General features: G+C 73.6%; 83 protein-coding genes, 3 pseudogenes and 1 riboswitch. Of the genes and pseudogenes, 53 read left to right on the top strand and 33 right to left on the bottom strand.

Annotated elements, in window-relative coordinates:
* From ADL22_RS05485 to ADL22_RS05465, 6 genes and pseudogenes are all read right to left on the bottom strand, one after another.
* Positions 1 to 625: TerD family protein (locus ADL22_RS05485; RefSeq protein ID WP_420711539.1), on the bottom strand; the 625-nt coding region annotated here is incomplete at its 3' end.
* Positions 626 to 847: 222 nt separating this feature from the next.
* Complete coding sequence (locus ADL22_RS05480; RefSeq protein ID WP_066974261.1) at positions 848 to 1,534, bottom strand: hypothetical protein; 687 nt, start codon at positions 1,532 to 1,534, stop codon at positions 848 to 850.
* Between the two features lie 114 nt (positions 1,535 to 1,648).
* Positions 1,649 to 2,227, bottom strand: a complete 579-nt coding sequence (locus ADL22_RS05475) for a TerD family protein (RefSeq protein ID WP_066974260.1) — start codon at positions 2,225 to 2,227, stop codon at positions 1,649 to 1,651.
* 239 nt (positions 2,228 to 2,466) lie between these two features.
* Positions 2,467 to 2,839, bottom strand: a pseudogene (locus tag ADL22_RS33545) (ArsR/SmtB family transcription factor).
* 136 nt (positions 2,840 to 2,975) lie between these two features.
* The gene (locus ADL22_RS05470) at positions 2,976 to 4,625 is read right to left on the bottom strand and encodes an LCP family protein (protein ID WP_079063859.1); all 1,650 of its coding nucleotides are present in this window, start codon (positions 4,623 to 4,625) and stop codon (positions 2,976 to 2,978) included.
* A complete protein-coding gene (locus tag ADL22_RS05465; protein ID WP_066974259.1) occupies positions 4,618 to 5,178 on the bottom strand; it encodes a DUF6542 domain-containing protein in 561 nt (186 codons plus the stop codon). Before ADL22_RS05465 ends, ADL22_RS05470 begins: the two co-directional genes overlap by 8 nt.
* A 300-nt stretch (positions 5,179 to 5,478) precedes the next feature.
* On the opposite strand from ADL22_RS05465, the gene ADL22_RS05460 reads away from it, so the two are divergent.
* The 4 genes from ADL22_RS05460 to recX all read left to right on the top strand — a co-directional run bounded on the left by ADL22_RS05460 (position 5,479) and on the right by recX (position 8,975).
* Positions 5,479 to 5,673 carry a DUF3046 domain-containing protein gene (locus tag ADL22_RS05460; protein WP_066974258.1) on the top strand — a complete coding sequence of 65 codons (195 nt, stop codon included), beginning with the start codon at positions 5,479 to 5,481 and terminating at the stop codon, positions 5,671 to 5,673.
* Positions 5,674 to 5,808: 135 nt separating this feature from the next.
* Complete coding sequence (locus ADL22_RS05455; RefSeq protein WP_066974257.1) at positions 5,809 to 6,993, top strand: AI-2E family transporter; 1,185 nt, start codon at positions 5,809 to 5,811, stop codon at positions 6,991 to 6,993.
* 184 nt (positions 6,994 to 7,177) lie between these two features.
* The gene (gene recA / locus ADL22_RS05450) at positions 7,178 to 8,299 is read left to right on the top strand and encodes a recombinase RecA (protein WP_066974256.1); all 1,122 of its coding nucleotides are present in this window, start codon (positions 7,178 to 7,180) and stop codon (positions 8,297 to 8,299) included.
* Positions 8,300 to 8,306: 7 nt separating this feature from the next.
* Positions 8,307 to 8,975 carry a recombination regulator RecX gene (gene recX, locus ADL22_RS05445; RefSeq protein ID WP_066974255.1) on the top strand — a complete coding sequence of 223 codons (669 nt, stop codon included), beginning with the start codon at positions 8,307 to 8,309 and terminating at the stop codon, positions 8,973 to 8,975.
* A 223-nt stretch (positions 8,976 to 9,198) separates the two neighbouring features.
* On the opposite strand, the gene ADL22_RS05440 is transcribed toward recX, so the two are convergent.
* From ADL22_RS05440 to ADL22_RS05410, 8 genes are all read right to left on the bottom strand, one after another.
* The gene (locus ADL22_RS05440) at positions 9,199 to 9,576 is read right to left on the bottom strand and encodes a rhodanese-like domain-containing protein (protein ID WP_066974254.1); all 378 of its coding nucleotides are present in this window, start codon (positions 9,574 to 9,576) and stop codon (positions 9,199 to 9,201) included.
* Positions 9,573 to 10,115 carry a cysteine dioxygenase gene (locus ADL22_RS05435; RefSeq protein WP_066974253.1) on the bottom strand — a complete coding sequence of 181 codons (543 nt, stop codon included), beginning with the start codon at positions 10,113 to 10,115 and terminating at the stop codon, positions 9,573 to 9,575. Before ADL22_RS05435 ends, ADL22_RS05440 begins: the two co-directional genes overlap by 4 nt.
* Positions 10,116 to 10,211: 96 nt before the next feature.
* The gene (locus tag ADL22_RS36795; protein ID WP_324615508.1) at positions 10,212 to 10,298 is read right to left on the bottom strand and encodes a putative leader peptide; all 87 of its coding nucleotides are present in this window, start codon (positions 10,296 to 10,298) and stop codon (positions 10,212 to 10,214) included.
* A complete protein-coding gene (locus ADL22_RS05430) occupies positions 10,291 to 12,225 on the bottom strand; it encodes an FAD-dependent monooxygenase (protein WP_079063858.1) in 1,935 nt (644 codons plus the stop codon). The genes ADL22_RS36795 and ADL22_RS05430 overlap by 8 nt, the downstream gene beginning before the upstream one ends.
* Before the next feature lie 273 nt (positions 12,226 to 12,498).
* Positions 12,499 to 13,434 carry an amino acid ABC transporter permease gene (locus ADL22_RS05425; protein WP_066974252.1) on the bottom strand — a complete coding sequence of 312 codons (936 nt, stop codon included), beginning with the start codon at positions 13,432 to 13,434 and terminating at the stop codon, positions 12,499 to 12,501.
* 91 nt (positions 13,435 to 13,525) lie between these two features.
* Entirely contained in the window at positions 13,526 to 14,173 is a 648-nt protein-coding gene (locus tag ADL22_RS05420; protein ID WP_066974251.1) for an amino acid ABC transporter permease, read from the bottom strand.
* Between the two features lie 130 nt (positions 14,174 to 14,303).
* Positions 14,304 to 15,215 (bottom strand): glutamate ABC transporter substrate-binding protein, encoded by a 912-nt coding sequence (locus ADL22_RS05415; protein ID WP_066974250.1) that lies wholly within the window; start codon positions 15,213 to 15,215, stop codon positions 14,304 to 14,306.
* A gap of 55 nt (positions 15,216 to 15,270) precedes the next feature.
* Positions 15,271 to 16,056 (bottom strand): amino acid ABC transporter ATP-binding protein, encoded by a 786-nt coding sequence (locus ADL22_RS05410; protein WP_066974249.1) that lies wholly within the window; start codon positions 16,054 to 16,056, stop codon positions 15,271 to 15,273.
* Positions 16,057 to 16,340: 284 nt separating this feature from the next.
* Between ADL22_RS05410 and ADL22_RS05405 the strand changes: the two genes are divergently transcribed.
* Both ADL22_RS05405 and ADL22_RS05400 read left to right on the top strand, forming a co-directional pair.
* Positions 16,341 to 17,114, top strand: coding sequence for a response regulator transcription factor (locus ADL22_RS05405; RefSeq protein ID WP_066974248.1), 774 nt, complete (start codon positions 16,341 to 16,343; stop codon positions 17,112 to 17,114).
* Between the two features lie 15 nt (positions 17,115 to 17,129).
* Entirely contained in the window at positions 17,130 to 18,545 is a 1,416-nt protein-coding gene (locus ADL22_RS05400; protein WP_066974247.1) for a sensor histidine kinase, read from the top strand.
* Positions 18,546 to 18,741: 196 nt separating this feature from the next.
* Here the strand turns inward: ADL22_RS05400 and ADL22_RS05395 are convergent, their stop codons facing one another.
* Positions 18,742 to 19,734, bottom strand: a complete 993-nt coding sequence (locus ADL22_RS05395; protein WP_066974246.1) for a TAXI family TRAP transporter solute-binding subunit — start codon at positions 19,732 to 19,734, stop codon at positions 18,742 to 18,744.
* Positions 19,735 to 19,850: 116 nt separating this feature from the next.
* On the opposite strand from ADL22_RS05395, the gene miaB reads away from it, so the two are divergent.
* Both miaB and ADL22_RS05385 read left to right on the top strand, forming a co-directional pair.
* On the top strand, positions 19,851 to 21,374 hold the full coding sequence (gene miaB / locus ADL22_RS05390; protein ID WP_420711538.1) for a tRNA (N6-isopentenyl adenosine(37)-C2)-methylthiotransferase MiaB: 1,524 nt from the start codon (positions 19,851 to 19,853) through the stop codon (positions 21,372 to 21,374).
* A 62-nt stretch (positions 21,375 to 21,436) separates the two neighbouring features.
* Positions 21,437 to 22,165, top strand: coding sequence for a class III extradiol dioxygenase subunit B-like domain-containing protein (locus tag ADL22_RS05385; RefSeq protein WP_066974245.1), 729 nt, complete (start codon positions 21,437 to 21,439; stop codon positions 22,163 to 22,165).
* A gap of 157 nt (positions 22,166 to 22,322) precedes the next feature.
* Here the strand turns inward: ADL22_RS05385 and ADL22_RS05380 are convergent, their stop codons facing one another.
* Complete coding sequence (locus ADL22_RS05380; RefSeq protein WP_107116230.1) at positions 22,323 to 22,688, bottom strand: hypothetical protein; 366 nt, start codon at positions 22,686 to 22,688, stop codon at positions 22,323 to 22,325.
* 181 nt (positions 22,689 to 22,869) lie between these two features.
* Between ADL22_RS05380 and miaA the strand changes: the two genes are divergently transcribed.
* From miaA to hflX, 6 genes are all read left to right on the top strand, one after another.
* Positions 22,870 to 23,808, top strand: a complete 939-nt coding sequence (gene miaA / locus ADL22_RS05375; RefSeq protein WP_066974244.1) for a tRNA (adenosine(37)-N6)-dimethylallyltransferase MiaA — start codon at positions 22,870 to 22,872, stop codon at positions 23,806 to 23,808.
* 109 nt (positions 23,809 to 23,917) lie between these two features.
* A complete protein-coding gene (locus ADL22_RS05370; RefSeq protein WP_066974243.1) occupies positions 23,918 to 24,478 on the top strand; it encodes a hypothetical protein in 561 nt (186 codons plus the stop codon).
* Positions 24,479 to 24,552: 74 nt separating this feature from the next.
* Positions 24,553 to 25,431, top strand: a complete 879-nt coding sequence (dapF, locus tag ADL22_RS05365; protein WP_066974242.1) for a diaminopimelate epimerase — start codon at positions 24,553 to 24,555, stop codon at positions 25,429 to 25,431.
* A gap of 209 nt (positions 25,432 to 25,640) precedes the next feature.
* Positions 25,641 to 27,791 carry a RelA/SpoT family protein gene (locus ADL22_RS05360; RefSeq protein WP_066974241.1) on the top strand — a complete coding sequence of 717 codons (2,151 nt, stop codon included), beginning with the start codon at positions 25,641 to 25,643 and terminating at the stop codon, positions 27,789 to 27,791.
* A gap of 128 nt (positions 27,792 to 27,919) precedes the next feature.
* Positions 27,920 to 29,569, top strand: coding sequence for a M1 family metallopeptidase (locus ADL22_RS05355; protein ID WP_066974240.1), 1,650 nt, complete (start codon positions 27,920 to 27,922; stop codon positions 29,567 to 29,569).
* Positions 29,570 to 29,789: 220 nt separating this feature from the next.
* Complete coding sequence (hflX, locus tag ADL22_RS05350; protein WP_066974239.1) at positions 29,790 to 31,277, top strand: GTPase HflX; 1,488 nt, start codon at positions 29,790 to 29,792, stop codon at positions 31,275 to 31,277.
* Positions 31,278 to 31,388: 111 nt separating this feature from the next.
* Here the strand turns inward: hflX and ADL22_RS05345 are convergent, their stop codons facing one another.
* Positions 31,389 to 32,576 (bottom strand): trypsin-like serine peptidase, encoded by a 1,188-nt coding sequence (locus tag ADL22_RS05345; RefSeq protein WP_066974238.1) that lies wholly within the window; start codon positions 32,574 to 32,576, stop codon positions 31,389 to 31,391.
* A gap of 281 nt (positions 32,577 to 32,857) precedes the next feature.
* Between ADL22_RS05345 and ADL22_RS05340 the strand changes: the two genes are divergently transcribed.
* The 5 genes from ADL22_RS05340 to ADL22_RS05320 all read left to right on the top strand — a co-directional run bounded on the left by ADL22_RS05340 (position 32,858) and on the right by ADL22_RS05320 (position 40,954).
* Entirely contained in the window at positions 32,858 to 34,252 is a 1,395-nt protein-coding gene (locus ADL22_RS05340) for a diaminobutyrate--2-oxoglutarate transaminase family protein (RefSeq protein WP_066974237.1), read from the top strand.
* Positions 34,249 to 36,294, top strand: coding sequence for an IucA/IucC family protein (locus tag ADL22_RS05335; RefSeq protein ID WP_066974236.1), 2,046 nt, complete (start codon positions 34,249 to 34,251; stop codon positions 36,292 to 36,294). The genes ADL22_RS05340 and ADL22_RS05335 overlap by 4 nt, the downstream gene beginning before the upstream one ends.
* Positions 36,295 to 36,351: 57 nt before the next feature.
* Positions 36,352 to 37,032 (top strand): GNAT family N-acetyltransferase, encoded by a 681-nt coding sequence (locus ADL22_RS05330; protein WP_066974235.1) that lies wholly within the window; start codon positions 36,352 to 36,354, stop codon positions 37,030 to 37,032.
* Between the two features lie 105 nt (positions 37,033 to 37,137).
* Positions 37,138 to 38,916, top strand: a complete 1,779-nt coding sequence (locus ADL22_RS05325; RefSeq protein WP_066974234.1) for an IucA/IucC family protein — start codon at positions 37,138 to 37,140, stop codon at positions 38,914 to 38,916.
* 43 nt (positions 38,917 to 38,959) lie between these two features.
* Positions 38,960 to 40,954 carry an ATP-dependent DNA helicase gene (locus ADL22_RS05320; protein WP_066974233.1) on the top strand — a complete coding sequence of 665 codons (1,995 nt, stop codon included), beginning with the start codon at positions 38,960 to 38,962 and terminating at the stop codon, positions 40,952 to 40,954.
* A 93-nt stretch (positions 40,955 to 41,047) separates the two neighbouring features.
* Here the strand turns inward: ADL22_RS05320 and lexA are convergent, their stop codons facing one another.
* Positions 41,048 to 41,845, bottom strand: a complete 798-nt coding sequence (gene lexA / locus ADL22_RS05315; RefSeq protein ID WP_066974232.1) for a transcriptional repressor LexA — start codon at positions 41,843 to 41,845, stop codon at positions 41,048 to 41,050.
* Positions 41,846 to 42,451: 606 nt separating this feature from the next.
* On the opposite strand from lexA, the gene nrdR reads away from it, so the two are divergent.
* Together nrdR and ADL22_RS05305 are read left to right on the top strand one after the other, a co-directional pair.
* Positions 42,452 to 42,979: a transcriptional regulator NrdR gene (gene nrdR / locus ADL22_RS05310; protein ID WP_066974231.1), complete on the top strand. Its 528-nt coding sequence runs from the start codon at positions 42,452 to 42,454 to the stop codon at positions 42,977 to 42,979.
* Positions 42,980 to 43,107: 128 nt separating this feature from the next.
* Positions 43,108 to 45,990, top strand: coding sequence for a vitamin B12-dependent ribonucleotide reductase (locus tag ADL22_RS05305; protein ID WP_066974230.1), 2,883 nt, complete (start codon positions 43,108 to 43,110; stop codon positions 45,988 to 45,990).
* A gap of 172 nt (positions 45,991 to 46,162) precedes the next feature.
* Here ADL22_RS05305 and ADL22_RS05300 read toward each other — a convergent pair whose 3' ends face one another.
* Positions 46,163 to 47,080: an alpha/beta fold hydrolase gene (locus tag ADL22_RS05300; RefSeq protein ID WP_079063856.1), complete on the bottom strand. Its 918-nt coding sequence runs from the start codon at positions 47,078 to 47,080 to the stop codon at positions 46,163 to 46,165.
* Positions 47,081 to 47,559: 479 nt separating this feature from the next.
* Between ADL22_RS05300 and ADL22_RS05295 the strand changes: the two genes are divergently transcribed.
* The 4 genes from ADL22_RS05295 (at position 47,560) to ADL22_RS05280 (ending at position 52,599) form a co-directional block, all read left to right on the top strand.
* Complete coding sequence (locus ADL22_RS05295) at positions 47,560 to 48,255, top strand: hypothetical protein (RefSeq protein WP_234430546.1); 696 nt, start codon at positions 47,560 to 47,562, stop codon at positions 48,253 to 48,255.
* A gap of 303 nt (positions 48,256 to 48,558) precedes the next feature.
* A complete protein-coding gene (locus ADL22_RS05290) occupies positions 48,559 to 49,350 on the top strand; it encodes an IPT/TIG domain-containing protein (protein WP_079063855.1) in 792 nt (263 codons plus the stop codon).
* Between the two features lie 148 nt (positions 49,351 to 49,498).
* Entirely contained in the window at positions 49,499 to 50,764 is a 1,266-nt protein-coding gene (locus ADL22_RS05285) for an IPT/TIG domain-containing protein (RefSeq protein WP_066974227.1), read from the top strand.
* Between the two features lie 203 nt (positions 50,765 to 50,967).
* Positions 50,968 to 52,599: an IPT/TIG domain-containing protein gene (locus ADL22_RS05280; RefSeq protein ID WP_079063854.1), complete on the top strand. Its 1,632-nt coding sequence runs from the start codon at positions 50,968 to 50,970 to the stop codon at positions 52,597 to 52,599.
* A 31-nt stretch (positions 52,600 to 52,630) separates the two neighbouring features.
* On the opposite strand, the pseudogene ADL22_RS35955 reads toward ADL22_RS05280, so the two are convergent.
* Both ADL22_RS35955 and ADL22_RS05275 read right to left on the bottom strand, forming a co-directional pair.
* Positions 52,631 to 53,020, bottom strand: a pseudogene (locus ADL22_RS35955) (IS5/IS1182 family transposase); the annotation flags it as partial.
* Between the two features lie 3 nt (positions 53,021 to 53,023).
* Positions 53,024 to 54,310, bottom strand: coding sequence for an MFS transporter (locus tag ADL22_RS05275; protein WP_066974226.1), 1,287 nt, complete (start codon positions 54,308 to 54,310; stop codon positions 53,024 to 53,026).
* Between the two features lie 146 nt (positions 54,311 to 54,456).
* Between ADL22_RS05275 and ADL22_RS05270 the strand changes: the two genes are divergently transcribed.
* Positions 54,457 to 55,020: a CGNR zinc finger domain-containing protein gene (locus ADL22_RS05270; RefSeq protein WP_066974225.1), complete on the top strand. Its 564-nt coding sequence runs from the start codon at positions 54,457 to 54,459 to the stop codon at positions 55,018 to 55,020.
* Positions 55,021 to 55,093: 73 nt separating this feature from the next.
* Here the strand turns inward: ADL22_RS05270 and ADL22_RS05265 are convergent, their stop codons facing one another.
* Together ADL22_RS05265 and ADL22_RS05260 are read right to left on the bottom strand one after the other, a co-directional pair.
* The gene (locus ADL22_RS05265; protein ID WP_066974224.1) at positions 55,094 to 55,615 is read right to left on the bottom strand and encodes a TerD family protein; all 522 of its coding nucleotides are present in this window, start codon (positions 55,613 to 55,615) and stop codon (positions 55,094 to 55,096) included.
* A 415-nt stretch (positions 55,616 to 56,030) separates the two neighbouring features.
* Positions 56,031 to 56,618 (bottom strand): TetR/AcrR family transcriptional regulator, encoded by a 588-nt coding sequence (locus tag ADL22_RS05260; protein WP_066974223.1) that lies wholly within the window; start codon positions 56,616 to 56,618, stop codon positions 56,031 to 56,033.
* A gap of 198 nt (positions 56,619 to 56,816) precedes the next feature.
* Between ADL22_RS05260 and ADL22_RS05255 the strand changes: the two genes are divergently transcribed.
* Together ADL22_RS05255 and ADL22_RS05250 are read left to right on the top strand one after the other, a co-directional pair.
* Positions 56,817 to 58,229 (top strand): amidase, encoded by a 1,413-nt coding sequence (locus tag ADL22_RS05255; RefSeq protein ID WP_066974222.1) that lies wholly within the window; start codon positions 56,817 to 56,819, stop codon positions 58,227 to 58,229.
* A gap of 70 nt (positions 58,230 to 58,299) precedes the next feature.
* A complete protein-coding gene (locus ADL22_RS05250; protein ID WP_066974221.1) occupies positions 58,300 to 58,905 on the top strand; it encodes a YdbC family protein in 606 nt (201 codons plus the stop codon).
* Between the two features lie 30 nt (positions 58,906 to 58,935).
* Here the strand turns inward: ADL22_RS05250 and ADL22_RS05245 are convergent, their stop codons facing one another.
* Complete coding sequence (locus ADL22_RS05245; RefSeq protein ID WP_066974220.1) at positions 58,936 to 59,640, bottom strand: TetR-like C-terminal domain-containing protein; 705 nt, start codon at positions 59,638 to 59,640, stop codon at positions 58,936 to 58,938.
* Between the two features lie 121 nt (positions 59,641 to 59,761).
* Between ADL22_RS05245 and ADL22_RS05240 the strand changes: the two genes are divergently transcribed.
* From ADL22_RS05240 to ADL22_RS05220, 5 genes are all read left to right on the top strand, one after another.
* Complete coding sequence (locus ADL22_RS05240; RefSeq protein ID WP_066974219.1) at positions 59,762 to 61,381, top strand: ABC-F family ATP-binding cassette domain-containing protein; 1,620 nt, start codon at positions 59,762 to 59,764, stop codon at positions 61,379 to 61,381.
* A gap of 95 nt (positions 61,382 to 61,476) precedes the next feature.
* On the top strand, positions 61,477 to 62,136 hold the full coding sequence (locus ADL22_RS05235; protein ID WP_066974218.1) for a histidine phosphatase family protein: 660 nt from the start codon (positions 61,477 to 61,479) through the stop codon (positions 62,134 to 62,136).
* 11 nt (positions 62,137 to 62,147) lie between these two features.
* A complete protein-coding gene (locus tag ADL22_RS05230; protein ID WP_066974217.1) occupies positions 62,148 to 63,053 on the top strand; it encodes an ADP-ribosylglycohydrolase family protein in 906 nt (301 codons plus the stop codon).
* Between the two features lie 258 nt (positions 63,054 to 63,311).
* A complete protein-coding gene (locus ADL22_RS05225) occupies positions 63,312 to 64,013 on the top strand; it encodes a ribonuclease HII (protein ID WP_066974216.1) in 702 nt (233 codons plus the stop codon).
* Positions 64,014 to 64,079: 66 nt separating this feature from the next.
* Positions 64,080 to 64,730, top strand: coding sequence for a hypothetical protein (locus ADL22_RS05220; RefSeq protein WP_066974215.1), 651 nt, complete (start codon positions 64,080 to 64,082; stop codon positions 64,728 to 64,730).
* 675 nt (positions 64,731 to 65,405) lie between these two features.
* Here ADL22_RS05220 and ADL22_RS35950 read toward each other — a convergent pair.
* Positions 65,406 to 65,984, bottom strand: a pseudogene (locus ADL22_RS35950) (hypothetical protein); the annotation flags it as partial.
* Between the two features lie 441 nt (positions 65,985 to 66,425).
* Here ADL22_RS35950 and ADL22_RS05210 point away from each other — a divergent pair.
* The 3 genes from ADL22_RS05210 (at position 66,426) to ADL22_RS05200 (ending at position 70,340) form a co-directional block, all read left to right on the top strand.
* Positions 66,426 to 68,585 carry a RecQ family ATP-dependent DNA helicase gene (locus ADL22_RS05210; RefSeq protein ID WP_066974213.1) on the top strand — a complete coding sequence of 720 codons (2,160 nt, stop codon included), beginning with the start codon at positions 66,426 to 66,428 and terminating at the stop codon, positions 68,583 to 68,585.
* A gap of 236 nt (positions 68,586 to 68,821) precedes the next feature.
* Positions 68,822 to 69,457: a ScbR family autoregulator-binding transcription factor gene (locus ADL22_RS05205; protein ID WP_066974212.1), complete on the top strand. Its 636-nt coding sequence runs from the start codon at positions 68,822 to 68,824 to the stop codon at positions 69,455 to 69,457.
* Positions 69,458 to 69,581: 124 nt separating this feature from the next.
* A complete protein-coding gene (locus tag ADL22_RS05200) occupies positions 69,582 to 70,340 on the top strand; it encodes a glucose 1-dehydrogenase (protein ID WP_079063853.1) in 759 nt (252 codons plus the stop codon).
* A gap of 31 nt (positions 70,341 to 70,371) precedes the next feature.
* Here the strand turns inward: ADL22_RS05200 and ADL22_RS05195 are convergent, their stop codons facing one another.
* A complete protein-coding gene (locus tag ADL22_RS05195) occupies positions 70,372 to 71,589 on the bottom strand; it encodes a transposase (protein ID WP_159048580.1) in 1,218 nt (405 codons plus the stop codon).
* Between the two features lie 504 nt (positions 71,590 to 72,093).
* Here ADL22_RS05195 and ADL22_RS05190 point away from each other — a divergent pair.
* A complete protein-coding gene (locus ADL22_RS05190) occupies positions 72,094 to 74,517 on the top strand; it encodes an AfsR/SARP family transcriptional regulator (RefSeq protein WP_159048579.1) in 2,424 nt (807 codons plus the stop codon).
* 66 nt (positions 74,518 to 74,583) lie between these two features.
* Here the strand turns inward: ADL22_RS05190 and ADL22_RS05185 are convergent, their stop codons facing one another.
* From ADL22_RS05185 to ADL22_RS05175, 3 genes are all read right to left on the bottom strand, one after another.
* Complete coding sequence (locus tag ADL22_RS05185; RefSeq protein WP_066974210.1) at positions 74,584 to 75,351, bottom strand: SDR family oxidoreductase; 768 nt, start codon at positions 75,349 to 75,351, stop codon at positions 74,584 to 74,586.
* Positions 75,352 to 75,472: 121 nt separating this feature from the next.
* The gene (locus ADL22_RS05180) at positions 75,473 to 77,137 is read right to left on the bottom strand and encodes an MFS transporter (RefSeq protein ID WP_066974209.1); all 1,665 of its coding nucleotides are present in this window, start codon (positions 77,135 to 77,137) and stop codon (positions 75,473 to 75,475) included.
* A gap of 430 nt (positions 77,138 to 77,567) precedes the next feature.
* A complete protein-coding gene (locus ADL22_RS05175) occupies positions 77,568 to 78,401 on the bottom strand; it encodes an NAD(P)H-binding protein (protein ID WP_066974208.1) in 834 nt (277 codons plus the stop codon).
* A 530-nt stretch (positions 78,402 to 78,931) separates the two neighbouring features.
* Between ADL22_RS05175 and ADL22_RS05170 the strand changes: the two genes are divergently transcribed.
* The 6 genes from ADL22_RS05170 (at position 78,932) to ADL22_RS05145 (ending at position 88,244) form a co-directional block, all read left to right on the top strand.
* Complete coding sequence (locus ADL22_RS05170) at positions 78,932 to 80,815, top strand: DUF4192 domain-containing protein (protein ID WP_324615507.1); 1,884 nt, start codon at positions 78,932 to 78,934, stop codon at positions 80,813 to 80,815.
* A gap of 222 nt (positions 80,816 to 81,037) precedes the next feature.
* On the top strand, positions 81,038 to 83,026 hold the full coding sequence (locus ADL22_RS05165) for a glycogen debranching N-terminal domain-containing protein (RefSeq protein WP_066974263.1): 1,989 nt from the start codon (positions 81,038 to 81,040) through the stop codon (positions 83,024 to 83,026).
* A 47-nt stretch (positions 83,027 to 83,073) separates the two neighbouring features.
* Positions 83,074 to 83,841, top strand: a complete 768-nt coding sequence (locus ADL22_RS05160; protein WP_066974207.1) for an NUDIX hydrolase — start codon at positions 83,074 to 83,076, stop codon at positions 83,839 to 83,841.
* Positions 83,842 to 84,360: 519 nt separating this feature from the next.
* Positions 84,361 to 85,344, top strand: a complete 984-nt coding sequence (locus tag ADL22_RS05155) for a FadR/GntR family transcriptional regulator (RefSeq protein WP_079063850.1) — start codon at positions 84,361 to 84,363, stop codon at positions 85,342 to 85,344.
* Positions 85,345 to 85,738: 394 nt separating this feature from the next.
* A complete protein-coding gene (locus ADL22_RS05150) occupies positions 85,739 to 87,298 on the top strand; it encodes an RNA polymerase sigma factor (protein WP_079063849.1) in 1,560 nt (519 codons plus the stop codon).
* Positions 87,299 to 87,434: 136 nt separating this feature from the next.
* Positions 87,435 to 88,244 carry a serine protease gene (locus ADL22_RS05145; protein ID WP_066974204.1) on the top strand — a complete coding sequence of 270 codons (810 nt, stop codon included), beginning with the start codon at positions 87,435 to 87,437 and terminating at the stop codon, positions 88,242 to 88,244.
* A gap of 136 nt (positions 88,245 to 88,380) precedes the next feature.
* Here ADL22_RS05145 and ADL22_RS05140 read toward each other — a convergent pair whose 3' ends face one another.
* Positions 88,381 to 88,611, bottom strand: coding sequence for a DUF7455 domain-containing protein (locus ADL22_RS05140; RefSeq protein WP_039632042.1), 231 nt, complete (start codon positions 88,609 to 88,611; stop codon positions 88,381 to 88,383).
* Between the two features lie 445 nt (positions 88,612 to 89,056).
* Here ADL22_RS05140 and ADL22_RS05135 point away from each other — a divergent pair, with 445 nt between their 5' ends.
* The 4 genes from ADL22_RS05135 to ADL22_RS05120 all read left to right on the top strand — a co-directional run bounded on the left by ADL22_RS05135 (position 89,057) and on the right by ADL22_RS05120 (position 93,707).
* Complete coding sequence (locus ADL22_RS05135; protein ID WP_066974203.1) at positions 89,057 to 91,177, top strand: DNA gyrase/topoisomerase IV subunit B; 2,121 nt, start codon at positions 89,057 to 89,059, stop codon at positions 91,175 to 91,177.
* 160 nt (positions 91,178 to 91,337) lie between these two features.
* Positions 91,338 to 91,826 carry a DUF1453 domain-containing protein gene (locus tag ADL22_RS05130; RefSeq protein ID WP_066974202.1) on the top strand — a complete coding sequence of 163 codons (489 nt, stop codon included), beginning with the start codon at positions 91,338 to 91,340 and terminating at the stop codon, positions 91,824 to 91,826.
* A 31-nt stretch (positions 91,827 to 91,857) separates the two neighbouring features.
* Entirely contained in the window at positions 91,858 to 93,021 is a 1,164-nt protein-coding gene (locus ADL22_RS05125) for a sensor histidine kinase (protein WP_066974201.1), read from the top strand.
* Positions 93,018 to 93,707 (top strand): response regulator transcription factor, encoded by a 690-nt coding sequence (locus ADL22_RS05120; RefSeq protein WP_066974200.1) that lies wholly within the window; start codon positions 93,018 to 93,020, stop codon positions 93,705 to 93,707. Before ADL22_RS05125 ends, ADL22_RS05120 begins: the two co-directional genes overlap by 4 nt.
* A gap of 516 nt (positions 93,708 to 94,223) precedes the next feature.
* Here ADL22_RS05120 and ADL22_RS05115 read toward each other — a convergent pair.
* Positions 94,224 to 95,240, bottom strand: a complete 1,017-nt coding sequence (locus ADL22_RS05115; RefSeq protein WP_066974199.1) for a sucrase ferredoxin — start codon at positions 95,238 to 95,240, stop codon at positions 94,224 to 94,226.
* 431 nt (positions 95,241 to 95,671) lie between these two features.
* Here ADL22_RS05115 and ADL22_RS05110 point away from each other — a divergent pair, with 431 nt between their 5' ends.
* Entirely contained in the window at positions 95,672 to 96,787 is a 1,116-nt protein-coding gene (locus ADL22_RS05110) for a CobW family GTP-binding protein (RefSeq protein WP_066974198.1), read from the top strand.
* A 181-nt stretch (positions 96,788 to 96,968) separates the two neighbouring features.
* Here ADL22_RS05110 and ADL22_RS05105 read toward each other — a convergent pair whose 3' ends face one another.
* Positions 96,969 to 99,413, bottom strand: coding sequence for a DNA gyrase/topoisomerase IV subunit A (locus ADL22_RS05105; protein WP_066974197.1), 2,445 nt, complete (start codon positions 99,411 to 99,413; stop codon positions 96,969 to 96,971).
* Between the two features lie 314 nt (positions 99,414 to 99,727).
* Between ADL22_RS05105 and ADL22_RS05100 the strand changes: the two genes are divergently transcribed.
* From ADL22_RS05100 to ADL22_RS05085, 4 genes are all read left to right on the top strand, one after another.
* Positions 99,728 to 101,068, top strand: a complete 1,341-nt coding sequence (locus tag ADL22_RS05100; RefSeq protein ID WP_066974196.1) for a M16 family metallopeptidase — start codon at positions 99,728 to 99,730, stop codon at positions 101,066 to 101,068.
* Positions 101,069 to 101,106: 38 nt separating this feature from the next.
* Entirely contained in the window at positions 101,107 to 102,489 is a 1,383-nt protein-coding gene (locus tag ADL22_RS05095; RefSeq protein ID WP_066974262.1) for a M16 family metallopeptidase, read from the top strand.
* Positions 102,490 to 102,732: 243 nt separating this feature from the next.
* Positions 102,733 to 102,887: riboswitch (cyclic di-AMP (ydaO/yuaA leader) on the top strand.
* 12 nt (positions 102,888 to 102,899) lie between these two features.
* A complete protein-coding gene (locus ADL22_RS05090; protein WP_066974195.1) occupies positions 102,900 to 103,682 on the top strand; it encodes a M23 family metallopeptidase in 783 nt (260 codons plus the stop codon).
* A gap of 293 nt (positions 103,683 to 103,975) precedes the next feature.
* Positions 103,976 to 104,662: a GntR family transcriptional regulator gene (locus ADL22_RS05085; protein ID WP_066974194.1), complete on the top strand. Its 687-nt coding sequence runs from the start codon at positions 103,976 to 103,978 to the stop codon at positions 104,660 to 104,662.
* Positions 104,663 to 105,007: 345 nt separating this feature from the next.
* Here the strand turns inward: ADL22_RS05085 and ADL22_RS05080 are convergent, their stop codons facing one another.
* Complete coding sequence (locus ADL22_RS05080; RefSeq protein ID WP_066974193.1) at positions 105,008 to 105,289, bottom strand: HPr family phosphocarrier protein; 282 nt, start codon at positions 105,287 to 105,289, stop codon at positions 105,008 to 105,010.
* 202 nt (positions 105,290 to 105,491) lie between these two features.
* Between ADL22_RS05080 and ADL22_RS05075 the strand changes: the two genes are divergently transcribed.
* On the top strand, positions 105,492 to 107,530 hold a 2,039-nt coding region (locus ADL22_RS05075), incomplete at its 3' end, for a GNAT family N-acetyltransferase (protein WP_066974192.1).

The raw sequence follows: 107,530 nt of genomic DNA, 5'->3' as shown, positions 1-107,530 counted from the left end.
CTGCGGGGGCGGGCGGGGCGGGCGGCACCGGGGCGGCCGCGGGGGCCGGCTCCGGGCGCAGCACGTCGACGCCGTAGTCCTGCGCGATACCGGCGAGCCCGGAGGCGTAACCCTGGCCGATCGCGCGGAACTTCCAGTCCGTGCCGTGGCGGTACAGCTCGCCGAAGACCATCGCGGTCTCGGTGGCGGCCTGGCCGGAGAGGTCGTAACGGGCCAGCTCGGCACCGCTCGCCTGGTCCACGACGCGGATGTAGGCGCTGCGGAGCTGGCCGAAGTCGTGGCCGCGCTGCTCGGCCTCGTAGAGCGAGACCGGGAAGACGATCTTGGCGACCTCCGGCGGGACCGCCGCCAGATCGACCTCGATCTGCTCGTTGTCCTCACCGGTGGGGCGGCTGCCGGAGTGCCGTACCGCGCCATCGGGGCTGGTGAGGTTGTTGAAGAACACGAAGTGCTGGTCGGAGAGGACCTTGCCGGACTCCCCGCACAGCAGCGCGCTGGCGTCGAGGTCGTGGGCGGTCCCGGCGACGGCTCCCACCTGCCAGCCCAGCCCCACCCTGACGGCGGTCAGACCCGGCGCCTGTTTGCTGAGCGACACATTGCCGCCCTTGGTCAGGGCCACGCCCATGACGTCCTCCCAATCGTTCCCGGCTTGCGGCGTCCGTCGGCTACAACGCCGAGGAAAACGGCAAGGTTCCCCGCCTTGCGCAATGCTTGAAGTATGCGGCTGAACCGCCGTCAGGAGCGCGCGAAACGGCGCGCGGAGCGGCGCTCGCGCCCCCCGGACGGCCTGGTTACCGCCCGACGGTCCGGTCACGGCCTGCCGCCCGATTGCCGTGCGACGGCCCGGTTACGGCGCCACGGCCCGGCCCGCCCGGGGCCAGTTGCCGTGCAGGGTGTCCAGGTAGGAGCGGGCCTGGCTCCCCGGGGTGGCGCCCCGGGCGAAAGCGAGCATATTGCCCGCGCCGGTGTTGTAGCCGAGCGCCAGCAGGTCGTCCCGGCCGTACCGCCCCGGCCACCGGGCGGGCAGTTGGCGGTCCAGGTCGTGGAGGTACCAGGCGGCCGCCTCGACCGCCAGATCCCGGTCGTCGGGCAGCTCCTCCCACTTACGGCCGGCGAAGTCCCGGCCGCGCTTGACCTCGTCGAAGGCGGCCCGGTGCATGTTGGCGATCCCGAAGGCGGCGTCGGGCTTGTAGCGCTGCCAGGCGCGCTCCAGCGCCGGATCGTGCGGTTTGTACGCCTCGTTGTAGAGGATCGCCATCAGGAGCTGGGGGTGGACGCCGGCCGCCGCCGCGTAACGGCGCACCGCGGGCGCGCAGTCGGCCGGATCGTACGTGCCGTCACCGGGCCCCGCGGTGCCGCTACCGGGCTGTGCGGACGGGCCGGCGCCCGGTGGGACGGCCGAGGGCGGCGCGGCCCCCGGGCCGGCCCCCTGGCCCGTAGGAGCGGGGCCGTGGCCCGTATGCGCCACGGCCCACAGGGCCAGCGCGGCGCCCGGCAGCACCAGCCACCGCCACCGCACCCGGGATTCCGCCATCACGCGCTCCTTCGGGCGTGCGCCGCGGGCCCGGCCGGGGAGCGCCCCGCCCCGGCCCGCCGGCCGCCACGCCGCCGTTCCGTCAACTCAGCCGACTCAGCCGACTCAGCCGACTCAGCCGACGTTGACCCCGAAATCCTGCGCGATCCCGCGCAGCCCCGAGGCGTAACCCTGGCCGATGGCGCGGAACTTCCACTCCGCGCCGTGCCGGTAGACCTCGCCGAAGACCATCGCGGTCTCCGTGGAGGCGTCCTCGGTGAGGTCGTACCGGGCGATCTCCCGGCCGTCGGCCTGGTTGACCACCCGGATGAAGGCGTCGCGTACCTGGCCGAAGCTCTGGCCGCGCTCCTCGGCCTCGTAGATGGAGACCGGGAAGACGATCTTGGCGACCTCGGGCGGGACCGCGGCCAGATCGACCTGGATCTGCTCGTCGTCGCCGTGGCTGCCGCCGGTGAGGTTGTCGCCGGAGTGCACCACCGAACCGTCCGGGCTGGTGAGGTTGTTGAAGAACACGAAGTGCTGGTCGGAGAGGACCTTCCCGGACTGCGCGCACAACAGGGCGGAGGCGTCCAGGTCGTAGTCGGCGCCGGTGGTGGTGCGGACGGCCCAGCCCAGGCCGATGGTCACCGCGGTGAGGCCCGGGGCCTCCTTGCTGAGCGAGACGTTGCCGCCCTTGGCCAGGGACACACCCATGAAAAACCCTCCAGCAGTCCGTGAATCCTGTCTGTGCCGTCGTCCTTGACAACGCGCGGGACCCGCCCGGGGTTCCATGGTTGCGCAATATCTGAAGTGTTTTGCGGGATGCCGATCCGGTGCACGGTACGGGACCGCGCCGAGCGGACGAAAGGGGGCGGCGCGGGGCGAACGGGCCACGGCCGCCCAGGGCTTCGCACGGGCCTCCGGACGGACCGGACGACCCGGGAAGCCCGGACTCAGCCGCCGAACCCGCGGAGGCCGCCCAGGCCCCGCCGGCGGGCCGGTGCGGGGCCGGCGGCGCGGGCGGTGAGCTGGTCGACGAGGGTGCGCATAACGGTGACGGTGTCGGGGTCGTCGACGAAGTAGACGACCCGGCGGCCTTCGCGGCGGGAGCGGACCAGTCCGGCGAGCTTGAGCTTGGACAGGTGCTGGCTGACGTTCGGCCAGGCCGGTGACGTCGCTCTCGCCCTGGGCCAGCGCCCAGACGATGTGCAGCCGCGGCGGCGAGGCGAGCAGCCCGAAGACCGCGGCCGCCTCGGCCAGCACCTCACCGGACGGATCGGCCGCCGCGCCCGCCCCCTTGCCCGCGCCCTCGACGCTCTTCACCACTGCGGCTCTCCCCGTTGCTCGCCGGACGGCCCAGTCTAGGCCGCACGCCTCCGCCCCGTACTGCCGCCGGGGCGGACGCCGTCCCGGATACCGGGCGCGCGGCGGCAATACGGGGCGAACGGGGGCCCCGCGGGCCTCAGTTGACGCAGGGGATACCGCCCTCCTTGACGGAGTCGCCGGCGAACGCGTCGGACGGGACCTGCGAGGGCGCGCCGCCCTTCGTGGCCGGGTCCGCGGACGTCTCGGGGGCCGTCGGCGCCTCCGTGGCGGGCGGTGCGGTGAAGTCGGTGCCCAGGACGACCTGGACGTGGCCCGCGGGCACCGCGGCCGAGGAGACCGGTGCGGCGGTGCCCAGCCGGCCGGCGAGCTGCCGGGCGGCCTCCTCGGCCCCGGCGCCGTAGCGGACGGTGGTCCGCTGCCGGGACGCGGCGTTGTCCGTGCGCCCCGGGGTGTAGCCCAGCGCGGCCAGCGCCTTGAGCTCGTCGGCCGCGGCCCCCGTCTTCCCCGAGCCGTTGAGCACGTCCACGGTTGCCGGGGCGGCCTTGGTGGACGTGGACGGGGACGGGCTGCCGCCCGGGCCCCCCGGGGAGCCGGACGTGCCGCCGATCAGAGCCCGGACGATGGACCGGATCTTCGGCACGTCCACGAGGTTGACGGACTCCCGGTTGCGGGTGGCGAAACCGGCGATCGGCAAGGTGTGGAACACCACGTTCCCGCCGGTCAGGTTGGTGGCCTGCTGGGCGAAGTCCAGGACGTCGAACTTGCTGTCGATCACCAGGTCCTTCTTCACCACGTCGAACAGCCCCTGGAGCTTGCCCAGGTCCCCGAAGACCCCCTCGCTCTTCAGCTTGTGGGTCACCGACGAGATGAACGCCTGCTGGCGGTGGGTGCGGTCCAGGTCGCCGCCGTCCAGGCCGTGCCGCTGCCGGACGAAGGCGAGCGCCTGCTTGGGGTTGAGCTGCTGGTGGCCGGCGGGGAAGTCGGCGCCCGAATAGCGGTCCTTGACCGGGTGCTTGAGGCAGACCTCGATGGGTTGGAGCACCTTGGCGATGTCGTAGAAGCCCAGCAGGTTGACCTCGGCGAAGTGGTCGATCGGCACCTGGAGGAAGTTCTGCACCGTCGCCAGCGTCGCCTCCCGGCCGGCCTCCCGGCTCCGGCTCTCCAGGTCGGCACCCTTGACCCCTTGGGCGGCGAGCTTGTCGTGGGCGACCGTGTAGGCGTTGCCGTACGCCTCCTTGATCTTGAAGTGCCCCTGGGAGGTGCCGTCCCCGTTGAAGGTCTGCACATAGTCGTCGCGCGGGACGGAGAACGCGGTGACCTTCCCGCCGTCGGCCGGAATGTGCATCAGGATCAGCGTGTTGGTGTTGTAGTACCCGATGTCGCTGGACCCGGCGTGCAGCTGGTCGCGGACGAACTCCCGCGGCAGGTCGTTGCCGTTCATGTCCTTGCGTGAGTCCAGGCCGATCAGCAGCAGGTTCACGGAGTTGTCCAGGTGCTTGGGCGCGTCCTTGCCGCCGATGGCGTTCAGCGCGTCCGAGGTGTTCAGCCCGCTGCTCACCCAGTTGTACGCGGCCCAGGACACCCCGCTGGCCAGGAGGACCAGTGCCGAGGAGAGGGCCAGCGCGGTCCGCCCGGCGATGGCCAGAGGGGAGCGGCGCCGACCGCCCGCCCCGGTGGCGCCGCCCCGGTCCGACCGGCGGCGCGCGGCCCGGCCGCCGCCGTCCCCGGCCCCGCCGGGTTCCGCACCGTAGGGACCCAGCCCGTCCGGGCTCCGCTCGTCACGCACCGCCGCTCCTCCCGCTCCGCTTCCGGCCGCCGCGCCGGCCGGCCCGTATACCCCGGACCGCCAGTACGGCGATCAGCACCGCCTCCGCCGCCGCCATGGCGGGGAAGCCGTCCACGGCCCAGCGCACCGCCGCCGTCGCCAGGCCCTTGCCCTGGACGGTGGTGGTGCCCGCCACCTGCTCGCACACCACGGTGGCCACCGCCACCACCAGCGGGGGCGCCGATATCAGCCACCAGGCGCCGGCCCGGGTGCAGGTCTTCGCCGCCAGCGCCGCGCCGAGCGCCGCGGTCACCGCGAACGCCCAGCCCGGCCGGCCGCCGAGGGCCGTCCCGGCCACCGCGCCCGCGGCCGCCACCACCAGCGCCACCAGGGCGGCCCGGCCGGCCCGGCGCCCCCTCTTCCGGTCCGGCGGCGCACCGGCCCGCCAGGAGGGGCCGGACGGGCCGGCCCCGTCGCCGCGCCGCCGCGGGCCCGGGACCCGGCGGGACTCCCGCGCCGGATCCCGCGCCGGGTCGTCGTACCCGTACGGCGCTTCGGTGCGCTGACCTGTCATCGACATCCTTCGGACGGCCGGACCGGTGGGGCGGTCGCGGGGGCTTCTGCGCGGGCGCAGAAGAGGGCGGTTCCGGCCGGGAAGACGACGACCGGGCCGAACCGGTTTCACCTTCGACTGCTTGATTGCGCAATCTAGCAAGTGTGAGTGGGTCCTCCGGCCCCGCGCGGCGCCGTCCTCGCTGGCCATCGGTCCGGCGCCGGCGGTATGAAGGAGGTGGGCTCACAGGCACTCCCCGTTGGCACGGGACGCCGGGAAGCCGGGGACAGTGCAGGCCGGAGCGGGTGCGAGGCGGGAATCATGCGGTTGACGGTGTTCTGGGAGCGGATGGCGGACCACTTCGGCGCGGCCTACGCCGATTCGTTCGCCCGCGACCACGTGATGTCCGAGCTCGGCGGCCGGACCGTGAACGAGGCGCTGGCCGCCGGATGGAGCGCCAAAGAGGTGTGGCGGGTGGTCTGCGCGGTCATGGAGGTGCCGCGGGACAAGCGGTGAGCGGGCCGGGGACGGGTGTCGGCGCGGTGCGCGACACTTGGCAGCGTGTCCGTGAGAGATGAGATCAGCAGCCACGACGGCCCCCGCTCCGACGACGCGCCCCGGGACCGCCCGGGAGGGTGGGACGGGGCGCGGATGCCGCGCTGGCTGCCCCGCGCCATGGTCCTCGCGCTCGCCCTCGTGGCCTGCTTCCAGCTCGCCATCTGGGGCTTCCACCAGCTGATCAGTCTGCTGCTGAACGTGCTCATCGCGTTCTTCCTGGCGCTCGCCGTCGAGCCGGCCGTCGACTGGATGGCCGGCCGGGGCATGCGCCGGGGGCTGGCCACCGGCCTGGTCTTCCTGGCGATCCTGATCGGCTCGGTCGGGTTCGTCACGCTGCTGGGATCGATGCTGGCCGGCCAGATAGCGACCATGGTCGAGGAGTTCCCGCAGTACCTCGACTCCGTGATCAGCTGGATCAACAGCACCTTCCACAGCCACCTCTCCCGGGTGCAGGTGCAGAACAACCTGCTGAACTCCGACTGGCTCCAGAAGTACGTCCAGGACAGCGCCAACAACGTCCTGGCGGTCTCCGCGCAGGTGCTCGGCGGGCTGTTCAACCTCCTCACGATCGCGCTGTTCTCGTTCTACTTCGCGGCCGACGGCCCCCGGCTGCGGCGGGCGCTGTGCTCGGTGCTGCCGCCCCGCCGGCAGGCCGAGGTGCTGCGCGCCTGGGAGATCGCGGTCGCCAAGACCGGCGGGTATCTGTACTCCCGGGGCCTGATGGCGCTGATCTCCGGGGTCGCGCACTACATCCTGCTGGAGATCCTGGGCGTGCCCTACGCCCCGGCGCTCGGCATGTGGGTCGGCCTGATCTCGCAGTTCGTCCCGACGATCGGTACGTATCTGGCGGGCGCGCTGCCCATCCTGATCGCCTTCACCGTCAATCCCTGGTACGCGCTGTGGGTCTTCGGCTTCGTCGTGGTCTACCAGCAGTTCGAGAACTACCTCCTCCAGCCCCGGATCACCGCGAAGACCGTGGACATCCACCCCGCCGTCGCCTTCGGCTCGGTGATCGCCGGTACGGCCCTGATGGGCGCGGTCGGCGCGCTGATCGCCATCCCGGCGACCGCGACGCTGCAGGCGTTCCTGGGCGCGTACGTCAAGCGCTACGAGGTCGCGGACGACGCGCGGATGCGGCCGCGGGGCGGGCGGCGGCCGGCGGCGCCGGAGGAGGGCGCGGAGCCGGAGGGCGGTGCGCGGCCGGACGGGGAGCGGGGCGCCGGGCCGGACGCCGGACGGGCGCCGGAGCGGGGTGCCGGGCCGGGCGGGGCGGCTTGACACCAAAATCGAACATCCATTCTCATGGGGAAAACCGGCCGCCTGACGCGGCTCCGGACCGGCGGAAGGCCGGGCCGGGCGCGGAGTTATCCACAGGCCGGAGCCGGGTCCGGGCGCATTGTCAGTGGCAGGCGTTAGCGTCATGGACGTGAAGCGATCGACTCAAGCAAACCGGGTGGAACCCATGGCAGGCACCGACCGCGAGAAGGCGCTGGACGCCGCACTCGCACAGATTGAACGGCAATTCGGCAAGGGCGCGGTCATGCGCATGGGCGAGCGGTCCAAGGAGCCCATCGAGGTCATCCCGACCGGCTCGACCGCCCTCGACGTCGCCCTCGGCGTCGGCGGCCTGCCGCGCGGCCGGGTCGTGGAGATCTACGGACCGGAGTCCTCCGGTAAGACCACGCTGACCCTGCACGCGGTGGCGAACGCCCAGAAGGCCGGCGGCCAGGTGGCGTTCGTGGACGCCGAGCACGCCCTCGACCCCGAGTACGCGCGCAAGCTCGGCGTCGACATCGACAACCTCATCCTGTCCCAGCCGGACAACGGCGAGCAGGCCCTGGAGATCGTCGACATGCTGGTGCGCTCCGGCGCCCTGGACCTCATCGTGATCGACTCCGTGGCCGCCCTGGTGCCGCGCGCCGAGATCGAGGGCGAGATGGGCGACTCCCACGTCGGCCTCCAGGCCCGCCTGATGAGCCAGGCGCTGCGCAAGATCACCAGCGCGCTCAACCAGTCCAAGACCACCGCGATCTTCATCAACCAGCTCCGCGAGAAGATCGGCGTGATGTTCGGCTCGCCGGAGACCACGACCGGTGGCCGCGCGCTGAAGTTCTACGCCTCGGTCCGGATCGACATCCGCCGCATCGAGACGCTGAAGGACGGCACCGAGGCGGTCGGCAACCGCACCCGCTGCAAGGTCGTCAAGAACAAGGTCGCCCCGCCCTTCAAGCAGGCCGAGTTCGACATCCTCTACGGCCAGGGCATCAGCCGCGAGGGCGGTCTGATCGACATGGGCGTGGAGCACGGCTTCGTCCGCAAGGCCGGCGCCTGGTACACCTACGAGGGCGACCAGCTCGGCCAGGGCAAGGAGAACGCCCGCAACTTCCTCAAGGACAACCCCGACCTGGCCAACGAGATCGAGAAGAAGATCAAGGAGAAGCTGGGCGTCGGTGTCCGCCCGGAGGAGCCCGCAGCCGAGCCGGGCGCGGACGCGGCCGGCCCCGCGGAGGCCCCGGCCAAGGCCCCGCCGGCCGCGGCGGCCAAGACCGCCAAGAGTGCCAAGACCGCGGCGGCCAAGAGCTGACCCCGGCATGACACGGCGAACGGAATGGCCGGAGAGCGCGGGCGGACCCGGCGCTTCCGGCGACGCCGAGCACCGTAGCTGCCGGACCGGCGGCGCCGCCCGCGAGGACGGCGCCGCGGCGAGGAACGGCGGTGGTTCCCGCCCGTCGAGGGCCGGGTCGGGACCGCCGCGTACGCCCGAGGAGCAGGCGCGGGCGATCTGCCTGCGCCTGCTCACCGGGAGTCCGCGGACCCGCAAGCAGCTCGCCGACGCCCTGCGCGAGCGGGGCATCCCCGAGGAGGCCGCCGAGGAGGTGCTCTCCCGCTTCGAGGACGTCGGGCTGATCGACGACGCCGCGTTCGCCGGCGCCTGGGTCGAGTCCCGCCACCACGGCCGGGGCCTGGCCCGCCGGGCCCTGGCGCGCGAGCTGCGCACCAAGGGCGTGGACTCCGCGGTGATCGACGAGGCCGTCGCCCGCCTGGATCCCGCCCAGGAGGAGACCACCGCCCGCGAACTGGTCGACCGCAAGCTCCGCGCCACCCGCGGCCTGGAGCGCGACAAGCGCCTCCGCCGCCTGGCCGGCATGCTGGCCCGCAAGGGCTACCCGGAGGGCCTCGCCCTCCGCGTCGTCCGCCAGGCCCTGGAAGAGGAGGGCGAGGACGCGGACCTGCTGGACGAGCATCTACCGGATGTCTGACGGCGTGGCCTGACTCGGTCCGGCTCGGTTCTGCACGGCTCCGCACGGTTCGGCACGGCTTGGCCGGTCTCATCACCGCGCCCGGCCAGTCGCCAAGCCCAGCCTGTCCCCGTCCTGGCCAGCCACGGTCGCGGCCCGTCGCCGTCCCTGGCGAGGACGGGCCCGGCCCGTCGCCACGTCCCGGCAGGACACCGCGCCCGGTGGCCCGTCACCGTTCGACCCGTCACCGTTCGACCGGCAGTCCCGCCGCTCGCCATGCCTGGAAGCCGCCGATGAGGTCGGTGGCGTGGGGGAGGCCCAGGGTGTGGAGGGAGACGGCCGCGAGGCTGGAGGCGTAGCCCTCGTTGCAGATCACGACGATCGGGAGGGCGTGGTGGGTGGCCTCGGGGAGGCGGTGGTCGCCCGTGGGGTCGAGGCGCCATTCCAGCTCGTTGCGTTCCACGATCAGGGCGCCGGGGATGGTGCCGTCCCGTTCGCGCAATCGGGCATAGCGGATGTCCACCAGCAGGCCGCCGGATGCCTGGACCGCCGCCGCTTCGGCCGGGCCCACCCGGGACAGGCTCTGCCGGGCCCGGGCCAGCAGGTCGTCGATCGCGCTCATCGCCACTCCTCCGGGCGCTCGACCTCTTCCAGCCGGAGGACCGCGCCGGTCCGGCTGTAGCGCCGCATCAGCGGCAGCGGCGGGTAGTAGGCGTGCACCGACACCGCGTGGGTGTCGGGGGAGAGGTTGAGCACCTGGTGCACATGGTGCGGGCCGAACGCCCGGCCGCGGCCGCCGCCGAGCCGGCGCTCGCGGTCCACGCCATCGGCCAGCTCCAGGGTCTTCCAGCCCTCGGTGGGGATCGCGGCGGCCAGCGACTGCTCGGTCAGCTCGCCGGCGGCCGCCGCGAAGGCGCCGCGCGAACCGCCGTGGTCGTGCCACCCGGTGCCGGTGCCGGGCGGCCAGCCGATCAGCCAAGCCTCACTGCCGCCGGGGCCGTCCAGCCGGATCCAGGTGCGGCCTTCGGGGTCGAGCGGGAGCGAGGCGACCAGCGCGCGGTCGGCGGCGGTACGGCGGGTGAAGTCGAGGAGTTCGGCGGCGCTGGGACCGCCGTCGTGCGCGGCGGCACGCGGGCGTACGGGAATGACTGCGTCGGGCACAAGAACCGTCCTGGTGAGCGAGGCGCGGGGCGCGGCCGCCGAGGGGCGTAGAGCCGCGCCGGGAGACCGCCGCGGCGAGGGCCGGGGCGGGCGGGTTCAGCAGGACGGACGACACATGCAGCCCGCGTAGCGGAGCAGGTCCAGATGGACCCTCCGCCAGAAACGCGCGCTGTGATCAGTCACTCTCGGAGTGAAGCACGGAGCTTCCCGGGGGGTCAACCGGGTGGGGGAGCGCGAGGGGCGCGCCGGGTGCGGGGCCGGCTGCCGGGCGTACGCCACCGGCCGCCGCCTCCGCCGCACCACCGTGCGCCCCGTCCGCACCACCGTCCGCCCCGGCAGCAGCGCCCGCCGGCCCCGGCACCCCGTCCGCCGGCCCCGAAGCCCCGCCGGCCAGGCCCGCCGCCTCAGCCGTCCCCCCGCGCACCGCCTCCGCGCACGCCGTCAGCTGGTCCGGGCGGACCCCGGTCAGCGCGGCGACCAGGTGGCCGTCCGGGCGCACCACCAGCACGGTGTGCGCGGCGGCGCCCGGATACGCCTCGGTGACCAGGACCTCGGCGGGCATCGGCAGCGCGGCGACCGCCTCGGTCAGCCGGGGCATCAGCCCCGCCGACTGCCAGTGCCGCCGGTCCCAGACGCCGGTACCCGGCGCCACCAGGACCACGAGCAGGCCCCGGCCCAGCCGGTCGCGGAGACCCACCGACGCGCCATCGGAGGCGGTGACCGGAACGTCCGCCACCGGTGCCCCCGGTGCCGTCCCGACCGCCGTCTCACCGGGCAGCCCGGCCGGGGCGGCCAGCGGCGTCCGCGGATAGGACGGGGCCGCGCCGAGCGGGCCGCGGCCCAGGTGGCCATCGGTCAGCAGGGTGGAGCGGCCGCGCGCCGCGCCCGGCAGCACCGTCCGCCAGCGCACCGCGCCGCCGTCCCGCAGCAGCGGCAGCGCCGAGTCGGCGGCCCGCAGCCGGGCGGCGACCGCGGTCCGGCGCTCGGCCTGGTAGCTGTCGAGCAGGGTCTCGGTGGCGCCCTGGTGCCAGGCCAGGGCGAGCTTCCAGGCGAGGTTCCCGGCGTCGCGCAGGCCCTCGTCCAGCCCTTGGGTGCCCAGCGCGCCCAGCAGATGCGCGGCGTCCCCGGCGAGGAAGGCGCGGCCCCGCCGCCAGGTCCGGGCCAGCCGGTGGTGCACGGTGTGGACGCCGGTGTCGAGCAGGTCGTACGGCGGGACCAGCCCGGCGTGCGCCCGACCGCCCGCGCCCCCGCCGTCGTCCCCGGAGCCGGAGCCGATGCCGGGGCCCAGGCCCGGAACGTCCGCCTCCGCCGCCCAGCCCGCCAGCGAATCGCGGATCCGGGCCACCAGCGCGTCCGGCGTCACCAGATCGCGCCCCGGCGGCAGCAGCCAGTCCAGCCGCCACACCCCGCCGGGCAGCGGGCGCGCGGACACCTCGCTGACCCGGCCGCCGCCGTGCCGGGCCGGTGAGCGGTGCAGCAGCGCCTCGCCGGGCCAGGGGAGTTCGGTGCGCAGCGCGGCCACCGCGTGCCGCTCGACGGCGGTACGGCCCGGGAAGCGGATGTCGAGGAGTTTGCGGACCGTGGACCGCGGGCCGTCGCAGCCGATGAGGTAACTCCCGCGCCACCGCGCGCCGTTGGGGCCGCGGGTCTGCGCGGTGACGCCCGCGGCGTCCTGGTCGATGGCGGCCAGCCGGCTGCCGGTGGCCACCTGGGCGAGCGGTTCGCGGGCCAGCGCGGCGCGCAGCGCGGCGGTCAGCGCGTGCTGCGGGAGGTGCGCCGGGGGCGCGGGCGCGGCCGGCCCCTCCCGGTCCGCGCCGCCGCTCCCGCCCTCGGGCTCCCCGCCGGTGAAGGCGACCCGTTCGAGCAGCCGCCGGCGGCGCATGGTGCGCCAGGCGGACCAGCGGGCGCCGGCGCTCTCCAGGACCTCCGCGCAGCCGAGCCGGGCCGCGAACGCCGCGGTGTCCGGGCGCAGTACGACGGTCCGCGCGAGCCGGGGCTCCTCCTGGCCGCCGGTCTCGTCGAGCACCACGACCGGTACCGCGTACCGGGTCAGGGCCAGGGCGGCGGCCAGGCCGACCGGGCCGGCGCCGACGACGATCACCGGCTCCACGGGGCGGCTCCCTGGATCCGGCGGTACGTACGGGACGTGCGGGAACGGGCGGTGGGCGGCCGGTGCGTGATCACACAGCGTATGCAACCCACTGCGGCGGTCGGCGTCAAGTGACGGAGGCGGTGGCGCCCTTGCCACCGCCTCCGCCACGGCCCGCTCCGGCCGCCGTACGGCCGGAAGCCGTGCGACCGGCCTTCGTACAACCGGACGCCCGTGCGACCGGAAGCCGTACGCCCGGCCCCCGGACCGGAAGCCGGACGCCCGGACGCCCCGTCAGTCCTTGGCCCCCACCGGCGCCTCCGGTGCCGGACCCGCGCCGTCCGTGGCGCCGGCGGCCGCCACCGGCTCGGCGGCCGCGGCCGTCCCGATGCCGGTCCGGGCCCGCCGCCCGCGCCGCTCGATCCAGTTGGCGAGGCCGGACAGCGCCAGGCACATCGCCACGTAGACGCTGCCTATGACGATGATCACCGGGATGTAGGTGTCGTTCCCGTTCACGATGATGTTGGTGCTCATCAGGCGGGCGGTGTAGAGGAGTTCCTCGTAGGTGACGATGTAGCCGAGCGAGGTGTCCTTCAGGGTCACCACCAGCTGGCTGATGATCGTCGGCAGCATCGCCCGGACCGCCTGCGGGAGCAGCACGGTGGTCATGACCTGCGTCTTGCTCATGCCCAGCGCGTACGCGGCTTCGCGCTGGCCCTTGGGGACGGCGTTGATGCCGGCCCGCACCACCTCGGCCTGCACCGAGCCGTTGTAGACCGTCAGGCCCACGACCAGCGCCCAGAACTGCGGCTGGCTGCCGGTCAGGCCGAGCGCGTCGCGGTTGGTCAGCAGGATCACCCACAGCGCGTAGATGGTGATCAGCAGCGGGACCGCGCGGAACAGCTCGATGAAGCCGGTGGCGAACCACCGCACCGGCTTGTGGTCGGAGAGCCGGGCCACCGCCAGCAGCAGGCCCAGGACCAGCGACAGCACCCCGGCCACCGCGAAGACCTGGAGGGTGGCCAGCACACCGTCGCGGATGCTGGTCCGCACCCCGGCGTAGTTGAAGATCTGCCAGACCGCCGGGTCCAGCTGGCCCTTGGCGTTCAGCCGCGCCACCGCGAAGGCGATCAGCCCCAGCACCGCCAGCACGCCGATGACGCTGTAGACGCGGTTGCGGGCCTTCGCCTTCGGCCCCGGCACGTCGTAGAGGACGCTCGCACCACTCATGCCTGTACCTCGCTTCGTCCCGCCCCGCCGGTGCGCGGCGTCGGCGCCGTTCCGTCCGTGTCGTACCCGCTGCCGCGGCCGTGGTGCGCGTTCACCGGGCGACCCCCAGCCGGCGCTCCGCCAGCCGGAACAGGCCGCTGACCGAGAAGGTGATGACGAGGTAGGCCAGCGCCGTCCACAGGAAGATCCAGGCGATGGCGTAGCCCTTGTCGTTGAGCAGCTTGGAGACGTTGAACAGTTCGCCGTAGCCGAACGCGCCGGCGATCGCGGAGTTCTTGGTGAGCGCGATGATGATGCTGCTCAGCGGTGGGACCACGGTCCGGGTCGCCTGCGGCAGCACGATCAGCCGCAGCGTCTGGGAGAAGGTCATGCCCAGGCTGCGGGCCGCCTCCGCCTGCCCCAGCGGCACGGTGCCGATACCGGCCCGCACCGCCTCGCACACGAACGAGGAGGTGTAGAAGCCGAGCGCGAGGGTGCCCAGGATGTAGGGGCTGGCGCCCTGGAAGAGGATCTGCGGTACGACGAAGAACGCGACGAGGAAGAGCAGCGTCAGCGGCGTGTTGCGCAGCACCGTCACCCAGGCCGTGCCGAAGGCGCGCAGCGGCGGGACCGGAGAGACCCGGAAACCGGCTATGAGCACGCCGAGCACCAGGGCGAGCAGGGCGCTGGACGCGGTGATCGCCAGGGTTCCGAGGAACCCGTCCCGGAACTCGGGCAGATAATCGAGGAGTACGTTCATGGGGTCTCCGCGGTAGCGGTCGGGTCGGCGGCGGGCGGGGCGGGGCGCGGCGGGCGGAAGACGGCGCGCGCCCCGCACACCCGCCGCGGCGGGCGTACGGGGCGGCGCGGTCCGGTGCGGTGTGCGCGGCCTAGTAGCGCGGCAGCGGCGTCTCCGGGGCGACGTACGGCGAGCCGGACTTGCCGAGCGTGCCCTCGTACGCCTTCTTGTAGTCGCCGTTCTTGATGTGGTTCTCCAGCGCGGTGGTGATCGCGTCGCGCAGGGCCTTGTCGTCCTTGTTCAGGCCGACGCCGTAGGGCTCCTTGGTGAACGGCTTCCCGACGACCCGGAGCTTCTCCGGGCGCTGGGCGGCGTAGCCCTTGAGGATCGCGTCATCGGTGGTGACCGCGTCGACCGACCCGTCCAGCAGGGACTTCACACAGTCCGAGTACTTCGACAGCTCCGTGGTGACCGCGCCGTACTTGGGCTTCTTGATCTCCTGGAGCGGGGTGGAGCCGACGATGGAGCAGACCTTCTTGCCGCTGAGGGACTCCGGGCCGGTGATGGCCTTGTCGTCCTTGCGCACCAGGAGGTCGGCGCCGGCGGTGTAGTACGGGCCCGCGAAGCCGACCTGCTTCTTGCGCTCGTCGTTGATGGTGTACGTACCGACGTAGTAGTCGACCTGGCCCTTGGAGATGGTGGTCTCGCGGATGTTCGAGTCGATCGTGTCGAACTTGATCTGCTTCTCGGAGAAGCCCAGGTCGGCGGCGATCATCTTGGCGATCTCGATGTCGAAACCGGAGTACTTGTTGGTCGCCGGGTCCTTGAAACCGAGGAACGGCTGGTCGGCCTTGACGCCGATGGTGATCTGGCCGGCCTTCTGGGCCTTCTTCAGCGTCGGCGAGTCGACCTTCACATCCTTGGCGACCGTGTACGTACCGCTGTAAACGTCGCTGCCGGCCTGCTTGTCGCCCGCCGTGCCGGACTCGCCGCCGCACGCGGTCGCCGTCGCCGCCAGCGCGAGCACCACCGCGCCCGCCGCAGCCGTCTTACGCATCCTCATGTGAACATCCTTAGATTCAGGCGGTGTTGGCAATCATGGTGGCCCAACCGCGGCCTCAGTGGTGGAGGATCTTCGACAGGAAGTCCTTCGCCCGGTCGCTGCGCGGGTTGTCGAAGAACTGGGTCGGCTCGGCCTCTTCGATGATCTTGCCGTCCGCCATGAAGACGACCCGGTTCGCCGCGGAGCGGGCGAACCCCATCTCGTGGGTGACCACGACCATGGTCATGCCCTCCCGGGCGAGCTGCTGCATGACCTCCAGCACCTCGTTGATCATCTCCGGGTCGAGGGCCGAGGTCGGCTCGTCGAAGAGCATCACCTTCGGGTCCATGGCCAGCGCGCGGGCGATCGCCACCCGCTGCTGCTGACCGCCGGAGAGCTGCGCGGGGTACTTCTCCGCCTGGGCGCCGACGCCGACCCGGTCGAGCAGCGTACGGGCCTTCTTCTCCGCGGCCGCCTTATCCGTTTTGCGGACCTTGGTCTGGCCCAGCATCACGTTCTCCAGCACGGTCTTGTGCGCGAAGAGGTTGAAGGACTGGAACACCATGCCCACATCGGCGCGCAGCCGGGCCAGTTCGCGGCCCTCCTGCGGCAGCGGCTTGCCGTCGATGGCGATGCTGCCGGTGCCTATGGTCTCCAGGCGGTTGATCGTGCGGCAGAGCGTGGACTTGCCGGACCCGGAGGGCCCGATCACCACCACGACCTCACCGCGCCGGATCGTCAGGTTGATGTCCTGGAGGACGTGCAGCGCGCCGAAGTGCTTGTTCACCTTGTCCAGCACGACCAGCGGATCCCCCGCGGGCGCGGCACCCCCGGCGTTCTCGGTCACCGGTACTTCGCTCATCGGCGTACAGCTCCGTCCTCCTCGGTTGGGAGGACCCTAATGACGGCCTGCGACCAGCGTCATTACATCTGAGCGAGAATTGAGCTAACGATCCGGCCGCAAACGGACACCGCGGGTGAAGACCGGCGCCGTCCGGTCGCGGCGCGGTCACCGTCCGTGTGTCGCGGGGCGTACCGGGTGGGTAACGGATCGCCGCCGGGAGGGGGCCGCCTCTTGACGGGCGGGCCGCCCATCGCCGTAGATGCCCTGTGGCCCGTACGCGCGAGGGTGGAGGAGGGGGCCGGATGAGACTGCTGCTCGTCGAGGACGACGACCACGTCGCCGCGGCCCTGTCCGCGGTGCTGGCCCGGCACGGCCTGACCGTCGTGCACGCCCGCAGCGGCGGCGAGGCGCTCCAGGCGCTGCTGCCCGACGACGCCGAGCCGTTCGCGGTGGTGCTGCTCGACCTCGGGCTGCCCGACCAGGACGGCTTCGAGGTGTGCGGCCGGATCCGCAAGGTCTCCCGCACGCCGGTGATCATGGTCACCGCGCGCTCCGACGTCCGCTCCCGGATACACGGCCTCAACCTCGGCGCCGACGACTACGTCGTCAAGCCCTACGACACCGGTGAACTCCTCGCCCGGATCCACGCGGTGAGCCGGCGCACCGCCACCACCGGGACGGCGGGCGGCCCGGCCGGCGGCTCCGACCGGACCACCGACGACGGCGGCCCCCGGGAGCCGATCCGGCTCGGGCCGCTCGCCGTCGAACTCCCCACCCGCCAGGTGTCGGTGGACGGCACCGCGGTCCCGCTCACCCGCAAGGAGTTCGACCTGCTCGCCCTGCTCGCGCAGCGGCCCGGGGTGGTCTTCCGGCGGGAGCAGATCATCAGCGAGGTGTGGCGGACGAGCTGGGAGGGCACCGGCCGCACGCTGGAGGTGCACATCGCCTCGCTGCGCGCGAAGCTGCGGATGCCGGCGCTGATCGAGACGGTCCGCGGGGTCGGCTACCGCCTCGTCGTACCGTCCGCCGGGCCGTCCGCGGGACCCGCCGCCGGGGCCCGCCCGGCCGCTCCCTGACGGCTGCCCCGGACCGTGCGCACCCGCCTCCTGCCGCTCCTCATCGTCCTGATGGCCGGTGTGCTGCTCGCGCTCGGCGTACCGCTGGGCGTGATCACCGCCGGGGTGGAGCAGCAGAAGGTGGTGGTCGACCGGATCGACGACGCCGCCCGCTTCGCCTCGCTCGCCCAGTTCGTCACCGCCCGGCCCAGCGCCGCACCGGGCAGCAAGACGCCCGAGGAGGACGAGCGGCTGGCCACCCTCCGCGCCGAACTCATCCGCTACCACGAGCTGTACGGCATCCGGGCCGGCGTCTTCTACCGCGACCGCACCCCGATGGCCGCGGCCCCCGCGGACCTGGCGGTGCCCGAGGACGGGGAGGGCGCCCGGGCGTTCAGCGAGGCGCTGGCCGGCCGGCGCAGCCACGACCCGCCCCAGGTCTGGCCCTGGGACGACACCGGCCGGGTCCCGGTCGCCTCCCCGGTCATCCGGGACGGCGACGTGGTCGCGGTGGTCGTCACCGACTCGCCCACCGGGCGGATGCGCGCGCGGATCCTGCACGGGTGGCTGACCATCGCGGGCGGGGTGTGCGCGGCCATGCTGGCCGCGGTCGCCGCGGCGTTCCGGCTGACCGGCTGGGTGCTGCGGCCGGTGCGGGTGCTGGACGCGGCCAGCCACGACATCGCCACCGGCCGGATGAACGCCCGGGTCGCCGCGACCGCCGGGCCGCCCGAACTCCGGCGGCTGGCCCGCTCGTTCAACGAGATGGCCGACCACGTCGAGGACGTCCTGGAGCAGCAGCGCGCGTTCGTCGCCGACGCCTCCCACCAGCTGCGCAACCCGCTCTCCGCGCTGCTGCTGCGGATCGAGCTGCTGGCCCTGGAACTCCCCGAGGGCAATGCCGAGATCGCCTCGGTGCGCACCGAGGGCAAGCGGCTGGCGCGGGTGCTGGACGACCTCCTGGACCTGGCGCTCGCCGAGCACTCCGCCGCCGACCTCCAGCTCACCGACATCGCCGCACTGGCCGCCGAACGCGTCGGGGCCTGGCGTCCGCTCGCCGAGGACAAGGGGGTCCGGCTCAGCTACGAGGGCCGGCCCGCGGTCACCGGCTGGGCCGACCCGGTGGCGCTCTCCAGCGCCCTGGACGCGGTGGTCGACAACGCGCTGAAGTTCACCCCGGCCGGGGAGCCGGTGACGGTCGCGGTCGCGCCCGACGGGGAACGCGTCACGATCACCGTCGCCGACCGCGGCCCCGGCCTGGCGGAGGAGGAACTGGCCCGGATCGGCGACCGGTTCTGGCGCAGCAACCGCCACCAGAACGTCTCCGGCTCCGGCCTCGGCCTGTCGATCACCCGCGCCCTGCTCGCCGCCGGCGGCGCCACCATCGCCTACGCCCCGCACCCACCGCACGGGCTGGAGGTGACGGTGTCGGTACCGCGCAGCGCGCCGTGACGGGCGGCGGGGCCGGGGTGCGCGCATTGCACCGAGGTCAATCGATCGGATTGCACCGAGAAGGCTGCGGGCAATGCGCGAACAATGCAGGGCCGGCCGCGCGGGCAATGCAGCCCTGTTGCGTCAGTGCACTACGGCACGGTGCGCGGCGAACGCACCGACCCGTGGCCCCTGCCTCCCGCTCCCTGCCGACCGCTCACTCCTTGACCGACACGTAGTAGTCCCGTGCCCCCTGGTGCAGCGGCAGCGGATCGGTGAACACCGCCGTCCGCAGGTCCACGTTCTGCGCCGCGTGCACCTCGTGCCCGATCGCGTCCCGGCTGCGGATGACCGTCCGGGTGATCCCGAACGTCAGCGCGGCGTCCTCCCGGTCCGTGGTCACCAGCAGATTGGCCACCGCGATCGTCTTCACCGCCTGGCCGTTCTGGACCAGGGGGTAGGCGTCGGCGGGCATCACCGCGGCCCGGTAGTACCGCGTCCGCTCGCCCTGCCGGTGCAGCGCCGGGATCAGGTCCCCCAGCTGCACCAGCTTCACCGGATACCGCTGCGCCAGCTGCTGCACCGCCTGCGTGGGCAGCCCGCCCGACCAGAAGAACGCGTCCAGCTCGCCGTGCTCCAGCATGTCCGGCATCCGGTCGATGCCCACCCGGACGGGGACGATGTCGCGGTCGAAGTCCAGTCCGGCGGCCGCCAGCAGCCGCCGGGTGATCAGCTGCACACCCGAGCTGTCCGCGCCGACCCCCACCCGCAGCCCCCGCAGATCGCGGACCGACCGCACCTCGGCCCCCCGGGGCACCACCAGCTGCATGTAGTCGTCGTAGAGCCGCGCGCAGGCCCGCAGCCGGTCCGCGCCGGGCTCCCGCCGGGCCCGGTAGTCGGCCACCGCGTCCGCCGTCGCGATGGTGAACGCGGCCCGCCCCGAGGCCAGTTGGCGCAGATTGTCGATCGATCCCTCGCTGCGCAGCAGCCGCAGGTCCACCCCCGGCAGGTCCCGCGCGAGATCGGCCTTCAGCAGCTCCCCGTAGCGCGCGTACACCCCGGTCGGGACACCGGTGGCCAGCGGCACCCGCCCCCGGGGCGGAGCCGGCGCTCCCGGTTGCACGCACCACAGCACCAGCCCGAGCAGGGCCAGCGCCACGGCGGCGGCGGTCAGCGCCCGGCGCCGGCCGGGACGGGGGAGGGTTGCCATGGGCGGGATCCTGCCAGCCGGGCCGCGCCGGCGGGAGGGCCCGGAAGGTCACGGCTCGGCTCCCGCCCCCGGGGAGGGCAGCCGGAGCGCCCGCCGGGAGCCCGTACCCTGGACGGGTGAGCGGTAACGACGTGGCCGGCGGAGCAGTGGCCGAAGTGAAAACGTACGAGGTGCGCACCTACGGGTGCCAGATGAACGTCCATGACTCCGAGCGGCTCTCGGGCCTGCTGGAGGAGGCGGGCTACGTACGGGCCCCCGAGGACGCCGGCGAGGGCGAGGCCGACGTCGTCGTCTTCAACACCTGCGCGGTGCGGGAGAACGCCGACAACCGGCTGTACGGCAACCTCGGCCGGCTGGCCCCGATGAAGGCCCGGCGCCCCGGGATGCAGATCGCGGTCGGCGGCTGCCTGGCCCAGAAGGACCGCGACACCATCGTCAAGAAGGCGCCCTGGGTGGACGTCGTCTTCGGTACGCACAACATCGGCAAGCTGCCCGTCCTCCTGGAGCGCGCCCGCGTCCAGGAGGAGGCCCAGGTCGAGATCGCCGAGGCGCTGGAGGCGTTCCCCTCCACGCTGCCGACCCGCCGCGAGAGCGCCTACGCCGCCTGGGTCTCGATCTCCGTGGGCTGCAACAACACCTGCACCTTCTGCATCGTCCCGGCGCTGCGCGGCAAGGAGAAGGACCGCCGGCCCGGCGACATCCTCGCCGAGGTCGAGGCGCTGGTGGCCGAGGGCGTCTCCGAGATCACCCTGCTCGGCCAGAACGTCAACGCCTACGGCTCGGACATCGGCGACCGCGAGGCGTTCAGCAAGCTGCTGCGGGCCTGCGGGACGATCGAGGGCCTGGAGCGGGTCCGCTTCACCTCACCGCACCCGCGCGACTTCACCGACGACGTGATCGCCGCGATGGCCGAGACGCCGAACGTGATGCCGCAGCTCCACATGCCGCTCCAGTCCGGCTCGGACACCGTCCTGAAGGCGATGCGCCGCTCGTACCGCCAGGAGCGCTACCTCGGCATCATCGAGAAGGTCCGGGCCGCCATCCCGCACGCGGCGATCACCACCGACATCATCGTCGGCTTCCCCGGGGAGACCGAGGAGGACTTCGAGCAGACCCTGCACGTGGTCCGCGAGGCGCGGTTCGCCCAGGCGTTCACCTTCCAGTACTCCAAGCGGCCCGGCACCCCCGCCGCCGAGATGGCCGGGCAGATCCCCAAGGAGGTCGTGCAGGCCCGCTACGAGCGCCTGGTCGCCCTCCAGGAGGAGATCTCCTGGGCGGAGAACAAGAAGCAGGTCGGCCGCACCCTGGAGCTGATGGTCGCCGAGGGCGAGGGCCGCAAGGACGGCGCCACCCACCGCCTCTCGGGCCGCGCCCCCGACAACCGCCTGGTGCACTTCACCCGCCCCGACGAGCCGGTGCGCCCCGGCGACGTGGTCACCGTCGAGGTCACCTACGCCGCCCCGCACCACCTCCTGGCCGAGGGCCCGGTCCTGGGGGTGCGCCGCACCCGCGCGGGCGACGCCTGGGAGAAGCGCACCGCCGCGGCGGCCGCCAAGCCGGCCGGGGTGATGCTCGGCCTGCCGAAGATCGGCGCCCCCGAGCCGCTGCCGGCCGCCTCCGCGGGCTGCGGCTGCGACTGACCTCCGGCCCGGTCCGGCGGCCCGTGCCCCGGGGCGCCGGACCGGGCGTTACGCTGCGTGGCATGCTCGTAGCCGCCGCCCTCTGCCCCTGCCCGCCGCTGCTCGTCCCCGAGGTCGCCGCGGGCGCCGCACCGGAGCTGGAGCCGGTGCGGGCCGCCTGCGTGGACGCCGTCGGGGTGCTCGCCGCGGCCCGCCCCGACCGGCTGATCGTCCTGGGCCCGGACCGCGCCGAGGCCGACGCGGCCCGCTACCCGCAGGGCGCTCCGGGAACGTTCCGCCGCTTCGGCGTCGCGCTCGACGTGACACTGGGCCCGGCCGGGCCCGCGCCGGAGGACCGGCCCACCGGGCCGGGGGTGCCGGCCTCCCTGGCCGTGGGCGCCTGGCTGCTGTCCCGTACGGAGTGGTCCGGCGCGCCCGTGGAGGGCGTGGCGGTGGCCGAGCGGCTGCCCCGGGACCGCTGCCTGCCGCTGGGCCGGGAACTGGCCGGGGCCGCGCCCCGGGTGGCGCTGCTGGTCATGGGCGACGGCAGCGCCCGCCGCTCGGTCAAGGCGCCGGGCTACTTCGACGAACGGGCCGAGGCGTTCGACGCGGCCGCGTTCGGCGCCCTGGGCGCCGCCGACACCGCCGCCCTGGCCGCCCTGGACGAGGAACTGGCCGCCGCCCTGCTGGTCTCCGGCCGCGCCTCCTGGCAGGTCCTGGCGGGCGCCGCCGAGGACGCCGGCCTGCGCGGCCGCCTGCTCCGCGAGGAGGCCCCCTACGGGGTGGGGTACGCGGTGGCGGCCTGGTCCTAGGCCCTGGGCGGCCGCCGGTACGCCCGTAGGCCGCTGCGGGCCGTCGCCGCCGGGACGGCGGGTTGACGGCGTACGCCCGTACGCCCAGATATGCCGCACTGCCCGTACGCCCCCCCCGCCCGTCCGCGCCGGCGACGCCCACGGGGCGGGCGCCCGGCTATTTCCGCGCGCCCTCGCCGGCCTCCCGGTCCGCCACGTCCCCGGCCGTCTGCTGCCGGGGGATCCCGGTGGCGTCCGCGTCGGCCGCTCCGGCGGCCTCGGTGGCCGCAGCGGCCTCGGCGGGCTGGGTGGCCTCGGACTCCGCCGCCGCACCGCCGCCCTCCGGCCGTTCGCCGGCCGCCGGGGACGCCTCTGCCGCCGCCTCCGTCCCGTCCTCCGCCGCGGACTCCCCGGCCCCCGGCGCCGCCTCCTGGGACGGCTCCCCGGCCGCCACCGCCCCGGCCGCCTCCGTCACCGCGTCCTCCGCCACCTCGACGACCTCCGCCTCATCCTTGCGCCGGCGGAACCGCGAAAACACGCCCATAACTGCTCCTACGCTCCTCATTGGGGTGAAATCCCTCACCTCCCGGAGCGTCCCCTTGCGCCGCCCGACGGGCCCCGGCAGCGCACCGGCGTTCGGGATCTCGCAACAGGCAACGACGCCGTGCGCGCCCCGTCACGTAGCTCGTTCGGGAGCGTCCCGCCAGGTTTGCGAGACTGGCGGGGTGAACACCGTCGCCCCCGCTCCGCGGGTCATCGCCGTCGTCGGCCCCACCGCGGCCGGAAAGTCCGACCTGGGCGTCGCGCTCGCCCGCCACCTGGGCGGCGAGGTCATCAACGCCGACTCCATGCAGCTCTACCGCGGTATGGACATCGGCACCGCGAAGCTGACCCCGGAGGAGCGGCAGGGCGTCCCGCACCACCTCCTGGACATCTGGGACGTCACCCGCGCCGCCAACGTCGCCGAGTACCAGCGGCTGGCCCGCGCCGAGATCGACCGGCTGCTCGCCGAGGGCCGCACCCCGGTGCTGGTCGGCGGCTCCGGGCTCTACGTCCGCGGCGCCCTCGACGCCCTGGAGTTCCCCGGCACCGACCCCGCCGTCCGCGCCCGCCTGGAGGCCGAGCTGGCCGAGGCCGGCAGCGGCGCGCTGCACGCCCGGCTCGCCGCCGCCGACCCGGAGGCCGCGCGCGCCATCCTGCCCAGCAACGGCCGCCGGATCGTGCGCGCCCTGGAGGTCATCGAGCTCACCGGCCGCCCGTTCACCGCCAACCTCCCCGGCCACGAGGCGGTCTACGACACCCTCCAGATCGGCGTGGACGTCGAGCGGCCCGAGCTGGACGAGCGGATCGCCCTGCGGGTGGACCGGATGTGGGAGGCGGGCCTGGTCGACGAGGTGCGCCGGCTGGAGGCCGCGGGCCTGCGCGAGGGCCGTACGGCGTCCCGGGCGCTGGGCTACCAGCAGGTCCTCGGACACCTCGCGGGGGAGTGCACCGAACAGGAGGCGCGCGACGAGACGGTGCGCGCCACCAAGCGCTTCGCGCGCCGCCAGGACTCGTGGTTCCGCCGCGACCCCCGGGTCCACTGGCTCAGCGGCGCCGCCGACCGCCGGGCCGATCTCCCCGCCCTGGCACTGGCGTTGCTCGAACGACCGGTCACAGCCTGATCACGTCATGGCATCGGGACGCCCCGGCCGTCATCCGGGCCGCTGAGGGCGTGTCATCATCGACCTTCGTTCGAGGCGTGCGATCTGGCAGTGGGGAGGGCGCGTGGCAATGGAGGCCGGCCCTCGCAACAGAGCCCAGCAACCGGACCATGACGGCCCCGGGGCGGCGCCCCCGGCCCCGGCGGAACCGGCGGCGCACGCACCCCGCCACGAGCCCCACGACCGCGCCCACGCCCCCGGCGACGCCGACGGCATCCCCGACGGCCACCCGGCCACCCTGGACGCCTCCGACAGCCCCGAAGCGGAAGCCGGCCCGGCCCCCGAGGGCGGCGAGTCCTTCCGCGACCTGCGCCCGCCCCGGCGGCTGCGGCTGTGGCAGCTCGCCCCGATCGTGGCGCTGGCCGCGCTCGGCTCGCTGATGTTCGCCTTCCCGCTGGCCTTCGAGTTCGGCGGGGACGGCGGCGCGGTGATCGCCATGCTCGGCCTGCTGCTGTGCTGCTGCGCGGCCGGCGGCGGCGTGATGGCGGCCCGCCGGGTCGGCCACACCTGGCCCGGCCTCCCGGTCCGCGGCTCCGGCCGCCGCGCCAGCTGGCGGGTGGTGCTCCTGTACGCGGGCGTGGTCGCGGTCCTCGCCGCGCTGGCCATCTGGCGGGTGGCCCGGCTCCGCTGAGCGCGCCGCCCCGGTCGTCGCCGCCCGCGCCGCCCCGCCCGGCCGCCGCGCCGTCCGCCCCGTACGATTCAGGGGTGACCAGCACGCAGCGCACCGCCTTCCTCAAGGGCCACGGCACCGAGAACGACTTCGTGATCGTTCCGGACCCGGACGGCCGGCTCGACCTGTCCCCGGCCGCCGTCGCCCGGATCTGCGACCGGCGGGCCGGCGTGGGCGGCGACGGCCTGCTGCGCGCCGTCCGCTCCGCCGCGCACCCCGAGGCGCGGGCGATGGCCGCCGAGGCCGAGTGGTTCATGGACTACCGCAACGGCGACGGCTCGATCGCCGAGATGTGCGGCAACGGCGTCCGGGTCTTCGCCCGCTACCTCCTCCACGCCGGGCTGGCCGAGGCCGGCGACCTGGCGATCGCCACCCGCGCCGGGGTCCGCCGGGTCCACCTCGCCAAGACCGGCGAGGTCACCGTCTCCATGGGCCGCGCCGCGCTCCCCGAGGAGGGCGTGGTGGTCGAGGTCGGCGGCCGCAGCTGGCCGGCCCGCAACGTCAACATGGGCAATCCGCACGCCGTCGCGTTCGTGGCCGATCTCGCGCACGCCGGCGAGCTGCGCGAGCCCCCGCCGTTCCACCCCGCGGGCGTCTATCCGGACGGCGTCAACGTCGAGTTCGTCGTGGACCGCGGCCCGCGCCACGTGGCGATGCGGGTGCACGAGCGCGGCTCCGGCGAGACCCGCTCCTGCGGTACGGGCGCCTGCGCGGTCGCCGTGGCCGCCGCCCGCCGCGACGGCCTGGACCCGGCCGCGACCGGCGCCCCGGTGTCGTACACCGTCGACGTGCTCGGCGGCAGCCTGGTCATCACCGAGCTGCCGGACGGCACCGTCGAGATGACCGGCCCGGCCGAGATCGTCGCCGAGGGCGCCTTCGACCCGGAGTGGCTGGCGGGCGCGCTCGCCGGCTGACGGGCGCCGGGGCACGCTTCCCCGCACAGGGGAAGCGGTTTCGGCGAGGAGAAACGGTTCCGGCCAGAAAATTCCCTCCAATGGGTGATCCGGTTCACGGTGAGCGAGAGGTGAACAGCGCTGCGTGATGGGCTCGGTAGCATCAAGCACCGGCCGGGGCGCCGTACCTGACGGCCCCCCACCGCCGGTCGACGCCGCCGGAGGTGCCCATGAGCGCAGAGGCCACGAACCCTGGAAACCCCGAAGCAGCCGGCCGCAGACGCGGCACCCGGCCCGCGCTCCGCGGCCTGCGCCGCATCGGCCGCGCCGCCCTCCTCGGCCCGGCCCCCCGCGACGGCCTCCCCGACGCGCTGGAGCACGTCGCCAAGGTGCACCGCCACCACCACCCCGACGCCGATCTGGACATCCTCAGCAAGGCGTACGCGCTCGCCGAGTCCTCGCACCGCGGCCAGACCCGCAAGAGCGGCGAGCCGTACATCACCCACCCGCTCGCGGTCACCCTGATCCTGGCCGAACTGGGCGCCGAGACCACGACGTTGACCGCCTCCCTGCTCCACGACACCGTCGAGGACACGGAGGTGACGCTCGATCAGGTGGGCGCGGAGTTCGGTGAGGAGGTCCGCTACCTCGTCGACGGCGTCACCAAACTCGCCAAGGTCGACTACGGCGCCGCCGCCGAGCCGGAGACCTTCCGCAAGATGCTCGTCGCCACCGGCAACGACGTCCGGGTGATGTCCATCAAACTCGCCGACCGGCTGCACAACATGCGCACCCTCGGCGTCATGCGCCCGGAGAAGCAGGCCCGGATCGCCGGCGTCACCCGCGACGTGCTCATCCCGCTCGCCGAACGCCTCGGCGTCCAGGCGCTCAAGACCGAGCTGGAGGACCTGGTCTTCGCGGTGCTGCACCCCGAGGAGTACGCCGCCACCCGCCGCCTGGTCGCCTCCTACGCCGGCCGCCCCGACCCGCTCGCCGCGATCGCCCGCCGGGCCCGCGCCGTACTGGCCGACGCCGGTATCGACGCCCAGGTCCTCGTCCGGCCGCGGCACTTCGTCTCCGTCCACCGGGTCCTGCTGGCCCGCGGCCGGGTGACCGGCGCGGACCTCGGGCGGCTGCTGGTGCTGGTCACCGAGGACGCCGACTGCTACGCCGTCCTGGGGGAGCTGCACACCTGCTTCACCCCGGTGGTCTCGGAGTTCAAGGACTTCATCGCGGCCCCGAAGTTCAACCTCTACCAGTCGCTGCACACCGCCGTCACCGGCGGCACCGGCGACGTCGCCGAGACCCTGATCCGCACCCACCGGATGCACCGGGTCGCCGAGGCCGGGGTGATCGCCCTGGGGAACCCGTACGCGCCCCCGGACGGCGCCGAGGCCCCCGACGGCGAACGGGCCGACCCCACCCGCCCCGGCTGGCTCGACCGCCTCCTGGAGTGGCAGCGCACCACCCCGGACCCGGACACCTTCTGGACCTCGCTCCGCGACGACCTCGCCCAGGACCGCGAGATCACCGTCTTCTGCGCCGACGCGGCCCCGGACGGCCCCGGCGGCACGGTCGGGCTGCCGGCCGGCGCCAGCTGTGTGGACGCCGCCTACGCCCGGCACGGCGAGGCCGCGCACTGCTGCATCGGCGCCCGGATCAACGGCCGGCTCGCCGCGCTCGGCACCGTCCTGCACGACGGCGACCGCCTGCACCTGCTGATGGCCCCGGACGCCGCCGGGCCCTCCCCGGAGTGGCTGGAGCACGCCCGTACGCCCGCCGCCCGGCTCGCCATCTCCCGCTGGCTGGCCCGCCCCCGGGACGGCGCGGAGCCGCCCGCCGCGGCCGCCGGCCGGCCCGGGGAGCAGCGCCGGGCGCCCGCGCACCGCCCGGCCGGCCCGGACCGCGGCCCGGCCGCCGCGCCCCTGGTGGTCGCGGACCTGCCCGGCGCCACGGTGCGGCTGGCCGGCTGCTGCACCCCGGTGCCGCCGGACACCGTCACCGGCTTCCCGGTGCGCGGCGGCACGGTCACCGTCCACCGGGCGCTGTGTCCCGCGGTGGCCCGGATGGCGGCGATGGGCCGGCAGCCGGTCGGGGTCCGCTGGCGGGGCGCCGGCACCGGCGGCCACGGCTGCCGGGTGACGCTGCTCGCCGAGGCGTTCAGCCGCCCGCACCTGCTGCCCGACCTCACCGAGGCGATCGCCGCCCAGGGCGCCGCCGTGGTCTCCGCCGCCGTGGAGCCCCCGCACGAGCAGCTGGTCCGCCACACCTACACGCTCCACCTGCCCGACGCGGACGGCCTGCCGTCCCTGATGCGGGCGATGCGCCAGGTGCCCGGCGTCTTCGACGTGGTCCGGGCGGCCGCCGCGGTCCGCTCGTAGGGCCCCGCGCCCGCCCGGAGACACATCGGGCGGGCGGCCGCAAGCCGGACGGCCCGGGCGCCGCCCGTTCGGGTGCCGTCCTGCCGTGCCGTCCACGGGGGAGCGGGCCGCGCTGATAGCGGTAGCCCATGTCCCTTCCCCCGCGCCCCCGGTCCGGCGAGCCCGCCGGGCCCGCCTCCGACAGCACCGCCCCCGACCGCACCGCCGACGCCCGCCCCGCGCCGGGCCGGGACCGCCGCCGCGCCCGCCGCGGCCGGGCCCCCCGCCGGGCCGCCGCCCTCGGCCTCGCGGCCGCCGCCACGCTCGCCGCGGCCGCCCCGCAGCCCGCCGAGCCCCAGGGCCTCGGCGACCGCCTCTTCCCGGCCCTCGGCAACCCCGGCTACGACGTCACCTCGTACGACATCTCGCTGGACTACTCGGGCCGCAACGACCGGCCGCTGGACGCGGTCACCGTGATCAACGCCCGGGCCACCGCCAACCTCGACACCCTCAACCTCGACTTCGCGGACGGCGCGGTGCGCTCCGTCATGATCGACGGCCTGCCCGCCCGGCACGAGCAGGCCGGCGAGGACCTGGTGCTCACCCCGGCCGTGCACATCTTCCCCGGCCAGGACGTGCGGATCACCGTCCGGCACACCAGCGACCCCCACGGCCGCGGCAACGGCGGCTGGATCCGTACGACCGACGGGCTGGCGATGGCCAACCAGGCCGACGCCGCGCACCGGGTCTTCCCGTGCAACGACCACCCCTCCGACAAGGCGTACTTCACCTTCCGCGTCACCGTGCCCCAGGGGCTGACGGCGGTCGCCAACGGGCTGCCGGCCGGCCAGTCCACCCGGGGGCCGCGCCGCACCTGGACGTACCGCACCGCGCACCCCATGGCCACCGAGCTGGCGCAGGTCTCCATCGGGCGGTCCAGTGTGCTGTCCCGGCGCGGCCCGCACGGCCTGCCGGTCCGCGACGTCGTCCCGGCCGCCGCCCGCCCGGCGCTGGCCCGCTGGCTCGCCCGGACCCCGGACCAGGTGGCCTGGATGGAGCGCCGGGTCGGACCGTTCCCGTTCGAGAACTACGGGGTGCTGATCGCGGACGCCAGCACCGGCTTCGAGCTGGAGACCCAGACCCTCTCGCTCTTCGAGAAGCGCCTGTTCACCACCGCCCAGCTGCCCAGCTGGTACGTCGAGTCGGTGATGGTGCACGAACTGGCCCACCAGTGGTTCGGCGACAGCGTCAGCCCCCGCCGGTGGTCCGACGTCTGGCTGAACGAGGCCCACGCCACCTGGTACGAGGCCCTGTACGCCCAGGAGAAGGGCGACCAGCGCGCCTCCCTGGAGGCCCGGATGCGCCGCGCGTACGAGATGTCGGACGGCTGGCGCGCGGAGGGCGGCCCGCCGGCCCTGCCCAAGGCCCCCGACCAGGGCCGCAAGATCGGCATCTTCCGGCCGGTGATCTACGACGGCAGCGCGCTGGTGCTGTACGCGCTGCGCCACAAGATGGGCGCGGCAGGCTTCGACCGCCTGGAGCGCGAATGGGTCGCCAAGCACCGCGACGGGGTCGCCGGCACCGCCGACTTCATCACCCTGGCCTCCCACATCTACGGCCACAACCTCTCCGGCTTCTTCTGGGAGTGGCTCTACGGGACGAAGACCCCGCCGATGCCCGGCCACCCGCAGTGGAAGCCCCAGGCGGCCGGGAAGGCCCCGGCGGCCGGCCGGACGCCGCGGAACCGGACGGTGCGCCCGGCGGCCACCCCCGGTGGACCGCGGCTGCACCGCGGGTGACCGCCATCAAGGACGCCTCGCCGCCGAAACACCGGAAACCCGCGTGACGTCCGTCTCCCGGCCGTGCGACCATCAACGGGCCGACAGCGGCGGCCGGCGACCGGCCGGACGGCCCGGGAATCTCCGGGACGGCCCGGACGTTGACCACAGCGAACGGCAACAGCCACCAGTCCCGGAGGGGCCGACGGTCCCGGGGGCTCCCAACGACACAAAGGATCAAATGACCTCCTCTTCTTCCCTTCCGCAGGACCGGCAGCGCCTCGCCGAGAGCCTTCGGGCCGACGCCCTGATGGAAGAGGACGTCGCCTGGAGCCACGAGATCGACGGGGAGCGCGACGGCGACCAGTACGACCGCTCCGACCGCGCGGCACTGCGCCGCGTCGCCGGGCTCTCCACCGAGCTCGAGGACGTCACCGAGGTCGAGTACCGCCAGCTGCGCCTGGAGCGCGTGGTGCTGGTCGGCGTCTGGACGTCCGGGACGGTGCAGGACGCCGAGAACTCCCTCGCCGAGCTCGCCGCGCTGGCCGAGACCGCGGGCGCGCTGGTGCTCGACGGCGTCATCCAGCGCCGCGAGAAGCCCGACCCGGCCACCTACATCGGCTCCGGCAAGGCCCTGGAGCTGCGCGACATCGTGCTCGAATCCGGGGCCGACACCGTCGTCTGCGACGGTGAGCTCTCCCCGGGCCAGCTGATCCACCTCGAGGACGTCGTCAAGGTCAAGGTGGTCGACCGCACCGCCCTGATCCTCGACATCTTCGCCCAGCACGCCAAGTCCCGGGAGGGCAAGGCGCAGGTCTCGCTGGCGCAGATGCAGTACATGCTGCCCAGGCTGCGCGGCTGGGGCCAGTCGCTGTCCCGGCAGATGGGCGGCGGCGGCTCCGGGTCGGCGGGCGGCGGTATGGCCACCCGCGGTCCCGGTGAGACCAAGATCGAGACGGACCGGCGGCGGATCCGCGAGAAGATGGCGAAGATGCGCCGGGAGATCGCGGAGATGAAGACCGGCCGGGACGTCAAGCGCCAGGAGCGCCGGCGCAACAAGATCCCCTCGGTCGCCATCGCCGGCTACACCAACGCCGGCAAGTCCTCCCTGCTCAACCGCCTCACCGGCGCCGGTGTCCTGGTGGAGAACGCCCTGTTCGCCACCCTGGACCCGACCGTCCGGCGGGCCGAGACCCCCAGCGGGCGGCTGTACACCCTGGCCGACACCGTCGGCTTCGTCCGCCACCTGCCGCACCACCTCGTCGAGGCGTTCCGCTCCACGATGGAGGAGGTCGCCGACGCCGACCTCATCCTCCACGTGGTCGACGGCTCGCACCCGGTGCCGGAGGAGCAGCTGGCGGCGGTCCGCGAGGTGATCCGCGACGTCGGCGCCACGGACGTCCCCGAGATCGTGGTCGTCAACAAGGCCGACGCCGCCGACCCGCTGACCCTCCAGCGCCTGCTCCGCCAGGAGAAGCGCGCTCTGGTGGTCTCCGCCCGCACCGGCGAGGGCATCGCCGAGCTGCGCGAGCTGCTGGACGCGGAACTCCCGCGTCCGCGGGTCGAGATCGAGGTCCTGGTGCCCTACACCCAGGGCGCCCTGGTCTCCCGGGCGCACGCCGAGGGCGAGGTGCTCTCCGAGGAGCACACCGCCGAGGGCACGGTCCTCAAGGCCCGGGTCCATGAGGAACTGGCCGCGGAGTTCCGGCCGTTCGTCCCGGCCGCCTGACGGACCGGCACAGCGCAATAAAGCGAGGGCCCGCCCCGGAATCCCCGGGGCGGGCCCTCGCCGCTGTCACGGGCGGTGCGGCGGCGGCACCGGCCGCCACCGCTCAGCGCCTCACTGCTGGCTGGCCCACTTCTTGCTCATCGCGTCGAAGATCGACTTGGCCTCGGCGCCCAGGTGCGGGCCCGCCGACCAGCGGGCCGGACGCGGCCCCATCGACATGTTGGAGATCAGCACCGGCTTGCCGTCGGCGCCCTTCATGAACCACGGACCGCCGGACGACCCACCGGTCATGGTGCAGCCGATCCGGTACATGGTCGGCTTCTTGGCGTCCATCGTCAGCCGGGTCGGCCGGTCGGTGCACGACTGCTGCACCGCGCCGTCGAACGGCGGCTCGGCCGGGTAGCCCTGCGCCGTCAGGCTCGAAATCTTCGACATCGCCGGGGCGTTGAAGTCGACCGCGTAGGCGCCGCCGGCCATCTCCTCCAGCGACTTGCCGCCGGTGCTCTCCTCGGGCTTGACGTGCATCAGCGCGAAGTCGTACGGCGCCATCGGCACGCCCGGGACGGCGCCGCCGTCGGCGATCCACTCCTTGGAGGTGGCCATGTCGTCCGCCCACCACTTGCCCGCCGGGACGCGGTCCTCGAACGGCGTGGTCTTCATCTGGGTGGCCGGCGCGCCGGTCCGGTTGAAGTTCGGGACGAACATCATGTTGCGGTACCAGCCGCCGTTCTTGCCGGCGTGCACGCAGTGCGCCGCGGTCCACACGAGGTTGGACTTGCCCGGGTGCGCCGGGTCCTTGACGACGGTGGCGGAGCAGCGGGACTCGCCCTGCGGGGTGCTGAAGAGCAGCAGGCCCACGCCCGGCGCGGTGGCGGTGTAGGGCGTCTTCACCGGCTGCGCGGCGACGGCGGCCGGCTCCGGGTCGGTCTTGCCCTGGTCCTCGGTGATGTCCGAGGGCTTGCTCGGGTCCTTGGGCGGCTTGACCTTGTCGATCTTGTCAGGGTTCCAGAAGTTCTTGATGATCGGGTTGATGAACTCCCCGGCCTCCCGGAGCCACTTGTCCTTGTCCCAGTTCTTCCACTCGCCGTTCTTCCACTTGTCCAGGTCGACGCCGTGCTGCTTGAGCTTCTCCTGGAGGTCCTGGGGGATCTTGATGGCACCCCCGCCCGTGGAGTCCTGGGCCGACGCGGTCGGCTTGGCGTCCGCGTTGTCGCCCGACGGCCCGCAGCCGGTGGCGGTCAGCGCCACCACGGCCGTCAGTGCCGCGGTGGCCAGGACTGGCCGGCGTATTGATCGCATGGGTGCTTCTCCCCCTGTGTCAAACGGTGAGCCGCGTACGGCTCATGAGCTGTGCCCCCGGACGGCGCTTGTCATGAACCGCAAGATCCGGGTGCGGCCCCCCACTATGCCGGTGCCCGGAGGGACGGTGGTAGCCGGGGCCATGGTTCCCGCCGCCAAGGATCTTGCCGCCGGCCGTGTTCCCGCGCCCGTGCCGTCGTTGGTACGTACGGGGGACGGCCGGGCTGCCCGCCGGGCCCGCCCGGTATCCAGCAGTTCACCAGCAGGAGGACACAACCGCCGTGGCGTTGACCGAATCCGTGCCGGCGGCCGCACCGCCGGCCCACGAGGGGATCCTGCGCCGCCAGGCCCTGCGTGAGTCCGCCGCCCGCACCTACGCGCGCTCGCTGCCGATCGTGCCGGTGCGCGCCCGCGGGCTGACGATCGAGGGCGCCGACGGCCGGCGCTACCTCGACTGCCTCTCCGGCGCCGGCACCCTCGCGCTCGGCCACAACCACCCCGTCGTCCTGGAGGCCATCCGCACCGTCCTCGACTCCGGCGCGCCGCTGCACATCCTCGACCTGGCCACGCCGGTCAAGGACGCGTTCACCACCGAGCTGTTCGCCACCCTGCCCCAAGAGTTGGCCGAAAACGGACGGATCCAGTTCTGCGGGCCGGCCGGCACCGACGCCGTCGAGGCGGCCTTCACCCTCGTCCGCACCGCCACCGGCCGGGACGGTCTGGCCGCCTTCTCCGGCGCCTACCACGGCATGACCGCCGACGCGCTGGCCGCCTCCGGGGGCGCCCGCCACCCCGGCGTGACCCGGCTGCCCTACCCGTACGCCTACCGCTGCCCCTTCGGCACCGGCGGCGAGCAGGGCGCCGAGCTGTCCGCCCGCTGGACCGAGCGCCTCCTGGACGACCCCAAGGGCGGCGTCCCCCGGCCCGCCGGCATGATCCTCGAACCGGTCCAGGGCGAGGGCGGCGTGATCCCCGCCCCGGACACCTGGCTGCGCCGCATGCGGGAGATCACCGCCGCCCGGGGCATCCCGCTCATCGTCGACGAGGTGCAGACCGGCGTCGGCCGCACCGGCACCTTCTGGGCCGTCGAACGCAGCGGCATCGTCCCCGACGTGCTGGTGCTCTCCAAGGCGATCGGCGGCAGCCTCCCGCTCGCCGTCATCGTCTACCGCGCCGAACTCGACGCCTGGCGGCCCGGCGCGCACGCCGGCACCTTCCGCGGCAACCAACTCGCCATGGCCGCCGGCACCGCCACCCTCGCCTACGTCCGCCGCAACGGCCTGGCCGCGCACGCCGCGCGGCTCGGCGCCGCCATGCTCGCCCGGCTCCGCGAACTGGCCGCCGCCCACGACTGCGTCGGCGATGTGCGCGGCCGCGGGCTGATGCTCGGCGCCGAGATCGTCGACCGGGACGCCGCCCCGGACGCGCTCGGCGCCCGCCCCGCCGACCCGGCGCTGGCCACCGCCATCCAGCAGGCGTGCCTGGACCGCGGCCTGATCGTCGAACTCGGCGGCCGGCACTCCGCCGTCGTCCGGCTGCTGCCGCCCCTGACCCTCACCGACGAACAGGCGGACGCGGTCCTCGACCGCCTCGCCGACGCCATCGCGGCGGCCGTCCGCACCACCCCCGGCCCCCAGGGGCCGGCCCCCACCACCATGCGAGGCACCCCCTCATGACCGAACGCCCCGCCCCCGACGGGACCCAGGCCGCCGAGCGGCCCGCCGCCCACGCCCAGGGCGCCGGCCTGATCGAGCCGACCGTCCCCCGCCAGCAGCGCCGCCCCGGCGACGACACCTGCCACCAGCAGCCCGCCGCCGGCCACGGGGCCCCGGGCCCGTACGACTCCGGTCCGTACGACCCCGGCCCGTGCGAGCCCGTGCGGCACCCCGACGCCGACCCCCTCGACCACCCCGACCCGGCCGCCGCCGCCGACGCCGCGGGCATCGAGAACCTCCTCCGCTGCTGGCTGCGCGAGCAGGGCACGCCCCGCCCGGCCGGCGGCCGGCTGCGCCTGGCCCTGCACGCCAGCGCCACCGCCCTGCACATCCCCGTCCGCTACTGGTCCCCCACCGGCTGGCACCGCCTGGGCGCCCCCACCCTCGACGGCACCCCGCCCGGCTCCGCCCCGCTGGACGCCGTCACCCTCGCCGCGCTGCTGCGCCGCGAGGCCGCCCACGGCGGCGACCGGCGGGCCTCGGACGGCGGCGAGCACCGCGTCGCCGACGGCGACGAGCCGACCGCCGACGCCCCGCAGGCCCCGGACGGCGACGGCGCCGAACTCATCGGCCGGGTCGCCAACTCCGTCCGCACCACGGCGCTGTTCATCGCCGACCGGCGGGCCCACCCGGACGCGGACACCGGCTTCCGCTTCCTCGACGCCGAGCAGTCGCTCCTCCTGGGCCACCCGCTGCACCCCACGCCCAAGAGCCGCGAGGGCCTCACCGACGCCGAGACCCGCGCCTATTCGCCCGAGCTGCGCGGCGGTTTCCCGCTCCACTGGGCGGCCGTCCACCCCTCCGTCCTGGCCACCGACTCCGCCTGGACCGAGCGCGGCCGGACCGTCCCGGCCGCCCGGCTCGCCGCCCGGCTCGCCGGCGACGGCCTCGCGCTCCCCGAGGGCACGGTCCCGCTGCCGCTCCACCCCTGGCAGGCCCGCGACCTCGCCGCCCGCCCGGAGACCGCCGCACTGCGCGACGCCGGACTGCTGCACGACCTCGGCCCGCACGGCCCGCTGTGGTACCCCACCTCCTCCGTCCGCACCGTCTGCCGCCCCGGGGCGCCCGCGATGCTCAAGCTCTCGCTGGGCCTGCGGATCACCAACTCCCGCCGGGAGAACCTCCGCAAGGAACTCGTCCGGGGCGTGGAGGTCCACCGGCTGCTGCGCACCGGCCTGGGCGCCGAGTGGCGGGCCGCCTTCCCCGGCACGCCCGGCTTCGACATCGTCCGCGACCCCGCCTACCTCGCCGTCGACAGCCCGGACGGCACCCCCGTCCAGGGCCTGGACGCCGTCCTCCGGCACCAGCCCTTCGCCCCCGGCGACGACGCCGTCTGCATCGCCGGGCTCACCGCCCCGCGCCCCTGGCCCGGCCTCGGCGTGATGCGCTCCCGGCTGGAGAGCGTGGTCGGCGCGCTCAGCGCCCGCACCGGGCGGCCGGCCGGCGCGGTCGCCACGGAGTGGTTCCTGCGCTACCTCGAAGCGGTCGTCCGGCCCGTCCTCTGGCTCGACGGGACGGCCGGCGTCGCCCTGGAGGCCCACCAGCAGAACACCCTCGTCCTGCTGGACGCCGGCGGCTGGCCGGCCGGCGGCCGCTACCGCGACAACCAGGGCTACTACTTCCGCGCCTCCCGCCGCGCCGAGCTGGAGCGGCGGCTGCCCGGCATCGGCGCCGCCAGCGACACCTTCGTCGCCGACGACGTCACCGACGAGCGGTTCGCGTACTACCTCGGCATCAACAACGTCTTCGGGCTGATCGGGGCGTTCGGCGCGGCCCGGCTCGTCCGCGAGGAGATCCTGCTCGCCGCCTTCCGCCGCTTCCTCGCCGACGCCGCGACGGCCCCGCCCGCCCACCGCTCGACCCTCCCGGAGCGGCTGCTGACCTCCCCCACCCTGCGCTGCAAGGCCAACCTCGCCACCCGGCTGCACGGCCTGGACGAACTCGTCGGCCCGGTCGACACCCAGTCCGTCTACGTCACGCTGCCCAACCCGCTCGTGACCTAGGCCGGGTCGCGGGTCACGCCGTCCCAGCGATCCCCGTCCCCTACAGGAGAGCGTCACGTGCCACCGACCGATGCCGGCCCCACCCCCGCGCCGGACGCCGCCCTCGGACCGCTGCCCGCGCCCCACCCGGGCGCGGCGCCGCCCGCCGCCCCCACCCCGGCGGCGGGCCCGCTCCTGGACCACCTCGCCGGCTGGCCGCCGGCAGACACGCCCGCCGGGCCGTTCGCCCTCGTCCCCGTCGAGCTCGACCGCGATCTGGACCGGATCACCGCCTGGATGAACGATCCGGCCGTCGCCGCCTTCTGGGAGCTGGCCGGGCCGCCCGAGACCACCGCCGCCCACCTCCGCGCCCAGCTGGACGGCGACGGCCGCAGCGTCCCCTGCCTCGGCGTCCTGGACGGCGTCCCGATGAGCTACTGGGAGATCTACCGCGCCGACCTCGACCGGCTGGCCGGCTACTACCGCGCCCGGCCCCACGACACCGGCATCCACCTGCTCATCGGCGGCTCCGGCGACCGCGGCCGCGGCCTGGGCGCGATACTGCTGCGCGCCACCGCCGACCTCCTCCTGGACCGGCGCCCGCGCTGCGGACGCGTCCTGGCCGAACCGGACCTGCGCAACACCGCCTCCGTCGCGGCCTTCCTGAGCGCGGGCTTCCACTACGCCGAGGAGATCGACCTGCCGGAGAAACGCGCGGCGCTGATGGTCCGCGACCGCGCCCACCGCCACCTGCTCTGACCCCGGGGCCGTCCACCGACGGCCCCGTTGCCGTACGCCATCCATCCGGCCGGCCCGCTTGTCCCCCGCACGTGCCGGGCCGGTCCCGTACCGAGGAGTCCCACCTTGTCTCCTGCGCCCCGCCCGGCCACCCCGGCCGCGCACGCCGCCTGGCAGCACGCCGCCCGCCGGCTCTTCGCCAAGACCCTCGCGGAATTCGCCTACGAGGAGATCGTCCGCCCCGAACCGGACGGCACCGCTCCGGACGGCGCGCCCCGCTACCGCCTGCCCGTCACCGACCACCTCACCTATCGCTTCACCGCCCGCAGAGGCGCCTACGGGCACTGGCGCGTCGACCCCCACTCGATCACCCCCGACGCCGATCCCTTCCACTTCCTGGCCCACGCCCACGACACCGTCCTGGGCCTGTCGGGCGACACCACCGGCCACCTCATCCGCGAGCTGACCGCCACCCTCGCCGCCGACACGCACCTGGACGCCACCGCGCTCACCGCCGCCGAACTCGCCGACCTGGACTACGCCGCCCTGGAAGGCCACCAGACCGGCCACCCCTGGCTCGTCGCCAACAAGGGCCGGCTCGGCTTCTCCGCCGCCGACGCGGCGACCTGGGCCCCGGAGGCCCGCACCCCGCACCGGCTGCCCTGGCTCGCCGCCCACCACCGCATCGCGCACTACCGCGGCGTCCCCGCACTGGCCACCCCCGATCTCCTCTACGGCGAGGAACTGGACCCCGCCACCCGGCACGCCTTCGCCACCGCCCTCACCGCCGCCGGCCGCGACCCCGCCGACTACCTCTACCTCCCCGTCCACCCCTGGCAGTGGGACGAGACCATCGCCCCGCTCTTCGCCCCGCAGCTCGCCGACGGTTCCATCATCGCGCTGCCCACTGACAACGACCTCCGCCTGCCGCAGCAGTCGATCCGCACCTTCCTCAACCTCACCCGCCCCCGCGCGCGCACGGTGAAACTCCCGCTGTCGATCCTCAACACCCTGGTCTGGCGCGGTCTGCCCACCGAGCGGACCCTCGCCGCCCCCGCCGTCACCGCCTGGGTGCACGGCCTGCGCGACGGCGATACGTATCTGCGCGACGAGACCCGGGTGATCCTGCTCGGCGAGACCGCCTCCGTCACCGTCGAGCACCCCCTCTACGACCGGCTGCCCGGCGTCCCGTACCAGTACAAGGAGCTGCTCGGCTGCATCTGGCGCGAGCCGCTCACCGGCTACCTGGACCCGGGGGAGCGCGCCCGCACCCTGGCCTCGCTGCTCCAGACCGACCCGTCGGGCCGGGCGCTGACCGCGGAGCTGGTGCGCCGCTCCGGCCTGGCCCCGCGCGCCTGGCTGGCCCGGCTGTTCGCCGCGCTGCTGCCGCCCCTGCTGCACTTCCTCTACCAGTACGGCACGGTCTTCTCCCCGCACGGCGAGAACGCCATCGTCGTCTTCGACCAGGACGACGTGCCCACCCGCCTGGCCATGAAGGACTTCGTGGACGACGTCAACACCTGTGACCGGCCGCTGCCCGAGCACGCCGGTATGCCGGACGACGTCCGGGCGGTGCTGCTCACCGAACCGCCCGCGTTCCTCACCCAGTTCATCCACTCCGGCCTGTTCGTCGGCGTCTTCCGCTACCTCGCGCCGCTGTGCGAGGAGCAACTGGGCGTCCCCGAGCGGGAGTTCTGGTCACTCGTCCGGGCGGAGATCCTGCGCCACCACGAGCGCTTCCCGCACCTGAAGGAGCGCTACGAGACCTTCGACCTGCTCACCCCGGAGATCGAGCGGCTGTGCCTGAACCGCAACCGGCTGCACGTGGACGGTTACCGCGACCGCCGCGACCGCCCGCACGCCGCCGTTCACGGCACCGTCCCCAACCCCCTGCACGCCCCGTGACCGACCCGCGCTGTCAGTGGTCCCGCGTAGGCTTGCAGACGCTATGACGAAGCCCTCTCTCCCCGATCTGCTCCACGCCGCCGTCAGCGCCGTCGGCGGCACCGAGCGCCCCGGCCAGGTGGCCATGGCCGAGGCCGTCGCCGCGGCCGTGGACGACGCCGCCCACCTCCTGGTCCAGGCCGGCACCGGCACCGGAAAGTCCCTCGGCTATCTGGTGCCGGCGCTGGCCCACGGCGAGAGGGTGGTGGTCGCCACGGCCACCCTCGCCCTCCAGCGCCAGCTGGTCGAGCGCGATCTGCCGCGGACGGTCGAGGCGCTGCATCCGCTGCTGCGCCGCCGCCCCCAGTACGCGATGCTCAAGGGGCGGTCGAACTACCTCTGCCTGCACCGCCTCCACGAGGGCGCCCCGCAGGACGAGGAGGAGGGCCTGTTCGACGTCTTCGAGCAGGCGGAGCCGACCAGCAAGCTCGGCAAGGACCTGCTGCGGCTGCGGGACTGGGCGGACGAGACCGAGACCGGCGACCGCGACGACCTCACCCCCGGCGTCTCGGACCGCGCCTGGGGCCAGGTCTCGGTCTCGTCCCGGGAGTGCCTGGGCGCCTCGAAGTGCGCGTACGGCGCGGAGTGCTTCGCCGAGGCGGCCCGGGAGCGGGCCAAGCTCGCCGATGTGGTGATCACCAACCACGCGCTGCTGGCGATCGACGCCATCGAGGGCGCCCCGGTCGTGCCGCAGCACGAGGTGCTGATCATCGACGAGGCCCATGAGCTGGTCTCCCGGGTCACCGGTGTGGCCACCGGGGAGCTCACGCCGGGCCAGGTCAACCGCGCCGTCCGCCGCGCCGCCAAGCTGGTGGACGAGAAGACCGCCGATCAGCTCCAGACCGCCTCCGAGACCTTCGAGCGGCTGATGGAGGTGGCGCTGCCCGGCCGCCTGGAGGAGATCCCCGAGGAGCTGGGCTACTGCCTGATGGCGCTGCGGGACGCGGCCCGCCAGGTGATCGTCGCGCTCGGTTCCTCCCGGGACAGGTCCGTCCAGGACGAGGACGCCGTCCGCAAGCAGGCCCTGGCCGCGGTGGAGAACGTCCACGCCGTCGCCGAGCGGATCGCGAACGGCTCGGAGTACGACGTGGTGTGGTGCGAGCGCCACGAGCCCCGGGGCGGCGGGTTCCGCTTCAGCGGGGCGTCGCTGCGGGTCGCGCCGCTGTCGGTCTCCGGCCTGCTGCGCGAGAAGCTGTTCACCGACCGCTCGGTGGTGCTGACCTCCGCCACCCTCAAGCTCGGCGGGGACTTCAACGGCGTCGCGGCCTCGCTGGGCCTGGGCCCGGAGGGCGCCGGGGGCGAGGACGAGCCGGTCTGGAAGGGCCTGGACGTCGGTTCGCCGTTCAACTACGGCAAGCAGGGCATCCTCTACGTCGCCAAGCACCTCTCCCAGCCGGGCCGGGAGGGCAGCCGGGGCGACATGCTGGACGAGCTGGCGGAGCTGATCGAGGCGGCCGGCGGCCGGACGCTGGGGCTGTTCTCGTCCATGCGGGGCGCGCAGGCCGCGGCGGAGGCGATGCGGGGCCGGCTGGACATGCCGATCCTGCTCCAGGGCGAGGAGACGCTCGGCGAGCTGATCCGGAATTTCGCCGCGGACGCCCGGACCTGCCTGTTCGGCACGCTCTCGCTCTGGCAGGGCGTGGATGTGCCGGGTCCGAACTGCCAGCTGGTGGTGATGGACCGGGTGCCGTTCCCGCGCCCGGACGATCCGCTGATGAGCGCCCGGCAGAAGGCCGTGGAGGAGGCCGGCGGCAATGGCTTCATGGCGGTCGCCGCGACCCATGCCGCGCTGCTGATGGCGCAGGGCGCGGGCCGGCTGGTGCGGGCCACCGGGGACCGCGGGGTGGTGGCGGTGCTGGATCCGCGCGTGGAGCGGGCCCGCTACGGCTCGTTCCTGCGCAAGTCCATGCCGGATTTCTGGTACACCACCGACCGCAATCAGGTCCGCCGCTCGCTGGCCGCGATCGACAAGGCGGCCCGGGAGGCGGCGGGGGAGTAGCGGGGCCCGGGGCCTGGCGCGCCGCGACAGTGCGGAGCCCCAGGAGGGAACCGGCGCAGTGGTTCCCTCCCGGGGCCCGGTCAAGGGGCCGGGTCAGACCCGGCGGAGCACCGCGACCACCTTGCCGAGGATGGTCGCCTCGTCGCCCGGAATGGGCTGGTACGCGGAGTTGTGCGGCAGCAGCCAGACGTGGCCGTCCTCGCGCTTGAAGCGCTTGACGGTGGCCTCGCCGTCGAGCATCGCGGCGACGATGTCGCCGTTCTCGGCGACGGGCTGGCGGCGGACGGTGACCCAGTCGCCGTCGCAGATCGCGGCCTCGATCATGGAGTCGCCCACGACCTTCAGCACGAACAGCTCGCCGTCGCCGACCAGCTGGCGGGGGAGCGGGAAGACGTCCTCGACGGACTCCTCGGCCAGGATCGGGCCGCCGGCCGCGATCCGGCCGACCAGCGGGACGTAGGACGCGGCGGGCTTGCCGGCGGTCTCCGTCGCCGCGCTCGTCGGCTGGTCGGAGGCGCGGACCTCGTACGCCCGGGGGCGGTGCGGGTCGCGGCGGAGGAAGCCCTTCCGCTCCAGTGCCATGAGCTGGTGGGCGACGGAGGAGGTGCTGGAGAGCCCGACCGCCTGGCCGATCTCCCGCATGGACGGCGGATAGCCGCGCCGCTGCACCGAATCGCGGATCACCTCGATCACCCGGCGCTGGCGGTCGGTGAGACCGGAGCTGTCGGCGCGAATACCCGGCGGCCGACCCGGCAGCGAGCGGGCGGGCTTGTGCTCTTCGGAGTCCGACGTGGTCTCGTCCATCGGCCGCGGTGCCCTTTGCGGTTGCTCGAATCGGCTCTGGGAGTGGCTTTGTGCGGTGATGGTCGCGCTGTCTGCGGTGGTGGTCACGTCGGCCCCTCTCGAAATGTTCTCCCTAGTTAGCCAACGGTAGTTGCTTTCGAAAGGTTGCGCCAAACACACGTTCGAGTGAAAAATTCCGCGATTGGCTGACCTGATCAAGCAGTGCGGTGTATGGCCCGAATGGCAATTCCGGCCTGCCGGATGCCGTGCTCCGATTCCCGGCCGCATTCGCGTCCGGAAAGCCCTCCCGGAACGGCGTTCCGGAAAAGCGGTGCGCGGCACCCCGGCGGGCGTCCGCCGCGGCGCCGCCGATTGTGTCATCCCCGCCCCTGGGGACCGCCCGCCGGGGGCGTCCCGTACTCTCATGGGCGGCCCGCCGGACCGTCCGTCCGCCGGCCGGTCCCCGCCCCCGGAAGACGGCGCAGCGCGCCGGCACGTGGCGACACGCGGTAGGCAGATATAAGCGGCCCGACACCACATCTAGTGCTTAGATGCGTTCGGCCACCTACAAGTTGTGGTCCCGGGTCCGTCGGGGCTCCGGGATCGCCTATGCTTGTGGCTGCTCCGAAGGGCCCGTACGGACCGGCCGGAGGTCAGTCGCCGTACGCCGGTTCCGTTGGCGTGCGTCCGTATCGAGGTGAGGAGGGTGGAGCCATGCACTGCCCCTTCTGCAGGCACCCGGACAGCCGGGTCGTCGACAGCCGCACCACGGACGACGGGACGGCCATCCGCCGCCGGCGCCAGTGCCCCGACTGCTCCCGGCGGTTCACCACCGTCGAAACGGCGTCGCTGATGGTGATCAAGCGGAGCGGGGTCACCGAGCCCTTCAGCCGCACCAAGGTCATCGCCGGCGTGCGCAAGGCGTGCCAGGGCCGCCCGGTCACCGAGGACGCGCTCGCCAAGCTCGGCCAGCGGGTCGAGGAGGCGGTGCGCGCCACCGGCAGCGCGGAGCTGACCACTCATGACGTCGGGCTCGCCATACTGGGCCCGCTGCAGGAACTCGACCTCGTCGCGTACCTGCGCTTCGCGTCCGTCTACCGGGCGTTCGACTCACTCGAGGACTTCGAGGCGGCCATCGCCGAGCTGCGGGAGCAGCGCGAGCAGGGGCCGCCCGCGCACGGCGGGAGCGACGAGGAGGCCGGCGAGCCGGCCGTTCCCGTGCCCGCCACCGCCGCCGACTAAGCAGCTCGGCGCGCATCACCAGACCTGGATCGGGGCGAGAGCAGGGCGCCCCGGTCCCGGACAGACATACACCGTGCCACGGAATTTGTGTGCACATATGGGCGTTTGCCCGTATACAGGGAGGCGGAATGACAGAGACGACGAGCGGCCCGGCACGAGGCTCCCGCGCCAAGGGCAGCAAGGCGGGCAAGGGTCTGCGCATCGAGCGCATCCACACCACCCCCGGCGTGCATCCGTACGACGAGGTCGAGTGGGCGCGCCGTGACGTCGTCATGACCAACTGGCGCGACGGCTCGGTCAACTTCGAGCAGCGTGGCGTCGAGTTCCCTGACTTCTGGTCGGTGAACGCGGTCAACATCGTCACGAGCAAGTACTTCCGCGGCGCGGTCGGCTCCCCGGCCCGCGAGTCGAGCCTCAAGCAGCTCATCGACCGCGTGGTCAAGACCTACCGCAAGAGCGGCGAGGAGAACGGTTACTTCGCCTCCCCGGCCGACGCCGAGATCTTCGAGCACGAGCTGGCCTACGCGCTGCTCCACCAGGTCTTCAGCTTCAACTCGCCGGTGTGGTTCAACGTCGGCACCCAGCAGCCGCAGCAGGTCAGCGCCTGCTTCATCCTCTCCGTGGACGACTCCATGGAGTCGATCCTGGACTGGTACAAGGAAGAGGGGATGATCTTCAAGGGCGGCTCCGGCGCCGGCCTGAACCTCTCCCGCATCCGCTCCTCCAAGGAGCTGCTCTCCTCCGGCGGCAATGCCTCCGGCCCGGTCTCCTTCATGCGCGGCGCGGACGCCTCCGCCGGGACGATCAAGTCCGGCGGCGCCACCCGCCGCGCGGCCAAGATGGTCGTCCTGGACGTGGACCACCCCGACGTCGAGGCGTTCATCGAGACCAAGGTCAAGGAGGAGGAGAAGATCCGCGCGCTGCGCGACGCGGGCTTCGACATGGACCTGGGCGGCGACGACATCACGTCCGTCCAGTACCAGAACGCCAACAACTCGGTCCGCGTGAACGACGAGTTCATGAAGGCCGTGGAGTCCGGCGCGAAGTTCGGCCTGCGCGGCCGGCTGACCGGCGAGATCATCGAGGAGGTCGACGCCAAGGGCCTGTTCCGCAAGATGGCCGAGGCCGCCTGGGCCTGCGCCGACCCCGGCATCCAGTACGACGACACCATCAACCACTGGCACACCTCGCCGGAGTCGGGCCGGATCACCGCCTCCAACCCGTGCAGCGAGTACATGCACCTGGACAACTCCTCGTGCAACCTCGCCTCGCTCAACCTCCTGAAGTTCCTCCGCGACGACGACCAGGGCAACCAGTCCTTCGACGCCGCGCGGTTCGCCAAGGTCGTCGAGCTGGTCATCACGGCCATGGACATCTCGATCTGCTTCGCGGACTTCCCGACGGAGAAGATCGGCGAGACCACCCGCGCCTTCCGCCAGCTGGGCATCGGCTACGCCAACCTCGGCGCCCTGCTGATGGCCACCGGCCACGCCTACGACTCCGACGGCGGCCGCGCGCTGGCCGGTGCCATCACCTCGCTGATGACCGGCACCTCGTACAAGCGCTCCGCCGAACTGGCCGCGATCGTCGGCCCGTACGACGGCTACGCCCGCAACGCCGACGCCCACAAGCGCGTCATGAAGCAGCACGCCGACGCCAACGCCGAGGCCAAGCGGATGGACGACCTGGACACCCCGGTCTGGGCCGCGGCCACCGAAGCCTGGCAGGACGTGCAGCGCCTCGGCGAGAAGAACGGCTTCCGCAACGCCCAGGCGTCGGTGCTGGCCCCGACCGGCACGATCGGCCTGATGATGGACTGCGACACCACCGGTGTCGAGCCCGACCTGGCGCTGGTCAAGTTCAAGAAGCTGGTCGGCGGCGGCTCCATGCAGATCGTGAACAACACGGTCCCCAAGGCGCTCAAGCGGCTCGGCTACCAGCCCGAGCAGGTCGAGGCGATCGTCGCCCACATCGCCGACCACGGCAATGTGATCGACGCCCCCGGCCTGAAGCCGGAGCACTACGAGGTCTTCGACTGCGCCATGGGCGAGCGCTCCATCTCCCCGATGGGCCACGTCCGGATGATGGCCGCCGCGCAGCCGTTCCTCTCCGGCGCCATCTCCAAGACGGTCAACGTCCCGGAGACGGCGACCGTCGAGGACATCGAGGACGTCTACTTCCAGGGCTGGAAGCTCGGCCTGAAGGCGCTGGCGATCTACCGCGACAACTGCAAGGTCGGCCAGCCGCTCTCCGCCAAGAAGAAGGAGGCGGAGAAGAAGCCCGAGGCCGCGGAGCAGCCCACGGAGAAGAAGGTCGTCGAGTACCGCCCGGTCCGCAAGCGCCTCCCGAAGGGCCGCCCCGGTATCACCACCTCCTTCACCGTCGGCGGCGCCGAGGGCTACATGACCGCCAACTCCTACCCGGACGACGGTCTCGGCGAGGTCTTCCTGAAGATGTCCAAGCAGGGCTCGACCCTCGCGGGCATGATGGACGCCTTCTCCATCGCGGTGTCGGTCGGCCTCCAGTACGGCGTGCCGCTGGAGACCTACGTCTCGAAGTTCGTCAACATGCGCTTCGAGCCGGCCGGGATGACCGACGACCCGGACGTGCGGATGGCGCAGTCGATCGTCGACTACATCTTCCGCCGCCTGGCGCTGGACTTCCTGCCGTTCGAGACCCGCTCGGCGCTGGGCATCCACTCCGTCGAGGAGCGCCAGCGCCACCTGGAGACCGGCTCGTACGAGCTGCCCGAGGACGAGGTCGACGTGGAGGGCCTGGCCCAGTCCGCGCCGAAGGTCGAGGCGCCGAAGGCCGCCGCGCCGGCCAAGGCGGCCGAGGAGACCGCCGCGGCCCCGGCCCCGAAGCAGGCGCACACCAACGCCGAGCTGGTCGAGATGCAGCTGGGCATCAACGCCGACGCCCCGCTCTGCTTCTCCTGCGGCACCAAGATGCAGCGGGCCGGCAGCTGCTACCTCTGCGAGGGGTGCGGGTCCACCAGCGGGTGCAGCTGAGGCTGCCCATGCCGGCCGGTGTGAGGCTTCGGCCGGCTGAGAAGTGACGACATCAGGGCGGTGCTCCCGGGGATTCCGGGGGTGCCGCCCTGGTGGGTTTCGGGGTGGGTGCCGGGGATTACCGGCCGGTGGGGTGGGTGCCGGGGATTACCGGCCGGGGGCGCCCGCGGGCTCAAGAGGGGCGGTGGTCCGTGGCCCGGTGGCGGGCGGGTGCCGGTTCCCGGTGCCCGGCGGCGGCCGGCCGGGACAGGAACGCGGTGACGGTGCGGGTGAAGCCGTCCGGATCGTCCAGCCACGGGTAGTGTCCGGCGCCCGGCTGCACGGTCAGCTCGGCGCCCGGGAGCAGCGCGGCGATCTCCGCGGCGACCCGGGGCAGCGGACCGCTGTCCAGCTCGCCGGCGAGCAGCAGGACCGGCGCGGGGAGGGCCGCCAGCGCGGCACGCGTGGCGCGCACCGAGGCCGGGGTGAACGCCCCCGGGGACGCGTACCGCTCCCCGGCCTCCTCATTGGTCTGCGGCACCTCGGAAGCGGCGTGCGCCGCGGCCGCCGCATCCCAACTGCCGTAGAAGAACGGGGCGATGGCGTCCCAGTCGGCATCCGTGGCGGTGCCGGCCCAGACCGCCTCGTAGGAGCGGTACGCGGCCGGGTACCAGGGTTCGGCGGCCCGCAGGGCGGCGGCCTCCCGGCGGTGTGCGACCGTGAAATCGACGCCGAGCGCGCGGGCCCGGGCCGTGACCAGGGTGAGGCTGCGCACCCGCCCGGGAAAACGGGCCGCGTGGAGCAGGGCGAGATCGCCGCCCGCCGAGTGCGCGAGAATATCGACTTCTTCCAGGCCGAGGTGCGCGCGGAGCGCCTCGATGTCGGCCACCTGCCGGTCGCAGCGGTACGTCGCGGGGTCGGCCGGAACGCCGGACTCACCGGTGCCGCGCAGATCCAGCCGGATCAATTGCCGGTGCTCCGCCAGGCCACCCAGATCGCCGATATAGGCCGAAGCGCGCATCGGCCCGCCGGGGATGCAGAGCAGCGGTTCGCCTTTCCCGACGCGGTGATAGGCGAGGGCGGTTCCGTCGGGCGCGGTGAACACGGGCATGGGGTAATCCTTGGTGGGTGGGGCGGGTGGGGCAAGAGTTTTGCGGGATTGCTCAAGACGTCCTCTCGTGTGGTGAGCCCGCGGTAGCAAGGTGTTCGGCCACCCGTGGTGGACGGACCGGGCGGAGGGCTGCCTCCGCGCCGGGCCGGTCGTGGTGCCGCGTCGCCGGTGGTTGGCGAACGGCGTCCGACCTTGGCGGAGCACCGGAGGCTGCCGGTTGTCGTGCCCCCGGGATGTGCGCTCCGCCGAACGGGTGGTGGGCCATCGGATCTCTTGCCGGTAAGTCGGTCGAGGTTACTTACTTGTGGTGTCCGACCAGGTGGGCTGCCCATCCCTCCGCTGGGGAACGCGGCTCATGGCATCTGCCTGCGCACGCTGCCGGAGGTGAGCGAGGGCCCCACCGGAGGACGCCGTCGGCCGACGCGCTCTTTGTGCATCGGCTGATGCGGGTGGCTCATACGTACGTCCAAGGAGGCGTTGTGCGAGCCATCAACCTGTTTCGATTACTGGCTGGGGCCGGCGCGGCAGGTGCGCTCCTGCTCACCGTCCCGGCGGCGGAAGCAGACGCCGCGGGTCCGGTGCAAGCGGTGCTCGTGCCGTGCAGCGAGACGGCATTGGTCAACGCCGTCAACGGAGCCAATGCCGCCGGGGGCGGTGACCTGATCCTCGCGCCGTTCTGCACCTACACGCTGACCGGCGCACACAGCACAGGTGGCAGCGGAGGGCCTGCGGGCCTGCCGAACATCACCACGCCGATCACCATGTCCGGGCTGGCGACCGAGATCACCCGGGCGCCGAACGCGCCCTCCTTCCGGATCATCGAGGTGGACGGGCCCGCCCAAGTCCCCACCGCCCAGGGGCAGCTCACCTTGACCACGGTCACCATCAGCAACGGTGACGCCGGCCTCGGCGTGGGCGGCGGCATCGCCAACCTCGGCGGGTCGGTGACCATGACCGCGAGCGGTGTCCGGGGCAGCCGCGCCTCGTACGGCGGCGGCATCTACACCGACACCGCGCTGACGATGACCGCCGGCAGCGTCACCGGTAACACCGCCACCGTCAACGGCGGCGGCGTCTACCGGAACGCGGGCTCCGTCACACTGCTCGCCGGCAATGTGTCCGGCAACGCCCCGAACAACTGCGCCGCCACCGCGCCTTGGACTGCCCCCTGCTGAGACTGGGGGGCACCCAACTCGGCGTACCGAGCGGCGAGTTCGCCGCGCAGTAGGCGAACGCTCCCTTGTCTGCTCCGTACGGCGCTGCGGCCCCGAGCAGGCGAGATCGACGGCGCCCGTGGCGAAGCGGCGCGTCCGTTCCCACAGGACGACCTGGCCAGGCGCCCTGTGGCAGCAGTGCTTCACCTCTCTTCCCGACCCCTTTGCCCACTGGGGCGTCCCGATGCGGCTGTGGGCCGCGTCAGCCATCCGTCTGCTCTTGCTCGCACGCGGGCAGAGCGGCCCGTTCGAAGGAGAAAGCTCATGGCAACCATCACGTCGATAGTGGACACCACGACCACGACCAACCAGGGCAAGGCCGGAGACACCGTCCAGATCAACGGAACCGCCCTGTCGACCACCGCTAAGGTGAACTTCGGTACGGCGGCGGTCACCCCGACCAGCGTCACCGCCACCCAGGTCACCTTCGTGGTGCCCAGCACGGCGCCGTGCTCCGGCCAGGTTTCCGTCAGCGTCACCAGCACCACCGGTGCCACCAGCAACGCGCTGCCGTTCTTCGTCATCGCCGCACCGACCACCACGGGGACGAGCGTCGTCTGTGTGCCGGCCGCCACCGGCGGCCCGGTGACGCTGTTCGGCACCAACTTCCTCTCCGGAACGCATGTCGGGGTGGGCACCGTCGGTACCGTGGCGGTCACCCCCACCCAGCCGAGCCAGGTCACCTTCACCGCCCCGGCCAACCCGGGCCAGGTCGGCACGGTGTCGACCCAGCCGGTGACCATCACCACCGCCGGCGGCACCAGCACCTCGGGCACCACCCTGATCGACTACTACCTCGCGCCGACCATCACCGCGGTGCTGCCCACCTCGGGTACGGCCGGGGACCAGATCACCGTCACCGGAACCGGTTTCGTCGGCGTCGACACCGTCACCTTCACCGACAGCGCCGCCGCCACCGCCACCGCGGTCTTCACCCCCATCAGTGACACCCAGCTCGTCGCCACCGTGCCCGGCGGCCTGGCCGCCGGCGCCGGAACCATCACGGTCCACACCTGCGGCGGCAACTCCAACGCCCAGGCCTTCACCCTCACCTGACCGCCGGGGACGGCCAGGCGCCCATGCCGGTCCCGCGTCGCCGCCTGTCCACAGCGCCTGATGCGGAGGGGCGGCGACGCCCTTGTGCCCCGGCCGGCAGCCACCGGCCGGGGCGTCGCCCAGGCGGTACGAAGAAGGAGAAGAGCTCATGGCTCCCGTCGTGACCAGCATCAGCCCCGCCCACGGTGCCCCGGCCGGGGGTACCGCCGTCACCCTCACCGGTTCCGGCTTCACCGGCGCCACCCTGGTCAGGTTCGGCCCCAACGGCACCAACTTCGTCATCGTGAGCGACACCCTGATCACGGCCAAGACCCCCGCAGGAACGGGCACCGTCAACGTCACGGTCACCGCGCCGACAGGGACGAGCACCCAGAACGTGCTCTTCAGCTATACCTCGGCCCCGGCCCCGGCCCCGGCCCTCAGCGGCCTCAGTCCGGCGTCGGGTCCGCCATCGGGCGGTAATACCGTGACGCTCACCGGCACCGATCTCTCCGGTGCCACCTCGGTGAAGTTCGGGACCAATGCGGCGGCCGTTCTCAGCAACAGTGCCACGCAGATCACGGTCATCGCACCGGCGAACACCGGCACCGTCAACGTCACCGTGACCACCGCCGCCGGGACCAGCAACGCCCTCACCTACACCTATCTCACCACGCCCGTCCCGTCACTCAGCAGCCTCAACCCCACCTCCGGCCCCGCCTCCGGCGGCAACACCGTCACCCTCAACGGCACCAACCTCGCCGGCGCCATCTCGGTGAAGTTCGACGGCAACCCGGCCACCATCGTCACGAACACCGCGACACAGATCACCGTCGCCGCACCGGCCGGCCCGCCGTCCTCGGTCGGTGTCACGGTCACCACGGCCGGGGGCACCAGCAATCCGCTGCCGTACTTCTACCTCGTCGCGCCCACCGTCAGTAATCTGTCCACGCACCTCGGTCCGGCCACCGGAGGGAACACCGTCACCGTCCTCGGCAGCAATCTGACGCTCGCCAGCGCGGTGGACTTCGGCGGGACTCCCGCCACCGGCATCACCGTGGTCTCCGACAACCAGCTGACCGTGACCGCGCCGGCCGGGTCCGGCACGGTCGTCGTCACCGTCACCACACCGGGCGGAACGAGCACGGCGGCCACCGGAAACCCCTACTACACCTACCTCCCGGCGCCCGCCCTGACCAGCCTCACCCCCTCCCACGGCCCGGACCTCGGGGGCGACGCGATCGTGCTGGGCGGCAGCAACCTCACCTACACCGACGCGGTGACCTTCGGCGGCGTCCCGGCCTCCTTCGCGGCGATCTCCGACACCCAGGTCGTCGCGACCAGCCCGGGCGGAGCACCCGGCACGGTGAACGTCGTGGCGCACACCCCGGCCGGGAACAGCAACCCCCTGCCCTATGTCTACGACCCCTCCTGAGGCCACCGGCCGACGATCTGTCAGCCGCGGTGGCCCTCGATGCGGGAATCAGGAAAAGGAGAGCGTCATGGTTCCGGTAGTCCTCAGCGTCAGCACCATCCCCTGCACTCGGACAAGAGGCACTTCGGTCACCAGCGGCAGCACCGGTCGTACCAGCGCCTTGGCCCCGCCTACGGACGGCGGCCCGGAACCGGGGGCATGCCATGGAGACGAATGAGCCGCTGATAGCGGAGGAGATCCCGGTGGGGCACGCCCCCGTCATCGCAGCGATCACCCCGGACGGCCGGCGCGTCCATGTGACCAACTTCGGCAGCAGCAGCGTCAGCATCATCGACACCAGCACCCGCACCGTCATCGCCACGGTCGGTGTGACCAGCGGACCGTGGGGGGTCGCGATCAGCCCGGACGGGCTGCGCGCCTATGTGGCCTGTTTCGGGACCGACAGCGTGGCGGTCATCGACACCACCACCAACCGGGTCACCGGTAGCATCCCGGGCCTGAACAAGCCCCTGAACCTCGCGGTGTCACCGGACGGTTCCCGGCTCTACGTGGCCAGCCAGGGCGGGAACCGGGTGGATGTGATCAATACGGCCACCGGCACCGTCATCGCCTCGGTACCGGTGGGCACAGGGCCGCGCAACGTGGCGATCACACCGAACGGGAGGGAGGTGTACGTCGCCGAAGAGGGCGCGAACGCCGTCGACGTCATCGACACCGCCACCCACACCGTCATCGCGACCCTCACCGGGTTCCTCTTCCCCCGCGGGGTGGCGGCTTCCCCCGACGGACAGCGCGTCTACGTCACGGAGTACGGCGGCAACAAACTGGACGTCATCGACACCGCCACGCACACCGTCGTGGAGACGGTCACCGGGCTTCCCATCCCCTGGGGCGTGGCGGTCAGCCACGACGGGCTGCTGGCGTACGTCGCGCGCGACGGCGATGACAGCGTCTCCGTCATCGACCTGATCAGCAACGAGATCGTGAACACGGTGTCGGGCTTCCACGCGCCGTCCTGGCCGGCGGTCACGCCGGACGACCTCGAGGTCTACGTGGTCAACAACGGCAACGAGACGGTGCGGGTGCTGCCCGCGCCGACCGGTGCGTTCCCCAACGTGGGCCCCATGTCGGGTGGGACGGCGGTGGACATCGTCGGCGAAGGGCTGGGCAACACCACCGCCGTCCGCTTCGGTTGCCAGTCGGCCGCCTCCTTCCGGGTCCTCAGCGACCGCGAGATCCTGGCCGTCTCGCCGCGCCTGCCCACCGACGTCCCTATCGACGCCACCATCGGGCAGAACACCCCCCTGACCGTGGGCCGCTTCTACTACCTTCCGGAATCGGTGCTCACCAAGATCAGTCCGACCTCGGGGCCGCTGAGCGGGGGCGGCACCCTGACCGTGACCGGCCGGGGCCTGATCACCACCCTGTCGGTGCGCTTCGGCACCGTGGCCGTCACCCCGTCGTCCGTCCTGGACGACAGGGTCACCGTGACGGTGCCGCCCGCGGAGATGGCCGGCCCCGTGCCGGTCACCGTGGTCACGCGGAGCAACACCTACGGACGGTCCACCTTCACCTACGTCGGGCCGCCCGGCATCACCTCCGTGACCCCCTCCACAGGCACGACGGCGGGCGGCGACCCGGTCCTGATCGTGGGCACCGAGCTCGCGACCACACAAGCGGTGACAATCGGCGGCGTAGCGGCGGCCTTCGGGATCATCTCCAACACCCGGATCGCCGTCGTCACTCCCCCCGCGGCCGCCCCCGGCCCGGCGAACGTCACCTTGACGACGACGGGCGGCACCACCACCGCGCTTGGGGCCTTCGTCTACGTCTGATCGCCGCGGCCGGTTGCCAGGTGCCGGAGCAGCGGTGCGTGAGGCCACGCTTGCGTAACCATCGCCGCAGGTGGGGAGTAGTCGTGGCCGTTGTCGCCGGGCAGCTTGCCCGGCCTGCGCCGTCGGGGTCCGCGGCGGGCCCGGATCGGCGGCATGCCTCTGACCGGAGTGATCAGGGCCTGGCTGTCGTGCAGGTCCGCCCCCGAGATCCCAACGGGCAGGTGCGGACCGGTCCGCTCGGTGATCAAGTGGATCTTCGGGCCGTACGTGCCCCGGTCGACAGGATTCGGACCCGTCACATCGCCCTTTTCAGAGCCCGCATGTTCACCGAGTCGATCGCACAGCGGGGCCAGCCCCACTCGCCGCGGGGGCCGAGCTCGTCGAGGGCCGGGCGGTTGAGCTTGGCCCACACCGTGGCTTCCAGTCAGAGAAACGGCTGGGGGCGCCGGACCGGTGCTCGTGCGCGTACTCGTACGCGTAGGAGCAGTGTGTGGAGCAAGGCGGCCGCGATCTGGAGGGCGGCGATGCCCAGGAGCAGGGCGGGCGGTGGCAGCGTGGCGGCCAGGCCGGTGAGGGCCGCCCCGCAGGCCGCCGCGGTGATCTTGAGCCCGGCCCCCAGGGTGAAGACCTGGGCCCGTACGGGCGCGGGGGCGTGATCGGCCCGGATCCGGAGCGTCGCGGTGAGCAGCGGGCCGTCGCAGAGTCCAGCGACAACGAACAGCGCCGCCACCGCGGCCGGTACGGGAAGCAGCGCCGCGGCGCCCAGTGCTGCCCCGGTGCCCAACAGGGCAAGGGTGGCGACCAGTTGGGACGATAGGCGCGGGCGCCAATGGGCCACGGCCAGGGACCCGGCCAGCGCACCGGTGGCGAACGCGGTCATCAGGACGCCGCCGCTCCCCGGGCTGCCCCGGTGGGCGGCGAGCAGGACCGTGGTGGTGGTCAGCCCGCCGATCCCGAGGAAGGCCAGGCAGGTGGCCGCGGTGATGGCCCGCAGCTCGCGGACGCGCACCAGGGCGGCGAGCCCTGCCGTGGGGCCGGGGCGCGGCGCGTCCGGGGCGTGGGCGGTGCTGCCGGGGACCTCCGGGGCGTCCGGGGCGTGGGCCGTTCCGGCCGTACGGGTGCCGGGGCGCGGGTGCGGGCGGAAGAGGCCGGGGGCCAGTCCGGCGGCGACCGCGGCCACTCCGGCGAGCAGCGCCATCGCCGGGCCCGGCGACCAGATGCCCGCGAGCGCGGCGACGGCGGCCGGTCCGGCCACCGAGGCGGCGTTGTACACGGCGGCGTCCAGGGCGTACGCGCGATCGCGCGCCGGGCCCTCCGGCACCAGGGCGGCGATCAGCCCGGACAGACCGCCGGAGACCACCGGTCCGCAGCTCCCGCCGATCAGCGCGACGGCCAGGGTCAGCAGGGCGGGCGCGCGTCCGGTGAGGACCGCCAGCGCGGCGATGGCGGCGGCGAATCCACCCAGTGCGGTGACGTGGAAGAGGCGCGGCCTACGGGTCCGGCCGGCCGCCGCGCCTACCAGGGGAGCGGCCAGGACATGCGGCGCCATCCAGGCGGTGAGGACGAACGCCCCCTGGGCCGCGCTGCCGGTCCGCGCGAGCGCCAGCAGCACCGCGGCCACCCCCATGCCCTCCTCGGCCAGCCGGGCGAGCAGCGCAACGGCCAGATAGCGCGGTAATCCGGCGGGATTGTGATCATGGACGGTGCGCATGTCGGCCCCTCCCGTGTAACGGCTTATCTCGGTAAGGCGTTACAGACGTTACAGTGGAGGGTGGGCGAGGGGCACGGATATCCGCGGTGGAGATGCCCGGGAAGGGGAGCGGTGGGATGGCCGAGGATGAGAGGGGCCGAGGGGAGATGGGGCAAGGCGAGCGCGCGCGGCCCGGTTTCCGGCCCGCCGAGCGGTTGATCGACCTTGCCAACGCCGTCCGGGCGACGCCGGATCTGCCCCGTGCCGCCCTCGTGGAACTCCTCGCCCGCCACGGCGAGAGCCCCGGCGACCTCACCGAGTGGGCCTTCACGGAACGGGACGCCGGCGAACTGCGCGGCGCCGCCGTCCGGATCGCCGCCGTGCTCACCGAGACCGACACCGACCGGGCCGCGCACGCCCTCAACGGCCTGCTGGCGGCCTGCGGCGCCCGGCCGCGGCTCTCCCGGCACGGCGGCCACCCCTGGCACCTGCACGTCGACCGGGGTGACGATGCCGGCTGGGGCGACTGGTTCCTGGCCTCCAGCGCCCTCGCGCTGGCCCAGATCCTGACCGAGTACGGCCGGGTCCCCTGGGGCGAGTGCGCGGCGTCCGGCTGCACCGCGCTTTATCTGGGCACCGGCCCGGGGAGCGCCCGCCGTTTCTGCTCGCCGGCCTGCGCCACCCGCGAACGGGTCGCCGCCCACCGCCGCCGCAAGAAGGCGGAGGGGTGAGGCGACGACCCGTTGGCGGACGAGTGGCGTGCTGGCCGGCGGGCCGGCGAGAGGGCCGGCCCGGGGCGCGGCCTCAGCTTCCCATCAGGCGGGTGAACGTGTCCGGATCGGCGTCGTATCCGCGCAGTACGGGCGTGAACCGCCACTCGCCCGACGCGTCCCGGGCGAACTCGGCGACCGTCGCCGCGGTGGCGTCCGCGGCGCCCGCGAAGTCGTTCCGCGCCAGCCGGGTGTAGCCCTCGCGCACCTCGACCAGGGTGTTCGCCACCTCGCCGAACACCCGGCGGCCGTGCTCCTGCTGGATGACCACGCCCACCACGACGCGGGAGTAACGCTCGGAGATCCGCTCCAGCTCCAGCGTCATGACCTCGTCGTCGCCGAATCCCTGGCCGGTCCGGCTGTCCCGGTTGAGGATGATGGTGCCGTCGGGCGAACGGCTGTCGAAGTGCACCAGATAGGCCGGTTCGCCGTGCGGCGCGTCGGCCGGGTATGTCGCCGCGATGATGTCGAGGTCGATATCCGGCTCACCGATGGGGCTGGGATCCCATCCGAGCGCCACCACGACCTTGTCGATCCCCTTTTTGAGCGTGCTCACCGGGTATCCCCTTCCGTCAGCTCCCGTGGCCCAGCCGGTCCGCGCCCCGGCGGACAACTCCCCGGGATGTCCCCGTGTGGGCCCATCGTGCCATGTGGCGGCGGACGCCGGACCGGTAAGTGCGCACGGCGGCACGGGTGTTCGCGGCCCGAGTGCATTGCCGCGCGGCCAGGGGTGCGATGCCCGCTCGGCCTCGGTGCGATGTCCGCGCGACTCTCGGTGCGATGGCGACGTGTGCGCTCGGTGCGATGGTCGGTCATTCCTCGGTGCAATGCGAGGACAAAGGGTCGGTGCAATGGGTCTCATTGCGCCGAGGTGATGAGCGAGCGGTTGCTCGCCGCCGCGGTCGCCACGGTCACCGCGGTCGTGGCGGTCGCCAACTGGCGCCGCCGGCCCGCCCGTTCATCCCGCTCGTTCACCCCGCCCGCTCGCCCCACAAGCCGGCGAGATGGGCGTCGAGTACGTGCAGCGCCTCGGCGGGCGAGAGGTGGCCGATCAGGACATGGGTGGTGAGGCCGTCGGCGAGGGCGAGGAGGGTGCGGGCGGCGCGTTCCGGGTCGGGGGTCGCGGTGGCCTCGGCGATGAGGCGGGTGAACAGGGTCTGGAGTTCGGCGTAGCTGGTGCGCAGGATGCCGGCCAGCGGCGGACTGACCGCGGCCTGGGCGACGAACGCCAGCCAGACCCGCGCCTCCGCGCGCCGTTCCTCCTGGAGGAGGGCGATCTCGGTCGCGGCGTGGCCCAGCGCCGTACCGGCCGACTGGGCGGGCGAGGCGACCAGCCGGGCCGTCACCCGCGCGGTGATCCGTTCACCGACGTGGGTGAGGGCGAAGACCAGCATCTCCTCCTTGGTGCGGAAGCAGCGCTGGACCGCCCCCATGGACACCTCCGCGCGGGCCGCGACGTCCCGCAGGGTCACGCCCTCCAGGCCGCTCTCGTCGGCCAGTTGGCACACGGCCTCGGCGATCCGACGCCGTCGGCCCTCGTGGTCCACCTGTCTGGGCATGCCCTGTACCCGCCTTGTCGCTATGTCGCCTTGTCCGATGGGGGTTATCCGATGCGTGCGTATCGGAAACAAGGCTACGATGGGTTCGTTCCGATGCAAGTGCATCGGAACGCCGCCGGGCCGCCACGCGATCCCCGGTGGAGCGATCGCCGGCGACGCGGCGACGTGACGACGACGGAACGGTGAGGTCTCAGGGGCATGTCCGACGCACTGTGGAAGAAGCCGGCCCGCGCCCAAGCGGCGGCGGTACGGGCCGGGGAGGTGGCCGCGGCCGAGCTGGTCGAGGACCACCTGGCGCGGATCGCCGAGGTCAACCCGGTGATCAACGCCGTCACCCAGCTGCTCGCCGACCGGGCGCGGGCCGCCGCCGCGGAGACCGACCGCCGGCGTGCCGCGGGCGCGGAGCTGGGCCCGCTGGCCGGGGTGCCGTTCACGGTGAAGGAGACGACCGCCATCGAGGGCGTGCCGACGACGTTCGGCGTGGAGAGGTTCCGTGACCTCGTGGCGCGCGCCGACGCGCCCCCCGTGGCCCGGTTGCGGGCGGCCGGCGCCATCCCCATCGGCCACAGCAACATGCCGACGATGGTCCTCGCCGGAGTCCACACCCGCAGCGTGCTCTACGGGGACACCGTCAACCCGTGGGACCCGAAAGTCACCCCCGGGGGCAGTAGTGGCGGCGACGGCGCCGCGGTGGCCACGGGGATGGCCCCGCTCGGACTCGGCAACGACTCCGGCGGTTCGGTGCGCATCCCGGCGTCGTTCTGCGGCGTCGCGGGGCTGAAGCCGACGTACGGCCGGTTCGCGGCCGACCACCGCGTCGGGCCGGACGACCCGTCCTACGCCGCCCAGATCCTGGTCACCGACGGCCCGCTGGCCCGTACGGTCGACGACCTGCGGCTGGCCTACGAGGTGCTGGCCGGCGCCGACCCGCGCGACCCCAGGGCCGTGCCGGTGCCCCCGTACGGCGAGCCGCTGCCGGGGCCCGTCAAGGTGGCGGTGGTGGCGGACCCGGGCGGGCACGGCGTCCACCCGGCGGTGCGCGCCGCCGTGGAGCGCGCCGCGGACGCGCTCCGGGACGCCGGCTACGAGGTGTGCGAGGGCCTGGACGTCCCCAGGCTGGACGACGCACTGGCGGTCTACGGGCGGCTGACCCGCAGCGAATTCGCCACCACCTGGCCGGTGATCAAGCCGCTGCTGGGCGAGGGCGGGCACCGCTACATCGAGCTGGGCATGGACGAGGCCGGGCCCGCGGAGCTGCCGGAGTACCTCCGGCTGACCGGCGCGCGGCTCGGTATCCGGCGCGACTGGGCGGCGTTCCTGGACGCGTACCCGCTGGTCCTGGGGCCGGTGTTCACCGAGCCGCCGTTCATCCCGGGGGACGAGGCGCGGGACGCGGAGAGCTACCGGCGGGTGCAGACCGCGATGCGGCTGTGCACCGCGACCAGTTTCGTCGGGGTGCCCGCGGTGGCGGTGCCGGCGGGGGTGGTGAACGGGCTGCCGCACGGCGTGCAGCTGATCGGGCGCGCCTACCGCGAGGACCTGTGCCTGGCGGCGGCCGAGGAGGTCGAGCGGCGGCTGGGCGTCCCGACGCCCATCGATCCGCGCCCGTAGCGGAATTCGGGGCACGGACAGGGGGCCGCGGCCAGCGGGCGCGGCCGCTCCCTGGCCGTACCATGGCGCGGTGCTGGTCAAGTGGATTCGCCTCACCGTCGTGGACCGCCGAGGGTTCGAACGGGGGCAGCGGAAGTGGGCCGGGCTCCTGGGCGAGCCCGGCTTCCGGGGGCAGGCCGGAGGGTGGAGCCGCTCCCGGCCCGGGGTGGCGCATCTGGTCGGCTTCTGGGAGAGCCGGGCGTTCTACGACTCCTTCATGGCGCGCTCCCACGACCGGCTGGCGGCCGCCCAGAACGGCACCTACAAGGACAGCCAGGTCCGGCTGTTCGAGCACGAATTCGATGTGAAGGTGGGGTTCCGGCCCTCCTTCGGGGACGCGGATGTGCTGCGGCTGGCGCACTGCCAGGTGCGCCCGGACCGCGTGGACCACTTCGTCCTCATGCAGGAGAAGGTCTGGAACCCGGCGATGGCCGGCTCGCCCGGCATGCTCCGGGGGATGGTCGGGCGCGCGCCGGGCGAGGAATTCCTGGTGCTGTCCATGTGGCAGTCGGCGGCCGAGCGCGGGAAGTACCGCCCCGAGCGGGTGGAGCGGCTGGCGCTGCGGGCCCAGATAGCCGCCGACGTCCGCGCGATCGCGGGCGATGTGGTGCAGATGGAACCCTCCTGGACGGTGTGAGCGGCCTCCTGGACGGTGTGAGCGGCGCGGTCAGCCCGCCCGCTCCGGCGCGCCGGGCGCGGCGCCGGCCGGCTCATTGGTCGTGAAGGCCCCCGCGCGGGCCGCGGCCACCGCCGCGTCCGCGGCCTGGTCGGCGAGCGCGGCGGACACCGGCTCGCGGGTGACGAAGAGCCGCAGGAACAGCGGCGCGGCGACCGAGCGGACCAGCGCCCCGGCGTCCACGGTGCCGCCGGGGGCGGGGAGTTCGCCGCGGTGGGCGGCGCGCTCCACGATGGCCTCGCAGCGCGCGAACCGCTCGGTGTAGTAGGCGCGCAGCGCCGTGGCGGCCCGCTCGGACTGGAAGCCGGCCGCGATCAGCGCGGACCCGGCGGAGGCCGTCGCGGGGTCGGTGAAGGAGTCGACGACCTCGTGCGCGAGCGCGCGCAGATCGCCCTCCAGGGAGCCGGTGTCCGGCGGCAGCCAGGTGTCCTCGCCCGCCAGGTCCAAGGCGTCGGCGAGCAGCCCCTCGACGCCGCCCCAGCGGCGGTAGAGCGTCGTCTTGTGCACGCCGGAGTGCTCGGCGACGTATTCCACGGTCAGGCCCGGATAGCCGAGCTCGGTGAGGCCGGTCAGCACGGCGTCGCGGACGGCGGCGCGGGTGCGGGCCGTGCGCCCGCCCGGCCGCCGGCTGCCGGGGGAGGGGACGGACGCCGGATCGCCGCTCCCAGCGCGCTTCTTCTCGGCCTCGTCAGACATTTTCGCTACTCCAGTTGCGTTAGCGGTCCGCGTATGTCATTCTCATCGTAACGCTACTTCGGTTGCGTTTGACCTTCGCGGCGCGCTGTCCGGCGCTCGCTTCTCTCACTCGGAGGATCCCGTGCCCACTCAGATCGCGCTGCACGACGTCACCACCACCCGCGGCGACCGCCCGCTCCTCGAAGGCGTCTCGCTCGCCGTACGCCCCGGCGAACGCCTCGGCATCGTCGGGGAGAACGGCGCCGGCAAGTCCACCCTGCTCCGCCTGGCCGCCGGCCTGGAGCCACCCGACGAGGGCCGCGCCGTGCTCACCGCCGAGGGCGGCACCGGCTATCTGGGGCAGACCCCCGACCTCCCCCCGGACCGCACCGTCCAGCACGCCATCGACAACGCCCTGGCCGGGCTCCGGGAGATCGAGCGGCGGCTGCGCGCCCTGGAAGCCGGCCTCGCCGACGCCACCCCGGAGCGGCTCGACGAGTACGGGGACCTCCTCACCCTCTTCGAGCTCCGCGGCGGCTACGAGGCCGACGCCCGCGTCGACCGCGCCCTGCACGGCCTCGGCCTGGAGGGATTGGACCGCGGCCGGCTCCTCGGCAGCCTCTCCGGGGGCGAGCAGGCCCGGCTCGGCCTCGCCTGCCTGATCGCCGCCGCACCCGAGGTCATGCTCCTCGACGAGCCGACCAACCACCTCGACGCCGCCGCCCTCGAGTGGCTGGAGGAGGCCCTGCTCGCCCACCGCGGCACGGTCCTCGCCGTCTCCCACGACCGGCTCTTCCTCCAGCGCGTCGCCACCGCGATCGTCGAGGTCGACGCCGACCGCCGCGCCCTCGTCCGCTACGGCGGCGGCTACGGCACCTTCCGCGCCGCCAAGGCCGCCGCCCGCCGCCGCTGGGAGCAGGAGTACGAGCAGTGGTGCGACGAGGTCGCCCGCCTCACGGCCCACGCCGAAGGCGCCGCGCGCAGCGTCGCCCAGGGCGGGGCCATGAAGGACAACAACAAAATGGCCTACGACCGCGACAAGGGCCGCGTCCAGTCCTCCGTCTCCAGCCGCGTGCGCAACGCCCGGGAGCGGCTCCGCCGCCTCCACGAGCAGCCCGTCCCCCGGCCGCCGGAGCCGCTCCGCTTCCGCGCGGCCCCGGCCGCCGGCGGCACGGACGGCACCCTGGTCCGCCTCGACGGCGTACGGGTCGGCGACCGCCTCGCGGTGGACGCGCTCACCGTGTCCGCCGGCGAGCGCCTCCTGGTCCACGGGGCCAACGGCGCGGGCAAGACCACCCTGCTGCGGGTCATGGCCGGCCTGACCGCACCCGACCGCGGCACGGTCGTCCGGCAGGGGCGGATCGGCTTCCTCGCCCAGGAGATCCCGGTCGCCCGCCCCGCCGAGCCCCTGCTGGCCGCCTTCCGCCGCGGTCTGGCCGGCGACCCCGAGGAGCTGACCGCCCTGCTGCTGTCCTTCGGGCTGTTCCGGGAGCGCGATCTGCACGTCCCCGTCGGCGGCCTCTCGGCCGGCCAGCGCCGCCGGCTCGCCCTGGCCCGCCTGCTCGCCCGCCCCGCCGACCTCCTGCTGCTCGACGAACCGACCAACCACCTGGCGCCCGCCCTCGTCGAGGAACTGGAAGAGGCGCTGGCCGCCTGGCCCGGCGCGCTCGTCGTCGTCACCCACGACCGGCTGCTGCGCCGCCGCTTCGCCGGCCGACCGTACGAAATACGCGGCGGCCGCCCGCTGCTCGCCGCCTGCTGACCGCGCCGGACAGGGCGGCGGGGCCCGGCGCGCCCGCCCCGGCGGTGCGCCGGACGCGGGCGGCATGTACAGGGCAGGCGTTCTACGCTGGCCGCATGGCCCGGCCCCGACGCATCGTCCTGCTCCGCCACGGCGAGTCCGTGGGGAACGCCGACGACACCGTCTACGAGCGGGAGCCCGACCACGCCCTCGCGCTCACCGAGACGGGGCGGCGCCAGGCGGCGGAAGCCGGCCGTCCGCTGCGCGGGATGTTCGGCGGCGAGCGGATCTCCGCGTACGTCTCGCCGTACCGCCGCACCCACCAGACGTTCCGCCTCCTCGGCCTGGATCCGGCCAGGGTCCGGGTCCGGGAGGAGCCGCGGCTGCGCGAGCAGGACTGGGGGAACTGGCAGGACCGCGACGACGTACGCCGCCAGAAGGCGTACCGCGACGCCTACGGCCACTTCTTCTACCGCTTCGCGCAGGGCGAGTCCGGCGCGGACGTCTACGACCGGGTGGGGGCCTTCCTGGAGAGCCTGTGGCGCAGCTTCGAGGACCCCCGCCACCCGCCCAACGTCCTGATCGTCACCCACGGACTCACCATGCGGCTGTTCTGCATGCGGTGGTTCCACTGGTCGGTCGCCGAGTTCGAGTCGCTGTCCAATCCGGGCAACGCCGAATGGCGCAGCCTCCTCCTCGGCCCCGACGGCCGCTACACCCTCGACCGCCCCTTCGACCGCTGGTGTGAGCCGGAACCGTACGGCATCACCGGTTAGAGTGCACAGCGATGACGACCCCTGACCCCCGTGACGCGGAGCGCTGTGCGCGGGCTCTGGCGAGCCTGCGCGGCCTCTCCGTGGGCGACGCCCTCGGTTCGCAGTTCTTCGTCCCCGCCCACTACCCCGCCCTCAAGCGCCGCGAGCTGCCGCCCGGCCCCTGGCGCTGGACCGACGACACCGCCATGGCCTGCTCCGTCCTGGCCGTCCTCACCACCCACCACCGCGTCGACCAGGACGCGCTGGCCCACTCCTTCGCCGAGCACCACGACCCCGGCCGCACCTACGGCCCGGTCGTCGACCGCCTGCTGCGCAGCATCCGCGACGGCGGCGACTGGCGGGAGCTGTCCGCCGCGCTGTTCAACGGCCACGGCTCCTGGGGCAACGGCGCCGCCATGCGCATCGCGCCCCTCGGCGCGTGGTACGCCGACGACCCCGAGCAGGCCACCCACCAGGCGGAGATCTCCGCCTACCCCACCCACCAGCACCGCGAGGCCGTCGTCGGCGCCATGGCGGTGGCCGCCGCGGCCGCCCTGGTCGCCGACCCCGCCCGCGCCCTCGGCCCCACGGACCTGCTCGACGGCGTCCTCGCCCTGATCCCGCGCAGCGCCGTCCAGGCCGGTCTGCGCCGGGCCCGCGACATGCTCGACTACGCCGACCCCGGCACCGTCGCCGCCGTCCTCGGCTGCGGCCGCCGCACCAGCGCCCACGACACCGTGCCGTTCACCCTCTGGGCCGCGGCGCGCCACCTCGGCGACTACGAGCAGGCGTTCTGGACCACCGCCCGGGCCGGCGGCGACGTCGACACCACCTGCGGCATCGTCGGCGGCATCCTCGCCGCCGCCCCCCAGGGCGCCCCGCCCCGGGAATGGCTCGACCGCACCGAGCCGCTGCCGCCGTGGACCCCCGCCGTCTGACCCGTACGCCGTCCCGCCCGCGCCGGCGCCAGCCCGTCCCGCCGCGCCCCGCCACCGACCGCGACGGGCCGCCGCCGTCCGCAACAGACCGCTCTCACCTGCGACTTCGCCGTCGGCGGGCCGTTGCGCGCGCCCGGTGCCGGGGGCTCGCGGACCCGCCCGGGACCGCCGCGCCCGCCCCTCCGGCGCGCCCCGCCGGCGCCGGTCGCGGATCCGGTGCGGACGCCCGCGCCGAATAGGCGTAATCTGGCTGGCGCCATGCCGTACGAGCCTCCCACCCATACCGTCGAGCGATCACTGCGCGCCACCACGGGCGCCAAGATCGTCGCAGGGATCGACGAGGTCGGGCGCGGAGCCTGGGCCGGACCGGTCAGCGTCTGCGCAGCCATCACCGGACTGCGCCGGCCACCGGACGGACTCACCGATTCCAAGCTGCTGACCCCCAAGCGCCGCACCGAACTGTGCGAGGTGCTCGCCGACTGGGTCACCTCGTTCGCCCTGGGTCACGCCTCACCGGAGGAGATCGACACCCTGGGCATGACCGCGGCCCTCCGGCTCGCCGCCGTCCGCGCCCTGGAGGCGCTGCCGGTCCGGCCGGACGCGGTCATCCTCGACGGCAAGCACGACTACCTGGGCGCGCCCTGGCGGGTCCGGACGGTCATCAAGGGCGACCAGTCCTGCATCGCGGTCGCCGCCGCGTCCGTGATCGCCAAAGTGCGGCGGGACGCCATGATGGCCGAACTCGGCCTGGAGTACGCCGACTTCGACTTCGCGGCCAATGCCGGCTACCCCTCGCCGACCCACCGCACCGCCCTGGAGCAGTACGGTCCCACGCCGTACCACCGGGTGTCGTGGTCCTACATGGACGCCCTGCCCCGGTGGCAGCACCTCAAGAAGGTGCGCGTCACCGCCGAAGCAGCCGCTCTGGAGGCCGGTGGCCAACTCGGCTTCGACTTCTGAGCGTCGGGGGCAGGAATTCGGTACCCCCTGACATGTCCCGCACCTACGTTTGATAGACATCCCTTTATGCCTCTCATCCCCGAGGAGCCTCAGATTCACGAGAGTGTCCCGGGTCCCCGCGCAACTCCGGCCGCCGGCCGCACCGCGCCGACCCCCCGTCCCGTTCCTGGTCCCGGTCCCCGCCCCGCCCCGCCGCGAGGCGCGCCCGCGTCCAGTGCCCGTCCGGGCAAGCCCGGACCCGCCGCTCCGTCGCGCGGGCCGGTCCCCGCCCCGCCGGCGCAGCGCACCGGCTCCCCGCAGCCGCCCGCCGCCACGGCCGAGCGCGCCGCCGGGCCCCAGCTCCAGCTGATCCCGGCACCCGCCGACGGCGCCATCGACGCCGCCGACGAAGCCGTCGACCTGCTCCTGGACTCCGGCCGCGCGCCGGGCGAGATCCTGGTGCTCACCACCGGCGGGGACCACCCGTGGGCCGCCCACGAGCTGTCGTTCGGCGAGGGCTCGTACTGGGCCCAGCACGACGCCGCGGACGACGTCTTCTACGCGGACGCCGGCGCCGAGCGTGCCACCGGGCGGCCCGTGGTGGTCGTCGCCCTCAACGGCGGCAGCGACGAGACCGCCGCGCGGGCCCTGCCCGCCGCGATGGCCCGCGCCGGAGCGCTGCTGATCGTCTGCGGCGACCCCGACCGGATCAACGCCGTACTCGGCGCGAACGCCTGACCGACACCGTCCGGCGCGGCCCGCCGGCCTCTGGCCGGGCGGGCTCGTTCGCGTGCCCGGCGTATCGGCCGGGCGGATAACCGCCGGTCGCCGGGCGCACCGCGGTCCGGGCACCGGCCCGGCGGGTGCCGCGCCCGCCCGGTGCGGGGGTGGTCAGCGGGGCGCCGGGCGCCGGCGGGCCTCGGGCGTTCCGCCTCCGGTCCGCCGGGGCGCTCCCCGGCCGCGCGGGGGCTCGGCCGGCGTGGTGGTCCGGGCCGGCGCCGTACGGGGTGGGGCGGACGGTGCCGCGGGTTCGGCAGGTCCCACCGGTCCCTGGCCGGGCGGCCGTTCCTCCGGTGTGCGCCCGTCCTCCGGCGTACGCCCGTCCGCCGGGCCATGCCCATCCGCCGGGACACGCCCCTCTGCCGGGCCGGGAACGTCCGCCGCACCACGCCCGTCCGCCGCACCAGGCACGTCCCCTGTCCGCGGCACCTGACCGGGCACGTCCCCCGCACCAGGCCCCGCCGCCGTCCGCCGCGCCTGACGGGGCACGGCCGCCGGCCCCGCGGGCCCATTCCCGCCGGCCGCGTCCCGACCGGCACCGCCGGCCACCGCGTCCGGGCCGCCACGTATACCGGGACGCGCCCCGTCCGCGCCCTCACGTACACCAGGCCGCGCCCCGTCCGGAGTACCGCCCCCACCCGCCCGCGCCCCCGCCGGCGCCGCCCGGCGCGTGCCGCCGCCGGGCCCGGGCGGTCTCGGCAGGCGGCCGCCGCGGCCTTCGCCCAGGACCTGCCAGCGGTCGCGGGTCAGCGCGATGAACGCGCCGCAGCGCAGGCCGTGCAGCGTGCAGGCGTCCCGCAGGCCCCACATCCACGCGCCGTCCGCCTCCGTCCAACGGGGGCCGCCCTCGCGGCAGTAGAGGAGCACCGCCGTCCGCACCGGGACCCGCAGCCGCAGGTCGTGCGGGATGATCCGGCGGAGCCGGGCCAGCAGCGCGTTGCGGCACTCCCAGCCGTCGGGGGCCGCGGCCGGTTCGCCGAACGACGCGCTGGCGACGACCCGTTCGCGGGGGTCCAGCACCGCTACGAGCACCGTCGCCGGGACGGGGAGGTGGAGTGCGTGCAGACCGGCGACGACCTCCCGGGGGCCGCGCAGCAGCGGTATGCCCGCCGACGCCCACTCCGCGGGCTCCAGCAGCCGTCCCGAGCGGGCGCCGGAAGCGGCCGACGCGGGCGGCGGGTCGTGCGAGGGCTGGGCGAATCCGAAGGCCATCGTCCTCCCTTCGTCTGCGCGTACGCGCTGCGGGCGGCGGCCGGGCGGCGCCGGCGCACCACCGCACGGCCCGGCCGGAGCGCGAACGGCCGGACACGGGGGAGCCGTTCCCATTCTCCCGGCTCGTACAGGCTTGCGGCAACGAGGAGTTCGCCGCGTACGGCCGGAAACGGCCGGTCCCCGCTGCTATCCCTGCCCATCCCGGCCGCTCCAACGCGCCCCTGGCGAAGGCCCGTTGCGCGACCGGGTGAGCGGCCGCCGCCAGTAAGGCGCCCCCAGTAAGCCGCCGCGCGTCAGCCGCCGGCAGCCGGGCCGGACGCCATGGCGCGATCCCCGGAGGCAGCCCCCGCCGGACACGCCCCCCCGGGGGCGCGTACCGCGACACCGGTGTCACCCTGCGTGAGCTGGCCAGCAGGCCGCGCCATCGGCTTGCATGGGGGCATGGACGATGTGGAGCTCCGCGCCGAAGCCGATGCCATCCTCGCCGAGCTGGTCGGGGACCCGAGCGGTTCCGCGCGGCTGCGGGAGGACCAGTGGCACGCGGTGGCGGCGCTGGTCAGGGAGCGCCGGCGGGCGCTGGTCGTCCAGCGCACCGGCTGGGGCAAATCGGCGGTGTACTTCGTCGCCACCGCCCTGCTCCGCCGGCGGGGCTCCGGCCCCACGGTGATCGTCTCGCCGCTGCTGGCGCTCATGCGCAACCAGGTGGAGGCGGCGGAGCGGGCCGGTATCCGGGCCCGCACCATCAACTCGGCCAACCCGGAGGAGTGGGGCACCATCCACGAGGAGGTCGAGCGCGGCGAGACCGACATCCTCCTGGTAAGTCCCGAACGCCTCAATTCGGTGGATTTCCGCGATCAGGTGCTGCCCAAGCTGGCCGCCACGACCGGGCTGCTGGTGGTCGACGAGGCGCACTGCATCTCCGACTGGGGGCATGATTTCCGCCCGGATTACCGGCGGCTGCGGTCGATGCTCGCCGAGCTGCCCCCGGGGGTGCCCGTGCTGGCGACCACCGCGACCGCCAACGCCCGGGTCACCACGGACGTCGCCGAGCAGCTGGGGACGGGCGCCGGTGAGGCGCTGGTACTGCGCGGTCCGCTGGACCGGGAGAGCCTGCGGCTGGGCGTGGTCCGGCTGCCGGACGCCGCGCACCGGCTGGCCTGGCTGGCCGAGCACCTGGACGAGCTGCCGGGTTCCGGGATCGTCTACGCGCTGACCGTCGCCGCGGCCGAGGAGGCCACCGCCTACCTGCGCCGGCGGGGCTTCGCGGTCGCCTCGTACACCGGGCGGACGGAGAACGCCGACCGGCTGCAGGCCGAGACCGACCTCCAGCGGAACAAGGTCAAGGCGCTGGTCGCCACGTCCGCGCTGGGCATGGGCTTCGACAAGCCCGACCTCGGCTTCGTCGTCCACCTCGGCTCCCCCTCGTCGCCGATCGCCTACTACCAGCAGGTCGGCCGGGCCGGGCGCGGTGTCGAGCACGCCGAGGTGCTGCTGCTGCCCGGCAAGGAGGACGAGGCCATCTGGCGCTATTTCGCCGAAACCGCCTTCCCGCCCGAGGCGCAGGTCCGCCAGACCCTCGCGGCGCTCGCCGACGCCGGGCGGCCGCTGTCGGTGCCGGCCCTGGAGGCGCTGGTCGATCTGCGCCGCACCCGGCTGGAGACCATGCTCAAGGTCCTCGACGTGGACGGCGCGGTCCGGCGGGTCAAGGGCGGCTGGGAGAGCACCGGGCGGCCGTGGGCGTACGACAGCGAGCGGTACGCGTGGGTGGCCGAGCAGCGGTCGGCCGAGCAGCAGGCGATGCGCGCCTACGTGAGCACGACGCAGTGCCGGATGGAGTTCCTGCGGCGCCAGCTCGACGACGAGGGGGCGGCGCCGTGCGGCCGCTGCGACAACTGCGCCGGCGCCTGGATCGACGCGTCGGTCTCGACGGACGCGCTGGCCGGGGCGGCGGAGGAGCTGGAGCGTCCCGGCGTCGGGGTCGAGCCGCGCCGGATGTGGCCGACCGGTATGCCGGCGCTGGGCGTCGACCTCAAGGGGCGCATCCCGGCCGGTGAGCAGTGCGCCCCCGGGCGCGCCCTGGGGCGGCTCTCGGACATCGGGTGGGGCAACCGCCTGCGCCCCCTCCTGGCGGAGCACGCGGCCGACGGCCCGGTACCCGAGGACGTCCTGCGGGCGGCGGTCGCGGTCCTCGCCGACTGGGCGCGCTCGCCGGGCGGTTGGGCGTCGGACGCGCCGGACGCCGCCGCCCGCCCGGCCGGAGTCGTCGCCGTACCGTCGCTGGCCCGCCCGCGGCTGGTCGGCTCGCTGGCCCAGGGGATCGCGGAGATCGGCCGCCTCCCGTTCCTGGGGACCCTGTCGTATACGGGGCCGGACGGGGCGCAGGCGGCCCGCCGGAGCAACTCCGCGCAGCGCCTCCGCGGGCTCACCGGCGCGTTCACCCTCTCCGAGGAGCTGGCCGGGGCCGTGGCCCGTACACCCGGCCCCGTCCTCCTCGTGGACGACAGCACCGACACCGGCTGGACCCTCGCGGTCGCCGCCCGCCTGCTCCGGCGGGCGGGCAGCGGACCGGTGCTGCCGCTGGTGCTGGCGACGGCGGGCTGAGTTCCCCGGGCGCGAGGGCAGGTGTGCGGGGCCCGGAGGGCAAGCGCCGCCGCCGGGTATCGGGGCAGGTGGCACTGCGTATTCTCCCCTGGGGACGGCACCGTCGCGGGCCGTCCCGACGCGCCAGAAACAGCGAGCGTGAATAGCGAGCGTGCCAGAAATAGCGAGCGTGCCAGAAATGGCGAGCGTCTTTCTTTGTCCGGATTCGGGCGAACGGATGGGGGCGGTGCGGGGCGATGGCGGGACGGGTCCTGAAGCAGGAGCGGGCGGTGCGCACCCGGGCCGCGCTCGTACAGGCGGGGGCGGAGGCGTTCGCCGAGTGGGGGTTCACCAGGGCCAGTGTCGCCAGGATCGCCGAGCGGGCGGGGCTCACCCTGGGGGCGATGTACTTCCACTTCGCCAGTAAGGAGGAGCTGGCCCGCGAGATCGTGCGCAACCAGCCGGACCGGGTCGTGCCCGCCGTCGACTCCGAGGGCCTGCAGCGGGCCGTCGACACCACCCTCACCTGGGCCTGCCGGCTGCCGGACGACCCCGTGCTGCTGGCCGGCGCCCGCCTGGTGATGGACCAGGAGTACTTCGCCGGCCCCGCCGGGAACTCCCACCAGCAGTGGATCGACGTACTCACCGCCGACCTGGAAGAGGCCGCCCGCCGCCGCGAGTTGCGCGCGCACGCCGACCCCCGGGCGGTGGCCCGGCTGCTCGTCTACGCGTGTACGGGCGCGCAGATGCACTCCGGCCTCGAAAGCGGCCGCCGCGATCTGCCGCGCCGGATAGCGGAGGTCTGGCACACCCTGCTGCCGGCCGTCGCCACGCCCGGCGCCGCCCGGCGGCTGGAACTGGGGGAGGAGCGCGGCCGGCCCGTGGGGACCTAGGCCACGTCGTCAACACCAACACCTTTGTCGTAGCGGTCACTTAATCTCATACCGGTGCACGGGGCGCCCGCGGGCGACGCGTGCCGGATACCCGATACCGGCGTTCAAACGGGGGGACAGAGGGATGCTGCTCAAGGACAGGACCGTCATGGTGACCGGGGCGTCCAGCGGGATCGGGGCGGCCGCGGCGCGGTTGCTGGCCGCCGAGGGGGCCGCCGTCGTGCTGGTCGCGCGGCGCGCGGAGCGGCTGGCGGAGCTGGCCGCCGCCATCACCGCGCGCGGCGGGCGGGCCGCCGCGGCGCCGGGGGACGTCCGGTCCGCCGCCGATGTCGAACGGGCCGTCGGGCTCGCCGTGGAGCGGTTCGGGTCGCTCGACGCCGCGTTCAACAACGCGGGCTGGGGAGCGGCCGGCAGCGCGCTGCACGAGATGGACGACGCCGACTACGACCGCATCATGGACGTCAACGTGCGGGGTGTCTGGAACTGCCTGCGCGCCCAGATCCCCGTGATGCTCGGCCAGTCCACCGGCGGCGCGATCGTCAACACCTCCAGTACGGCGGGGTCGTTCGCCACCGGTGTCGTCGCGCCGTACGTGGCCGCCAAGCACGCCGTCGCCGGGCTGACCAAGGCGGCCGCCGCGGAGTACGGCGACCGGGGGATCCGGGTGAACGCCGTGATGGTGGGGGCCACCCGTACCGAGCTGATGGACGCGGCCATCGAACAGATGCCGGCGCTGGAGACGCTGGCGGTCCAGCGGGCCGTGCAGCGGCGGTTCGCCGCGCCGGAGGAGATCGCGCGGGCCGTGGTGTGGCTGTGCAGCGACCACGCGTCGTTCGTCACCGGCGCGTGCGTTCCGGTGGACGGCGGCTGCAGCGCCGTATGAGCCCCGGGGCGCGGGCCCCGGAGCGCGGGGCTCAGGCCGCCGCGCAGTACGCCGCCCCCGCGCCCTCGTACAGCCGCCGGTAGACGTACGCCGCCGACGCCAGCGTCATGTGGTGGTGCCAGCCGGGGAAGGACCGCCCCTCGAAGTCGCGGAGCCCGTAGTCGTTCTGGAGGCGCTGCACCGCCGCGCCGGTCAGCGCCGACCGGCGGGCCAGCGCCAGCACCTCGGCCGTCCGGTGGCGGCGGAGTGAGGTGATCCAGTAGCGCGCGGGCCGGCGGCTCCGGGGGGACAGCTCGGCCACCAGCCGGTGGACGGGGGCGGCGCGGCCCGGGGCGTACTCGGGGCCGGGCAGGCGCACCGGCGTGCACAGTACGTCCACCGGGCGCCCGCCGCCCCGGCGTTCGGTGCTCAGCAGCTGCGGGTGGCGCGCGGCCAGATACGCCGTCAGCCGCTCCACGCCCACCGGCTGCCCGTCCGGCACGGCCGTCCCGCCGGGCATCCCCGGCCCGCCCGGCAGCACCGGCCGGTCGGGCGCGATCTCCAGGACGAAGTCCCGGCGCCGCGCCCCCAGCCGGGCCGCCAGCTCGGCCGGCTCCACCCCGGCCGACAGGTCCGCCACCAGCGGTACCTGGCCCGACACCCGCAACTCGGCGAGCCGATCGGTCAGTTCGGCCACGTGCGCCCAGGCGGGCTCGGCGCCGGTGCCCTCGGGGATGCGGGCCCGGCGCCGGCGGGCCGGATCGCCCGCCCACGTCCCGTCGAGCAGCAGCCGCCACCCCACCGGCACGCTCTCCTGGGCGGAGGTGAGGAACAGGCCCACCCCGACCTGGCAGTTGACCGTGCGCCCGGTCTCCGCGACGGTGCGCCGGCGTACGCCCACGGAGTGCTCACCGCGCTTCTCGATGACCGTCGTGCCGACCGTCCACACATGCTCCGGCAGGCGCCCGGCGGCGGCGCGGGCCAGGGCCTCGCGCACGCCCAGCCAGTCCCACGGGCTGGCGCTGATGAACTGCTGGAGCGCGTGCGCCGCGGCCGCGCAGGGCGCGATGCCCCGGGCCATGCTGCGGATCGTCTTCTTGCCGGGCACGGTCAGCAGCCCGCAGAGGTAGACCTCGGCCCAGCGGCGCTGGTCGCTGCGCGGCAGCGGCGCGAAGACCTCTTCGGCGAAGCGGGACAGGCCGCCGGGCGCCGGCGGCTCCTCCACCGGGAGCGTGGTGGCGGACGACGGAGCGGACACGGCCGCGGACATGAGACCCCCCTCTGGCGCAGCGATGACTGCAGCGGAAAAACATAGCAGTTGTTTTCTTTTTCTTGGGCGGTCCATTGCGCGTGCGTACTCCGGTAGGTCGCCGTTGTTCAGGACGCGCCGGGCGGGTCAGCATGTGCGCCTGTGTGCGCCTGTGTGCGCCTGCGTGCCGCCCGGCCACGAGCGGCCTGCATCTCACTCCCTGGACACCGCGGAGCTTGCGCCGCCTTCCTGACACCGCGCTGACGTGCTGTTTCGCGCGGGTTCAGCGACTTATGGAGGTTGCGGTGGCTCCGCCCGCCGACGCGCCGCACCATCTGACCGTGACCGGTCCGGCAACCGGCCGGGGAGCACCGGCGGCCCCGGCCCGGACCGGTCGGCGGCAGCGCACCGGTACGACGGGGGAGCCCCGGCCGCCGCCGCCCCGTCCTCCGCACCGCGAAGGGGGAAGTGCGAATGGAGTTCCGCGTCCTTGGGCCACTGGAGATCGTCGATGAGGGAGAAGTCGTGCCCTTGCAGGGTACGAAGCAGCGAGCGGTGCTCGGCTTCCTGCTGTTCCACGCCAACCGCGTGGTGTCCACCAGCGCCTTGTTGGAGGCCCTCTGGCCGGCTGACGAGGCGCCCAACTCCGCGCGCAAGATCCTGCACAACGCCGTCTGGGGGCTGCGCGGCTCCCTCGCGTCCACCGACGAGGGCGCCGGCCGCGCCTCGCTGATCACCCGTCCGCCGGGGTACCTGCTCCAGCTGGACCCGGAGAGCGTGGACCTGTACCGCTTCCACCGGCTGGCCAAGGAGGGCCGGGCGCGGCTCGCCGACGGGGCGCCGGGCGCCGCCGCGGACGTCCTGCGCCGGGCCCTGGGCCTGTGGCGCGGCCACATCCTCGCCGACCTCGCCGAGGCCGGCTTCTGCTGGCCGGAGCTGGCCGGTGTGGAGAACGCCCGGGTCGACGCGCTGGAGGACTACTTCGAGGCCGAACTCGCCCTGGGCCGCCACCACTCGGTCCTGCGCGAGATCGAGAGCGCCGTGGAGGCCGGCACGCTCCGCGAGCGGCTGTGCGGCCAGCTGATGCTCGCGCTGTACCGCTGCGGCCGGCACACCGACGCGCTCGGCGCGTACAACCGGCTGCGCGAACGCCTGGTGGACGAGCTCGGCCTGGAGCCCGGGAACCGGCTCCAGACGCTCCAGCAGGCGATCCTCCGCCACGACGACACGTTGCTCGCGCCGGAGGCGGCCCCCGCGGCGCGGCCGCCCGAGGTGCCGAGGCCGGCCGACGCGCCGCGGCCCCGGCACCCCGGCGGTCCCCGTCCGGCCGCCGTCGTCCGCCGCCACCCCGTGGCCGCGGCCGCCCCCGCGGCCCCGCCGCCCGTACGGGAGACGCGCCCGGCACCCCTGGCCGCCGCCTCCGGTATGGACGGCGGGCCGGGCATCCTGGTGGCGGCTCCCGCACCGGCACCGGGGCCGGCGCCCGCCGTGGGCTCCGGCACGCACAGCGTCCTGATGGTGCAGACCACCTTCGACGACCGGTGCGCCTCACCGGACACCCCGGCCGTGGAGAGCGGCCTGGCCGCCGTCGCGGACGCGTTACGGGACGCCGCCGAGCACCTCGACGGCACGGTCGCCGCCCCCGCCGGGCCGGCGCTGGTCGCCGTCTTCACCGGCGACCGGGCCGCCGAACGCGCCACCTCCGCCGCCCTGGTGCTGCTCACCTGCGTCCCCTCGCCGCCCGCCGGGAACCGCCCGCCGGTCGGCGTCCGGGCCGCCGTGGCCACCGGCGAGGCCGTGCTCTACCGCATCGGCGCGGAACCCGACTCCCCGGCCATGGTCCTCGGGTCGGCCGCCGACACCTGCCGCACCCTGCTCACCCGCGCCGCCGCCGGCACCGCGCGGGCCTGCCCGGTGACCCGGGAGCAGGCGCGCGACACGGTGTGCTTCTGCCGCTGCGGTTCGTCCGCCACCGGCTGGCAGGTCCGCTCCGCGCACTGGCGCTCCCTGGCCCACCCCTGCGTCCCCGTCATCGACCGCGACTACGAACTCGACGTCCTCGGCAGCCTCCTGGGCCGCTCGCGGTACCGCTCGGTGCCGCAGCTGGTCACGCTGCTGGGCGGGGTCGGCACCGGCAAGACCCGGCTGGCGCTGGAGTTCGAGCGCCGCGCCATGGCCCGCTGGGACGACGTGCGGTTCCTGACCACCGGGCCCGACTGCGCGGACCGGCCGCTGGGGCTGCTGCGCGATCTGCTGTTCGCGCTCTGCGACGCCCCGCTGACCACCGAGACCGCCACCGTCGCCGGTCTGCTGCGCCAGCAGGTCTACGCCTATATCGCCGATCCCGAGGAGGCCGCCGAGGCCGACGCCTGTGTCACCGAGCTGATCACCACCGGCGGGCACGGCCCGGCGCCGCACCGGCACGGCCCGCTGCTCGCCGGGGGCATCAGCCTGCTGCGCGCGGTGGCGATCGACCACCCCCTGGTGATCTTCGTGGACGACGGCCACGAACTCGACGACGCGGGGCTGGACTTCCTGGAACGGCTCGTCGGCTCCGCCGAGCCGCCGGCCCTCATGGTCGTCCTCGCCGCGCGCCCCCAGCTGCTGGGGCGGCGCCCCGGCTGGGGCGGCGGCCAGGCCCAGGGCGCGGTCCTCACCCTGGACCCGCTCTCGGACGCCGCGCTGGACCGGCTCTGCGACATCATGATCGCCCGGATGCGGCGCGAGCTGCTGACCTTCCCCACCACCCGCCTCGGCGCGGGCTTCGGCGAGCAGGTGCTCCCGTCCGCCCGCCGCCGCGCGCTGCGCACCCTGATGCGGATGGACAGCGCCCTGCCGCCCCGGCGGAGCCTGGGGGACGCCCGAGTTCGGCACGAAGAGCCGCTCGTCGCCTGCGTCGAGCAGCCGGCGGGTCGTCGCCCCGTATGCGACGACCGCGCCCATGCGTAGCGTCGGATACGCCCGCGCAGCGTCGGTTACGCGCAGGGGTGACGCCCGATTCGCCCCTGCGCGGCTTCAGATGCCCAGCGCCGAGCCGCCGCTGACGTCGATGACCTCGGCGGTGATCCAGCGGGCGTCGTCGGAGGCGAGGAAGGCCACGGCGTCGCCGATGTCGGCGGGCCGGCCGACGCGGTTGAAGACCGATACGGCGGCGATCTGCTTGCGGCCCTCGGGGTCCTTCACCCACGGGTTGGCGTCGGTCTCGATGGTGCCGGGCGCGACCGCGTTGACGGTGATGCCGCGCGCCCCCAGGCCCTGGGCGAGGGTGAAGGTCAGGGTGTCGAGCGCGCCCTTGGTCGCCGAGTACGCGATGACGTCGGGGATGGCGACCTTGGTGACGCCGGAGGAGACGTTGATGATGCGGCCGTTGTCGCGCAGGCGGGTCAGGCCGTGCTTGATGATGAAGAACGGCGCCTTGGTGTTGATCGCGAACACCCGGTCGTAGGCGGCCTCGTCGATCTGGTCGATCGCACCGGACGCCAGCACACCGGCGTTGTTGACCAGGATGTCCAGGCCGCCCCGCTCGTCGTACCGCGCGATCTGCTCGTCGAAGGCCGCCCACAGCGCCTCGGCGTCGCCCGGGACGCCGAGCTCGGTGCGGAAGGCGAAGGCCCGGCCGCCCTCGGCCTCGATGGTGCGGACGGTCTCCTTGGCGGCGGCCTCGTCGTTGCCGTAGTGGACGGCGACCAGCGCGCCGTCGCGGCCGAGGCGCTCGGAGATACCGCGGCCGATGCCCCGGCCGCCGCCGGTGACCAGAGCCGTCTTACCGCTGAGCTTTCCCATGGGGTCTTTCCTGTTCTGTGTGGAATGTGGAGTTGGGGTCAACTGGAAGGGAGAGGAAGGGTGTTGGGGCCGCCGAGGGGGATGAGTCGGGGCGGGGCGGATCGGTGGCCGCCGGGGCGGGTCAGCGGTCGTCGGCCGCGACGGTGGCCGCGGGGGTGCCGGCCGGGTTCTTGCCGGCGGTGCTCGCGTCGTCCGCCTCGGGCGCCCGGTCCGCGTCGCCCGCCTCCGGCGCCTCGGCTGCCGGTCCCTCGCCGCCCGTCGGGGCGACCCGGCGCAGCAGCAGGACGGCCAGGGCGCCCAGCAGCACCGTCAGGCAGCCGCTGATGACGGCCGCGACCTGGAGGCCGGACGTGAAGGCGGCGCGGGTCACCGCGAGCATCGCGTCACCGGCCCCGCCGGCCAGCTCCTTGGCCAGGGCGGTGCCGCCGCTGATGTTGCCGGCGATGGCGTCGACGGTGCCGCCGGACACCGCGCCGGGGGCCTCGCCGCGCACGTGGCCGCGGTAGACGGCGGCCATGACGCTGCCGGTGGCCGCGACGCCGAAGGCCAGGCCCAGTTCGTAACTGGTCTGCCCCACCGAGGACGCCTGGCCGGCCTTCTCCGGAGGCGCGGCGCTGACGGCGATGTCCGTGCCCAGTACGGTGATCGGCGCCAGGCCGGTCATCATGACGGTGGTGCCGGCGGCCGCCTGGGCGGCGCCGGAGAGGTCGGCGGGCAACGTGATCATCAGGGCGTAGCCGACGAGGGCGAGCACGGCGCCGCCGGCGATCACGTAGGCGGGGCGGGTCCGCCGGGTCAGGAACGGGGTGAGCTGCGAGCCGAGGGCCAGGCCGGCGGCGGGCAGCACCATCAGCAGCCCGGCCTGGAGCGAGGGCAGGTCGCTGACCAGCTGGAGGTACTGCGGAATGACGTACTCCACGCCGTTCATCGCCGACAGGCCGACGAAGAGCAGCACCAGCGCGGTGGTGAAGGTCCGGTCGCGGAACAGCCGCAGCTCCAGCAGCGGGTTGGCCAGCCGCTGCTGCCGGCGGACGAAGAGGACGCCGAAGACGACGGCGGCGGTCAGGGACAGCAGCATCCAGGCGTCCGGGCCGTGCTCGCCCAGCCGCTTGATGGCGAAGACCAGGGGCAGCAGCGTCAGCAGCAGCAGCGGCATCCCGGCCGTGTCCAGCTTCCGTGCCGCCGGGTCGCGGTACTCGGGGACGGCGAACGGCGTCACGACCAGGGTCGCGAGCATCACCGGCACCCCGATGAGGAACACCGAACCCCACCAGAAGTACTGAAGCATGACCCCGCTCACCACCGGGCCCAGGGCGATGCCGGTGGACAGCGCGGTGACCCACATGGCGATGGCCCGGGCCCGCTGCCGGGCGTCGGTGAACACGTGGGAGATCAGGGCCAGGGTCGACGGGATGATGCAGGCGCTGCCGACGCCGAGGACGGCCCGGGCCAGGATCAGCACCAGAGGGCTCGTCGCGTAGGCGGCCACCAGCGACGCGACCGCGAAGGCCACGACGCCGGCCAGCAGGACCTTGCGCCGGCCGAAGCGGTCACCGAAGTTGCCGGAGAGGACCAGCAGGCAGGCCATGACGAAGCCGTACATGTCGTTGATCCACAGCAGTTCGGTGCTGGTGGGTCGCAGATCGGCCGCCAGCGGCGGGGTCGCCAGCCACAGCACCCCCAGGTCGGTGGTGAGCAGCAGGGTGGGGACCAGCAGGAAAACGAGTCCGGTCCACTGCCGCGCCTCTGCCCTGGTTGCTAACGAGTCCGTCGATGGGCTGTTCATGGAGGGTTCCTCTGTTCCTCTGTTCCTCTCGGAAACTTTCAGGAATGGCCGTCGGTACGAAGATGGAGGCAGGAAGGAGCGATTCCAGGGCGGAAAAGGGGCCGAGGTGACCGCTCGCTGGAAAGGGCGGCACCGTCGCCGCCTTTTTCCGCGAACGCGCGCGGGTCCGCGGAATTCCGCGGTGCTCCGCAGTTCTCCGCAGTTCCCTGCGATTCTCCGGCTGCTTTTCCGCTGCTTTTCGGTAGGGCCGCATCACTGTATAGCGGCCGCGGCGGGCACCGGGTCATTGCCGGGTCATCCGGCGCTCTCGGTCCGGTCATGGGGCCGGTCGCGGGGGTGGTTGCGGGGCCGGCCGGGGCCCGGTCGCTGGCCCCCGAGGGGAAAGGGGGCGGGGTGCGGACCGGCCCGGCCCGCACCCCGCGGCGGGGTGTCAGCCCTGCCAGACGCCGCTGCCCGCGGTGTCCTTGACGTACTGCGAGAAGTCCCGCGGCTCGCGGCCGGTGAGCCGCTGCACGCCGTCGGAGAGGTAGTCCCCGCTGCCCGAGGCGACGTCGGCGAGCAGCCCCGCCGCGAACTCCGCGTAGCCGCGGTCGGCACCCCTGTCAACGACCAGCTCGACGTACTCCTGCGGGGAGACCGGCACATAGCGGATGTCGCGGCCGGTGGCCTCGGCGATCTCGCGCACGCAGTCGCCGAAGGTCATCACCCGCGGCCCGGACAGCGCGTACGTCGCCCCGTCGTGGCCGTCCTCGACCAGCGCCGCGACCGCCGACGCGGCGATGTCCTCGGCGTCGATGAACGGCTCCAGGCCCTCCCCGGTGGGCAGCCGGACCTCACCGGAAACCACCGGGTCGCGCAGGAACGCCTCCTCGCTGAAGTTCTGCGCGAACCACGTCGGCCGCAGCACGGTCCAGCCGGCACCGGAGTCCCGCACGGCCCGTTCGACGGCGAAGCCGGCCTCGTCGCCGGCCTGCTCCCAGGCCCGCGCCGACAGCAGCACCAGCCGCCGCACGCCCGCCTTCACCGCGACCTCCGCGAACTCCGCCATGAGCGCGGCGGCGTTCTCGCCCTGCGAGTCCACCAGGTAAGCCGCGCCCGCGCCGGCCACCGCGGGCGCCCAGGTGTTCCTGTCCTGCCAGTCGAAACGGCGCTCCCCGGAACGGGAGGCGACGAGGGGGGTGAATCCCCGCTCGGTCAATTGCCGGGCGACGCGCTTGCCGGTCTTACCGGTGCCGCCGAGCACAAGAATAGGTGAGTCGTTCATGGCCTCATTTAATACCGTCATAGCCGTTCCCTTGGAATAGCGGATGGTCCAGCGGCCGGCCTGTGGCCGAAAATCCCTCCCGCTCGGCGGGAATTCAGGCCCGCCGGGGAGGTCTGCGGGTCAATCGCGTACGGAAGGTGGCCGCCGAGTACAGGAATTCGACGTAGCGCGCGAAGAGATGGGCGGTGAGCGGCGGGCAGGCGATGCCGGTGTCCGCCAGGGCCGCCTCCGCCTCCGTCTCCGAGGTCCGCGTCCGAGGTCTTCATCAGCGAGTCGCACTTGAACAGGTGGGAGCACGTCGACCCGGTGCATCGACAGGCAGCGCAGCCCTGGTCCCACAGGCGCGCTGTGCGACGCTCAACTACCGCTCGGAGATGGGGTGGTGGCCCCTGCCGTCCCTCGCTCATGCCCTCCATGCAACCCGATGCCGCTGACGACGCGCGCACCCCGTCCGCGAGCTGTGGAAAACCCACTCCGGAAGTTATCCACAGGGGTCGCGGCGGACCGCATCGCTGCGGGATCTTCAAGCCATGAATCCGCACAGCGAACCGCAGAGGGCCGGCAGCGCCAAGACCACCACGGACGCCGCCGACAGCACCGACGGAACGGAAAAAACCGAGGAGACCAAGATGAACGAGGGCACCGAACGGAACATCGACCTCACGACGGAGGACCGCACGACGTCCGACACCCCGCCGTCGCACCACACCACCGAGCCGAGCACCGACACCCGAACGAACGACCGCCACGAGCCGAACGGCCACCGCGATCCGAACGGCCACCGCGATCCGAACAGCGGCCACGATCCGGACGGCCGTCACGGAGCAACAAGCCCCCCGTACGCCCCGCCCACCCCCTACGACCCGCCCGGTCCCGCCCTTTCCTGCGGCGCCTACGCCCCGCCTGCGGCCGCCGATGACGGCGATGGTCCCGGTGGGCCGCCCGGCTCCGCCCACCCCTCCGGTGACCGTGCCGCCGGCCCCGCCCCCGACTCCCAAGTCACCCTGCGCGGCCCCGCCGAACTCGCCGACGCTCTCCCCTACCTCCTCGGCTTCTATCCGGACAACAGCATCGTCATGGTCGCCCTGCACGGCGAACGCGCCCGGTTCGGCGGCCGGCTCAGGCTCGGCATCCCCTCCGACCCGTCCCACTGGCCCGACGTCAGCGACCAGCTCGCCGACTGCCTGATCACCGGCGCCCGCCGGCGCTCCGGCCGCCCGGTCGGCATCCTGGTCTTCCTCTGCCAGGAGCCGGCACCGGGCGAGAGCGGCCAGGACGTCAAGGAGCGCCTGCGCCCCTTGGCCCAGCGGCTGCGCACCGCCTGCGGCGCGCTGGACGTACCGGTCCTCGAAGCGCTGTGCCTGTCCAACGGCCGCTTCTGGTCCTACTGCTGCCCCGACTACCGCTGCTGCCCCGCCGAGGGCACCCCGCTCTTCCTGCCCGGTACGTCCGTGATGGCCGCGGCCGCCGCCTACTCCGGCATGCAGGTTCGGGGCTCCCTCAAGGAGATGGAGGCCCGGCTCGCGCCCCGCACCGGACCGCGCGGTGCCGATCAGGAGAAGGCGCTGGACACCGCGGCCGCGGAGCTGGTGCCCAGGATGATCCAGCCCGGCACCGCCGCTGCCGTCCACCGGGACACCCTCGAACTGGCCGCCGCGATGATCCACCGCTTCCGCCAGGACACCCCGGCCGGCAGCAACCGCGCCCGGGACGCCTGCGACGACGCCCTGATCACCGACGCCGAGGCCGCCACCCTCATCCTCGGCCTCCAGAACCGCGCCACCCGCGACCGGGCCGCCGAATGGATGGACGGCCCCGAAGCCGCGGCGGCCCTCCGCCTCTGGCGCGCCCTCGCCCGCCGCTGCACCGGAGGCTACGGCGAACACGCCGCGGCCCCGCTGACGCTCGCCGGCTGGGTCTGCTGGTCCACGGCCGACGCCCCCTCCGCCCGCGTCGCCCTCAGCCGCGCCCTGGTCGCCGACCAGGAGTACGTCTTCGCCCAGCTCCTGCACCGCGCGATCAACGAGGGCTTGGACCCCGAGCCCCTGCGCCGCTGCCTCCGCCAGCAACGCGCGGAAGCCGAAGCCGCCGAGGCCGAGGCCGCGAAAGCCGAAGCCGGGGCCGCGGCCGCGGCCGCGCAAGCCGAAGCCGCCGAGACCGCTGGGACCGCGGGTGCAAGTGCGGTTGGTGGGGCCGTAGTTGTCAATGGGACCGCGGGCGGCGCCACCGAAGCCACCGCCCCCGAAGCCACCGCCACCGCTCGCCGGCGCTCCACCCGAAGGCCCGCGCCGGCCCGCCCAGGGAGCGCCGACCGCCCCCGCGGGCCCCGGGGCAGCACCGGCCCCGGCTCCCGTACGACCGGCGCGCCGGGCGGCCGCCGCACGGGCCGGGACGGTGACCGAAGCCGGCGGTAACGGCACGGGGTGCGGCGTGGCCGGCGTGACCTGGGCGCCGGCCGCACCGTTCAGCCGGGTGGCGTCAGGCCGTACGGAGCCCCGACCTCACCAGGAGCGCAGAGCGTGCCAGGGATCGTCCCCACCCACCAGCCGGCCCACCGGACCGCCGCGGACCGGCGCGCCCCGGCGTCCCCGCTCCGGCCGCCGCAGCCCCAGCCCGTCCACGCGGCGCTGGTCTGCGTGGCGCTGCCGTCGCTCACCGTGTCGTCCGCCACGGGCCAGCTCACCGGCCAGGGCCTGGACGGCTGCTACCGCGACGGCCGGCGGATCCTCTCCCGCTGCGAGGTACGGGCCGCGGGCGGCGAACCGCTCGTCGTCCAGGGCCGGCTGATCTCCGCGGACCGCGCTCGCTTCACCGGGGTGGTCCGCAGAACGGGCGAGCGCGGCCCCGACCCGGAGATCCGCATGGACCGGCTCCGCTCCGCCGACGGCACCGAGCGGATCACGTTCCACAGCAGCGCCGCCCGGCCCCTCCGGCTGCCCGTCGAGATCCACCTGGGCACCGACCTCGCCGAGCTGGGCGCCGTCGCCGTCGGCCGCCCGGGCCCCGAACTCCGCGCGGCCGTCCACGGATCCGGCCTGCGCTGGTCCGGGCCCGGCGCGCACGCCGTGGTGACCGCCGACCCCGCGCCCCAGGACGCCCTGGCCTCCGCGGGCCTGCTCCGCTGGGAACTCCACCTCCCACCCGGCGGCCGCCGCACCATCGAACTCCGCCCCCGCCTGGACCACGACACCGGCACCCCGCCCACCCCTGTCAGCCGCGCCACGCCCGCCCCCGGCCCGCGCACCGCCTCCCGGAGGCGCGGAGGCCGCGGCGACCGGCCGCCGCGCTCCTGGTCCGCCGCCCGCCTGGAATGCGACGACCCCCGCGCCGACATCCTCCTGGCCCAGAGCCTCGACGACCTGCACGGCCTGCTGACGCGCGACCCGGCGCTTCCAACCGACGTCTTCGTCGCCGGCGGCTTCCCCTGGCGCTGCGGCCTCGCCCCCGCCGACGCCCTGTGGACCGCCCGGATGCTGCTCCCGCTCGGCACCCGCCTCGCCGCCGCCACCCTGCGCACCCTCGCCCGTACCCAACTCGCCACTCCAGGGGCGGATTTCGGCCGAATTCCCGGCCCCCTACGGGACGCCGGCCCGCACGCCCCGCCCGGCTGCACCGGCATCGAGGCCACCCTCCTCTTCCCGGCCGTCCTCGCCGAGGCCCGCCGCTGGGGCCTGCCGGACCGCGAGACGGAACGACTGCTGCCCACCGCCGAACGCTGCCTGCACTGGCTCCGCACCGCCACCGACCGGCCCGCCGCCGGCCGCGGCGGCTACCTCCCCGACCCGGCCTCCGACGGCCCGTACCGCTGCGAGACCCAGGCCCACGCCCACCGCGCCGCGGTCCTCGGCGCCGACCTCCTCGACGCCTGCCAGGCCCCCGGCGCCGCCGCCCTCCGCGACTGGGCGGCGGATCTGCGCGCCCGCTTCCGCGCCGACTTCTGGCTCGACGACCGCGCCGGCGGCCGCCCCGCCGCCCTGCTCACCGCCGCCGGCCGCCCCGTCCCGCACCTCGGCGCCACCGCCGCCCACCTCCTCGACACCGGCCTGCTCGGCGGCGCCGCCCATGCGCCCGGGCTGCTGGACGCCGCCCGCACCGACCAGCTGTGCCGGCTGCTCCGCGCACCCGCCCTCGACTCCGGCTGGGGCCTGCGCGGACTCGGCGCCAACGAGAGCGGCTACAACCCGTTCGGCCACCGCGGCGGAGCGGTCCGCGTCCACGAAACCGCCGTCGCCGCCGCCGGACTCGCCGCGGCCGGCCACGAAGCCGCCGCCGGCGCTCTGACCAGGGGCATCCTCGACGCCGCGGAAAGCTTCGGCCACCGCCTCCCGGAGATGTACGCGGGGGAGCAGCGCACCGCCGGCGGGGTCCCCGTCCCGCACCCTGCGGCCTGCCGCCCCGCGGCCGTCGCGGCGGCCGGCGCGGTCCAGATACTCATCGCCCTCGCGGGCCTGCGCCCCGACGTCCCCGCCGGCACGGTCACCGTCCGCCCCCTCGGCACCGCCCCGCTCGGCGCGATGCAGCTGACCGGACTGACCATCGCCGAGCAGCCCTTCGCCGTACGCATCAGCCGCCTCGGGATGGGCATGGTCGAGGAGGCCGCGGACGGTCTGCACCTGCGCTCGTGAGACCCGCGCGACCTGTTTATCGTCAGGCGGACGACTATGATCGCGGCATGCCTCCCTACGACCCGTCGGCCTTCCCGCCCTTCGCTGTCACCGTCGACCTGGTCGTGCTCACCGTGCGCCGCCACGCCCTGTGCGCGCTGGCCGTACGCCGCGGTGAGCCGCCGTTCCAGGGCCGCTGGGCCCTGCCCGGCGGATTCGTCCGCGCCGACGAGGACCTGTCGGAGGCGGCCGCCCGGGAACTCGCCGAGGAGACCGGCCTGCACGCCTGCCCGCCGGCCGGCCCCCAGGCCCCGTACGGCGCGCACCTCGAACAGCTCGCCACCTACGGCGACCCCAAGCGCGACCCCCGTATGCGCGTGGTCAGCGTCGCGCACCTCGTCCTCGCCCCCGACCTGCCCGCCCCCAAGGCCGGCGGCGACGCCCACAGCGCCCGGTGGGCCCCCGTCGAAACCCTCCTGGAACAGGACGGCAACGCCCACACCCGCGACGGCGAGCTGACCGCCCCGCTCGCCTTCGACCACGCCCGCATCCTCTCCGACGGCGTGGAACGCGCCCGCTCGAAGATCGAGTACTCCTCGCTCGCCACGGCCTTCTGCCCGCAGGAGTTCACCGTCGGCGAGCTGCGCCGGGTGTACGAGGCGGTCTGGGGCGTCGCACTCGACCCCCGCAACTTCCACCGCAAGGTCACCGGCACCCCCGGCTTCCTGGTACCGACCGGCGGCACCACCACCCGCCAGGGCGGCCGCCCCGCCCAGCTGTTCCGCGCGGGCGGGGCCACCCTCCTCAACCCCCCGATGCTGCGCCCCGAGGTCTGACCCACACCGCTGAGCGACCCTCTGGGCGCCTGCGCTGGGCCCCTCCTCGTCAACCCGCCGCCCCTGAAGTCACCACCCCAGGTGACTCCCGCACACCGCGACCCCCGCACCGACCTCACCGCCGGCCACCACAGCCACCCCCGCGCGCCGGGCACCACCTCGCCAACTCCCGTTTCCACCGCCGCGGCTGACCCACCCGCCCGCCGGGACGACGACAGCCCCCGCCGTCCCCGAATCCCCGTCCCGCCCCGCGCGTCCCCTGCGGCTTACCGAAGCGATCAAGACGTACCGCTCCTGGTGTGCCCGGTGACCCCAACTCCCGCCCGGCGCTCGGCCGTTGCGCCGGAGTGCTGGGCTGCGCTTATGTGTTCACCGTGCTAACGGGCCGGAGGCGCCGGCCGGCCAAAACGCCCGTTTCCGGCCCCGGTTGTTGCACCCGCTGCCCACAACTCGCCGCGGAAAGCGCATTTCTTTCCGATAAAGCGTCAATTGCGAGATAACGGGCGATCACCCTTTCGTGTGCTTTTCACCAAAGACCTCAAGGCCGTTCAGGGTGTCGCCGACAAAGGATGCGTGAGTACCCTTGCGCACACCATGATGACCGCGGCTCGCCCCGGCGACACCGGCCTCGCAGGCCCCGGCGAGCTTGACCGCTACCCCTACGCCAACGCCGCCCACGCGGCCGGCCAGGACCGCGCAGAGCGCGTCCCCCCGGTCTGGGATGGCGCCGAAGCAGATATCGGCCGGGTCGGCCGGCGCGCGGCGGGCAGCCGTGGCCGCGGCCTGCACGGCCAACTCGTCCAGCAGCTCGGCCAGATGATCGTCTCCGGCGATCTCGGCGCCGACCGCCCGCTCGTCCCCGAGGAGATCGGCCAGCGCTTCGAGGTCTCCCGCACCGTCGTCCGCGAGTCCCTGCGCGTCCTGGAGGCCAAGGGCCTCGTGAGCGCGCGCCCCAACGTGGGCACCCGGGTGCGCCCGGTGAGCGACTGGAACCTCCTCGACCCCGACATCATCGAATGGCGCGCCTACGGACCCCAGCGGGACGACCAGCGCCGCGAGCTGTGCGAGCTCCGCTGGACCATCGAGCCGCTGGCCGCCCGGCTCGCCGCCGGCCACGGCCGCGAGGACGTCCAGCAGCGCCTCGCCGACATGGTCGAGATCATGGGCCACTCCGCGGCCCAGGGCGACACCATGACGTTCGCCCGCGCCGACACCGAGTTCCACACCCTGCTGCTCCAGCTCGCCGGCAACCGCATGCTGGAGCACCTCGCCGGCATCGTCACGTCCGCCCTGCACGTCTCCGGGGGGCCGGGCGGCGGCTGCGAGCGGCCGGTCGAGACGTCCGTGGGCCAGCACATGCGGGTCGTCGACGCCATCGGCGCCGGCGACGCCACTGCCGCCGAATCCGCGATGCGCCAGCTCCTCGCCACTCACGGCGAGACCGGCGGGCAGGGCACCGGGACGCCCGTGGACCACACCGTCCCCGCGCCCCGCGAGCACTGAGGCTCGTACCCGACCGCGTGCGGACCGTAAGCACCGCGCGGACTCGTGCCCCGTACGCCCCCGCCGAGGACGCGCCGTACGTACCGAAGGAGCGCAAGATCGCCGGATCCGGGACGTCGTCCGGATCCGGCGGCAGACGTTGAGAGGATTGCAGGGCAAATGTCGGGGAATGGGTCGTTATGGGGTGTGACTCGGGCCACGCAGATTGGGCGTAACGCTCTCCGGGGAAGCGCGATGACTTAAGAGGTGATAGCCGAGGAGGGAATACGAGCGGCGTTCGTGACGCTGTTCAACTCCCCGGTTGCCCCTGCGCCGTCGGTCCATCCCCGCCGGCGGTCGTCGGCTCCGATCCGTAGTGGACGGGGTCGGAAGCCGTTTCCATCGTTCCGAGAGGTTGTTCGTGTCGGCCAGCACATCCCGTACGCTCCCGCCGGAGATCGCCGAGTCCGAGTCTGTGATGGCGCTCATCGAGCGGGGAAAGGCAGATGGGCAGATCGCCGGCGATGACGTGCGTCGGGCCTTCGAGGCTGACCAGATTCCGCCAACCCAGTGGAAGAACGTTCTGCGCAGCCTCAACCAGATCCTCGACGAGGAGGGTGTGACGCTGATGGTCAGTGCCGCAGAGGCGCCCAAGCGCACCCGCAAGAGCGTCGCAGCGAAGAGTCCGGCGAAGCGCACCGCCACCAAGACCGTCGCGGCCAAGACCGCAACGGTGAAGAAGACCACCACCGCCTCGGCCGCCGCCTCCGTGGCGGACCCGGCCGCCGGTGAGTCCGAGGCCGCGCCCGTGAAGAAGGCCGCGGCGAAGAAGGCGACCGCCGCCAAGAAGACGGTCGCGAAGAAGACCGCGGCCAAGAAGACCACCGCCAAGAAGACCGCGGCCAAGAAGGACGTCGACGATCTGCTCGACGACGACCTGACCGAGGAGACCCCGGCGCCCGGCAAGGGTGAGCCGGCGGACCCCGAGACCCCCGAGAACGCCGGTTTCGTACTGTCGGACGAGGACGAGGACGACGCCCCCGCCCAGCAGGTCGCCGCGGCCGGCGCCACCGCCGACCCGGTCAAGGACTACCTCAAGCAGATCGGCAAGGTCCCGCTCCTCAACGCCGAGCAGGAGGTGGAGCTCGCCAAGCGCATCGAGGCGGGTCTGTTCGCCGAGGACAAGCTCGCCAACAGCGACAAGCTCGCGCCGAAGCTCAAGCGCGAGCTGGAGATCATCGCCGAGGACGGCCGCCGGGCGAAGAACCACCTCCTGGAGGCCAACCTCCGTCTGGTCGTCTCCCTGGCCAAGCGGTACACCGGCCGCGGCATGCTCTTCCTGGACCTCATCCAGGAGGGCAACCTCGGTCTGATCCGCGCGGTCGAGAAGTTCGACTACACCAAGGGCTACAAGTTCTCGACCTACGCGACGTGGTGGATCCGCCAGGCCATCACCCGCGCCATGGCCGACCAGGCCCGCACCATCCGCATCCCGGTGCACATGGTCGAGGTCATCAACAAGCTCGCCCGCGTGCAGCGCCAGATGCTCCAGGACCTGGGCCGCGAGCCCACCCCGGAGGAGCTGGCCAAGGAACTCGACATGACCCCCGAGAAGGTCATCGAGGTCCAGAAGTACGGCCGCGAGCCGATCTCGCTGCACACCCCGCTGGGCGAGGACGGCGACAGCGAGTTCGGTGACCTCATCGAGGACTCCGAGGCGGTCGTCCCGGCCGACGCGGTCAGCTTCACCCTCCTCCAGGAGCAGCTGCACTCCGTGCTGGACACCCTCTCCGAGCGCGAGGCCGGTGTCGTCTCCATGCGCTTCGGCCTCACGGACGGCCAGCCCAAGACCCTGGACGAGATCGGCAAGGTCTACGGCGTGACCCGCGAGCGGATCCGCCAGATCGAGTCCAAGACGATGTCGAAGCTGCGCCACCCGTCGCGCTCCCAGGTGCTGCGCGACTACCTCGACTAGCCGTACCCGCTCCGACCGCGCCGCGAGCCCGGCCCTCCACCCCGTGGGAGGCCGGGCTCGCGGCCGTCCGGGTGCGGGGCGCGCCCGTTTGGGTCACGCTGGGTGTGCGAGCACTGTCCCGGAGTCAGGAGTCCGTATGCGACCGACCGTACGCGCCGCCCTCGGGGCGCTTGCGCTCATCCTCGCCGTACCGGCCTCGGCGGCCGCGGACGAGTCGGTGGTCGGGGGGAAGCCCGTCCGCCGCTCACAGACCCCCTGGGCGGTGGCCCTGGCCTCGCACCAGCGGTTCGGGAACCACCGCTCCGGACAGTTCTGCGGCGGCGTACTCGTCGGGCACGCGACGGTGGTGACGGCCGCCCACTGCCTGGGCCGGGAGGTGCTGGGCCTGCCGTGGCGGGAAGTACGGGACCTGCGGGTCGTCGTCGGGCGGAACAACCTCACCGGCAAGGGCGGCCGCGAGGTCAAGATCGCCAAGGTGTGGGTCAACCCGCGCTACAACCCCTGGACCAACGAGGGTGACATGGCCGTCCTCACCCTGGAGAAACGCGTCCCGAACCGCCCCCTCCCGATAGCGCGGCCCCACGACGACGCCTACCTGCCGGGCAGCGCCGCCACCGTCTACGGATGGGGTGACATGACGGGCGACGGCAGCTACGCCGCGCGGCTGCGCGCGGCCAGGGTGAACGTCCTGCGGGACGCGGTGTGCGCCCGCGCCTACCCGGGCAGCGTGGACGGGACGTACAACGCCGCCTCGATGCTCTGCGCGGGGGAACCGAAGGGCGGGCGGGACGCCTGCCAGGGGGACAGCGGCGGGCCGCTGGTGGTGCACGGGCGGCTGGTGGGGCTGGTGTCGTGGGGGACGGGCTGCGGGCGGGCGGGCAGCCCCGGTGTCTACACGCGGGCGTCCGCGCTGCTCCCGGCCGTCCTGGCGCACGGCGCCGGCTGACCGCGTCCGGGTGACCGCTTCCGGGCGCGCGGCGGGTGCCGGGGCGTACGAGTGCGGGCGGCCTCCCCGGGGTGCCGGGAAAACCGCCCGCAGCACGGCGCAAGGGCCGCTACTCGCTCGTCGTGGATGCGAAGTGTCAGCGTTCCTCTTCGGACGCGGACCTCGGAGTGGCGGTCAGCCGCTCCGTCTCGTCCTGTATTTCCGCGGCGATCTTCTTGAGTTCTGGCTCGAACTTGCGGCCGTGGTGGGCGCAGAAGAGCAGCTCTCCGCCGGACATCAGGACGACGCGCAGGTATGCCTGGGCGCCGCAGCGGTCGCACCGGTCAGCGGCCGTCAGCGGGCTCGCGGGTGTCAGAACAGTAGTCACGTCGCCTCTTCTCTAGCTCGACGAGCTGTCGTACCAGGGTCAACATCCAACCAGGCCGAAAACGTTCCCGCTCGTGCCTTTTCCCCGAAAAATTTCTTTCAAGGGGGCCGGGTGCTGCCGGGTGGCGGCGAATGAGCCGTAGTGCGTGATGGTCTGTTTCACGTTGGTTGCTGGATTCTGCCCTCCCGGCTGGCTTGCCGGTTGTTGATGAGGACGTGCCCGGAGCCTAAATGGTTCATGCCTCGAAGGGAACGTGATGTGCACGTCACTCGGACGTCACCCCATCGAGGGATCGAACGTACGAACGAAATTCTACTACCATGGTCACGCTCACGGGTGGCGTCACATCGGCTCTACTGGGCCTCGGTACCCTCTCACCGGCGACACCGCCACAACCGAGTCCGCGGAACGCGGACTGCCAGAAATTCAGCGAGGAGCGAACCGCGTGACCGCCGAGATGTCCGTGCCGTCCACCGCCGTGCTGACCGGGGCAGACCGGGACGGGTCCAACTACACCGCGCGGCATCTGCTCGTCCTCGAGGGCCTGGAGGCCGTCCGCAAGCGCCCCGGCATGTACATCGGCTCGACGGACAGCCGCGGTCTGATGCACTGCCTGTGGGAGATCATCGACAACTCCGTCGACGAGGCCCTGGGCGGCTACTGCGACCACATCGAGGTGATCCTCCACGGCGACGGGTCCGTGGAGGTGCAGGACAACGGCCGCGGCATCCCCGTCGACGTCGAGCCCAAGACGGGGCTGAGCGGCGTCGAGGTCGTGATGACCAAGCTGCACGCCGGCGGAAAGTTCGGCGGCGGCTCGTACGCCGCCTCCGGCGGTCTGCACGGCGTCGGCGCCTCGGTGGTAAACGCGCTCTCCGCGCGGCTGGACGTCGAGGTCGACCGCAGCAGCAAGACCCACTCGATCAGCTTCCGCCGCGGTGTCCCCGGGAGCTTCAGCGGCGCCGGCCCGGACGCCCCGTTCGAGCCCGCCAACGGGCTGCTCAAGGGCAAGCGGATCCCCAAGACCAGGACCGGCACCCGGGTGCGCTACTGGGCCGACCGGCAGATCTTCCTCAAGGACGCCAAGCTCTCCCTGGAGACGCTGTACGCCCGCGCCCGCCAGACCGCCTTCCTGGTGCCCGGACTGACCATCGTCGTCCGCGACGAGCGCGGCATCGACGGCGCCGGCAAGACGGAAGAGACGTTCCGTTACGACGGCGGCATCAGCGAGTTCTGCGAGTACCTCGCCCAGGACAAGGCCGTCTGCGACGTCCTGCGGCTGACCGGCCAGGGCACGTTCAAGGAGACCGTGCCCGTCCTGGACGACCGCGGCCACATGACACCCACCGAAGTCACCCGGGAACTGGGCGTTGACATCGCCCTCCGCTGGGGCACCGGATATGACTCCACGGTCAGGTCGTTCGTCAACATCATCGCCACCCCCAAGGGCGGCACCCACGTCGCCGGCTTCGAGCGCTCGGTGACCAAGACGGTCAACGAGGTGCTGCGGTCCAGCAAGCTGCTGCGCGTCGCCGAGGACGACGTCGTCAAGGACGACGCGATGGAGGGCCTCACCGCGGTCGTCACCGTGCGGCTCGCGGAGCCGCAGTTCGAGGGCCAGACCAAGGAGGTGCTCGGCACCTCCGCCGCGTCCCGGATCGTCGCCCAGGTGGTCAGCCGGGAACTCAAGGCGTTCCTGACGTCCACCAAGCGGGACGCCAAGCAGCAGGCGCGCGCCGTGCTGGAGAAGGTCGTCGCCGCGGCCCGTACGCGTATCGCCGCCCGGCAGCACAAGGAGGCCCAGCGGCGGAAGACGGCGCTGGAGTCCTCCTCCCTGCCGGCCAAGCTGGCGGACTGCCGCAGCGACGACGTCGAGCGCAGCGAGCTGTTCATCGTCGAGGGCGACTCGGCGCTGGGCACCGCCAAGCTGGCGCGGAACTCCGAGTTCCAGGCGCTGCTGCCGATCCGCGGCAAGATCCTGAACGTCCAGAAGGCGTCCGTCTCGGACATGCTCAAGAACGCCGAGTGCGGCGCCATCATCCAGGTCATAGGGGCGGGTTCCGGCCGCACCTTCGACATCGACACCGCCCGCTACGGCAAGGTCATCTTCCTCGCCGACGCGGATGTCGACGGTGCGCACATCCGCATCCTGCTGCTGACCCTCTTCCAGCGCTACATGCGGCCGATGGTCGAGCAGGGCCGGGTCTTCTCCGCCGTCCCGCCGCTGCACCGCGTCGAGCTGATCAACCCCAAGAAGGGCCAGGAGAAGTACATCTACACGTACTCGGACAACGAGCTGCGGCAGACGCTCCTGGAGCTCCAGCGCAAGAAGGTCCGCTACAAGGACAGCGTCCAGCGCTACAAGGGCCTGGGTGAGATGGACGCGGACCAGCTCGCCGAGACGACCATGGACCCGCGGCACCGGACGCTGCGGCGGATCAACATCAGCGATCTCGAGGCCGCGGAGAAGACCTTCGACCTGCTGATGGGCAACGAGGTCGCGCCCCGTAAGGAGTTCATCACCAGCTCCGCCGCGACGCTGGACCGTTCGCGCATCGACACCTGATCCGGTCAGGGCTCGCCGCGGGCGCCTCTCCACCCACGGGTGGACGGGCGCCCGCCGCCGTTTCCACCCGCGTCCCACCCTGGCTCCGATCCGGGCGGCGGGGCTCTCTCCGTAGCGTCGAGGACGTCGAACAATCCACGTCCCAACGGAGGCCCTGGCCATGAACGGCTGGCTCGATATCGCTGTGCTGATCGCGGTTGTCGCGATCGTCTTCGCGCGGCAGTTCACGGCACAGCGCATCACCTCGGGAGGCAGGAAGTGGTGGCTGATGCCCGCCGTCCTGGTCTTCCTGGCGCTGCGGCAGCCCGGCCTCCTGGACCCCGCGCACCGCGCCGCCTCGGTGATCCTGCTGGCCGTGTCCCTCGTGATCGGACTGGCCAGCGGGGCGGCGTGGGCCTGGACCACCCGGATCTGGACGGACGAGACCGGGGTGGTGTGGACCAAGGGCACGTGGGCCGCGGCGGGCGTGTGGCTGTGCGGGACGGCGCTGCGCCTCGGCCTGATGGGCATCGCCGCCGCGCTGGGCGTCCACCAGGGCAGCCAGGCGACGCTGCTGTCCGTAGGGGCGATGCTGCTCACCCGGGCCGGTGTCACCACGTGGCGTGCCCAGGGACTGCAGCGGACGTACCGTGTCCCTGCCGTGGGCTGAGGCCCTGCGCAGCTCACCGGAAGGACCGACCGTGCCGAATTCCTGGACGACATGGCCGCTGCGGGAATCCCTCTCCAAGGAGGGCCTCAGCGAGGCTCGTCTGTGGATCGGCCGGGGCATGCGTGTCCTGGTGATCGCGGGACTGCTCTGGACGACGTTCGCCGGCGGGGCGTTCACCGGCTGGGGCCTGGCGGCGGCCGCCGCGGGGGTCGTGCTCAGCCTGGCGGTGTTCCGGGGCTTCTTCCGGATGACGCTGGCACGGCGGATGCTGCCGTCCATCGCGCTGTTCGCCGTACTGGAGGCGGCCGCCTTCGGCTTCCACCTGGCGGGCGCGCACCTGCCGGCGATCGTCCTCTGGTGCGCGTGCGCCATCACGGCGATGGAACGGCTGCCGCTGAGCGCCGCGGTGCCGTGCTCCGCCGTCGCGCTCGGCGCGTACGCCGTGGTGAACACCGACAACTGGCTGACCACCGCGGTGACCACCGTCGGCCTGGGACTGGCCGGGTACGTCATCCGCCTGGATGCCGAGGCCCGCGGCAACGCGCACCGGCTGCTGGCCCAGGAGCGCGCGGCCCGCAAGGCCGAGGCCGAGACCGCGGCGCTCGCCGAACGGGGCAGGATCGCCCGCGAGATCCACGACGTCCTCGCGCACAGCCTCAGCGCCCAGTTGGTGCACCTGGAAGCGGCGCGGCAGCTGATCCAGCGCAGCACCGACCTGGAGGCGGACCGCGAACAGCTCCTGGAACGGGTCGTGGCGTGCCGGGGAATGGCCCGTGAAGGGCTTGACGGGACCCGTGAGGCGCTTTCCGCCCTGCGGGGGGAGATGGCCCCGGTCGAGGACTTCCTGCGCGATCTGACGGCCGCTGAGGGCGCGCGGCTGGATGTCGTGGGCGATCAGCGGGCTCTGCCCGCGGAGGCCGGGCTCGCGGTGCGCCGGGTCGCCCAGGAGGCGCTGACGAATGTGCGCAAGCACGCACCGGGCGCCCGGGTGAGCGTGCGGCTGGAGTACGCCGAGGGCAGCGTGGGGCTCGTGGTCCGCGACTCCGGAGGCCGCGGCAAGCCGGGGGAGCTCGCCCGCAGCGGTTCCGGGTACGGTCTCCTCGGGATGCGGGAGCGCGCCGAACTCCTCGGCGGAACGCTGGAGTCCGGCCCCGATGAGGAGGGTTTCGTGGTGCGGCTGCGGGTGCCGGCATGACGGCGCGTACGACGGCGCGCGTGGTCGTCGCCGACGACCAGACCGTGGTGCGCGAGGGAATCGTGATGCTGCTGGGACTTCTGCCGGGCATCGAGGTGGTCGGTGCCGCGGCGGACGGCGAGGAGGCGGTCCGCCTGGTCGCCGAACTCGCCCCGGATGTCGTGCTGATGGACCTGCGAATGCCGCGGTGCGACGGCGTCGAGGCGACCCGTCGCGTCCGCACCGACCACCCCGGCACCCAGGTGGTGGTGCTCACCACGTACGCCGATGACGATTCGCTGTTCCCTGCCCTCCAGGCCGGCGCCCGCGGTTACCTCACGAAGGACGCCGACGGGGACGAGATCGTCCGCGCCATCGATGACGTGCTCTCGGGTGAGGCGGGGCTGTCACCGAAGATCCAGCGCCGCCTGCTGGAACGCCTCGCCGATCCCGCACCGACCCGCCGGCCCGAACCGCCGGATGAGCCGCCGGACGGGCTTACCGCCAGAGAGGTGGAGGTCCTGCGGCTCGTCGCCGAAGGGCAGACGAATCCGGAGATCGCCCGCTCGCTCCATGTCTCGACGGCTACGGTGAAGACCCACATCAACAACCTCTTCGCCAAGGCGGGTCTGCGCGACCGCGCCCAGGCGATCCACTACGCGTACCGCCATGGCCTTGCGGAGCCTCCGGGGGCTTCGGCCCGGTAGACGGGCTGGGCGCAGTGGGGCGCCCAGCCATGGGGAAGCGGCCACGTCGTATCGGTGCTGGAGCTGCGCCGCGCTGCTCGATTCGCCGGGCTCCTCGCGTGCATTGCGGTACGGCGATGGGCTGTACCGGGTGCTGATCAGGCGTGGTCGGCGGGCCCTCGCGCGGAGTTATCCACAGGCTCCGCGCTCGCGGATTGTGTGTGCGTAGCCTCGTCGTGTCAGGTCGGAAGGCTGGGGACGGCCAGGGCATCGCGCAGAGGCGCGGCGGGGGGAGCGGGCATGTTGGCTGGGGGAGCGGTTGGCGGGGCAGCAGGCGCGGCGAGCAGGCCTAATGGACGCCGCGCAATGGCGCTGCGAACGCTGGGGCCGGTGCTGGGCCTTGGATTCGCGGCGACGCTTGGGCTGACGCTGGGTGTTGCGCTGGCGTGCGCCGTGGATTCCCGAAGGGGGGCGTTCGGTGGCGGGCGGCATCTCGGGAGGAACGGGCGAAGGCGGGAGCCGGATCCGCCTCCGGTTTCACAACGGCGGAACGGTAGGCAGGAGGGGCGCCCCAGTGGCAGTGACGTGCGGGAGCGAAAGGGGGGTGACGGAGGTGACCGCCATTCGCGTCGGTGGACCGAGCGGCGCACCACAGCTGGCGGGCGCCGGAGCACCATCGGACCGCTGATCGACGATCACGCGCCACGCTCGTCCATCGGTGTGCGCGACGGTAATGGACCAGGTGGGAGCGGTTCCCGGAAGAGGTATGTTTCCGGGTGCCCGCCCGTGGCCGCTCCCAGGTTCGGGCCGCACCGCGTCGGTCCGTATGACCTTGAGTGCGTCCGCGCGCCGCTCGCCGATCAACTCCCGGACCGCGAGGTCGGCGGCCTGAGCGGGCCGGTCCCACGTCGAGCGGCCCCGGCACCCGCCAAGCGTGACGCGGCCGCCGCGAGCCGTCTCCACGACATCCTTGACCAGCTCAGCCGAGGCGCGCCCGTAGGCGTAGCCGTAGGGGAGGACGAAAAGAGTGGGGGAGAAGCGGTGGCCGCCGATGTGCGTCACTTCCCAGGTCGCGCACCCCTCGGAGGCCAGTTGAGCGGCCAGGGGGCGCCCGAGGAGTGCACAGCAGCGGTCCCGTTTGCCGTTGGTGCACACAAGCACCACCGGGTCGCCGGCGTACGGCTCCCAGAGGCCACCGTGGTCACCGGCTCCCAGGGCGGCGAAATCCAGCCGGAGGGCGGCGCTGGGGTCGGTGACGGTGGTGGTGCGGATCCACGAGCGGCCGGGCGCGGTGTGAGCGAGGAAGAGACGGCGGCGGGGAGTGCCGTGGAAGTCGGCGTGGCGTCCGGGGCGGCGGATCAGGGCGACCCGCACCCCCGTACCCTCTGCCGCCGCTTCCAGGGCTCGGCCGATGTGCGGATCGAGGTGGCTGTCGGTCAGCGCCTTGGCTCCCCATGGTCCGGGCTGCTCGATCAGCAGCCAGGTCCGGGCGGTGGCGGCTGTGCCGGCGATGGGTTCGGCGGCTGCGAGGGAGGCGGTGGCGCAGGTACTCACAAAGGGGAGCCTAACCCGGAGCGTTCCGCAGGAAATGCCGGGAATGCGGCGGGAGATTCCACGGGGGATGGCTATGGGGCGTCCTGTCTCCGGGACGGAGCTGGCGAGGTCGTGGAGCGACGGGTCCGGCCTCGTCGGCGGGTGAAGCCGAGGGGGCGGCGGTCGGCCCCGGCGGCGGGCAGGAAGGGGAACGGGCCTCGGAGGCCCTGACGCCTCGATGCGCGTGTGTGTGCTCCTGCCGGCATGGTCGGTGGGAGCACGCGGCTCCGGAGGGAGCGCGCGGGTGCCGGCCGGGGCCGGCACGTGGGGCAGGGGCGGGTTCAGGCGGCGAGGAGCGGGCCCCGGCCTTGGCCGGCGGCTGTCGGTTACGATCGGCAGTTCGTACGCCGCCGGGCCGTGCGGCCCGCCGCCCGCACCATGGAGGCGCCCCCTTGGCCACGCAGCAGATCCCGGTCGTCGTGCTCGCCGGCTTCCTCGGTTCAGGCAAGACCACGCTCCTGAACCACCTGTTGCGGGCCGGCGACGGCACCCGGATCGGTGCCATCGTCAATGACTTCGGCAGCATCGAGATCGACGCCATGACGGTGGCCGGGCAAGTGGACTCGATGGTCTCCCTCGGCAACGGGTGCCTGTGCTGCGCCGTCGACACCAGCGAACTGGACGCGTACCTGGAGCGGCTGGCCCGTCCCTCCGCCCGGATCGACGTGATCGTCATCGAGGCCAGTGGGCTGGCCGAGCCGCAGGAACTGATCCGGATGGTGCTCGCGAGCGACAACGACAGGATCGTGTACGGCGGGCTGATCGAGGTCGTCGACGCCGCGGAGTTCGAGGACACCCGCGCGCGGCATCCCGAGTTGGACCGGCACGTGGGGATCGCTGATCTGGTGGTCCTCAACAAAGCCGACCGGATCGGTGATGCGGCACGTCAGCAACTGATCGACACTCTCGGTGGGCTTGCTCCGGGCAGGCCGGTGATCTGCACGGCTTACGGCCGGATCGATCCGGAGATGTTCTTCGACCGCGGGGCGGGGGACGACCGTGACGCGGACGTTCGCCAGCTGTCGTTCGAGGACCTGCTGCGTGAGGCTTCCGCGGGCGGAGCGCCGGGGCAGGGGATCGAAGGCGGCGGCGAGCATGACCACCAGGACTGCGGTGGCTGCTGCGGCCAAGGCCATGCGGGACATTTCCATGCCGCTTACCAGAGCGTGGAGTTCACCTCGGGCGAACCGATGGATCCGCGTCGGCTGATGGAGTTTCTCGACAGCCGGCCCGCCGGCCTCTACCGCATCAAAGGGTTCGTCCACTTCGACATCCCGGAGAACCGCCAGAAGTTCGTGCTGCACGCGGTCGGCAACTTCCTGCGGTTCTACCCCGAGCCGTGGGCGAAGGGGGAGGAGCGGTGCACACAGCTGGTGATGATCGGCAGTGGCGTCGATGGCCCCGCGTTGCGCAAGGAGCTGGAGGACTGCCGACAGGCCCCCGGGGCGCAGGGCGATGAGAACAGCATGTGGGGTGTGCTGCGGTATGTCGCTTCGCGGGAGGAGTGATGCGGGGGCGGGGGCCGGTTGCTGGGAGGGGCAAGGTCGGCGCGTCTGGCGGTGCGGGGACACGCCCGTGCCCGGCCTCGCCCCGCCCGACGGCCTGTGGACCCGGCCTCGTAACACGCAAATGCCGCCCGGGCGGTGAGTGGCCACCCGGGCGGCATTCGCGTATTCGGTCGGCGCGCCGTTACGCGAGGCCGGACAAGGCTGCCACCGGCTTGGTCAGGGCGACGCCGGAGCCGTCGCGGCGCGGGTCCGGGTCCGGCAGGGGGACCGGGGCGCCCTTGGCGTCGGCGGCCCGTACCGGCGCCGGGCCCGCCCAGGCCATCGTCAGGCAGTCCTCACCCTTCAGGAACCGCTGGCAGCGCACACCGCCCGTGGCCCGGCCCTTGCGCGGATACTGGTCGAACGGGGTCAGCTTCGCCGTCGCCAGCGAGTCGTCCAGCATGCCCTGCGAGCCGGCGACCGTGAACACCATCGCCTCCGACGCCGGATCGACCGCCGCGAAAGCGATCACCTTCGCGCCCTGCCCCAGCTTGATGCCCGTCATACCGCCCGCGGGCCGGCCCTGCGGCCGTACCTGCGACGCCGGGTAGCGCAGCAGCTGGGCCTCGTCGGTGATGAAGACCAGGTCCTCCTCGCCCGTCCGCAGCTCCGCCGCGCCCACGATGCGGTCGCCCTCCTTGAGGGTGATGACCTCCAACTCGTCCTTGGTGGACGGGTAGTCGGGCACCACGCGCTTCACGACGCCCTGTTCCGTACCGAGCGCGAGCCCCGGCGAGGACTCGTCCAGCGTCGTCAGGCACACCAGCCGCTCGCCGTCGCCCAGGCTCAGGAACTCCGCCACCGGCGCGCCCCCCGCCAGGCTGGTCGACGCGGTGTCCGGCAGCTGCGGCAGATCGATCACCGCCAGCCGCAGCAGCCGCCCCTGCGACGTCACGGCGCCCACCTCGCCCCGCGTCGTCGCCGGCACCGCCGAGACGATCACATCGTGCTTCGCGCGCTTGGCGTCCGTGTCGAGCGCCGCCCCGGCCGTGGCCGTACGCGCCAGCAGGCCCGTGGACGACAGCAGCACCCGGCACGGGTCGTCGGAGACTTCCAGCGGCACCGCGGCGACCGAGGCGCCCGTCGACTCCTGAAGGACCGTGCGGCGCGGCGTCCCGTACTTCTTCGCGACCGCCGCCAGCTCCCCGGAGACCAGCTTGCGCAGCTCGGCGTCCGACTCCAGGATCCGGGTCAGCTCCGCGATCTCGGCCTCCAGCCGGTCCCGCTCCGCCTCCAGCTCGATCCGGTCGAACTTGGTCAGCCGGCGCAGCGGGGTGTCGAGGATGTACTGCGTCTGCACCTCGCTCAGCGAGAACCGCGCGATCAGCCGCTCCTTGGCCTGCGCGCTGTTCTCGCTGGAGCGGATCAGGCGGATGACCTCGTCGATGTCCACCAGGGCGGTGAGCAGGCCCTCGACCAGGTGGAGCCGGTCGCGCCGCTTCGTCCGGCGGAACTCGCTGCGCCGGCGCACCACGTCGAAGCGGTGGTCGACGTAGACCTCCAGCAGCTCCTTCAGGCCCAGCGTCAGCGGCTGGCCGTCGACCAGCGCGACGTTGTTGATGCCGAAGGACTCCTCCATCGGCGTGAGCTTGTAGAGCTGCTCCAGGACGGCCTCGGGGTTGAAGCCGTTCTTCACCTCGATCACCAGCCGCAGGCCGTGCTCGCGGTCGGTGAGGTCCTTGACGTCCGCGATGCCCTGGAGCTTCTTCGCGCCGACCAGGTCCTTGATCTTCGAGATGACCTTCTCGGGGCCGATGGCGAAGGGGAGTTCGGTGACGACCAGGCCCTTGCGGCGGGCCGTGACGTTCTCCACCGTGGCGGTTGCGCGGATCTTGAACGTGCCGCGGCCCTTCTCGTACGCGTCGCGCACCCCGCTCAGGCCCACGATCCGGCCACCGGTCGGCAGGTCCGGACCCGGCACGAACCGCATCAGGGTGTCCAGATCGGCGTTCGGGTGCTTGATCAGATGGCGGGCCGCGGCGATCACCTCGCCGAGGTTGTGCGGCGGCATGTTCGTCGCCATGCCCACGGCGATGCCGGACGAGCCGTTGACCAGCAAGTTCGGGTAGGCGGCCGGGAGGGCCACCGGTTCCTGCTCCTGGCCGTCGTAGTTCGGCGTGAAATCGACGGTGTCCTCGTCGATCGACTCCGTCATCAGGGACGTCGCGGACGCCATCCGGCACTCGGTGTACCGCATCGCGGCGGGCGGGTCGTCGTTCCCCAGGGAGCCGAAGTTGCCGTGCCCGTCCACCAGGGGCAGCCGCATCGAGAACGGCTGCGCCATGCGCACCAGGGCGTCGTAGATCGACGCGTCGCCGTGCGGGTGGAGCTTGCCCATCACCTCGCCGACGACCCGGGCGCACTTCACGTAGCCGCGCTCGGGCCGCAGGCCCATCTCGTTCATCTGGTAGAGGATGCGGCGGTGCACCGGCTTCAGGCCGTCGCGGGCGTCCGGCAGGGCGCGCGAGTAGATGACCGAGTAGGCGTACTCGAGGAAGGAACCCTGCATCTCGTCGACGACGTCGATGTCGAGGATCCTCTCCTCGAAGTCGTCCGGCGGCGGGGTCTTCGTGCTGCGGCGGGCCATCGCGGCTGCGGCTCCTTCTGCTGCGTCTGCTGCCGATGTCGGACCAACGCTGGGGGTCAACGCCTGGGGCCGGCGCTGGGATCAGCGCTGACCGGCCGGCCGGCGGACCGACCGGCGAGTCCGAATGAGTCTGACGCGGACCATTGTGGACCGCCCCACTGACAACGCTCACCACCGCTCCCCCCTTCCCGCCCGTAAGGCCCGGTGACGGCCACGATCGGGGCCTTCCTCACGGGAACTTCGCCAGATGCCGACGCGGTTGCATACAGTGACAGAACTTTCCTCGCAAGCGGATCGAAGGGACGTACATGCCCATGGGTCACACGGCCACAGAAGAAGCCGGCTCCGGCGGCCTGACAGCGACCGAGCACCGGCTGGCCAACGGCCTGCGCGTGGTGCTCTCGGAGGACCATCTGACGCCGGTGGCGGCCGTCTGCCTGTGGTACGACGTCGGCTCGCGCCACGAGGTCAAGGGCCGCACGGGCCTGGCCCACCTCTTCGAGCACCTGATGTTCCAGGGGTCCGCGCAGGTCAAGGGCAACGGCCACTTCGAGCTCGTCCAGGGCGCCGGCGGCTCGCTCAACGGGACCACCAGCTTCGAGCGCACCAACTACTTCGAGACCATGCCCGCCCACGAGCTGGAGCTGGCCCTCTGGCTGGAGGCGGACCGCATGGGCTCCCTCCTCGTCGCCCTGGACGAGGAATCCCTGGAGAACCAGCGCGACGTCGTCAAGAACGAGCGCCGCCAGCGCTACGACAACGTCCCCTACGGCACGGCCTTCGAGAAGCTCACGGCCATGGCCTACCCGGAGGGCCACCCGTACCACCACACCCCCATCGGGTCGATGGCCGACCTCGACGCCGCCTCCCTGGAGGACGCGCGGGCCTTCTTCCGCACCTACTACGCGCCCAACAACGCCGTGCTGTCCATCGTGGGCGACATCGACCCCGAGCAGACGCTCGCCTGGGTGGAGAAGTACTTCGGCTCCATCCCGTCGCACAACGGCAAGCAGCCGCCGCGCGACGGCAGCCTGCCCGAGATCATCGGCAGCCAGCTGCGCACCGTCGTGGAGGAGGACGTCCCCTCCCGCGCCCTGATGGCCGCCTACCGCCTCCCGCACGACGGCACCCGCGAGGCCGACGCCGCCGACCTCGCGCTCACCATCCTGGGCGGCGGCGAGTCCTCCCGCCTGTACAACCGCCTGGTGCGCCGCGACCGCAGCGCCGTCGGCGCCGGGTTCGGCCTGCTGCGGCTGGCCGGCGCGCCCTCGCTGGGCTGGCTGGACGTGAAGGCGTCCGGTGGCGTCGAGATCCCCGCCATCGAGGCCGCGGTCGACGAGGAGCTGGCCCGCTTCGCCGAGGAGGGCCCGACCCCGGAGGAGATGGAGCGCGCCCAGGCCCAGCTGGAGCGCGAGTGGCTGGACCGCCTGGCGACGGTCAGCGGCCGCGCCGACGAACTGTGCCGCTTCGCCGTCCTGTTCGGCGACCCGCAGCTCGCGCTGACCGCCGTCCAGCGCGTGCTGGAGATCTCTCCCCTGGAGGTGCAGGCGGTCGCCAAGGCCCGGCTGCGCCCCGACAACCGCGCGGTCCTCGTCTACGAGCCCACCGCGCAGACCGACGCCGCCGGCACCGAGGAAGAGGAGGCGGCCAAGTGACCGACGCCACCACCCCCGCAGACGCCCCTGTGAGCAGCATGCAGTTCCACCCGCAGCCCCGAGGCGGCGCCCCCAAGCCGTGGGCCTTCCCCGCCCCCGACCGCAGCCGGCTCGCCAACGGTCTGACCCTGCTGACCAGCCACCGCCCCGGCCAGCAGGTCGTCGCCGTGGAGATCAACCTCGTCGCCCCGCTGGACGCCGAGCCCGAGGGCCTCGACGGCGTCGCCACGATCATGGCCCGGGGCCTGTCCGAGGGCACCGGCAAGCACACCGCCGAGGAGTTCGCCGCCGAGCTGGAGCGCTGCGGCGCCACCCTGGACGCGCACGCCGACCACCCCGGCGTACGGGTCTCCCTGGAGGTCCCGGCCTCCCGGCTGGCGCGCGCCCTCGGCCTGCTCGCCGACGCGCTGCGCGCCCCCGCCTTCCCGGACAGCGAGATCGAGCGGCTGGTCCGCAACCGCCTCGACGAGATCCCGCACGAGCTCGCCAACCCGGCCCGGCGCGCCGCGATGGCGCTGTCCAAGGAGCTCTTCCCGGCCGACTCCCGGATGTCCCGGCCCCGGCAGGGCACCGAGGAGACCGTCGCCCGGATCGACGCGGCCGCCGTCCGCGCCTTCTACGACGCGCACGTCCGCCCCGCCACCAGCACCGCCGTGATCGTCGGCGACTTCACCGGCATCGACCTGGAGGCGGCGCTGGCCGACACCCTGGGCGCCTGGACGGGCTCCACCGCCGAGCCGCTGAAGCCCACGCCGGTCGTCGCGGACGACACCGGCCGCGTGGTGATCGTGGACCGTCCGGGCGCCGTCCAGACGCAGCTGCTCATCGGGCGGACCGGCCCCGACCGGCACGACCGGGTGTGGCCCGCCCAGGTGCTCGGCACGTACTGCCTCGGCGGCACCCTCACCTCCCGTCTGGACCGGGTGCTGCGCGAGGAGAAGGGCTACACCTACGGGGTGCGCGCCTTCGGCCAGGTGCTGCGCTCCTCGGCCCCGTCCTCCCCGGAGGGCGCCACGGGCGCGGCGCTGCTCGCCATCAGCGGGTCGGTGGACACCGCCTCCACCGGGCCGGCCCTCCAGGACCTGTGGACGGTGCTGCGCACCCTGGCGGACGAGGGGCTGACGGACGCCGAGCGCGACGTCGCGGTGCAGAATCTGGTCGGCGTCGCCCCGCTGAAGTACGAGACCGCCGCCGCCGTCGCCGGGACCCTGGCCGACCAGGTGGAGCAGCAGCTGCCGGACGACTACCAGGCGCAGCTGTACGCGCGGCTCGCGGAGACCGGCACGGTCGAGGCGACCGCGGCGGCCGTCAGCGCGTTCCCGGTGGACCGGCTGGTGACGGTCCTGGTGGGCGACGCCGCGCAGATCGCCGAGCCGGTCAAGGCGCTCGGCATCGGCGAGGTGACGGTCGTCAGCGGCTGACGCCGATCGGGTGACGGCCGGTCACCCGATGGGGCATCACATGTCGACAAAGCGGCTCCCGTGGCAGTCACTTGCCACGGGGGCCGTGCTGTGTCCGCGGCAAGTGATGTCGTGACGGTGGGCCGGTTGCCCGATTCGGGTGTGGCATGTCGCACAAATAGCCGGTTCTGTTTGCCGACTGAAAGATGCCCCGATTAGCGTCGGTCCGGCTGTTCGTCACAACACCGCCACACCAGTGGCACCGGACAGTCATCGCCGAGTCCCCGTACGGCGCGAGCCAGGGGAGCCGGGGACCCACGTCCCTTGGGGTGAATCGGACCCCTCTCCGGAGGAGCCCGTAGGAGACCTTCCTGCTCCGAACCCGTCAGCTAACCCGGTAGGCGAGAGGGAAGGAAAGGACCAGCCCGTACATGGCGTTCACCCGTGCCACCGGGAAGCACCGCCGGCCGAGCCGCACCGCTCGCACCACGCGCAACCTCGCCGGTATAGCCACCCTCGCGGCGTCCGGCGTCGTCGCCACCGTGGCGTCGCCCGCGCTGGCCGCCGCGGAGGAGCCGGCGCCCCACGACACCGGCCTCCACCAGGCCGTCGCGATCGGTGACGCACTCGCCGACCGGGTCGAGGCGCAGGCCGACGCGCAGCAGGCCGCCGCCGAGACGGCCGCCGCACAGGCGCGGGCCGAGGCCGAGGCCAAGCGGCTGGCCGAGGCCGCCAAGAAGAAGGCCGAGGCCGAACGCGAGGCCAAGGAGCGCGCCGCCCGCGACGCCGAGCGCAAGCGCCTCCTGGCCACCTTCGTCGCCCCCGTGGACGGCTCCTACGTCTCCACCCCGTACAAGGCGTCGAGCGGCCTGTGGTCCTCGGGGAGCCACACCGGCATCGACTTCCACGCCGCCTACGGCACGCCCGTCCATGCCGTGGGCGCGGGCACCGTCGTCGAGGCCGGCTGGGGCGGCGCGTACGGCAACAACGTCGTGATCAAGATGAACGACGGTACGTACACCCAATACGGTCACCTCTCGTCCATCGGGGTGACGGTCGGCCAGACCGTCATGCCGGGCGACCAGATCGCCCTCTCGGGCAACACCGGCAACACCACCGGCCCGCACCTCCACTTCGAGGCCCGCACCGGCCCCGACTACGGCTCGGACATCGACCCGATCGCCTACCTGCGCGCGCACGGCGTCACCGTCTGAGCCACCCGCGACCTCTCCGCCGCGACACCGTCCCCCTGGAGCCCCGGCCCGCCACCCCGGCAGGCCGGGGCTCCGCCGTCTCCAGGAGCGCGGTACCCGTTTACGGGACCCACGCGCCGTACGAGCACCCGCCACGCCCTTCACGCGTCGTCGGCCGCACCCGTCCGTCCGAAAAGCACCGGCGAATTCACGAGGGCCGGGAGAAAGTCCACTCCCGTCGAATAGAGTTCGGGGAAAGCCGCCGAGCGGGCGGCAATTCCGGGAATGACGTCATGACGGCGGAGGCACGGACGATGCGAGGCCACATTTCCGCGCACGCGGTGTGCACAGCGATTCGCGACGAAATCGTCTGCGGCGTACTGCCGCCGGGAAGCCGGCTCGTCGAAGACCTTCTCGCCGCGCGGTACGGGGTCTCCCGCGTTCCGGTGCGGGAGGCGCTGCGCACCCTCCGGTCCGAGGGGTTCGTCACCATCCGCGACCACGCCGGCGCCTGCGTCGCCGAACTCACCGACCAGGAGGCCGCCGACCTCCTCGACATCCGCGCGGCCCTGGAGCCGCTGGGCGCCGCCCGCGCGGCAGCCCGGCGCGGCTCCGCCCACCTGAAGGTGCTCCGCGGTCTGGTCCGGCTCGGCCGCGAACAGGCCCGCCGCGGCCACGCCGCGGACCTGCGGCAACTGGACGGCTGGTTCCACGAGACGCTCGCCCAGGCCGCCGGCAGTCCCAGCCTCACCGCGCCGCTCACCCAACTGAGGCGCAAGATCGAATGGATGTACGTCATCGAAGCGCCGCCCCGGGTCACCGCATCGTGGGACGAGCACGCCGCCGTACTGGACGCGGTGGTGCGCCGCGACGCCGAACGGGCCCGCGCCCTCATGGCGGCCCACATCGCACGGTCGCTTCCCGTGTACCGGCTGCGCCGCCACGCACCAGTGGTGAGCGGACCGAAACGCCCCGACAACACAGCCCGTACCCGCGCTTAACAATCACCCCGTATACAAAGGGGGAGGGGAAGGGGGGAAGCGGGGGAAATGAGGAATGGGGAATGTATCGGAGCGGGTGGAAACCCGGATACTGAAAAGAGGGGAGTGGGGAGCCGGTAATTCCCGGGCTCTTGGTCGTCGCCGCAGGAATTCGCCCGGCCGGCCCCCACCCCGATTTGCGCGAGCACCCGTTCCCTGATTCCCCGGACCGAATCCCGCCTGGCGCCGGGCCCCGCACCCCGCCGAACCCGCACGTAAAAACCCCGCCGCGGCTCCCGGAAGTCCCGGTTGCCGCGGCGGGGTTGAGCCGGCCACGGACGCGCCGGCCGTGGCGGGCCGCGCGTCTCAGACGGTCTCGGGGAGCTCCTCGAGGCCCTCCGCGACCAGCTTCGCCAGACGGTCGAGTGCGGCCTCGGCGCCCTCGGCGTCGGACGCCAGCACGATCTCCTCGCCACCCTGGGCGCCCAGGCCCAGGACCGCGAGCATGGAGGCGGCGTTGACGGGGTTGCCGCCCGCCTTGGAGATCGTTATGGGGACACCGGAGGCGGTGGCCGCTCGGACGAAGATCGACGCGGGACGGGCGTGCAGGCCCTCGGCCCAACCGACATTGACGCGGCGCTCAGCCATCGTGTTGCCCTTCAAAGTCGTGACAGTTGTCTAGACCATTCTCGCATGCTGCCAGGAGTGCTCCCGCAGCCCCGCGGCCCGGCTCCGCGGCCGGGTCACCCGGCCGTCCGCCCCGGGCCGTTGGTCCCGTCGCGGCGGGCCCCGGGGCATCGAGCGTACGCACGCCGGGCCGGTTGTCAGTGCCCCGCCGTACGCTGTCCGCATGCACATGCCGCCGGATCACGCCTACCCGACCCACTGGGAAGCCGACGTGGTGCTGCGCGACGGCGGCACGGCGCGCATCCGGCCCATCACCCCCGACGACGCCGAACGGCTGGTCTCCTTCTACGAGCAGGTCTCGGACGAATCGAAGTACTACCGCTTCTTCGCGCCCTACCCTCGGCTGTCCGACCGCGACGTCCACCGGTTCACCCACCACGACTACGTCGACCGGGTCGGCCTGGCGGCCACCGTGGGCGGCGAGTTCATCGCCACCGTCCGCTACGACCGGATCGACGAGCGCGGCCTGCCCGCCAAGCGCCCCGGGTGCGACCAGGCCGAGGTGGCCTTCCTCGTCCAGGACGCCCACCAGGGCCGCGGCGTGGCCTCCGCCCTCCTGGAGCACATCGCGGCCGTCGCACGCGAGCGCGGCATCCGCCGGTTCGCCGCCGAGGTGCTGCCCGCCAACACCAAGATGATCAAGGTGTTCACGGACGCCGGCTACACCCAGAAGCGCACCTTCGAGGACGGCGTCGTCCGCCTGGAGCTCGACCTCGAACCAACCGAGCGGTCCATGGCCGTGATGCGCGGCCGCGAGCAGCGCGCCGAGGCCCGCTCCGTCCAGCGCCTGCTGGCCCCCGGCTCGGTCGCCGTCATCGGCACCGGCCGCGCCCCCGGCGGCCTCGGCCGCACGACGCTGCGCAACATCCTCGACGCCGGCTTCACCGGCCGCCTGTACGCCGTCAACCGCGCCTTCCCCGGGGAGCTGCGGCGCCTGGAGCCCGAGGGCGTGCCCGCCGTCCGTTCGCTCCGGGAGGTCTCCGGCCCGGTCGACCTCGCGGTCATCGCCGTGCCCGCGGCCGCCGTCCCCGACGCCGTCCGCGCCTGCGGCGAACACGGCGTCCAGGGAGTGCTGGTCCTCTCCTCCGGCTACGCCGAGGCCGGCCCCGACGGCCGCGAGCGGCAGCGCGCCCTGCTCCGCCAGGCCCGCTCCTACGGCATGCGGCTCATCGGGCCCAACGCCTTCGGCCTGATCAACACCGCCCCCGACGTCCGGCTGAACGCCTCCCTCGCCCCCCGGATGCCCGGCGCCGGCCGGATCGGCCTGTTCACCCAGTCCGGTGCCATCGGCATCGCCCTGCTCAGCGGGCTCCACGACCGGGGCCCCGGGGACGGCGGCATCGCCGGCATCTCCGCCTTCGTCTCGGCCGGCAACCGCGCCGACGTCTCCGGGAACGACCTCCTCCAGTTCTGGTACGACGACCCGCACACCGACGTCGTGATCCTCTACCTGGAGTCGATCGGCAACCCCCGGAAGTTCGCGCGCCTCGCCCGCCGCACCGCCGCCGTCAAGCCGGTGGTCGTCGCCAAGGGGGCCCGCCACCACGGCGCCGCCCCCATGGGGCACGCCGTCCCCACCGTCCGCATCCCCGACAGCACGGTCGCCGCCCTGATGCGCCAGGCCGGCGTCATCCGCGTCGACACCGTCACCGAACTCATCGACGCCGGGCTGCTGCTCGCCTCCCAGCCGCTGCCGGCCGGCCCGCGCGTCGCCATCCTGGGCAATTCCGAATCCCTCGCGCTGCTCGCCTACGACGCCTGCCTCACCGAAGGGCTGCGCCCGCAGCGCCCCCACGTCCTGCCGTCCGCGGCGACCCCGGAGGACTTCCGCGCCGCCCTCGCCCAGGCGCTGGCCGGCGACGCCTGCGACGCGGTCGTCGTCACCGCCATCCCCTGGGTGGGGGAGGAGGGCGCCGCCCCCGGGGGCACCGAGGGCGCCGCGCTCGCCGCCGCCCTGCGCGCCGCGTCCGCTGCCGACCCCGGCAAGCCGGTCACCGTCGTCCACCTGGCGATGGACGACCTGGCCGAAACCCTCGCCGCACCGCCCGGCCCGAACGCCGCCCCACCCGGCCCGGAGTCCGCCCCACCCGCGCCCACTGGCCCGCAGCCCAATCAGCCCGGCCCGAACGCCGCACTGCCCGCCCCGGAGTCCGCCCCACGCACGCCCGCCGACCCGCAGCCCGCCCCCTCCGCCCCGTACAC

It is taken from the genome of Streptomyces sp. NRRL F-4489 (genome assembly GCF_001509485.1).
In the GTDB taxonomy this organism is placed as follows: domain Bacteria; phylum Actinomycetota; class Actinomycetes; order Streptomycetales; family Streptomycetaceae; genus Streptomyces.
Note: the sequence above shows the minus strand (reverse complement) of the source record. Positions and strands in the feature narration are given on the sequence as shown.

Bases quoted from the DNA above. Each gene is read 5' to 3' on its own strand.
- nrdR (WP_066974231.1), top strand. From the start codon at position 42,452: ATGCACTGCCCCTTCTGCAGGCACCCGGACAGCCGGGTCGTCGACAGC.
- ADL22_RS05300 (WP_079063856.1), bottom strand. From the start codon at position 47,080: ATGCCCGTGTTCACCGCGCCCGACGGAACCGCCCTCGCCTATCACCGC.
- ADL22_RS05120 (WP_066974200.1), top strand. From the start codon at position 93,018: ATGACGGCGCGTACGACGGCGCGCGTGGTCGTCGCCGACGACCAGACC.
- ADL22_RS05440 (WP_066974254.1), bottom strand. From the start codon at position 9,576: ATGAGCGCGATCGACGACCTGCTGGCCCGGGCCCGGCAGAGCCTGTCC.
- ADL22_RS05235 (WP_066974218.1), top strand. From the start codon at position 61,477: ATGGCCCGGCCCCGACGCATCGTCCTGCTCCGCCACGGCGAGTCCGTG.
- ADL22_RS05105 (WP_066974197.1), bottom strand. From the start codon at position 99,413: ATGGCCCGCCGCAGCACGAAGACCCCGCCGCCGGACGACTTCGAGGAG.
- ADL22_RS05360 (WP_066974241.1), top strand. From the start codon at position 25,641: ATGAGCGCAGAGGCCACGAACCCTGGAAACCCCGAAGCAGCCGGCCGC.
- ADL22_RS05170 (WP_324615507.1), top strand. From the start codon at position 78,932: ATGAATCCGCACAGCGAACCGCAGAGGGCCGGCAGCGCCAAGACCACC.
- ADL22_RS05275 (WP_066974226.1), bottom strand. From the start codon at position 54,310: ATGCGCACCGTCCATGATCACAATCCCGCCGGATTACCGCGCTATCTG.
- ADL22_RS05085 (WP_066974194.1), top strand. From the start codon at position 103,976: ATGCGAGGCCACATTTCCGCGCACGCGGTGTGCACAGCGATTCGCGAC.
- ADL22_RS05480 (WP_066974261.1), bottom strand. From the start codon at position 1,534: ATGGCGGAATCCCGGGTGCGGTGGCGGTGGCTGGTGCTGCCGGGCGCC.
- ADL22_RS05255 (WP_066974222.1), top strand. From the start codon at position 56,817: ATGTCCGACGCACTGTGGAAGAAGCCGGCCCGCGCCCAAGCGGCGGCG.
- ADL22_RS05305 (WP_066974230.1), top strand. From the start codon at position 43,108: ATGACAGAGACGACGAGCGGCCCGGCACGAGGCTCCCGCGCCAAGGGC.
- ADL22_RS05180 (WP_066974209.1), bottom strand. From the start codon at position 77,137: ATGAACAGCCCATCGACGGACTCGTTAGCAACCAGGGCAGAGGCGCGG.
- recX (WP_066974255.1), top strand. From the start codon at position 8,307: ATGACACGGCGAACGGAATGGCCGGAGAGCGCGGGCGGACCCGGCGCT.
- ADL22_RS05205 (WP_066974212.1), top strand. From the start codon at position 68,822: ATGGCGGGACGGGTCCTGAAGCAGGAGCGGGCGGTGCGCACCCGGGCC.
- ADL22_RS05465 (WP_066974259.1), bottom strand. From the start codon at position 5,178: ATGACAGGTCAGCGCACCGAAGCGCCGTACGGGTACGACGACCCGGCG.
- ADL22_RS05415 (WP_066974250.1), bottom strand. From the start codon at position 15,215: ATGAGGATGCGTAAGACGGCTGCGGCGGGCGCGGTGGTGCTCGCGCTG.
- ADL22_RS05230 (WP_066974217.1), top strand. From the start codon at position 62,148: ATGACGACCCCTGACCCCCGTGACGCGGAGCGCTGTGCGCGGGCTCTG.
- ADL22_RS05130 (WP_066974202.1), top strand. From the start codon at position 91,338: ATGAACGGCTGGCTCGATATCGCTGTGCTGATCGCGGTTGTCGCGATC.
- ADL22_RS05335 (WP_066974236.1), top strand. From the start codon at position 34,249: ATGACCGAACGCCCCGCCCCCGACGGGACCCAGGCCGCCGAGCGGCCC.
- ADL22_RS05210 (WP_066974213.1), top strand. From the start codon at position 66,426: ATGGACGATGTGGAGCTCCGCGCCGAAGCCGATGCCATCCTCGCCGAG.
- ADL22_RS05385 (WP_066974245.1), top strand. From the start codon at position 21,437: ATGCTCGTAGCCGCCGCCCTCTGCCCCTGCCCGCCGCTGCTCGTCCCC.
- ADL22_RS05185 (WP_066974210.1), bottom strand. From the start codon at position 75,351: ATGGGAAAGCTCAGCGGTAAGACGGCTCTGGTCACCGGCGGCGGCCGG.
- ADL22_RS05405 (WP_066974248.1), top strand. From the start codon at position 16,341: ATGAGACTGCTGCTCGTCGAGGACGACGACCACGTCGCCGCGGCCCTG.
- ADL22_RS05225 (WP_066974216.1), top strand. From the start codon at position 63,312: ATGCCGTACGAGCCTCCCACCCATACCGTCGAGCGATCACTGCGCGCC.
- ADL22_RS05320 (WP_066974233.1), top strand. From the start codon at position 38,960: ATGACGAAGCCCTCTCTCCCCGATCTGCTCCACGCCGCCGTCAGCGCC.
- ADL22_RS05160 (WP_066974207.1), top strand. From the start codon at position 83,074: ATGCCTCCCTACGACCCGTCGGCCTTCCCGCCCTTCGCTGTCACCGTC.
- ADL22_RS05460 (WP_066974258.1), top strand. From the start codon at position 5,479: ATGCGGTTGACGGTGTTCTGGGAGCGGATGGCGGACCACTTCGGCGCG.
- ADL22_RS05080 (WP_066974193.1), bottom strand. From the start codon at position 105,289: ATGGCTGAGCGCCGCGTCAATGTCGGTTGGGCCGAGGGCCTGCACGCC.
- ADL22_RS05270 (WP_066974225.1), top strand. From the start codon at position 54,457: ATGGGGCAAGGCGAGCGCGCGCGGCCCGGTTTCCGGCCCGCCGAGCGG.
- ADL22_RS05280 (WP_079063854.1), top strand. From the start codon at position 50,968: ATGGAGACGAATGAGCCGCTGATAGCGGAGGAGATCCCGGTGGGGCAC.
- ADL22_RS05245 (WP_066974220.1), bottom strand. From the start codon at position 59,640: ATGTCTGACGAGGCCGAGAAGAAGCGCGCTGGGAGCGGCGATCCGGCG.
- ADL22_RS05410 (WP_066974249.1), bottom strand. From the start codon at position 16,056: ATGAGCGAAGTACCGGTGACCGAGAACGCCGGGGGTGCCGCGCCCGCG.
- hflX (WP_066974239.1), top strand. From the start codon at position 29,790: ATGACCTCCTCTTCTTCCCTTCCGCAGGACCGGCAGCGCCTCGCCGAG.
- ADL22_RS05475 (WP_066974260.1), bottom strand. From the start codon at position 2,227: ATGGGTGTGTCCCTGGCCAAGGGCGGCAACGTCTCGCTCAGCAAGGAG.
- ADL22_RS05095 (WP_066974262.1), top strand. From the start codon at position 101,107: ATGCAGTTCCACCCGCAGCCCCGAGGCGGCGCCCCCAAGCCGTGGGCC.
- ADL22_RS05100 (WP_066974196.1), top strand. From the start codon at position 99,728: ATGGGTCACACGGCCACAGAAGAAGCCGGCTCCGGCGGCCTGACAGCG.
- ADL22_RS05355 (WP_066974240.1), top strand. From the start codon at position 27,920: ATGTCCCTTCCCCCGCGCCCCCGGTCCGGCGAGCCCGCCGGGCCCGCC.
- recA (WP_066974256.1), top strand. From the start codon at position 7,178: ATGGCAGGCACCGACCGCGAGAAGGCGCTGGACGCCGCACTCGCACAG.
- ADL22_RS05175 (WP_066974208.1), bottom strand. From the start codon at position 78,401: ATGAACGACTCACCTATTCTTGTGCTCGGCGGCACCGGTAAGACCGGC.
- ADL22_RS05260 (WP_066974223.1), bottom strand. From the start codon at position 56,618: ATGCCCAGACAGGTGGACCACGAGGGCCGACGGCGTCGGATCGCCGAG.
- ADL22_RS05370 (WP_066974243.1), top strand. From the start codon at position 23,918: ATGGAGGCCGGCCCTCGCAACAGAGCCCAGCAACCGGACCATGACGGC.
- ADL22_RS05220 (WP_066974215.1), top strand. From the start codon at position 64,080: ATGCCTCTCATCCCCGAGGAGCCTCAGATTCACGAGAGTGTCCCGGGT.
- ADL22_RS05290 (WP_079063855.1), top strand. From the start codon at position 48,559: ATGGCAACCATCACGTCGATAGTGGACACCACGACCACGACCAACCAG.
- ADL22_RS05425 (WP_066974252.1), bottom strand. From the start codon at position 13,434: ATGAGTGGTGCGAGCGTCCTCTACGACGTGCCGGGGCCGAAGGCGAAG.
- ADL22_RS05285 (WP_066974227.1), top strand. From the start codon at position 49,499: ATGGCTCCCGTCGTGACCAGCATCAGCCCCGCCCACGGTGCCCCGGCC.
- ADL22_RS05395 (WP_066974246.1), bottom strand. From the start codon at position 19,734: ATGGCAACCCTCCCCCGTCCCGGCCGGCGCCGGGCGCTGACCGCCGCC.
- ADL22_RS05090 (WP_066974195.1), top strand. From the start codon at position 102,900: ATGGCGTTCACCCGTGCCACCGGGAAGCACCGCCGGCCGAGCCGCACC.
- ADL22_RS05380 (WP_107116230.1), bottom strand. From the start codon at position 22,688: ATGGGCGTGTTTTCGCGGTTCCGCCGGCGCAAGGATGAGGCGGAGGTC.
- ADL22_RS05200 (WP_079063853.1), top strand. From the start codon at position 69,582: ATGCTGCTCAAGGACAGGACCGTCATGGTGACCGGGGCGTCCAGCGGG.
- ADL22_RS05145 (WP_066974204.1), top strand. From the start codon at position 87,435: ATGCGACCGACCGTACGCGCCGCCCTCGGGGCGCTTGCGCTCATCCTC.
- ADL22_RS05420 (WP_066974251.1), bottom strand. From the start codon at position 14,173: ATGAACGTACTCCTCGATTATCTGCCCGAGTTCCGGGACGGGTTCCTC.
- ADL22_RS05345 (WP_066974238.1), bottom strand. From the start codon at position 32,576: ATGCGATCAATACGCCGGCCAGTCCTGGCCACCGCGGCACTGACGGCC.
- ADL22_RS05455 (WP_066974257.1), top strand. From the start codon at position 5,809: ATGCCGCGCTGGCTGCCCCGCGCCATGGTCCTCGCGCTCGCCCTCGTG.
- ADL22_RS05195 (WP_159048580.1), bottom strand. From the start codon at position 71,589: ATGTCCGCGGCCGTGTCCGCTCCGTCGTCCGCCACCACGCTCCCGGTG.